112 protein-coding genes and 1 tRNA gene (2 of these 113 only partly in view) are annotated in these 110245 nt (G+C 62.9%); 63 read left to right on the top strand and 50 right to left on the bottom strand.

The features are described 5' to 3' along the window. Nucleotides 1-91, top strand: the end of a protein-coding gene (locus tag ACZYHG_RS14080; protein ID WP_464614295.1) for an SDR family oxidoreductase. The gene continues 659 nt to the left of window position 1, outside the view; only the last 91 of its 750 coding nucleotides appear in the window; its start codon lies off the left edge, out of view; the stop codon is at nucleotides 89-91. Between the two features lie 57 nt (nucleotides 92-148). On the opposite strand, the gene ACZYHG_RS14075 is transcribed toward ACZYHG_RS14080, so the two are convergent. Continuing rightward, nucleotides 149-991: an alpha/beta fold hydrolase gene (locus ACZYHG_RS14075; protein ID WP_464614294.1), complete on the bottom strand. Its 843-nt coding sequence runs from the start codon at nucleotides 989-991 to the stop codon at nucleotides 149-151. A gap of 149 nt (nucleotides 992-1140) precedes the next feature. Between ACZYHG_RS14075 and ACZYHG_RS14070 the strand changes: the two genes are divergently transcribed. From ACZYHG_RS14070 to pth, 3 genes are all read left to right on the top strand, one after another. Beyond that, nucleotides 1141-1569: a MarR family winged helix-turn-helix transcriptional regulator gene (locus ACZYHG_RS14070; protein ID WP_464614293.1), complete on the top strand. Its 429-nt coding sequence runs from the start codon at nucleotides 1141-1143 to the stop codon at nucleotides 1567-1569. A gap of 180 nt (nucleotides 1570-1749) precedes the next feature. Next, nucleotides 1750-2391 (top strand): 50S ribosomal protein L25/general stress protein Ctc, encoded by a 642-nt coding sequence (locus tag ACZYHG_RS14065; RefSeq protein WP_464614292.1) that lies wholly within the window; start codon nucleotides 1750-1752, stop codon nucleotides 2389-2391. 23 nt (nucleotides 2392-2414) lie between these two features. Further along, complete coding sequence (gene pth / locus ACZYHG_RS14060; protein WP_464614291.1) at nucleotides 2415-3134, top strand: aminoacyl-tRNA hydrolase; 720 nt, start codon at nucleotides 2415-2417, stop codon at nucleotides 3132-3134. A 48-nt stretch (nucleotides 3135-3182) separates the two neighbouring features. Here the strand turns inward: pth and ACZYHG_RS14055 are convergent, their stop codons facing one another. Next, entirely contained in the window at nucleotides 3183-3461 is a 279-nt protein-coding gene (locus tag ACZYHG_RS14055) for a hypothetical protein (protein WP_464614290.1), read from the bottom strand. A gap of 218 nt (nucleotides 3462-3679) precedes the next feature. Between ACZYHG_RS14055 and ychF the strand changes: the two genes are divergently transcribed. From ychF to ACZYHG_RS14030, 5 genes are all read left to right on the top strand, one after another. Further along, a complete protein-coding gene (ychF, locus tag ACZYHG_RS14050) occupies nucleotides 3680-4783 on the top strand; it encodes a redox-regulated ATPase YchF (protein WP_027030647.1) in 1104 nt (367 codons plus the stop codon). Between the two features lie 15 nt (nucleotides 4784-4798). Further along, the gene (locus ACZYHG_RS14045) at nucleotides 4799-5587 is read left to right on the top strand and encodes an APH(3')-II family aminoglycoside O-phosphotransferase (RefSeq protein WP_464614289.1); all 789 of its coding nucleotides are present in this window, start codon (nucleotides 4799-4801) and stop codon (nucleotides 5585-5587) included. A 143-nt stretch (nucleotides 5588-5730) separates the two neighbouring features. Further along, nucleotides 5731-6705: a magnesium/cobalt transporter CorA gene (gene corA / locus ACZYHG_RS14040; RefSeq protein ID WP_464614288.1), complete on the top strand. Its 975-nt coding sequence runs from the start codon at nucleotides 5731-5733 to the stop codon at nucleotides 6703-6705. A 127-nt stretch (nucleotides 6706-6832) separates the two neighbouring features. After that, entirely contained in the window at nucleotides 6833-7303 is a 471-nt protein-coding gene (locus ACZYHG_RS14035) for a MaoC family dehydratase (protein WP_464614287.1), read from the top strand. After that, nucleotides 7300-7773 carry a MaoC family dehydratase gene (locus tag ACZYHG_RS14030; RefSeq protein WP_464614286.1) on the top strand — a complete coding sequence of 158 codons (474 nt, stop codon included), beginning with the start codon at nucleotides 7300-7302 and terminating at the stop codon, nucleotides 7771-7773. Before ACZYHG_RS14035 ends, ACZYHG_RS14030 begins: the two co-directional genes overlap by 4 nt. Before the next feature lie 75 nt (nucleotides 7774-7848). On the opposite strand, the gene ACZYHG_RS14025 is transcribed toward ACZYHG_RS14030, so the two are convergent. From ACZYHG_RS14025 to petA, 6 genes are all read right to left on the bottom strand, one after another. After that, entirely contained in the window at nucleotides 7849-8394 is a 546-nt protein-coding gene (locus tag ACZYHG_RS14025; protein WP_027030652.1) for an adenine phosphoribosyltransferase, read from the bottom strand. Between the two features lie 9 nt (nucleotides 8395-8403). Beyond that, nucleotides 8404-9549, bottom strand: coding sequence for an alpha-hydroxy acid oxidase (locus ACZYHG_RS14020; protein WP_464614686.1), 1146 nt, complete (start codon nucleotides 9547-9549; stop codon nucleotides 8404-8406). 167 nt (nucleotides 9550-9716) lie between these two features. Then, entirely contained in the window at nucleotides 9717-10412 is a 696-nt protein-coding gene (locus ACZYHG_RS14015) for an acid phosphatase (RefSeq protein ID WP_464614285.1), read from the bottom strand. A 126-nt stretch (nucleotides 10413-10538) separates the two neighbouring features. Beyond that, the gene (locus ACZYHG_RS14010; protein WP_464614284.1) at nucleotides 10539-11396 is read right to left on the bottom strand and encodes a cytochrome c1; all 858 of its coding nucleotides are present in this window, start codon (nucleotides 11394-11396) and stop codon (nucleotides 10539-10541) included. A gap of 27 nt (nucleotides 11397-11423) precedes the next feature. Next, the gene (locus tag ACZYHG_RS14005) at nucleotides 11424-12725 is read right to left on the bottom strand and encodes a cytochrome b (RefSeq protein WP_464614283.1); all 1302 of its coding nucleotides are present in this window, start codon (nucleotides 12723-12725) and stop codon (nucleotides 11424-11426) included. 17 nt (nucleotides 12726-12742) lie between these two features. Then, nucleotides 12743-13303 carry a ubiquinol-cytochrome c reductase iron-sulfur subunit gene (gene petA, locus ACZYHG_RS14000; protein ID WP_464614282.1) on the bottom strand — a complete coding sequence of 187 codons (561 nt, stop codon included), beginning with the start codon at nucleotides 13301-13303 and terminating at the stop codon, nucleotides 12743-12745. 315 nt (nucleotides 13304-13618) lie between these two features. Between petA and ACZYHG_RS13995 the strand changes: the two genes are divergently transcribed. Continuing rightward, nucleotides 13619-13963: a cupin domain-containing protein gene (locus ACZYHG_RS13995; protein ID WP_464614281.1), complete on the top strand. Its 345-nt coding sequence runs from the start codon at nucleotides 13619-13621 to the stop codon at nucleotides 13961-13963. A gap of 3 nt (nucleotides 13964-13966) precedes the next feature. On the opposite strand, the gene ACZYHG_RS13990 is transcribed toward ACZYHG_RS13995, so the two are convergent. Genes ACZYHG_RS13990 through ACZYHG_RS13975 form a run of 4 tightly spaced genes read right to left on the bottom strand, consistent with a single transcriptional unit; the run spans nucleotide 13967 to nucleotide 18567 of the window. Further along, a complete protein-coding gene (locus tag ACZYHG_RS13990) occupies nucleotides 13967-14278 on the bottom strand; it encodes a DUF6665 family protein (protein WP_464614280.1) in 312 nt (103 codons plus the stop codon). Nucleotides 14279-14316: 38 nt separating this feature from the next. Continuing rightward, nucleotides 14317-16200, bottom strand: coding sequence for an ABC transporter ATP-binding protein (locus ACZYHG_RS13985; protein ID WP_464614279.1), 1884 nt, complete (start codon nucleotides 16198-16200; stop codon nucleotides 14317-14319). 10 nt (nucleotides 16201-16210) lie between these two features. Further along, nucleotides 16211-18097, bottom strand: coding sequence for an ABC transporter ATP-binding protein (locus ACZYHG_RS13980; RefSeq protein WP_464614278.1), 1887 nt, complete (start codon nucleotides 18095-18097; stop codon nucleotides 16211-16213). A gap of 29 nt (nucleotides 18098-18126) precedes the next feature. Next, on the bottom strand, nucleotides 18127-18567 hold the full coding sequence (locus ACZYHG_RS13975) for a hypothetical protein (protein WP_464614277.1): 441 nt from the start codon (nucleotides 18565-18567) through the stop codon (nucleotides 18127-18129). A 419-nt stretch (nucleotides 18568-18986) separates the two neighbouring features. On the opposite strand from ACZYHG_RS13975, the gene ACZYHG_RS13970 reads away from it, so the two are divergent. Continuing rightward, nucleotides 18987-19445: a tRNA (cytidine(34)-2'-O)-methyltransferase gene (locus ACZYHG_RS13970; RefSeq protein WP_464614276.1), complete on the top strand. Its 459-nt coding sequence runs from the start codon at nucleotides 18987-18989 to the stop codon at nucleotides 19443-19445. A 161-nt stretch (nucleotides 19446-19606) separates the two neighbouring features. Further along, the gene (soxR, locus tag ACZYHG_RS13965) at nucleotides 19607-20077 is read left to right on the top strand and encodes a redox-sensitive transcriptional activator SoxR (protein WP_464614275.1); all 471 of its coding nucleotides are present in this window, start codon (nucleotides 19607-19609) and stop codon (nucleotides 20075-20077) included. Nucleotides 20078-20170: 93 nt separating this feature from the next. Here the strand turns inward: soxR and ACZYHG_RS13960 are convergent, their stop codons facing one another. Beyond that, nucleotides 20171-20428, bottom strand: a complete 258-nt coding sequence (locus ACZYHG_RS13960; RefSeq protein WP_027030665.1) for a hypothetical protein — start codon at nucleotides 20426-20428, stop codon at nucleotides 20171-20173. Nucleotides 20429-20596: 168 nt separating this feature from the next. Between ACZYHG_RS13960 and hemF the strand changes: the two genes are divergently transcribed. From hemF to ACZYHG_RS13940, 4 genes are all read left to right on the top strand, one after another. After that, a complete protein-coding gene (gene hemF, locus ACZYHG_RS13955) occupies nucleotides 20597-21511 on the top strand; it encodes an oxygen-dependent coproporphyrinogen oxidase (protein WP_464614274.1) in 915 nt (304 codons plus the stop codon). Between the two features lie 156 nt (nucleotides 21512-21667). Beyond that, nucleotides 21668-21853: a DUF1059 domain-containing protein gene (locus tag ACZYHG_RS13950; RefSeq protein WP_464614273.1), complete on the top strand. Its 186-nt coding sequence runs from the start codon at nucleotides 21668-21670 to the stop codon at nucleotides 21851-21853. A gap of 313 nt (nucleotides 21854-22166) precedes the next feature. Then, the gene (locus ACZYHG_RS13945; protein ID WP_464614272.1) at nucleotides 22167-22721 is read left to right on the top strand and encodes a hypothetical protein; all 555 of its coding nucleotides are present in this window, start codon (nucleotides 22167-22169) and stop codon (nucleotides 22719-22721) included. Nucleotides 22722-22800: 79 nt separating this feature from the next. Beyond that, nucleotides 22801-23781 (top strand): S8 family serine peptidase, encoded by a 981-nt coding sequence (locus ACZYHG_RS13940; RefSeq protein ID WP_464614271.1) that lies wholly within the window; start codon nucleotides 22801-22803, stop codon nucleotides 23779-23781. 17 nt (nucleotides 23782-23798) lie between these two features. Here the strand turns inward: ACZYHG_RS13940 and ACZYHG_RS13935 are convergent, their stop codons facing one another. The 3 genes from ACZYHG_RS13935 to ACZYHG_RS13925 are packed head-to-tail and all read right to left on the bottom strand — an operon-like array spanning nucleotide 23799 to nucleotide 26319. Continuing rightward, entirely contained in the window at nucleotides 23799-25061 is a 1263-nt protein-coding gene (locus tag ACZYHG_RS13935) for a CCA tRNA nucleotidyltransferase (RefSeq protein WP_464614270.1), read from the bottom strand. Beyond that, a complete protein-coding gene (locus ACZYHG_RS13930; RefSeq protein ID WP_464614685.1) occupies nucleotides 25058-25690 on the bottom strand; it encodes a CoA pyrophosphatase in 633 nt (210 codons plus the stop codon). Before ACZYHG_RS13930 ends, ACZYHG_RS13935 begins: the two co-directional genes overlap by 4 nt. Beyond that, complete coding sequence (locus ACZYHG_RS13925; protein ID WP_464614684.1) at nucleotides 25690-26319, bottom strand: DUF1285 domain-containing protein; 630 nt, start codon at nucleotides 26317-26319, stop codon at nucleotides 25690-25692. The genes ACZYHG_RS13930 and ACZYHG_RS13925 overlap by 1 nt, the downstream gene beginning before the upstream one ends. Before the next feature lie 157 nt (nucleotides 26320-26476). On the opposite strand from ACZYHG_RS13925, the gene ACZYHG_RS13920 reads away from it, so the two are divergent. The 4 genes from ACZYHG_RS13920 to ACZYHG_RS13905 are packed head-to-tail and all read left to right on the top strand — an operon-like array spanning nucleotide 26477 to nucleotide 33371. Then, entirely contained in the window at nucleotides 26477-27481 is a 1005-nt protein-coding gene (locus ACZYHG_RS13920; RefSeq protein WP_464614269.1) for an AAA family ATPase, read from the top strand. Continuing rightward, a complete protein-coding gene (locus ACZYHG_RS13915) occupies nucleotides 27481-28470 on the top strand; it encodes a DUF58 domain-containing protein (RefSeq protein ID WP_464614268.1) in 990 nt (329 codons plus the stop codon). The genes ACZYHG_RS13920 and ACZYHG_RS13915 overlap by 1 nt, the downstream gene beginning before the upstream one ends. Next, nucleotides 28467-31289, top strand: coding sequence for a DUF4159 domain-containing protein (locus tag ACZYHG_RS13910; RefSeq protein WP_464614267.1), 2823 nt, complete (start codon nucleotides 28467-28469; stop codon nucleotides 31287-31289). The genes ACZYHG_RS13915 and ACZYHG_RS13910 overlap by 4 nt, the downstream gene beginning before the upstream one ends. Nucleotides 31290-31292: 3 nt before the next feature. Beyond that, nucleotides 31293-33371, top strand: coding sequence for a hypothetical protein (locus tag ACZYHG_RS13905; RefSeq protein ID WP_464614266.1), 2079 nt, complete (start codon nucleotides 31293-31295; stop codon nucleotides 33369-33371). 51 nt (nucleotides 33372-33422) lie between these two features. Here ACZYHG_RS13905 and clpS read toward each other — a convergent pair whose 3' ends face one another. From clpS to ACZYHG_RS13885, 4 genes are all read right to left on the bottom strand, one after another. After that, nucleotides 33423-33728, bottom strand: a complete 306-nt coding sequence (gene clpS / locus ACZYHG_RS13900; RefSeq protein ID WP_464614265.1) for an ATP-dependent Clp protease adapter ClpS — start codon at nucleotides 33726-33728, stop codon at nucleotides 33423-33425. Nucleotides 33729-33872: 144 nt separating this feature from the next. Beyond that, a complete protein-coding gene (locus tag ACZYHG_RS13895; RefSeq protein ID WP_464614264.1) occupies nucleotides 33873-34184 on the bottom strand; it encodes a hypothetical protein in 312 nt (103 codons plus the stop codon). Nucleotides 34185-34345: 161 nt separating this feature from the next. Next, entirely contained in the window at nucleotides 34346-34618 is a 273-nt protein-coding gene (locus ACZYHG_RS13890; protein WP_027030678.1) for a hypothetical protein, read from the bottom strand. 37 nt (nucleotides 34619-34655) lie between these two features. Then, nucleotides 34656-34955, bottom strand: coding sequence for a hypothetical protein (locus tag ACZYHG_RS13885; protein ID WP_464614683.1), 300 nt, complete (start codon nucleotides 34953-34955; stop codon nucleotides 34656-34658). Between the two features lie 343 nt (nucleotides 34956-35298). Here ACZYHG_RS13885 and ACZYHG_RS13880 point away from each other — a divergent pair, with 343 nt between their 5' ends. After that, a complete protein-coding gene (locus tag ACZYHG_RS13880; protein WP_027030679.1) occupies nucleotides 35299-36015 on the top strand; it encodes a response regulator in 717 nt (238 codons plus the stop codon). Continuing rightward, nucleotides 36012-37418: an ATP-binding protein gene (locus ACZYHG_RS13875; RefSeq protein ID WP_464614263.1), complete on the top strand. Its 1407-nt coding sequence runs from the start codon at nucleotides 36012-36014 to the stop codon at nucleotides 37416-37418. The genes ACZYHG_RS13880 and ACZYHG_RS13875 overlap by 4 nt, the downstream gene beginning before the upstream one ends. 15 nt (nucleotides 37419-37433) lie before the next feature. Here the strand turns inward: ACZYHG_RS13875 and choV are convergent, their stop codons facing one another. The 3 genes from choV to choX all read right to left on the bottom strand — a co-directional run bounded on the left by choV (nucleotide 37434) and on the right by choX (nucleotide 40534). After that, complete coding sequence (gene choV, locus ACZYHG_RS13870) at nucleotides 37434-38615, bottom strand: choline ABC transporter ATP-binding protein (RefSeq protein ID WP_464614262.1); 1182 nt, start codon at nucleotides 38613-38615, stop codon at nucleotides 37434-37436. Continuing rightward, nucleotides 38612-39466 (bottom strand): choline ABC transporter permease subunit, encoded by an 855-nt coding sequence (gene choW, locus ACZYHG_RS13865; protein WP_464614261.1) that lies wholly within the window; start codon nucleotides 39464-39466, stop codon nucleotides 38612-38614. Before choW ends, choV begins: the two co-directional genes overlap by 4 nt. Before the next feature lie 132 nt (nucleotides 39467-39598). After that, the gene (gene choX, locus ACZYHG_RS13860; protein ID WP_464614260.1) at nucleotides 39599-40534 is read right to left on the bottom strand and encodes a choline ABC transporter substrate-binding protein; all 936 of its coding nucleotides are present in this window, start codon (nucleotides 40532-40534) and stop codon (nucleotides 39599-39601) included. Between the two features lie 257 nt (nucleotides 40535-40791). Between choX and ACZYHG_RS13855 the strand changes: the two genes are divergently transcribed. Then, nucleotides 40792-41403 (top strand): thymidine kinase, encoded by a 612-nt coding sequence (locus ACZYHG_RS13855; protein WP_027030684.1) that lies wholly within the window; start codon nucleotides 40792-40794, stop codon nucleotides 41401-41403. 6 nt (nucleotides 41404-41409) lie between these two features. Here the strand turns inward: ACZYHG_RS13855 and ACZYHG_RS13850 are convergent, their stop codons facing one another. Beyond that, nucleotides 41410-42306 (bottom strand): DMT family transporter, encoded by an 897-nt coding sequence (locus ACZYHG_RS13850; RefSeq protein ID WP_464614259.1) that lies wholly within the window; start codon nucleotides 42304-42306, stop codon nucleotides 41410-41412. Between the two features lie 96 nt (nucleotides 42307-42402). Here ACZYHG_RS13850 and ACZYHG_RS13845 point away from each other — a divergent pair, with 96 nt between their 5' ends. The 8 genes from ACZYHG_RS13845 (at nucleotide 42403) to ACZYHG_RS13810 (ending at nucleotide 52884) form a co-directional block, all read left to right on the top strand. Then, the gene (locus tag ACZYHG_RS13845; RefSeq protein WP_464614258.1) at nucleotides 42403-43260 is read left to right on the top strand and encodes a LysR substrate-binding domain-containing protein; all 858 of its coding nucleotides are present in this window, start codon (nucleotides 42403-42405) and stop codon (nucleotides 43258-43260) included. Nucleotides 43261-43416: 156 nt separating this feature from the next. Next, nucleotides 43417-43806, top strand: a complete 390-nt coding sequence (locus tag ACZYHG_RS13840) for a c-type cytochrome (RefSeq protein WP_464614257.1) — start codon at nucleotides 43417-43419, stop codon at nucleotides 43804-43806. Between the two features lie 320 nt (nucleotides 43807-44126). Continuing rightward, the gene (locus ACZYHG_RS13835; protein WP_464614256.1) at nucleotides 44127-45215 is read left to right on the top strand and encodes a hypothetical protein; all 1089 of its coding nucleotides are present in this window, start codon (nucleotides 44127-44129) and stop codon (nucleotides 45213-45215) included. A gap of 40 nt (nucleotides 45216-45255) precedes the next feature. Continuing rightward, on the top strand, nucleotides 45256-46401 hold the full coding sequence (locus ACZYHG_RS13830) for a hypothetical protein (protein WP_027030689.1): 1146 nt from the start codon (nucleotides 45256-45258) through the stop codon (nucleotides 46399-46401). Nucleotides 46402-46425: 24 nt separating this feature from the next. Then, nucleotides 46426-48336, top strand: a complete 1911-nt coding sequence (locus ACZYHG_RS13825) for an AAA family ATPase (protein ID WP_464614255.1) — start codon at nucleotides 46426-46428, stop codon at nucleotides 48334-48336. After that, nucleotides 48329-49666 (top strand): DUF6638 family protein, encoded by a 1338-nt coding sequence (locus ACZYHG_RS13820; RefSeq protein WP_464614254.1) that lies wholly within the window; start codon nucleotides 48329-48331, stop codon nucleotides 49664-49666. Before ACZYHG_RS13825 ends, ACZYHG_RS13820 begins: the two co-directional genes overlap by 8 nt. A 102-nt stretch (nucleotides 49667-49768) precedes the next feature. Then, the gene (locus ACZYHG_RS13815) at nucleotides 49769-50893 is read left to right on the top strand and encodes a DUF2333 family protein (RefSeq protein WP_464614253.1); all 1125 of its coding nucleotides are present in this window, start codon (nucleotides 49769-49771) and stop codon (nucleotides 50891-50893) included. A 311-nt stretch (nucleotides 50894-51204) separates the two neighbouring features. After that, nucleotides 51205-52884, top strand: a complete 1680-nt coding sequence (locus ACZYHG_RS13810; RefSeq protein ID WP_464614252.1) for a formate--tetrahydrofolate ligase — start codon at nucleotides 51205-51207, stop codon at nucleotides 52882-52884. Between the two features lie 66 nt (nucleotides 52885-52950). Here the strand turns inward: ACZYHG_RS13810 and ACZYHG_RS13805 are convergent, their stop codons facing one another. After that, the gene (locus tag ACZYHG_RS13805) at nucleotides 52951-53595 is read right to left on the bottom strand and encodes a cysteine hydrolase family protein (RefSeq protein WP_464614251.1); all 645 of its coding nucleotides are present in this window, start codon (nucleotides 53593-53595) and stop codon (nucleotides 52951-52953) included. A gap of 128 nt (nucleotides 53596-53723) precedes the next feature. Here ACZYHG_RS13805 and ACZYHG_RS13800 point away from each other — a divergent pair, with 128 nt between their 5' ends. Next, the gene (locus ACZYHG_RS13800) at nucleotides 53724-54719 is read left to right on the top strand and encodes a GlxA family transcriptional regulator (protein ID WP_464614250.1); all 996 of its coding nucleotides are present in this window, start codon (nucleotides 53724-53726) and stop codon (nucleotides 54717-54719) included. A gap of 18 nt (nucleotides 54720-54737) precedes the next feature. Here the strand turns inward: ACZYHG_RS13800 and ACZYHG_RS13795 are convergent, their stop codons facing one another. Continuing rightward, nucleotides 54738-55295, bottom strand: coding sequence for a sugar O-acetyltransferase (locus tag ACZYHG_RS13795; protein ID WP_464614249.1), 558 nt, complete (start codon nucleotides 55293-55295; stop codon nucleotides 54738-54740). Between the two features lie 140 nt (nucleotides 55296-55435). Between ACZYHG_RS13795 and ACZYHG_RS13790 the strand changes: the two genes are divergently transcribed. From ACZYHG_RS13790 to ACZYHG_RS13775, 4 genes are all read left to right on the top strand, one after another. Continuing rightward, the gene (locus ACZYHG_RS13790) at nucleotides 55436-55897 is read left to right on the top strand and encodes a DUF4126 domain-containing protein (protein ID WP_464614248.1); all 462 of its coding nucleotides are present in this window, start codon (nucleotides 55436-55438) and stop codon (nucleotides 55895-55897) included. After that, nucleotides 55894-57270, top strand: coding sequence for an FAD-containing oxidoreductase (locus tag ACZYHG_RS13785; protein ID WP_464614247.1), 1377 nt, complete (start codon nucleotides 55894-55896; stop codon nucleotides 57268-57270). Before ACZYHG_RS13790 ends, ACZYHG_RS13785 begins: the two co-directional genes overlap by 4 nt. 111 nt (nucleotides 57271-57381) lie before the next feature. Further along, entirely contained in the window at nucleotides 57382-58557 is a 1176-nt protein-coding gene (locus tag ACZYHG_RS13780) for an MFS transporter (RefSeq protein ID WP_464614246.1), read from the top strand. A gap of 112 nt (nucleotides 58558-58669) precedes the next feature. Further along, a complete protein-coding gene (locus tag ACZYHG_RS13775) occupies nucleotides 58670-59725 on the top strand; it encodes a M14 family metallopeptidase (RefSeq protein ID WP_464614245.1) in 1056 nt (351 codons plus the stop codon). Nucleotide 59726: 1 nt separating this feature from the next. Here the strand turns inward: ACZYHG_RS13775 and ACZYHG_RS13770 are convergent, their stop codons facing one another. Beyond that, entirely contained in the window at nucleotides 59727-60497 is a 771-nt protein-coding gene (locus ACZYHG_RS13770) for an isocitrate lyase/PEP mutase family protein (protein ID WP_464614244.1), read from the bottom strand. A gap of 318 nt (nucleotides 60498-60815) precedes the next feature. Here ACZYHG_RS13770 and ACZYHG_RS13765 point away from each other — a divergent pair, with 318 nt between their 5' ends. Then, nucleotides 60816-63005, top strand: coding sequence for an anthranilate synthase (locus ACZYHG_RS13765; RefSeq protein WP_464614243.1), 2190 nt, complete (start codon nucleotides 60816-60818; stop codon nucleotides 63003-63005). Nucleotides 63006-63010: 5 nt separating this feature from the next. Next, a complete protein-coding gene (locus ACZYHG_RS13760) occupies nucleotides 63011-63958 on the top strand; it encodes a cation diffusion facilitator family transporter (protein WP_464614242.1) in 948 nt (315 codons plus the stop codon). Between the two features lie 269 nt (nucleotides 63959-64227). On the opposite strand, the gene ACZYHG_RS13755 is transcribed toward ACZYHG_RS13760, so the two are convergent. Together ACZYHG_RS13755 and ACZYHG_RS13750 are read right to left on the bottom strand one after the other, a co-directional pair. Further along, nucleotides 64228-64932, bottom strand: a complete 705-nt coding sequence (locus ACZYHG_RS13755) for a DUF4272 domain-containing protein (RefSeq protein WP_464614241.1) — start codon at nucleotides 64930-64932, stop codon at nucleotides 64228-64230. Between the two features lie 19 nt (nucleotides 64933-64951). Continuing rightward, nucleotides 64952-66055 (bottom strand): hypothetical protein, encoded by a 1104-nt coding sequence (locus ACZYHG_RS13750; protein ID WP_464614240.1) that lies wholly within the window; start codon nucleotides 66053-66055, stop codon nucleotides 64952-64954. 97 nt (nucleotides 66056-66152) lie between these two features. On the opposite strand from ACZYHG_RS13750, the gene ACZYHG_RS13745 reads away from it, so the two are divergent. The 4 genes from ACZYHG_RS13745 to ACZYHG_RS13730 all read left to right on the top strand — a co-directional run bounded on the left by ACZYHG_RS13745 (nucleotide 66153) and on the right by ACZYHG_RS13730 (nucleotide 68948). Continuing rightward, nucleotides 66153-66590, top strand: coding sequence for a DsrE family protein (locus ACZYHG_RS13745; RefSeq protein ID WP_027030713.1), 438 nt, complete (start codon nucleotides 66153-66155; stop codon nucleotides 66588-66590). A gap of 41 nt (nucleotides 66591-66631) precedes the next feature. After that, nucleotides 66632-67408: an SDR family NAD(P)-dependent oxidoreductase gene (locus tag ACZYHG_RS13740; RefSeq protein WP_464614239.1), complete on the top strand. Its 777-nt coding sequence runs from the start codon at nucleotides 66632-66634 to the stop codon at nucleotides 67406-67408. A gap of 63 nt (nucleotides 67409-67471) precedes the next feature. Continuing rightward, nucleotides 67472-67780, top strand: a complete 309-nt coding sequence (locus ACZYHG_RS13735) for a putative quinol monooxygenase (protein ID WP_027030715.1) — start codon at nucleotides 67472-67474, stop codon at nucleotides 67778-67780. Nucleotides 67781-67847: 67 nt separating this feature from the next. Continuing rightward, nucleotides 67848-68948: an AbrB family transcriptional regulator gene (locus tag ACZYHG_RS13730; protein ID WP_464614238.1), complete on the top strand. Its 1101-nt coding sequence runs from the start codon at nucleotides 67848-67850 to the stop codon at nucleotides 68946-68948. A 24-nt stretch (nucleotides 68949-68972) separates the two neighbouring features. Here the strand turns inward: ACZYHG_RS13730 and ACZYHG_RS13725 are convergent, their stop codons facing one another. Beyond that, nucleotides 68973-70052, bottom strand: a complete 1080-nt coding sequence (locus ACZYHG_RS13725; protein ID WP_464614237.1) for a siderophore-interacting protein — start codon at nucleotides 70050-70052, stop codon at nucleotides 68973-68975. Between the two features lie 259 nt (nucleotides 70053-70311). Further along, on the bottom strand, nucleotides 70312-71199 hold the full coding sequence (locus tag ACZYHG_RS13720; protein WP_464614236.1) for a LysR family transcriptional regulator: 888 nt from the start codon (nucleotides 71197-71199) through the stop codon (nucleotides 70312-70314). Nucleotides 71200-71386: 187 nt separating this feature from the next. Here ACZYHG_RS13720 and ACZYHG_RS13715 point away from each other — a divergent pair, with 187 nt between their 5' ends. After that, complete coding sequence (locus ACZYHG_RS13715; protein ID WP_464614235.1) at nucleotides 71387-72877, top strand: MFS transporter; 1491 nt, start codon at nucleotides 71387-71389, stop codon at nucleotides 72875-72877. A 63-nt stretch (nucleotides 72878-72940) separates the two neighbouring features. On the opposite strand, the gene ACZYHG_RS13710 is transcribed toward ACZYHG_RS13715, so the two are convergent. After that, a complete protein-coding gene (locus ACZYHG_RS13710; RefSeq protein ID WP_464614234.1) occupies nucleotides 72941-73717 on the bottom strand; it encodes an esterase family protein in 777 nt (258 codons plus the stop codon). Nucleotides 73718-73720: 3 nt separating this feature from the next. Further along, nucleotides 73721-74887, bottom strand: coding sequence for an ATP-grasp domain-containing protein (locus tag ACZYHG_RS13705; protein WP_464614233.1), 1167 nt, complete (start codon nucleotides 74885-74887; stop codon nucleotides 73721-73723). 512 nt (nucleotides 74888-75399) lie between these two features. Here ACZYHG_RS13705 and leuA point away from each other — a divergent pair. From leuA to ACZYHG_RS13685, 4 genes are all read left to right on the top strand, one after another. After that, nucleotides 75400-77076 (top strand): 2-isopropylmalate synthase, encoded by a 1677-nt coding sequence (gene leuA / locus ACZYHG_RS13700; protein ID WP_464614682.1) that lies wholly within the window; start codon nucleotides 75400-75402, stop codon nucleotides 77074-77076. A gap of 276 nt (nucleotides 77077-77352) precedes the next feature. Continuing rightward, on the top strand, nucleotides 77353-79128 hold the full coding sequence (locus ACZYHG_RS13695; protein WP_464614232.1) for a tetratricopeptide repeat protein: 1776 nt from the start codon (nucleotides 77353-77355) through the stop codon (nucleotides 79126-79128). Between the two features lie 209 nt (nucleotides 79129-79337). Beyond that, on the top strand, nucleotides 79338-80138 hold the full coding sequence (locus tag ACZYHG_RS13690; protein ID WP_464614231.1) for an alpha/beta fold hydrolase: 801 nt from the start codon (nucleotides 79338-79340) through the stop codon (nucleotides 80136-80138). 95 nt (nucleotides 80139-80233) lie between these two features. After that, on the top strand, nucleotides 80234-80848 hold the full coding sequence (locus ACZYHG_RS13685; protein WP_464614230.1) for a hypothetical protein: 615 nt from the start codon (nucleotides 80234-80236) through the stop codon (nucleotides 80846-80848). On the opposite strand, the gene ACZYHG_RS13680 is transcribed toward ACZYHG_RS13685, so the two are convergent. Further along, on the bottom strand, nucleotides 80832-81761 hold the full coding sequence (locus ACZYHG_RS13680; RefSeq protein ID WP_464614229.1) for a metallophosphoesterase family protein: 930 nt from the start codon (nucleotides 81759-81761) through the stop codon (nucleotides 80832-80834). The genes ACZYHG_RS13685 and ACZYHG_RS13680 overlap by 17 nt on opposite strands. Before the next feature lie 71 nt (nucleotides 81762-81832). On the opposite strand from ACZYHG_RS13680, the gene ACZYHG_RS13675 reads away from it, so the two are divergent. Together ACZYHG_RS13675 and ACZYHG_RS13670 are read left to right on the top strand one after the other, a co-directional pair. Beyond that, on the top strand, nucleotides 81833-82330 hold the full coding sequence (locus ACZYHG_RS13675) for an NUDIX domain-containing protein (RefSeq protein WP_464614228.1): 498 nt from the start codon (nucleotides 81833-81835) through the stop codon (nucleotides 82328-82330). A gap of 191 nt (nucleotides 82331-82521) precedes the next feature. After that, nucleotides 82522-83004 carry an ABZJ_00895 family protein gene (locus ACZYHG_RS13670; protein WP_464614227.1) on the top strand — a complete coding sequence of 161 codons (483 nt, stop codon included), beginning with the start codon at nucleotides 82522-82524 and terminating at the stop codon, nucleotides 83002-83004. 12 nt (nucleotides 83005-83016) lie between these two features. Here the strand turns inward: ACZYHG_RS13670 and ACZYHG_RS13665 are convergent, their stop codons facing one another. Beyond that, nucleotides 83017-84006, bottom strand: coding sequence for a glutathione S-transferase family protein (locus ACZYHG_RS13665; protein ID WP_464614226.1), 990 nt, complete (start codon nucleotides 84004-84006; stop codon nucleotides 83017-83019). 267 nt (nucleotides 84007-84273) lie between these two features. Here ACZYHG_RS13665 and ACZYHG_RS13660 point away from each other — a divergent pair, with 267 nt between their 5' ends. The 5 genes from ACZYHG_RS13660 to ACZYHG_RS13640 all read left to right on the top strand — a co-directional run bounded on the left by ACZYHG_RS13660 (nucleotide 84274) and on the right by ACZYHG_RS13640 (nucleotide 87940). Continuing rightward, on the top strand, nucleotides 84274-84798 hold the full coding sequence (locus ACZYHG_RS13660; RefSeq protein WP_464614225.1) for a GNAT family N-acetyltransferase: 525 nt from the start codon (nucleotides 84274-84276) through the stop codon (nucleotides 84796-84798). Nucleotides 84799-84915: 117 nt separating this feature from the next. Next, entirely contained in the window at nucleotides 84916-85677 is a 762-nt protein-coding gene (locus ACZYHG_RS13655) for a 3-hydroxyacyl-CoA dehydrogenase (RefSeq protein WP_464614224.1), read from the top strand. A 75-nt stretch (nucleotides 85678-85752) separates the two neighbouring features. Continuing rightward, the gene (locus ACZYHG_RS13650; protein ID WP_464614223.1) at nucleotides 85753-86535 is read left to right on the top strand and encodes a HugZ family pyridoxamine 5'-phosphate oxidase; all 783 of its coding nucleotides are present in this window, start codon (nucleotides 85753-85755) and stop codon (nucleotides 86533-86535) included. A gap of 154 nt (nucleotides 86536-86689) precedes the next feature. Then, complete coding sequence (locus ACZYHG_RS13645) at nucleotides 86690-87034, top strand: ArsR/SmtB family transcription factor (protein WP_464614681.1); 345 nt, start codon at nucleotides 86690-86692, stop codon at nucleotides 87032-87034. Between the two features lie 102 nt (nucleotides 87035-87136). Then, complete coding sequence (locus ACZYHG_RS13640; protein ID WP_464614222.1) at nucleotides 87137-87940, top strand: TrmH family RNA methyltransferase; 804 nt, start codon at nucleotides 87137-87139, stop codon at nucleotides 87938-87940. 15 nt (nucleotides 87941-87955) lie between these two features. On the opposite strand, the gene ACZYHG_RS13635 is transcribed toward ACZYHG_RS13640, so the two are convergent. Together ACZYHG_RS13635 and ACZYHG_RS13630 are read right to left on the bottom strand one after the other, a co-directional pair. Continuing rightward, a complete protein-coding gene (locus ACZYHG_RS13635) occupies nucleotides 87956-89083 on the bottom strand; it encodes a coiled-coil domain-containing protein (protein ID WP_464614221.1) in 1128 nt (375 codons plus the stop codon). A gap of 157 nt (nucleotides 89084-89240) precedes the next feature. After that, complete coding sequence (locus ACZYHG_RS13630; RefSeq protein ID WP_464614680.1) at nucleotides 89241-89777, bottom strand: DUF1134 domain-containing protein; 537 nt, start codon at nucleotides 89775-89777, stop codon at nucleotides 89241-89243. A gap of 387 nt (nucleotides 89778-90164) precedes the next feature. Between ACZYHG_RS13630 and chpT the strand changes: the two genes are divergently transcribed. After that, nucleotides 90165-90794: a histidine phosphotransferase ChpT gene (gene chpT, locus ACZYHG_RS13625; RefSeq protein ID WP_464614220.1), complete on the top strand. Its 630-nt coding sequence runs from the start codon at nucleotides 90165-90167 to the stop codon at nucleotides 90792-90794. Nucleotides 90795-91041: 247 nt separating this feature from the next. Next, complete coding sequence (locus tag ACZYHG_RS13620) at nucleotides 91042-91410, top strand: response regulator (protein WP_464614219.1); 369 nt, start codon at nucleotides 91042-91044, stop codon at nucleotides 91408-91410. A gap of 88 nt (nucleotides 91411-91498) precedes the next feature. Here ACZYHG_RS13620 and ctrA read toward each other — a convergent pair whose 3' ends face one another. Continuing rightward, complete coding sequence (gene ctrA / locus ACZYHG_RS13615; protein WP_006203583.1) at nucleotides 91499-92194, bottom strand: response regulator transcription factor CtrA; 696 nt, start codon at nucleotides 92192-92194, stop codon at nucleotides 91499-91501. Between the two features lie 451 nt (nucleotides 92195-92645). Between ctrA and ACZYHG_RS13610 the strand changes: the two genes are divergently transcribed. Next, nucleotides 92646-93023: a flagellar export protein FliJ gene (locus ACZYHG_RS13610; protein WP_027030743.1), complete on the top strand. Its 378-nt coding sequence runs from the start codon at nucleotides 92646-92648 to the stop codon at nucleotides 93021-93023. Between the two features lie 112 nt (nucleotides 93024-93135). Here ACZYHG_RS13610 and ACZYHG_RS13605 read toward each other — a convergent pair whose 3' ends face one another. Next, nucleotides 93136-93534 carry a winged helix-turn-helix transcriptional regulator gene (locus tag ACZYHG_RS13605; RefSeq protein ID WP_027030744.1) on the bottom strand — a complete coding sequence of 133 codons (399 nt, stop codon included), beginning with the start codon at nucleotides 93532-93534 and terminating at the stop codon, nucleotides 93136-93138. Nucleotides 93535-93621: 87 nt separating this feature from the next. Here ACZYHG_RS13605 and ACZYHG_RS13600 point away from each other — a divergent pair, with 87 nt between their 5' ends. Beyond that, on the top strand, nucleotides 93622-94548 hold the full coding sequence (locus ACZYHG_RS13600; protein ID WP_464614218.1) for an NADP-dependent oxidoreductase: 927 nt from the start codon (nucleotides 93622-93624) through the stop codon (nucleotides 94546-94548). 135 nt (nucleotides 94549-94683) lie between these two features. On the opposite strand, the gene sciP is transcribed toward ACZYHG_RS13600, so the two are convergent. After that, nucleotides 94684-94959 carry a CtrA inhibitor SciP gene (gene sciP, locus ACZYHG_RS13595; protein ID WP_006203587.1) on the bottom strand — a complete coding sequence of 92 codons (276 nt, stop codon included), beginning with the start codon at nucleotides 94957-94959 and terminating at the stop codon, nucleotides 94684-94686. A gap of 288 nt (nucleotides 94960-95247) precedes the next feature. Here sciP and mnmA point away from each other — a divergent pair, with 288 nt between their 5' ends. After that, nucleotides 95248-96438: a tRNA 2-thiouridine(34) synthase MnmA gene (mnmA, locus tag ACZYHG_RS13590; RefSeq protein WP_464614217.1), complete on the top strand. Its 1191-nt coding sequence runs from the start codon at nucleotides 95248-95250 to the stop codon at nucleotides 96436-96438. Between the two features lie 140 nt (nucleotides 96439-96578). Here mnmA and ACZYHG_RS13585 read toward each other — a convergent pair whose 3' ends face one another. Beyond that, entirely contained in the window at nucleotides 96579-97544 is a 966-nt protein-coding gene (locus ACZYHG_RS13585; RefSeq protein ID WP_027062773.1) for a Gfo/Idh/MocA family protein, read from the bottom strand. Between the two features lie 240 nt (nucleotides 97545-97784). Between ACZYHG_RS13585 and ACZYHG_RS13580 the strand changes: the two genes are divergently transcribed. Then, nucleotides 97785-97861 (top strand) — tRNA-Met (locus ACZYHG_RS13580). On the opposite strand, the gene ACZYHG_RS13575 is transcribed toward ACZYHG_RS13580, so the two are convergent. Continuing rightward, the gene (locus ACZYHG_RS13575) at nucleotides 97840-98370 is read right to left on the bottom strand and encodes a GntR family transcriptional regulator (RefSeq protein ID WP_464614679.1); all 531 of its coding nucleotides are present in this window, start codon (nucleotides 98368-98370) and stop codon (nucleotides 97840-97842) included. The two genes, ACZYHG_RS13580 and ACZYHG_RS13575, sit on opposite strands and share 22 nt — an antisense overlap. Here ACZYHG_RS13575 and ACZYHG_RS13570 point away from each other — a divergent pair. Then, entirely contained in the window at nucleotides 98296-98472 is a 177-nt protein-coding gene (locus ACZYHG_RS13570) for a hypothetical protein (protein WP_464614872.1), read from the top strand. The genes ACZYHG_RS13575 and ACZYHG_RS13570 overlap by 75 nt on opposite strands. Nucleotides 98473-98530: 58 nt before the next feature. Here ACZYHG_RS13570 and ACZYHG_RS13565 read toward each other — a convergent pair whose 3' ends face one another. The 8 genes from ACZYHG_RS13565 to ACZYHG_RS13530 all read right to left on the bottom strand — a co-directional run bounded on the left by ACZYHG_RS13565 (nucleotide 98531) and on the right by ACZYHG_RS13530 (nucleotide 107793). Further along, nucleotides 98531-99178, bottom strand: a complete 648-nt coding sequence (locus ACZYHG_RS13565) for an invasion associated locus B family protein (protein WP_464614216.1) — start codon at nucleotides 99176-99178, stop codon at nucleotides 98531-98533. Continuing rightward, a complete protein-coding gene (locus ACZYHG_RS13560; protein ID WP_464614215.1) occupies nucleotides 99148-99609 on the bottom strand; it encodes a DUF4189 domain-containing protein in 462 nt (153 codons plus the stop codon). The genes ACZYHG_RS13565 and ACZYHG_RS13560 overlap by 31 nt, the downstream gene beginning before the upstream one ends. Before the next feature lie 36 nt (nucleotides 99610-99645). After that, nucleotides 99646-100314 carry a hypothetical protein gene (locus ACZYHG_RS13555; RefSeq protein ID WP_464614214.1) on the bottom strand — a complete coding sequence of 223 codons (669 nt, stop codon included), beginning with the start codon at nucleotides 100312-100314 and terminating at the stop codon, nucleotides 99646-99648. Between the two features lie 13 nt (nucleotides 100315-100327). Then, complete coding sequence (locus tag ACZYHG_RS13550; RefSeq protein WP_464614213.1) at nucleotides 100328-100885, bottom strand: invasion associated locus B family protein; 558 nt, start codon at nucleotides 100883-100885, stop codon at nucleotides 100328-100330. A 7-nt stretch (nucleotides 100886-100892) separates the two neighbouring features. Further along, nucleotides 100893-105542: a beta strand repeat-containing protein gene (locus ACZYHG_RS13545; protein WP_464614212.1), complete on the bottom strand. Its 4650-nt coding sequence runs from the start codon at nucleotides 105540-105542 to the stop codon at nucleotides 100893-100895. A gap of 196 nt (nucleotides 105543-105738) precedes the next feature. Beyond that, nucleotides 105739-106170 carry an AraC family transcriptional regulator gene (locus ACZYHG_RS13540; protein ID WP_464614211.1) on the bottom strand — a complete coding sequence of 144 codons (432 nt, stop codon included), beginning with the start codon at nucleotides 106168-106170 and terminating at the stop codon, nucleotides 105739-105741. Between the two features lie 168 nt (nucleotides 106171-106338). Beyond that, nucleotides 106339-107250 carry a helix-turn-helix domain-containing protein gene (locus ACZYHG_RS13535; protein WP_464614210.1) on the bottom strand — a complete coding sequence of 304 codons (912 nt, stop codon included), beginning with the start codon at nucleotides 107248-107250 and terminating at the stop codon, nucleotides 106339-106341. Nucleotides 107251-107598: 348 nt separating this feature from the next. Beyond that, entirely contained in the window at nucleotides 107599-107793 is a 195-nt protein-coding gene (locus ACZYHG_RS13530; RefSeq protein WP_464614209.1) for a hypothetical protein, read from the bottom strand. A gap of 425 nt (nucleotides 107794-108218) precedes the next feature. On the opposite strand from ACZYHG_RS13530, the gene ACZYHG_RS13525 reads away from it, so the two are divergent. Together ACZYHG_RS13525 and ACZYHG_RS13520 are read left to right on the top strand one after the other, a co-directional pair. Then, nucleotides 108219-109682: a phospholipase D-like domain-containing protein gene (locus ACZYHG_RS13525; protein ID WP_464614208.1), complete on the top strand. Its 1464-nt coding sequence runs from the start codon at nucleotides 108219-108221 to the stop codon at nucleotides 109680-109682. 124 nt (nucleotides 109683-109806) lie between these two features. After that, nucleotides 109807-110245, top strand: partial view of an endonuclease/exonuclease/phosphatase family protein gene (locus tag ACZYHG_RS13520; RefSeq protein WP_464614207.1) — the 5' portion only. Its footprint extends 398 nt past the window's final position; the window shows 439 of its 837 coding nt (coding positions 1-439); it begins with the start codon at nucleotides 109807-109809; its stop codon lies beyond the right edge, outside the window.

Here is a 110245-nt window from a genome sequence, read left to right as displayed (position 1 = left end):
CGCCAACGCGGTGGTGTTTCTGGCCTCGGACGAATGCCAGTTCATGGTTGGTGCGGAAATGCTGATCGACGGCGGCCTGAGCATCGCCTGAACCCGGATACGAAACACCCGCCGGATGGCGGGTGTTTGTCTATCCCAACGAAAAGCCTTATGCCTTGAAGAAGGCCAGCAGGTCGGCGTTGATGACATCGGCATGGGTTGTCGCCATGCCGTGCGGGAAACCCTTGTAGACCTTGAGCTCGCCCTTCTTAAGCAGCTTGACCGACAGCAGCGCCGAGTCGGCGATGGGCACGATCTGGTCGTCGTCGCCATGCAGGACCAGCACCGGCACGTCGATTGCCTTCAGATCCTCGGTGAAGTCGGTTTCCGAGAACGCCTTGATGCAATCATAATGCGCCTTGGTACCGCCCATCATGCCCTGGCGCCACCAATTCTCGACGACAGCCTGCGAGACTTCGGCGCCGGGACGGTTAAAACCATAGAACGGACCGGCTGCAACATCGTGGAAGAACTGGGCCCGGTTGGCCGCCTGGGCCGAACGAAAGCCGTCGAAGACCTCGATCGGCAGGCCGCCGGGATTGGCAGCCGTCTTGAGCATGATCGGCGGCACCGCGCCGATCAGCACCGCCTTGGCGACACGGCCGCCTGAACCGTATTTCGCGACGTAGCGCGCCACCTCGCCGCCGCCGGTCGAATGGCCGACATGGATGGCCTTCTTGAGGTCGAGATGGGCCGCAAGTTCCGCGACATCGGCGGCGTAGGTGTCCATCTCGTTGCCGACATCCGTCTGCGTCGAACGGCCATGGCCGCGCCGGTCATGGGCAATGACGCGGTAGCCGTGTCCCAGGAAAAACAGCATCTGGGCGTCCCAGTCGTCGCTGCTCAATGGCCAGCCATGATGGAAGACGATGGGCTGACCGGTTCCCCAATCCTTGTAGAAAATCTCGGTTCCATCCTTGGTGGTGATCGTGCTGCTGCCAGGCTTGGTCATCTCAATCTCCGTTTATCGTTTCGCGACAATCAATATCGCGATAGCAATATGGCTAGCGCAGATCGAAACCCTTGTCTACGAAAATATATATTGCGATATTGTTTTTCGTGGTACACATCGAAAACGCTCAGTCGGCAAAGGAATGCGTCGTGCCTCTCCCGTTGGACAATCAGCTCTGCTTCACGCTCTACGCCACCTCAATGGCGATCAACCGCACCTACAAGCCGATGCTGGACGAGATGGGCATCACCTATCCGCAATATCTCGTGCTGAACGCGCTTGCAGAGGCCGACGGCATGTCGGTCGGCAGCATCGCGCACCGGCTTGCCCTGGAATCGAGCACCATCACGCCGCTGGTCAAGCGCATGGAACAGGCCGGGCTGGTTACCCGCCAGCGCAGCCAGACCGACGAGCGCCAGGTGCAGGTCGACCTGACCGCCTCCGGGCGCGCGCTGCTAACGCAGTGCAATTGCCTGAATGAGACCTTGATCGAGCGCTCCGGCATGACGCTGGCTGCGCTAGACGCCCTGAACCGGCAGATCCAGGCGTTGCGCGATGCGCTGAGCGGCGACCGGTAGCCACGGCCCTTGCCCGCCATGGCTTGCACGTCTGCCCGCCTTCCGCTATAGAGCCGCCACCCGCGTAGACACCCTTGGAGGCAACGCGGCGGAAAGCCGCCTCACCCGGCGGCTTTCGACGTTTACGGTCCAGGCAATCTGCCCTCCGCAAACGCTCCATAACACGCGAAAGGAAAAGCCATGAGCCACGATACTTACGAGCTCAAGGCCGAAGCGCGCGAACAGGTCGGTAAGGGGTCCGCCCGTGCAGTTCGCCGTAACGGTAAAGTGCCTGCAGTAATCTATGGTGACAAGCAGCCTCCCCTGGCTATCTCGCTCACCTACAAGGACATTTTCTACAAGATCCATGGCGGCGGGTTTCTGACCACGATCGCCACGATCGATGTCGACGGCAAGAAGATCCAGGTCCTGCCGAAGGATTTTCAGCTCGACCCGGTCAAGGATTTCCCTGTCCATGTCGACTTCCTGCGCATCGGCAAGGACACTGAAGTCAATGTCGACGTGCCTGTCCACTTCATCAATGAAGACAAGTCGCCCGGCATTAAGCGCGGCGGCGTGCTCAACATCGTGCGCCACGAAGTCGAGTTCCACTGCCCGGCCAATGCGATCCCGGAATTCATCACCGTCGATCTCACCGGCGCCAACATCGGCGATTCGATCCACATCTCGGCGGTCAAGCTGCCGGCCGGCGTCAAGCCGGTCATCTCCGATCGCGACTTCACCATCGCGACCATTGCCGGCTCGTCGGCAATGAAGCCGGAGACCGAAGAGACGGTTGAAGCGGCTGCACCTGAAGCGGCTCCTGTCGCCGAAGAGAAGTAACTCTTTCCCGCCCGGAGCAGACGATGCTTGTACTTGCAGGCCTCGGCAATCCGGGCGCGAAATACGCCAACAACCGGCACAATGTCGGCTTCATGGCGGCGGACGCTATCGCCCGCCGCCATTCCTTTTCGCCCTGGTCGAAGAAATTCCAGGGCCTGATCGCCGAGGGCACGCTCGGCGGTGAAAAGATCATCCTGATCAAGCCGCAGACCTTCATGAACCTGTCCGGGCAGTCGGTCGGCGAAGCGCTGCGCTTCTACAAGCTCGACGTCTCCGCGCTCACCGTCTTTTATGACGAGATCGATCTCGCCGAAGGCAAATTGCGCATCAAGACCGGCGGCGGCGCCGGCGGCCATAACGGCATCCGCTCGATCGACGGCCATGTCGGCAACGCCTATCGCCGCGTGCGCATCGGCGTCGGCCATCCCGGCGTCAAGGAGATGGTCCAGCACCATGTGCTCGGCGATTTCGACAAGGCCGACCGCGAATGGCTCGATCCTTTGCTCGACACCATCGCCGACAACGCCACCATGATCGTCAAGGGCGATGAATCCGGCTTCATGAACAAGGCCGCGCTTGCCATCCAGGGCAAGGCGGTAGCCGAGTTGGAAAAACCGGGTCAGAAGCAGCAGCCCAAACAACAGAGCCACATCCGCCAGGCGCGGTCGCAGCAAGCACCCGCCAAACTGCCCGAAACCGGGCCGATGGCGGCGATGCTGAAAAAACTGTTCGGCAAAGACTGAAGCGACCCGGCGCCGCCTGACAACACAGGCAGCGCCAGCCGTGCAGAACTACATCGCGCCGACGGCCATGCCCTTTGTCGTCTCGTCGATCGCGTCCTTCACCAGCGCCATGGCCTTCACGCGATGACCACCCTTGTCGGGCAAGGCCGCCTGAAGCTGGTTGAGCGCCGCCTGAAGATCATTCAGCGCCTTGCTCATATGCGGTTGCGCGGCATCGGCCGTGCTGGTCGCAAGAACCGTTGCGCCGGTGGCAATGGCAGCTCCAGCCATGCCGAGCACGGCGATATTGCGCAGACTGTCACGACGGGAAAGCTTGAATTCGGTCATTTCAGAACTCCCTCTCTGGTGAAACTGTCGTCATGCGACGGCCTCAAGCTAGTCCGGATTTATATCAGCGCGTACTAACGAACGCGTGATGCCGGCCTGATCGAGAAACGGCCAATCAGGCGTCGGCCAAGGCCCGGACCTCATCAGGGCTTGACGTTGATCACCCCTATCGCCCATAGCCCTCATCAAATTTCGCTTTTCCCGATAGGACCGACACAATGGGTTTCAAATGCGGCATCGTTGGCTTGCCCAACGTCGGCAAGTCGACGCTCTTCAACGCGTTGACCAGGACAGCGGCGGCGCAGGCCGCCAACTATCCGTTCTGCACCATCGAACCGAACACCGGCGAGGTCGCGGTGCCGGACCCGCGCCTGCAGAAGATCGCTTCGATTGCCAAGTCGAAGGAGATCATCCCGACCCGCATCTCCTTCGTCGACATTGCCGGCCTGGTGCGCGGCGCCTCCAAGGGCGAAGGCCTGGGCAACCAGTTCCTCGCCAACATCCGCGAGGTCGACGCCATCGTGCATGTGCTGCGCTGCTTCGAGGATGACGACATCACCCATGTCGAGGGCAAGATCGACCCTGTCGCCGACGCCGATACAGTCGAGACCGAGCTGATGCTCGCCGACCTCGACAGCATCGAGCGCCGCATCGTCCAGATCCGCAAGCGCGCCGGCAGCAAGGACAAGGAAGCGACATCCGTGCTGCCAATGATGGAGGCCGCACTTGAGCTTCTCCAGGCTGGCAAACCGACCCGCATACTGCTCAAGGGCATCTCGGCGGAGGATCTGCGCATCCTGCAGGGACTGAACCTGTTGACCTCGCACCCCGTGCTCTATGTCTGCAACGTCGCCGAGGCCGATGCCGCCACCGGCAATGAGCACACCAGGGCCGTGGAGAAGATGGCGACCGCGCAGGGTGCCGGCACCGTGGTGATCTCGGCCGCGATCGAGGCCGAAGTCGCCCAGCTCTCAGACGAGGAAGAGATGGAGTTCCTGTCCTCGCTTGGGCTCGACGAACCTGGCCTCAACAAGGTCATCCGCGCCGGCTACGACCTGTTGCATCTCATCACCTATTTCACCGCCGGGCCAAAGGAGACGCGCGCCTGGACCATCCACAAGGGCGACAAGGCCCCGCAGGCCGCCGGCGTCATCCACACCGATTTCGAGCGCGGCTTCATCCGCGCCCAGACGATCGCCTATATCGACTACATCACGCTGGGCGGCGAAGTGGCGGCCAAGGAAGCAGGCAAGGCGCGCGACGAAGGCAAGGAATATGTCGTCCAAGATGGCGACGTCCTGCTGTTCAAGTTCAACACCTGACGCAGCGATCCAGGCATGCCCGGCAGCCCGTTCGAATCCGACCTGCCGGAAGGTTTGCGCATCGGTGGCTATCGCTGGAGCCGTCAGACCATCGGCCGGTCGAACGCCGGGGTGTTTCGCCTCACGGGCGATAACAAGCCCAGCCTGTTCCTGAAGATCGAAGAAGCTGGGCTATTTGCCGAAGTCGCCGCAGAGGAGGCCCGGCTGCGTTGGCTTGCCGGGCAAGGCATTGCTTGCCCAGCGATTATCGCGTTCGAGCACCACGCCGGTCGCCACTGGTTGCTGATGACCGCGCTTCCTGGTCAAGATCTGGCCTCGGCCAGCGCCACAGATGCCGCTTCGTCGGTCGCAATCATGGCCGACGCGCTGCGTGAGCTTCACGCAATCGATGCCGGATCGTGTCCGTTTGATCACCGCTTGCAGCACCGGATCGCCGAGGCGCGGGCTCGCGTCGAGGCTGGCACGGTCGATGAAAGTGACTTCGATGACGAGCGGCAGGGGATGACCGCGACGGAAGCCTTTGCACAACTGGCCGCGTTGAAGCCCGCAAGCGAGGATATTGTCGTCACGCATGGCGATGCCTGCATGCCGAACTTTGTGACGGCCGGTGAGCGCTTCAGCGGCTTTGTCGACTGCGGACGGCTGGGTTTGGCGGATCGCCATCAAGACCTGGCATTCGCCTGCTGGAGCATTCGCCACAACATCGGCGAGCACTGGGTGCAACCCTTCTTGGACCGGTACGGCTTCACCGGGGTCGATCCCTCCCGGCTGTGCTACTATCGGCTGCTCGACGAGTTTTTCTGAGCGGCCGGGGCCAGACTGGCCGCAGCCGGGGCTTGTCTTGATTTTGTCATGCCACGGGTCTAAGCGGCAGCCACACGCTCGGCGCATACGACGAGGAGCCGTGTAATCCGATACCAGACGTCAATGGCAGGGGAAATCTGGCGATGATCAAAGCCTTTGTCGTCGACAATGATCGCCTGCGCGTCGTCGACGACCTGCTGGCGGATGCCGACAGGGTCGTCTGGGCCGACCTGATCAATCCGACCAAGGAAGAAGAGGCCACCATCGAAGGCTGGCTTGGCGTCGCCATCCCGACCCGCGAAGAGATGGAGGAGATCGAGATCTCCAGCCGTCTCTACATCGAGGACGGCGCCTACTTCATGACCGCCACTTTGCCGGCGCAGACCGAGGTCGATGATCCCCTGATGTCGCCGGTCACCTTCGCGCTTGCCGGCAAAAGGCTGATCACCATTCGCTATCATGAACCGAAGGCGTTCAAGACCTTCCCGCTGCGCGCCGAAAAGGTGGCAACCGGCTGCACCAGTGGCGACACCATCCTGATCGGCTTGCTGGAAGCGATCGTCGACCGTCTTGCCGATATCCTTGAGCGCGCCGGCCGCGACATCGAGGCGATTTCGCGCGACATTTTCGAGGCCCGCTCGACCAAGGTGTCGAAGCGCAACCGCGACTTCCAGGAGCTGCTGAAAGCCATCGGCCGCAAAGAGGACATCGCCTCTTCCGTCCGTGACAGCCTGATCTCGCTGCAGCGTCTGGCCGGCTTTCTCGCCCATGTCGCCACCCAGACTAAGATGAGCAAGGATGTCCGCGCCCGCATCAAGACCTTGTCGCGCGACGTGCTGTCGCTCGCCGACCACGCCACCTTCCTGTCGCAGAAGATCTCCTTCCTGCTCGACGCCACACTCGGCATGATCTCGATCGAGCAGAACGCCATCATCAAGATCTTCTCGGTCGCCGCCGTCATCTTCCTGCCGCCGACGCTGGTCGCCTCGATCTACGGTATGAATTTCGACATCATCCCCGAGCTGAAATGGCAACTCGGCTATCCCTTCGCCATCGGCCTGATGATCCTGTCGGCGATCCTGCCCTTCTGGTATTTCCGCCGCCGCGGCTGGCTCTGACCGCTGCCGCCGGCGCCGGCGGCCAGACGCTGGCTTATCAGAAAGGACTTGACCAAATCGCCCGTGGCCTGCATCCGGATTTGCCGATCCACGCGGATCGCTCATTCTGCAACCGGATTTCCAGACCATGACCGCAAAGACATGGGCCTATGAGGATTTCGTCGAGGGTGCCTCGTTCGACCTCGGCACCAAAGAGGTGAGCGCGGCCGAGATCGTCGAGTTCGCCAGCGAATTCGACGCCCAGCCGATGCATCTCGACGAGGCGGCCGGCAAGGCCAGCATCCTGGGCGGCCTCTCGGCTTCGGGCTGGCACACCTGCGCCATGTTCATGCGCATGCTGTGCGATGCGTTCCTTCTGGACTCCACCTGCCAGGGCGCGCCTGGCGTCGATCAGGTCAAGTGGAAGAAACCGGTGCTGGCTGGCGATACGCTGAAAGGCAACCTGGTCGTGATGGCCAGGCGCCTGTCCCGCTCGAAGCCACAACTCGGCTTCGTCACCATGCGCAGCGAGCTGGTCAACCAGCGTGGCGAAAGCGTTTTCGAGCTTGAGAATTCCGTCATGTTCCTGACGCGTGACGCCGCGGGGTATCAGGCATGACCCTGGACGAATTCTTCCGCATCGGCACCACCATGACGCTGGGCTCGCACACATTCGAGCCCGAGGCGATCAAGGCGTTTGCCCGCAAATACGATCCGCAGGTTTTCCATATCGACGAGGAAGCCGCCAGGAAGAGCGTGCTCGGCGGGCTCTGCGCCTCCGGCTGGCATACCGCCGCCACCTGGATGAAGCTCAACCTCGAAGCCCGCATGGATGCCGAGGGCGCCAATTGGAACGGCCCCGGTCCAGTCCCGGAATTCGGCCCCTCGCCTGGCTTCAAGAACCTGAAGTGGCTGAAGCCCGTCTATGCCGGCGAGACCATCACCTTCTCGCGGACAGCCCTTTCCCACCGCCCGATCTCCTCGCGCCCTAGCTGGCGGATGCTGGCGTTGCGCGCGGAAGCTTTCGATTCGACCGGCGACAAGGTACTGGAGTTCGACAGCGCCGTGCTGGTGAAGGTGGGTGAGTAGCCGGTTCGCGCAAGCGAACGCCGGGACGCTGCGAAGCAGCGGGGACCCGGCCGGGCGGTTGTGATCAATCACCCCTCAATGCCCCTCAAACCCGATCAGCGTCCTTACCGGCACGCCAAGCGCCTCGAGCTTCTTGCGCCCGCCCAGATCCGGCAGGTCGATGACGAAGCAGGCGGCCAGAATATCGGCGCCGATCTGGCGCAGCAGCTTGACCGCGGCTTCCGCCGTGCCGCCAGTGGCGATGAGGTCGTCGACCAGAATCACCTTCTCACCCGGCGCAACGCCGTCCTTGTGCATCTCCATCTCGTCCAGCCCGTATTCCAGGCTGTAAGCGACGCGCACCGTCTCGTAGGGCAGCTTGCCCTTCTTGCGGATCGGCACGAAGCCGGCCGAGAGCTGATGGGCGACGGCGCCACCGAGAATGAAGCCGCGCGCCTCGATGCCGGCGATCTTGTCGATCTTCTGCCCGGCATAGGGATGCACCAGCTCGTCAATGGCGCGGCGGAAAGCCCGCGCATTGCCGAGCAGCGTGGTGATGTCGCGAAACAGGATGCCGGGCTTGGGATAGTCCGGAATGGTGCGGATGGCGGCGAGCAGCGTGTCTTCAAGTGAGGATTTCATGGATCGAGATTACCTGAATCGGAGGTTCTTGCGCGACAATTGTTCGATCGAACTGCAGCCCATCAGCTTCATGCCGCGTTCGATCTCGATCCGCATCTGCTCGAGCGCCCGCTCGACGCCCGGCTGGCCGGCCGCCGCCAGCGGAAACAGATAATAGCGCCCGACCCCGACCGCCTTGGCGCCGAGCGACAGCGCCTTCAGCACATGCGTGCCGCGCTGCACGCCGCCATCCATGATGACATCGATCTTGTCGCCGACCGCGTCGACAATTTCGGCAAGCTGATCGAACGCTGCCCTTGAGCCATCCAGCTGGCGGCCGCCATGGTTGGACAGCACGATGCCGCTGCAGCCAATGTCGACAGCGCGCCTGGCGTCTTCCACCGACATGATGCCCTTCAGGCAGAACGGCCCTGACCACAGCTTGACCATCTCGGCGACGTCGTCCCAGGTCATCGACGGATCGAGCATCTCGGTGAAATAGCGGCTGATCGACATCGTGCCGCCGCCCATATCGACATGCTCGTCGAGCTGCGGCAGTTTGAACCCCTCATGGGTGAAGTAGTTGATCGCCCAGCCAGGCTTCAGCGCGAACTGCAGCATGCCGGCGAGATTGAGCTTGAAGGGGATGGCAAAGCCGGTGCGCTTGTCGCGCTCGCGGTTGCCCCCGGTGATGCTGTCGACGGTCAGCATCATCACTTCAACGCCCACCGCCTTTGCCCGCTGCATCATCGCCCGGTTGAGGCCACGATCCCGGTGGAAGTAGAACTGGTAGACCTGCGGGCTGCTGCTGATCTTGCGCGCTTCCTCGAGGCTGACGGTGCCGAGCGAGGAAACGCCAAACATCGTGCCGTACTTGGCCGCGGCCTTGGCCACCGCCCGCTCGCCCTGATGGTGGAACAGGCGCTGCAGGGCGGTTGGCGAGCAATAGAAGGGTAGCGCCAGCTTCTGGCCCATCACCGTCACCGACATGTCGATTTCGCTCACCCCACGCAACACGTTGGGAACAAGGTCGCAGGTCTCGAAGCTTTCGGTGTTGCGGCGATAGGTGACTTCATCGTCGGCAGCGCCATCGATGTAGTTGAAGATCGGCCCCGGCAGCCGCTGCTGTGCCATGCGCCGGAAGTCGGAAAAATTGTGACAGTCGCTGAGCCGCATCATCGATTTCCAGTGCCATGGCGGCCAGCCTTCGCCGCCGGAGCGTCGAATACCAATCGGATGCCGCCGTGCCAACGGCCTAATTGCCGAACTCACCCGTTGGTGGGGCTGTGAACGAAAAGGGGCGCCAGAAGCGCCCCTTCCCGTCGGCAACCGACTGGTGACGACTACATGCCGAGATCGGAACGAAGCTCGGCCTTGGCCACTTCGTACTCGGCCTTGAAATCGTCCCGGTTGAGCAGGACCGCGCAAATGACACTGCCGGAAATCTTGCCCATCTCGACGTCCGATGGGTAATGGATGCCGCCGACCACGCGGTTGTGGGCGTATTCGGCCGCGCGCGCCATGATCTCGGCGCGCTTCTCGGGAAACATGTCGGCAAGGATGATGCCCATCATGGTGCCGACGGCGGCGTGGCCGGACGGCCAGGAGCCGGAGCTCGACAGCTTGACCGCCGGCTTGACGAGGTCGCTGAGCTGGTGCGGACGCGGACGCTTCCAGACATCCTTGGCCGGATCGACGACGGCGCCTTCGGTCTCGACCACGCGATCAAAGAAGGCGCTGAACTTCGGCAGCTTGTCCTTGGTGAAATTCGGCCCCATCACGTCGGCGAAGCGCCAGACATTCTCCTCTGCATCGGCGACGGCGCGCGCTTCCATTTCAGGCGTACGCGTCACCTGCAGCGTCAGCACCTCGCCAAGCTCGGCCTTGGTCTGCGCCGAATCGTTTGCCGGCGGCGGCGGCAGGATCATCGTCAGATCGACATCCTTGTTGGTGACGAAGGGCTTGGCGTCCTCGGCCTGGGCGGCGGACCCGATGACCAGCAGCAGAAGGCCGGCCGCGAGCGATGCATATTTCTTCATGGAGCAATCCTTTGTTGAGAATGCCGAAGGATCGCCGGATGCGGTGACGGCCATATGACGCGACCGTCTCCCGGATGCAAAAAGGGCGCCTCTCGGCGCCCCTGAATTTCGCTATGTGCCCCCAACTCAGTGGGCAACGCCTTCCCACACCTTGCGCTTGACGAGATAGACCAGCGCACCGAATATCAGGAGGAAAAACAGCACGTTGACGCCGGTATGCTTGCGAGCCTCCATGTGCGGCTCCGCCGCCCACATCAGGAAGGTCGAGACATCGCGGGCGTACTGGTCGACGGTCTGCGGCGAGCCGTCATCATAGGTCACCTGGCCGTCGGATAGCGGCTTGGGCATTTTCAGCGACACGCCGGACATGAAGTAAGGATTGTAGTGCGTGCCCTCGGGGATGACCATTCCGGCCGGCGGCGTCTGGTCGTAGCCGGTCAGCAGCGAATGGATATAGTCCGGGCCACCAGCGTCATACTGGGTGAAGATGTCGAAGACGAACTGCGGAAAGCCGCGCTCAACGCCGCGCGCCTTGGCCAGCAGCGACATGTCGGGCGGAGCGGCGCCGCCATTGGAGGCGGCAGCAGCCTGCTCGTTGGCGAACGGCGCCGGAAAATAGTCCGACGGCTTGCCGGGGCGGTCGAACATGTCGCCGGCATCGTTGGGGCCGTCATGGATGGTGTACGAGGCGGCAAAAGACTTTACCTGCGCTTCGGAATACCCGAGGTCCGTCAGCGTGCGGAACGCCACCAGATTCATCGAATGGCAGGCCGAGCAGACTTCCTTGTAGACCTTCAGGCCGCGCTGCAGCTGGCCCTTGTCATAGGTGCCGAACGGGCCGGTGAAGCTCCAGCTCATTTCCTTCGGCTCGTTGATCGGGAAATGCGTCGGTGCCGCCGCGTTGTGCGCCTCTTCGGCCGCGAACGCCACACCGCCGGCGGCCACAAGGCCGATCAGCGCCAGCGAGGTGAGAATCTTTTTCATGCCAAATCCCCTTAGATTCTCTACCGCTCAGCCCTTGGTCTCTGGCGCGGCCGTGGCGCCCACCGGATGCCCGCTGCCGCCCTTGTTCTTTTCGAGCACCGCCTCGGTGATCGAGTTCGGCAGCCTGCGCGGCGTCTCGATCAGGCCAAGCACCGGCAGCGCGATCAGGAAGAAGGCGAAATAGAACAGCGTCGCCATCTGCGCCATGAACACATAGCTGCCTTCCGCCGGCTGCGAGCCCAGCCAGCCAAGCAGGACGGCGTCGGCCACGAACAGCCAGAAGAACAGCTTGTACCAGGGCCGGTAGACCGCCGAGCGAACCTTGGAGGTGTCGAGCCACGGCACCAGGAACAGCATGACGATGGCGCCGAACATGCACAGCACGCCGCCGAGCTTGGAGTTGATCGGCCCGATGTTGAAGGTGATGGCGCGCAGGATCGCGTAGAACGGCAGGAAATACCATTCCGGCACGATATGGGCCGGCGTCTTCAGCGGGTTGGCGACGATGTAATTGTCGGGATGGCCGAGATAGTTCGGCAGGAAGAAGATGAAATAGGCGAAGATGAACAGGAACACGATCATGCCGAACGCGTCCTTGATGGTCGCATAGGGCGTGAAGGCGACAGTGTCGGTCTTCGACTTGACCTCGATGCCGGTCGGGTTCGACTGGCCCACGACATGCAGCGCCCAGACGTGCAGCACGACGACGCCGGCAATCATGAACGGCAGGAGATAGTGCAGCGCAAAGAAGCGGTTCAGCGTCGGATTGTCGACGGCGAAGCCGCCGAGCAGCAGCTGCTGGATCCAGTTGCCGACAAGCGGTATGGCGCTGAAGAAGCCGGTGATGACGGTGGCGCCCCAGAAGCTCATCTGTCCCCATGGCAGCACGTAGCCCATGAAGCCGGTCGCCATCATCAGGAGGTAGATGATGCAGCCGAGGATCCAGAGCAGCTCGCGCGGCGCCTTGTAGGAGCCGTAATAGAGGCCACGGAAGATGTGCATGTAGACGGCGATGAAGAAGAACGACGCGCCGTTGGCATGCATGTAGCGCAACAGCCAGCCGGAATTGACGTCGCGCATGATCTTCTCGACCGAGCCGAAGGCGAGATTGGTGTCGGCCGTGTAATGCATGGCCAGCACGATGCCGGTCAGGATCTGCGCCACCAGCATGATCGACAGGATACCGCCGAAGGTCCACATGTAGTTGAGGTTACGCGGCACCGGATAGGCGACGAAGCTGTCATAGACCAGCCGAGGCAGCGGCATGCGGGCGTCGAACCAGCGTTCGATACCGGTCTTGGGCGTATAGGTCGAGTGTCCCTCGCTCATCGAAATGTCCCCCTGCCTCAACCGATAAGGATTTTGGTATCGGAAATGAATTTGAATACCGGCACGGCCATGTTCTCTGGCGCCGGGCCTTTGCGGATGCGGCCGGCGGTGTCGTATTGCGAACCATGGCACGGGCAGAACCAGCCGCCGAAATCGCCTTCCTGGCCGAGCGGAATGCAGCCCAGATGCGTGCACACCTGAACCATCACCATCCAGGCTTCCTTGCCGGGCGTGGTGCGGTTGGCGTCGGTCGCCGGGGCGTCGGACGGCAGATTGGCATTACGGGCAATCGGATCCTTGAGATCGGCCAGGTTGACGGCCTCGCCGTCCTTCATTTCCTGTTCCGTGCGGTTGCGCACCACGACCGGCTTGCCGCGCCACTTGACGATCAGCGACATGCCAGGCGTCAGCGAGGCGACATCGACCTCGACCGAGGCGAGCGCCAGCGTCGAGGCATCAGGGCGCATCTGGTCGATGAAGGGCCAGGCGAAGGCACCGGCGCCAACCACGGCGGCCATGCCGGTGGCGACGTAGAGAAAGTCTCGACGGTTGGGATCCTGGATGTCGGTTGCGCTCACGGGTGCCTGATCCTTTCGCCTCTTCCGCGCCGGTGGCTGAGCCTTGTTCCCCGCTCAATTACGCCAACCCGACAGCGCATGGCGAACAGGCTAGCGAATTCCTCCGGCATTTGGACTTCGGTTTATGCGTGAAGCCCGTTTTTGTCCAGACGGGTCAAGGCACAAGGGCAGATTGTCGCGGGGACAAAATCCCCTATCGCGCGGCGAGACGGCGAATGGCCGCAAAATGCGGCTAAACAACCGGGAAATATCAGCAAAATCCGGCACTCCCGCTCCTCTCGACAGGGAATGCCGACGTGACCTATCCTCAGCCCCATGGCGCATGTCATAGATCGTGAGGAATGGGCTGTTCGCCCCGACCGTTGGAAGGGCGAGCTGCAATGCGGCGCCTACGGCTCCAACTCGTGCCTGATCTTCAACCACTTGCCTGATGTCGGCGGCGGCCCGCGCCTGCACTCCCACCCTTATGCAGAGATCTTCATCATCCGCCAGGGCACCGGCCTGTTCACGGTCGGCGACCAGGAAATCGAGGCCTCCGCCGGCCAGATCCTGATCGTTCCGCCCAACACGCCGCACAAATTCAGCAATCTCGGTCCGGGTCCACTGGAAACCACCGACATTCACGAGAACGGCACGTTCATCACCAAATGGCTGGAATGATCCTTACGCCGCTCCCAATCGGGCCAGCACGGCTTTCGGGATGGCATGTTCGCGGATGACGGCATCGTGCTTGCGCAAGCCGCACAGTTCACGCTGGATGAAATAGGCATGAACGGCTGCTGCAGCCTCCTTGAGAAGCCTCGGGCGCAGGTCCTCATCGGCATTGGCGCCCAGCCGGGCGAGCGTTTCCTCGACCTTTTGCCCGGCGCGGCCGAGCGCCGCCGCCTTTTCGGCGAGGATTTCATGGCCAAGCACATCAAACGCCGTTTCCTGGGCGCTGGATCTCCCGAAATTCGACGGCATGCGCACGGACATTGGCCTTAAATCTCCGATCAAAGACAGCATTACCAAATCTATTCAGCCGGCCGCGTTTCTTCCAGCACGCTTTCCTCGTGATAGAGGAAGCCGCCGGACTGTCGTTTCCACAGCCGCGCATAAAGCCCGTCGAGCGCCACCAGTTCGTCATGCGTGCCTTGTTCGACGATGCGGCCGCCGTCCAGCACCACCAGGCGGTCAAGGGCTGCGATCGTCGACAGCCGGTGCGCGATGGCGATCACGGTCTTGTTTTCCATCAGCCTGGTAAGGTTCTCCTGGATCGCCGCCTCGATGTCGGAATCGAGCGCCGAGGTTGCCTCGTCGAGGATCAGGATCGGCGCATCCTTGAGGAAGACACGCGCGATCGCCACGCGCTGGCGCTGGCCGCCCGACAGTTTCACGCCGCGCTCGCCGACAAACGCCTCGTAGCCGGCACGGTCCTTGTTGTCGCGCAAGCTCAGGATGAATTCGTGCGCCTCGGCCTTTCTAGCTGCGGCAATCACCTCCGCATCGGTCGCGTCGGGCATGCCGAGCTTGATGTTGTCGCGCAGCGAGCGGTGGAACAGGGCCGTGTCCTGGCTGACGACGCCGATATTGGCGCGCAGCGAATTCTGGGTGACCCCGGCGATGTCCTGCCCGTCGATCAGGATCTTACCGCTCTCCAGATCGTAGAGCCGCAGGATCAGGTTGGCGAGCGTCGTCTTGCCCGCACCCGACGGCCCGACCAGCCCGACCTTCTCGCCCGGCTTGACGACGAGGTCGATGCCGTTCAGCACGCCGAACCCCTTGCCATAATGGAACTCGACATTCTTCACCTCGATGCGGCCGCCCGCTACGACGAGTTCCCTAGCATCGGGTGCATCGACGAGACCGAGCGGCTGCGAGATCAGCGCCTTGGAGTTTTCCAGCACGCCGAGATTTCGCAAGATGCCGTTGAGCTGCATCATCAGCCGCCCGAGCAGCATGTTGAGCCGCAAGACGAGGGAGAGCGTGAAGGCGACCGCGCCGACGGTGATCGAGCTCTCGACCCAGAGATAGACGGCAAAACAGCCGATCACCGTGATCATGATGCCCGACAGCGTGGTCAGCGCCATGCGCACACCGGTCAGCCGGCGGGTGAAGGGGCGCAGCGCGTCGAGATAGATGTCGAAGCCGTTCCTGATGTAGCGGTCGTCGCCGTCGGCGGAAAACAGTTTCAGCGTCTGCACGTTGGAATAGGAATCGACGATGCGGCCATTGATCATTGAACCTGCTTCGGCCGTAGCCTCGGCATTCTTCCGGATCGCCGGCAGATAGAGTCTTGCCAGCAAGCCAAAAGCGACGATCCAGACCACCACCAGCGCGGCTAGTCTCAGGTCAAGCCCGGCGACCAGCGCCAGCGTCGTCACCGTATAGACGAGCATGAACCAGACGACCTCGATGAAGCTTTCCATCAAATCGCCGGTCGCCTGCCCCGCCTGCCAGACCTTTGTCGCGATGCGACCGGCGAAATCGTTCTGGAAGAAGGCGTAGGACTGGCGCGAGACATGCCGGTGCGCCTGCCAGCGAACCAGATTGTAGAAGCCGGGCGTAATGGTCTGCTCGTCGACCAGCGCCGACAGGCCAACGACGATGGTGCGGATGACCAGCACCACGGCGATCATGAACACCAGTTCGGGACCAGCGGCGGTCCACAGCGCATGCCAGCTGCGCTCGCCGGGAAGCTGGTCAAGAATGTCGACCAGCCGCCCGACGAAGTAGAACAGGCCGGCCTCGACCAGCGGCGCGATGCCGCCGATGACCAGCATGGCGAAGAACGCGAACTTTGCCTGGCCGACATAATGCCAGAGAAAGCCGCCGACGCTGGAGGGTGGCCGAAGGTTCGCCGGCTCCCTGAACGGATAGACCCAGTTCTCGAACCAGCGATAGATGGCTGTCATCATTCGGCTGTCATCATTCGGCGGCTTGGCCTTTTGCGATTGCATCATTGGCGGCATCGGTCGGGATGTCTTCGAGCAGGAACCCGCCCGACTGGCGCTGCCAGAGCTGGGCGTAGAGCCCGCCCTTGGCGACCAGTTCGTCGTGCGAACCCTCCTCGATGACCCGCCCCTGGTCCATCACCACGAGCCTGTCCATCGCCGCGATGGTCGAAAGACGGTGGGCGATGGCGATGACGGTCTTGCCTTGCATGAGCTTGTAGAGGTTCTCCTGGATGGCCGCTTCCGCCTCGGAATCCAGCGCCGACGTCGCCTCGTCAAGGATAAGTATCGGCGCATCCTTCAACATAACGCGAGCAATGGCGATGCGTTGCCGCTGGCCGCCGGACAATTTGACGCCACGGTCGCCGACATAGGCGTCGAACCCCTTGCGGCCACTGCCATCCGAAAGCCCGCCGATGAAGTCCAGCGCCTCGGCGCGGCGCGCCGCCTCGACCAGCATCTCGTCCGAAGCATCGGGCCGGCCGTAGAGTATGTTCTCGCGCACCGAGCGATGCAGCAGCGAGGTATCCTGCGTGACCATGCCGATCTGCGCGCGCAGCGAATCCTGCTTCACGCCCGCGATCTCCTGGCCGTCGATCAGGATCCGGCCGCTTTCCAAATCGTAGAAGCGCAGGAGTAGATTGACCAGCGTCGACTTGCCGGCGCCCGAGCGGCCGACAATACCGACCTTCTCGCCGGGTCTCACCGCCAGCGACAGGTTCTCGATGACGCCTTTCTGCTTGCCATAGTGGAAGCGGATATCCTCGAAGCGGATCTCGCCCCTGGAAACGCTGATCTCCTGCGCATCCGGCCTGTCCTCGACAAGGCGCGGCAGCGAGATCGAGGCGATGCCGTCATGCACCGTGCCGATGTTCTCGAACAGGGCCGACATTTCCCACATGATCCACTGCGACATGCCCCACATTCTGAGCACCAGGCCGATGACCACGGCGACCGCGCCGATCGTCACCACTTGGCCCATCCACAGCCACAGCGAGATGGCGGTGATCGAGAACAGCAGCAGTGAATTCAGGATGTAGAGTGTGCCGAAAAGCACTGTCACCAGCCGCATCGACCGATAGACCGTGCTCAGGAAGCCATCCATCCCTTCCCTGGCGAAAGAAGCTTCGCGGCGCGCATGCGAAAACAGCTTGACCGTCTGGATGTTGGAATAGCTGTCGACGACGCGGCCGGTCATGACCGAGCGCGCATTGGCCTGTTCCTCGCCGACCTTGCCCAGGCGCGGAATGAAAAAGCGCAGCAACAGGATGTAGCCGACCAGCCAGACGGCCAGCGGCGCGGCCAGCCGCCAGTCGGCCGAACCGACGATGTAGAGCATGCCCAGGAAATAGACGATGACGTAGTTCAGGACGTCGAGCACCTTTATGACGCATTCGCGCACGGCGAGTGCCGTCTGCATCAGCTTGGTGGCGATACGTCCGGCGAACTCATCCTGGTAGAAACTCATCGACTGCTTGAGCAGGTAGCGGTGCACCTGCCAGCGGATGCGCATGGGATAGTTGCCCATCAGCGTCTGCTGGTTGAGCAGCGAATGCAGCCACACCGTGCCCGGCAGCGCGAACAGCACGATGAAGGCCATGCCGGCGAGCTTCCAGCCCTCCGTCTGCAGGAAGGTTTCGCGGTTCGCAGCCGACAGCCAGTCGACAATGCGGCCAAGGAAGCCGAACATCCAGACTTCCGCGATCGCGATCGCTGCCACCAGCACCGCGTCGACAAGGATATAGGGCCATGCGCCACGCGTATAATGCAGGCAGAAGGCCACCAGCGTCTTGGGGGGCTCGACCGGTTCCGCTGCCGGGAACGGATCGAGCCTTCTTTCAAACCAGCTAAACAACAACATAGGTCATGCCTGTAAAATCTGTTTCCCGCTTACGCGGCTTGGCGACGTCCGAAGTCCCCGGGCCGTGTGGCGCCGAGGGCCGACGGTCCGGAATCATCCGGACCGTCGGCCCTGCTTCGCGCAATATAGGGGCTCGCGGGCTTTTCGCCGACAGGGTCGTTTGTCGATCCTGACGGCGCGGCGTCGACAAGCCGGATTTTCGCGCCCGGCCGGATCAGCCGGATGATCCGGCGCACCAGCGACGGCCGGCTCGGATCGGGAACCGCGCGCGAGAAATCGACATCCGGCAGCATGCCGCGATGCGGCCGTCGACGGACTTCGGCGTGAACCGCCGACGAATAAGTGTCGCCGATCAACAGCGCCCAGGTCGGCAGTCGGTGGATATGCAGGCTCCTTGAGCCAGGTATTCTGTAGGGATCGAACATCGGTCCGTCCTCCGTGTGAAAATAGAGATGAAAAGGCGAATCCATATCGTCCGCCGGCATTCGGCCGGAGGCATGGATTGCATCGATCTGGACACGACTGAACGAGTTGGTCTGGACACGACAAGTATCGGTTTGGACGTGTTCAGTTCGGGCGTTCAGCCCCTTTGACTTTTTGAAAAACATCGCAGCATTCCTTCGACCGAAAAAACGTTTCGGCGGGAATCGGTGCGATCAAGTCTTAGAGAGTCAGGAGAATTGTCGTACCGAAACCGCCAGCAGGCAGGTAAGCCCACGAGAGGGGCGCTGGATGTACATGGTCATCATGAGTTTCCCCTCCATCGGTTCGGGTTGACAATGCTGGCCGTATACCCGACTTCGAAAAAAATGGCCACCCGCAGGTTCGGCAATTTCCAAAACCGCGAACCCGCTGTTGCCGATCTGCCACTTATTAGAAGGACGCGGAAATGAACGATCGTCTCCGCATCGCGCTCTACCAGCCGGACATTGCCGGCAATACCGGGACAATCCTGCGCCTGGCCGCGTGCCTCGGCCTTGGCGTCGACATCATCGAACCGGCCGGCTTTCCGCTTTCCGACAAAGCGCTCAAGCGCGCCGGCATGGACTACCTCGAAATGGCTGCCCTGACCCGCCACATCAACTGGGACGCCTTCGAGAACTGGCGCAAGGCCCGCGCGGATCGGCTGGTGCTGTTGTCGACCAAAGCGACGACCCCCTACACCAGTTTCAGTTTCAGGAACGGCGACATCCTCCTGTTCGGCCGCGAATCCGCAGGCGTGCCAGATCCGGTCCATCAGGCTGCGGATGCGCGGCTGACCATCCCCATGCAGGGAACCGCGCGCAGCATCAACGTCGCGCTCTCCGTCGCCATGGTGGCGGGCGAAGCCATCCGGCAGCTCGGATAGGATCTGCAGTCCATCGACAACACTGTGCTTGCCGTCACCGACGACAGCGGTTTCTCCAGTCATTCTCGCCCAGGCGCACATCGCCTTCTCCTGTCATTTGCCCAATCAACATTTCCTCGCTACAAGCTCAACTTAAGTTGAGGTCAAGCGGAAAATGGGAAATGGCTCCAGTGACGGAATTGACGGTCGGCCAGGTGGCGATGCGCAGCGGCGTCGCGGTGTCGGCGCTGCATTTCTACGAAGCGCGCGGACTGATCCGCAGCCACCGCACCTCAGGCAACCAGCGCCGCTATGGCCGCGACGTGCTGCGGCGGGTGGCGATCATCAAGGTCGCCCAGGAGGTCGGCATCTCGCTGGCCGAGATCGGCGAGGCGCTGGCATCACTTCCCGAGGGCCGCACGCCGACGCGCGACGACTGGAACCTTTTGTCCACCGCCTGGCGCGACGGGCTCGACCACAAGATCACCCAGCTGAAGAAACTGCGCGACGGGCTGACCGACTGCATCGGCTGCGGCTGCATGTCGATCGACAAATGCCCGCTCAGGAACAACGGGGACAGGTTGGCAAGGGAAGGAACGGGGGCGAGACGGTTGGTTCTTCCTTCTCCCCGTTCGCAGGGAGAAGGTGCCTGAAAGGCGGATGAGGGGCAGCGCCAGCAGACGGAGGTTTGTGCCGCCCTCACCTGCCTGCCGGCATCCTCTCCCCGTGAACGGGGCGAGGAAACCTTAATCCGCCACGGGCAATCGCCTGATGGTGAACTCGATCAAATCACCCGGCCGCTCGAACCAGCTTTCGATCTCGGTCCAGTAGGCCTGCTTGGGAAAGCGCTCGAACCATTCCTTGGCCTTGAGCCGCGCATCGGAGCGCGGCAGGACGAAGGTTTCGCGCAAAAAGCCGTCGCGCGGCATGCGGGCGCGCTCGGCGCGGCTTTGGTCGAGCCTTTTCTTCAGGCCATCCAGCGGCGGTCTTGCCGGGGTGCGCACGAACCACTCCTTGCATCTGGCGCATGGCCCCGAAATCGGAAACCGGTTTTCGGAAAGGATCATGCGCGAAACCAAAGTGACTTGACCCTGTTCCTCAAGAGATTAGGGATCGCGCCCGGAAAAGACGAGTCTTTTGTCGACTCGACCGCCCGCAACCGGAGACGGCACTTGGAACGACCTGAAATACCAGCTGGCCTGCCCGCCGACATCGAAGAGAAGAAGATGAAGGCCCGCCTGTGGTTCGAGGCGCTGCGCGAACGCATCTGCGCCACCTTCGAGCAGATCGAGCAGGATCTTGGCGGTCCCTTGGCCTCCTGGTCGCCCGGCCGTTTTGAAAAAACGCCATGGGAACGCGATCAAGGCAAAGGCGGCGGCGGCACCATGTCGATGATGCATGGCCGTGTCTTCGAGAAGGTTGGCGTCCACACCTCGACCGTCCATGGCGAGTTCTCGCCCGAATTCAGAAAGCAGATGCCCGGCGCCGAGGAAGACCCGCGCTTCTGGGCCTCCGGCATCTCGCTGATCGCCCACCCCTGGAACCCCCACGTTCCAGCCGTGCACATGAACACGCGCATGGTGGTCACCTCGCGCCAATGGTTTGGTGGCGGCGCCGACCTGACGCCGGTGCTCGACCGCCGCCGCACCCAGGAAGACCCTGACACCGTCGCCTTCCACCGCGCCATGCAGTTCGCCTGCGAGAAGAACGCCGACGTCGCCGATTATCCGAAATTCAAGACATGGTGCGACGAGTATTTCTATCTGTCCCACCGCAACGAGCCGCGCGGCACCGGTGGCATCTTCTTCGACTGGCTGCATTCGGGCGAGGACAAGGGCGGCTGGAATGCCGACTTCAACTTCGTCCAGGACGTCGGACGCTCGTTTCTCGTCGTCTATGGCCATCTCGTGCGCGCCAATTTCAATGAGAACTGGACCGATGGCGACCGCGACGAACAGCTCGTCCGCCGGGGCCGCTATGTCGAATTCAACCTGCTTCACGATCGCGGCACCATCTTCGGCCTGAAAACGGGCGGCAATGTTGCCGCGATCCTGTCCAGCCTGCCGCCTGAGGTTCGCTGGCCGTAAACATCGGCTAGGCGGAAGCGCACGCAGCTTTGATGCAACCAGACGGTCCGTCGCGTGTTATGGTCATTGCCCCTGCTGGCGGTCCAAAGCTGGACCGTGAGCCAAGAAAAGTGGCGGAGCCCCTGACCGGCTCCCCGGAGGAAAAGGAGAAATCCAATGAAGGAATTTCACTGCGGGTCGCTCGTGCCCGGCTGTGGGTGGCACACCCGTGCCGACGAGGAAGCCGAAGTGATGCGCCGCGCCGTCGAGCATATGCGCGACACACATGGCGAGACTGTCATCCGCGAGACGATGATCGAAGCGATCCGCTCGCGCATCGAGAAGGTTCGCGACGCCGCCTAGGTTTTGCCCGGCTTTGCTTCGTGGGCGGCGGCAAGCGAACCGCGCCGGCGCTCACCATCGGATGAGCTAAATACAGCTTTGCGACGCGACTCGCGTCTTACGCCATCGCGGTCACGGCGCGAGGCAGATCTTTTCAGGTCAAAAAATTATATTTGCCTCCGCTAAAGTAAACCCTGCGGTAACCGAACCCGTGCCAATGTCGCGCGGATAATCCGGCTACAGTGGGCTGCCAGAGAAGCCCGTCGCCCCCAGGCACTGATCCGGAACGGTGGGGCGAGGTGTTTCGCGCACGCGCGAAAAGTCCGGCAATCGAGTGCGTTTCCGCACGGCGGCACTCCTGCTTTGCGCGCTCATCGGGGCGTCCCCGTCCATTGCCCAGGAACTGACCACATCGTTGGTCGACATACACCAGGGTTCGCCGCTCAGCGATCGCGCGAGAGGCCTGGGCAATGGCGGCTACGAACTGCAGAACGGAACCTTTGTATCGTTCAACCAGTGGTATCGCGCGAGCTGGGTCGACATGCATGTGGACCTGCTGACCCAGATCACCGAGGATACCGGCATCCTTTGGGGTTTCGGGACCGGAGAAGAGGGCGAGAAGTATCGGATCGAGCCCAGCCTCAAGCTTGGGTTCCTCACTCAGATGCATCCCAATCCCAACAGTACGCTTTCCCTGTCGCTCACCACGACCATCGGCGGCAAGCTCACCGAAAAGCCCTGCGAAGCCGACTATGGCGACCTGGGTAGCTACAGCGTCAATTGCCGGCTCGCTGCCAGCCAGATGGCGCCTGAGGAAACCTTGAAATATCTGGTTAATGCTAAACCGGAAAGCCAGCATCTCTGGCTGAACTATCGTGTTACTTTCTGATCGTCGCGAGGCTGCAATTGCAGAATCCTGCCCCCAAGGCGATCGCTCATACTGGTTCTTGTCTGACTGGAGTAGGGACATGTCGGGTACTTGCATGAAGTTCGGCCTCGCCGCCGCCCTTGTCATCCTTTCGGCGCCATTCGCATCGGCGCAGGAGGCCCTCGACGCCGATGAAATGGCCGCAGTCTGCCACGGTGCCGGCTCCATATGCGTGAGCGCGACGATCCCAGCCGCGCCGGCGACGCAGTCGGTACAGAACTGGATGAGCCCCGATGTCGGCGCCGCATGGGCGGCAGGCTACAAGGGCAAGGGCGTTACCATTACCATGGTTGACGACTTCAGCAGCTCGTCACGCTTTTCCGGCAATTTCGGCCTCGGAGTTCAAACCCAGCGGCACGGTGAATGGACCCGCGAGGAAGCCAGCATGGTTGCGCCCCTGGCGACGATCAGGTCGAAAGACTTCACCACCAGTTCATACGTCCCGTTGGCGAGCGGCCTGAATGTGCTCAATCTGAGCTACGGCATGTACGCCAAGGCGGGCTACAGCTCAAACCAGATCGGGTGGGCCCAGGAGGAAGCTTCCATCATTTCCTACGCCGCCAAAGGGTTAGCCGTTGTCTCCAAGGCGGCTGGCAACGACTCGGTTGCCGTAGGCGGCGTCACCAGCGGCCAGCAGGATTATCTCGACATCGCTTTGATCGGCAAACCTTCGGCTATTTTCGTCGGCGCGCTGTCCACCAACGGCACGACGTCCAACAAGGCCCAGCTTGCCTGGTATTCCAACTACGCCGGCTCCAACACGGCTGTGCAGAGCCATTTCCTCGTCGTGGGTGTCACCGGCGACAAGACCGGCCTTTACGGCACGTCCTTCGCCGCGCCGATCATATCCGGCTACGCTGCGATCATCGGCAGCAAATTCACCAAGGCCACGCCGACCCAGATCACCAACGATCTGCTCAATACGGCTCGTACCGACACGCTGGTCAACTATAGTGCATCCGTCTATGGCAAGGGAGAGGCGAGCCTCTCACGCGCCCTAGCCCCCGTAGCGATCAAGTAGGTGAGGCTGGTAGTTGATTAGGTTTCAAGTGCCTTTGCGGCGCGTTCGAGCAGCGCGCCGCGATCAGGCGCAAATCCTGCTTCGATCCATTCCGCCTCGAGATTCTTGAGGATTTCGCCCAGTTTCGGCCCTGGCTTTGCGCCGAGTGCCGTCAGATCGGCGCCTTTCAGCGGAAACAGCGGCTTTTCCCATTTGAGCGCGAAGGCCAACAGGCGTGAAAAGCCGCCGGCCTCAAGCAGTGCCTCATTGTCCTGAACAGCGCGCACCCGGGCTCCGGCAAGCGACAGCCGCAGGCGATCGACAAATCCTTGCCGGTCGCCGCGATAAAGCCGCTTCGCCAACTCGCCCTCGGTGGTCTTCGGTTCGACGACAGCCACCAGCGCCCAGTGGCGCAAGCGGTCTGATTCACCTGTCGAAAACCGGAGCCGCTCGGCGAGCGTCTTCATGCGCGCGGCATCCGGCGGCACGATTGCTTCGAGCCGCAGCATCGGATCCGCGGTCCAGCCGAGATCCGTTTCAGCCTTGGTCAGCCCGTGGATGGCATCGATCCCCCATCTCTCGCTTTCCGGTAGCGCGGTGGTCAGCACACTTGCCTGCCGCATCCAGAGCAGCGCCCGCGAGGGATCGGGCGCCGACAAAAGCTTCTTCAGCTCGGACCAGATGCGTTCGGCCGAGAGTTGTCCGAGCCCTTCTTTCAGTCGGGCGCAGGCCTTCAGCCCCTCGGCGTCAGGCCGGCCTTCGCCATACCAGGCAAAGAAGCGGAAAAAGCGCAGGATGCGCAGATAATCCTCACGGATGCGCGCTTCCGCATCGCCGATGAAGCGCAGCCGCCGCGCCTCGATGTCGGCAATGCCGCCGACCAGGTCGACAACGCTCCCATCCGCTTCGGCGTAGAGCGCGTTGATGGTGAAGTCGCGCCGCTCGGCATCCAGCTTCCAGTCGCGTCCGAACAGCACCCTGGCGCGGCGGCCGTCGGTCTCGACATCGGCGCGCAAGGTGGTGATTTCATAGGGCTTGCCGCCGGCAACGACGGTGATCGTGCCGTGCTCGATGCCGGTCGGCACCGCCTTGAAGCCTTCCGCCTCGGCACGGCGGATGATTTCACTGGGCAAACAGGTGGTGGCGATGTCGATATCGGCGACCGGCTGGCCTATCAGCACGTTGCGCACGGCACCGCCGGCGACACGCGCTTCCTCGCCGCCTTCGGTGAGCGCACCAAGCAGGCGTTGCAAGTGCTTGTCGGCGAGCCAGTCGGCCCTGTCCGCGATCGAAACAGTCAAGCGTAGAGCCTTTCATAGAGCGTTCGGATGATGCCGGCGGTGACGCCCCAGATGCGCCGGTCGCCATAGGGCATGTCGTAGAAGAACCATTCGAGGTCGTTCCACATGCGGCTGTCACGCTTGTGATTGGCCGGGTCCATCAGGAAGCGCAGCGGCACTTCGAAGGCGGCATCGACCTCGTCGGCGTTCAAGGTCAGCTCGAAGCCGGGCTGCACGATGCCCAGCACCGGCGCGATGCGGTAGCCGCTGCCAGCGACGTAATCGGGCATGCGGCCGATGATCTCGATGCGGTCCTGGTCAAGGCCGATCTCCTCGAAGGTCTCGCGCAGCGCCGCCGTCTCCGGACTGGCGTCGGTGGGGTCGATGGTGCCGCCGGGAAAGGCCACTTGCCCCGAATGGCTGCGCAGCTTTTCGGCCCGCTTGGTCAGGAGAACCGCTGCCTCGCCTTGGTGATCGACCACCGGGATCAGCACTGCGGCATTGCGCAGCGCCTTGCCCTGGTTGAGACGCGGATGGCCGGGATTGAAGCGATGATCGCCATAATCGTCGCCGGCGTGCGCGTCCGGCTGCGCGGCGAACCGCGCGCGAAAATCGGCCGATGAAAACGGCACCGGTGACACTTGGTCCATCATGCGCTGAGCCGTTTCAACTGATCAGCCGGCATGATCGGAAAGACGGCGCCCTTGGAGCGCACGGCAAACATCGTCTTGCCGCCGATCTCGATCTCCTCGCCCTGCCCGACCAGTTCGTACATGACAGGCCGCGCCACCAGCGCCTCCAGCCGGCCGCGCACCAGCACGTAGGGCTTCAGGCCCCCGGTCTCGTTCTCGTCGACGAAGCGCAGCGGCCGCTCCGGCCCGGCCTCGACGACGTCGCCGACATTGGTGCGGAAGGTGATGATCTGTTCGTCACCGCTGCCCGAGACATCCATCTCAACGGCGATGAACGGCGCATCGGCAACGCGGATGCCGACCTTTTCCACAGGCGTCACCAGATAGGTCCTGCCGTCCGCGTCCTTGCGCAGCACGGAGGAGAAAAGCTGCACCAGCGGCATGCGGCCGATCGGCGTTCCCAGGTAGAACCAGGTGCCGTCGGCCTTGATCTCCATGTCGAGATCGCCGCAAAAGTCCGGATTCCAGCGTTCGACGGGCGCTGCGCCCTTGCCGGCACGCGCCGCCCGCGAGATCAACGCCTCCAGGCCGCGCGCCTCGGTGGCGCTCGTAAGGCTTTGTTCGCGATGTTCGTAGTGTTCCGTCATCGTCACGAAATAGTCACTGTTGTTCCGCTTGTCAGCCTAAGTCTGTGATTTAAGTTCGACCATAGCCACTACGCGAGGCCGAATCGCGGCAACTTATGCTATGGTGCGACCGTATTTCCGACCATAGGTATCTCAAGGCAAAAAGGGATCGAGCTGCATGAGCGTGATGGTCAAGGAGAGCCCGATCAGCGAAACGGACATGGTCGCCGAGGCCGAGAAGGCGCTGGCCGATATTTCCAGGATCCGCGATGGGGTCGGCCGGGTCATCTTCGGTCAGGAGAACGTCGTCGAGCGCACTTTGGTGGCGGTTCTGGCCGGCGGCCATGCGCTTCTCGTAGGCGTTCCCGGCCTCGCCAAGACCAAGCTGGTCGAGACGCTTGGCGTCGTGCTCGGCCTCGATTCGCGCCGCATCCAGTTCACGCCCGACCTGATGCCGTCCGACATCCTCGGCTCCGAGGTCATGGAGCAGGACGAGGCCGGAAAACGCTCCTTCCGCTTCATCTCCGGCCCTATCTTCGCGCAGCTCCTGATGGCCGACGAGATCAACCGCGCCTCGCCGCGCACCCAGTCGGCGCTGCTGCAGGCGATGCAGGAATACCATGTCACCATTGCCGGCGCCCGCTACGATCTGCCCGCGCCCTTCCATGTGCTGGCGACGCAGAACCCTCTGGAACAGGAAGGCACCTATCCGCTGCCCGAGGCCCAGCTCGACCGCTTCCTGATGCAGGTCGACATCCTCTATCCCGAAATCGAGGCCGAGCGCCGCATCCTGCTGGAGACCACCGGTGTCGAGGACGCGAAGGCTCAGAACGTGCTGCAGCCGGCGCGGCTGAAGGAGATCCAGACGCTGATCCGCCGCATGCCGGTGCCGGAAAGCGTCGTCGAGGCGATCCTCACTCTGGTCCGCTCGGCGCGTCCGGGCCAGGGCAATGCCGAGACCGACAAGCATGTCGCCTGGGGCCCCGGTCCCCGCGCCAGCCAGGCGCTGATGCTGTGCACGAGGGCGCGCGCGCTTTACGAGGGACGACTGGCGCCGTCGGTCGATGACGTGCGGGCATTGGCCGAGCCGGTGCTGCAGCACCGCATGGCGCTGACCTTCGCCGCCCGCGCCGAAGGCACCAGCGTGCGCGATGTGGTGGCAAAGCTCGTGAAAGGAATTTGATGGCGCGCATCGGCGAGGTCCAGGCTCCGGCAGCGACGCGCGACGCGCTCGCCCGTGGCCGGTTGCGGGCTTCGCTGGTGCCCGACCTGCTGGTCGAGGCGCGCCGCATCGTCAACACCGTGATCGCCGGCTGGCATGGCCGCCGCAAGCGCGGCATCGGCGAGAATTTCTGGCAATTCCGGCCCTATGTCGAAGGTGATGCATCGCGCATCGACTGGCGCCGCTCGGCGCGCGACGACCATACCTATGTGCGCGACCGCGAATGGGAAGCCGCCCATACGGTGTGGCTGTGGGCCGACCCGTCGCCCTCCATGCTCTACAAATCGACTGGCGCCAGCGTTTCCAAGCAGTCGCGCGCGCTGGTGCTGGCACTGGCCATGGCAGAACTGCTTTCGCGCAGCGGTGAGCGCATCGCCTGGCCAGGGCTCACCGATCCTTTCACCGCCCGCAACGGCGCCGAGCGCATCGCCGCCCAGCTGATGCATGCCGGTGAACTGCCGGCCAAGCCTGATCTCTCCGGCATCAGGCGCTTCTGCGATATCGTCATCGTCAGCGATTTCCTCGATCCGGTCGACGAAACCATGGCCTGGCTGGACGTGCTCGCCCGCCACGGCGTGCGCGCCCATCTGATCGAGGTCGCCGATCCGGCCGAGGAGACCTTCCCCTATGCCGGCCGCACCGAGTTCACCGATCCCGAGACCGGCGACAAGCTGACGGCCGGCCGCGCCGAAATGCTCGGCGACGAGTACCGCCTGCTTTACACCGCCCGCCGCCAGGAGCTGGCCGGCTGGTGCAAGCGGCTCGGCTGGAGCTTTACCGTCAACCACACGGACCGGCTGGCTTCCGACGCGCTGGTGCGCCTGCACATGGCGATGACCGCCGATGGCTCATATGCCGGGCCGACGTCCGGTCGTGCCGGCATGATCGCCAGTCGCGATCAGCCCAAACCGACCGCCGGTGGCGGTCGTGCCGGAAAGGCCGTCGCATGAGCTGGCTGCCGCTCTCCTTTGGCGCTCCCATGGTGCTGTGGGGCCTGCTAGCGCTGCCGGTGATCTGGTGGCTGCTCAGGCTGACGCAGCCCAAGCCGCAGGCCGAGATCTTCCCGCCGCTGAAAATCCTGGCGCGCGTGCTGAAGCGCGAGGAGACGCCGCAGCAGAGCCCGTGGTGGCTGACGCTGCTCAGGCTGCTGATGGCCGCGCTCATCGTCGCAGCATTGGCCGAACCGGTCTTCAACCCGCGCGAAAAACTGCCGGCCGAGGGTGCAGCGCTCGCGCTGGTCATCGACAATGACTGGGCCAGTGCCGCCGACTGGAACAAGCGCATCGCCACCGCCGAGCGGTTGATCCACGACGCCGGTTCGAACGGCGTGCCTGTTATCATCGCCTTCACCGCCGAAAAGGCCAATGCGGAGATCGGCCCCTTCGATGCCGCAGCCGCACTCGACCGGCTGCGCGCCGCCAAGCCGCGGCCGATCCCGACCGACCGGCCCGCTGTCTATGCCCGTGTCGCCGGCGTGCTGGCGACCTTGCCCGGCGCCAGCGTCGCCGTTCTGGCCGACGGCCTCGCGGCCAAGGGCGACGAAGCCGCCTTCAACACGCTGCTGTCGAAAAATGCCGCTCGCGTCGTCTGGGCAACCACTGAGCGGCTTTCGCTGACCGGCCTGACCGGCGCCGACAACCAGGTCGACGGCTTTGCGCTGACCGCAATCCGCGCGCCGGGCGATCCGGCGCCGGCGCAGGTCACCGCCGGCGCCTTCGACGACAAGGGCCGACGCATCGCCGATGCGACGCTGACCTTCGCGCCGGGCGAAGCCACCGCCACCGGCACCATGACGGTGCCGTTCGAGCTGCGCAACGACTTCGCTTCGATAGCGCTCGACGGTGAGCGCCAGGCGGGTGCGGTGCGCGTGCTCGACGAAAGCTCCAAGCGCCGCCGTGTCGGATTGCTGTCGCAGGCCGAGGCAGACCAGGCACAGCCGCTTCTGTCACCGCTCTACTACATCAGGCGCGCGCTGCAGCCCTTCGCCGATCTGGTCGAGCCGTCCAGCGCCGATCTCGCCGACGCCATCCCGCAGATCCTCGACCAGAAGCCGGCGATGATCATCATGGCCGACATCGGCACCATTCCGGCGCAGGTCAAGCAAAGGCTGGTCGACTGGGTCGACAATGGCGGCACGCTGGTGCGTTTCGCCGGCTCGCGGCTGGCAGCCGCCGGCAATGACGACGATTTGCTGCCGGTCCGCCTGCGCACCGGCGAGCGTTCGCTGGGCGGCGCCCTGTCATGGACCTCGCCGCAGCCGGTCACCGAATTTCCCAAGGCCGGCCCCTTCGCCGATCTGGCGCCGCCCACCGAGGTGACCGTGAACAGGCAGGTGCTGGCCGAGCCGACACCCGACATCGTCGAACGCACCTGGGCAGCGCTCGCCGATGGCACGCCGCTGGTCACCGGGCTGAAGAAAGGCAAGGGCACGCTGGTGCTGTTCCACGTCACGCCCGAGGCGACCTGGTCGAACCTGCCGATCTCCGGCAGCTTCGTCGAGATGCTGCGCCGCATCGTCCAGCTGTCGCGCAACCAGGGTGCGGCGATCGCCAATGCCGAAGCCGCCGCCACGTCGCTGGCGCCCTATCGCATGATCGCAGCCGATGGCTCGCTGGTGCCGCCGACACCGGATGCGCGGCCACTGGTGCCCGGCGCCGGCGCGCTGCCGGTGACCTTCGAGAACCCGCCCGGCCTCTATGGTTCCGAGACCGGTGTCTTCGCCCACAATCTGCTCGACGCGGCAAGCACGTTTGCACCGCTGGCGCGTCCACAGATCGCTGTGCCGGTCACCACGATCCAATATGCCTTCGACGAATCGCGCAATTTGAAGGGTTCGCTGGTGGCGGCAGCCCTGGTGCTGATGCTGCTCGACACGCTGGCCGTGTTCTGGATGGGCGGCCTGTTTTCGCGCCGGCCGCGCCGTGCCGGCGCCGTGGCAACCACCGCCGCGATCCTGATTGCGCTTGGCGCAGTGTTCGGCCATGCCGATTTCGCCCGCGCCGACGACGCCAGACCGGGCGACGATGCGGCCATCGAGGCGATCTCGAAGACCCGCATCGCCTATGTGCTGACCGGTGTGCCGGGCGACGATTCGATCAGCCGCGCCGGGCTTGAGGGCCTGACCCGCTTCCTGATCGAGAAGACGGCGCTGGAACCCGGCGCACCGGCCGGCGTCGACATTTCGAAGGACGAACTGTCTTTCTACCCGCTGATCTACTGGCCGATCAATCCGGCCGCCCCCATGCCGAGCCAGGCCGCGATCGCCCGCATCGACGCCTATATGCAGCAGGGCGGCACGGTGCTGTTCGACACGCGCGACCAGTTCGCCAACGGCATCGGCGCCGATTCCACCAGCCCGGCGACAGAGCGGCTGCGCGACATCCTCGGCAACCTCAACGTGCCGCCGCTGGAGCCGGTGCCGTCGGACCACGTGCTGACCAAGTCCTTCTTCATCCTGCCGGAATTTCCCGGCCGCTTCGCCGGCAGCCCGCTCTGGGTGGAGGCATCGCTCGACGCCAGCAACGCCGACAACCGCCCGGTACGCACCGGCGACGGCGTCTCGCCGATCATGATCACCGCCAATGATTTCGCCGGCGCCTGGGCGGTCGACGAGAATGGCGACCCGCTGCTGCCGACCGTGCCGGCCGACCCGATGCAGCGCGTCTACGCGCTGCGCGCCGGCGTCAACATCATGATGTACATGCTGACCGGCAACTACAAATCCGACCAGGTCCACGTGCCCATTCTGCTCGAACGGCTGGGGCAGTAAGACATGAATTGGTCAATCTCTTTCGAACCGCTGATCTCCTGGCCATTGCTGGCCCTTGTGCTGGTGCCGCTGGCGGCGCTTGCGCTCATCGGGCTGTGGTTTCGCCAGCGCGGCGGAATCTTCCGCTTCGTCGCCCTGCTGGCGCTCGCCGCCGCCCTGTTCAACCCGGTGTTCCTCAATGAGGAGCGCGAGCCGCTGAAGAGCGTTGTGGCGCTGATCGTCGACCGCAGCCAGAGCCAAGATATTGGCGACCGCGCCAGGCAGACCGATGAGGCGCTGGCCGGGCTGCAGCAGCGTCTCGGCCGCTTCAAGCAATTCGATGTCCGCGTCGTCGAGGCCGGCAAGTCCGAAGCCGCCGAAGAGCGCACCGAGACACGGCTGTTCGGCGCGCTGGAAGGTGCCTTCCGCGATGTGCCGCCGTCCCGCATCGGCGGCGCCATCATGATCACCGATGGCGAGGTGCATGACGCGCCGCCGGGCGCACCCGACTTCAACGCCCCGCTGCATGCGCTGATCACCGGCAACGACCACGAAAAGGATCGCCGCATCCGCTTCGACAACGCCCCGCGCTTCGGCCTTGTCGGCAAGCCGCTCGACATGAGCTACCGCGTCATTTCGACGGAGAACGAGGCCGGGCCGGTCGATGTGCGCGTTTCGGTCAATGGCGAACAGGTCGCGGTCGAGCATGCCACGGTCGGCCAGACCATGCCGCTGCAGGTGACCATTCCAGGCGCCGGCCGCAACATCATCGAACTCGCCATCGACCGCGAACCGGGCGAACTGACCGACACCAACAACCGCGCCATCGCGTTGGTCGACGGCATCCGCGAGAATTTGCGCGTGCTGCTCGTTTCGGGTGAGCCGCATGCCGGCGAGCGCACCTGGCGCAACCTGCTGAAATCCGACGCCTCGGTCGATCTCGTCCATTTCACCATTCTGCGGCCGCCGGAAAAGCAGGACGGCACGCCGATCAACGAATTGTCGCTGATCGCCTTCCCGACCCGCGAGCTGTTCGTCGAGAAGATCAAGGATTTCGACCTCATCATCTTCGACCGCTACCAGCATCGCGACGTGCTGCCGATACTCTATTACGACTACATCTCCGAATATGTCGAAAAGGGCGGCGCGCTGCTGATCGCCGCCGGCCCCGAATATGCCGGCGAGGCCTCGATCGCGCGCACGCCGCTGATGTCGGCCCTGCCGGCGATGCCGACCGGCGAAGTGGTCGAAAAGGCCTTCTATCCGCGCCTCACCGAACTCGGCCAGCGTCATCCGGTGACGCGCGGCCTCGACGGTTCGGCCACAGAGCCGCCGCACTGGAGCCGCTGGTTCCGCACCATCGGCGTGCAGAATCCGCAAGGCGAAGTGGTGATGAAGGGCGCCGACGACCGGCCGCTGTTGCTGCTCGACCGCAAGGGTGAAGGCCGTGTCGGCATGCTCCTGTCCGACCAGGGCTGGCTGTGGGCGCGGGGCTTCGAGGGCGGCGGCCCGCATGTCCAACTCTATCGGCGCATCGCCCACTGGCTGATGAAGGAGCCCGAGCTGGAGGAAGAGCGGCTGACCGCCGAGGGACGCGGCATGGTGCTGGAGATCCGCCGCCAGACCATGGCCGACGAACCCGGCCCGGCGCAGATCATCACCCCGTCCGGCAAGACCTTGACCGTGAAGCTCGATAAATCCGAGCCCGGCGTCTTCCTCGGCAGCGTCCAGACCAACGAGATCGGCCTGTTCCAGGTCGCCAATGGCGATCTCACCGCCCTCGCCCATGTCGGACCGGTCAACGCGCCGGAATTCGCCGACGTCATCTCCACTGAAAATCGGCTGAGGGCACCAACCGAGGCCACTGGCGGCAGTGTGCGCCGGCTGGCCTCCTCCACGGCCCTTGGCAGCGACGTGACCTTGCCTTCCATCGTGCCGGTGCGCTCGGCCGGCGAAGCCTCCGGCAGCGACTGGATCGGCCTGCGCACCACGGACGACAGCGTCTTGAAGGCCGTCTCGCGCGTGCCGCTGTTCGGCGGCTTCCTCGGCCTCGGCCTGCTGCTCCTGGCGATGGGCTCGATGTGGTACCGCGAGGGACGGTAGCGCAGCGCTTTTCCTTCTCCCCTTGGGGGAGAAGGAAAGAGCGCCCCTGCCCTACTCCTCCGGCTCCGTCGTGAACAGCAACGGATAGCCCTTTTCCTTGGCGGCGTCGGTGGCCCGCGTTGCCTTGGTCTCGGCGACATCCCGGGTGAAAACCGCGACCACGCAAACGCCGTGCCGGTGCGCTGTAATCATGACCTTGTGCGCTTGATCTTCACTGAGCTTGAACTCGCCCTTCAGCACCGTCACCACGAATTCACGCGGCGTGAAATCATCATTGATGAGGATGACCTTGTAGAGCTTGGGCCGCTCGGTCTGCGGCTTGACCTGGGTACGTGGCTTTGTGGTGTTTTCAGGCATCGGAACCGGTGGTTTCCCAATCGAGCGTCAGCGCCATGCATTTTGCCACGCGCCAAACCGATCGTCTATTTGGATTACCGCGCAAACCGGTCGATGACCGGGCGCGAGACTTTCACCATCATGTGGGCAATGGCTGACCGCGGTTCAACGGTCCAGATTGGGACGCAGCCGATTGCCGCCGGGATTGGCCCGGCGTTCCAGCCATGCCGCGATCGGCCATCCGGCAATGCAGGCCAGCGTCAAGGCAAGAAGCACGATCAGCAGCCACGCCTGGACAGGCGTTATGTAGTCCCAGTTGCTGGAAATTATCGGCGCAAACAGCGAGGGCTCGGTACGGCCGCTGGCCGGGTCGGGCACGGGGCTGGCGGTGAGCAGAATCAGCACCCTGGCGACACCGGTGGCCACCAGGCCACCAATCACCATCGAACGCAAAATGGACGAAAGCCGCTTCTTCATGCGGATTGTCCTACACGGCCGGCGTTGAAAACGGGTTAAATACGATCGAGGTGACTGGCTGTAAGCTGCCGGCGTTCAGCCGCCCGATCAGGTTCCTGGCAGAAGGCCGCCCCAGCCGGTTGCGGCTGGAACGGCCTTGATAGAACTGACGTCGAAGCTGATCAGGGCTTCTTCGGAGCAGCCTTCGGGGCAGCCTTCGGGGCGGCCTTCTTGACCGGGCACTTATGCTTCTTGGTCACCTTGCAGACGGCCTTCTTGGCGACCTTCTTCGGGGCTGCCTTCATCGGAGCAGCGGTGGCCGGAGCCGTGGTCGCAGGAGCGGTGGTCGTGGCAGCCGGAGCAGCGGTAGTCGTGGTGGCGGCGTTGCCGAGAGCCGGCATCGAGAACGCGAGAGCAACGGCGAGGCCGAGGCCGGACAGGATGGACTTCTTCATGGCTTCATTTCCTTTTTAGTGCGGGTCGTTTTGAGCTTCACTGAACCGGGTCATTCGGTGTCACTCCAAGCAATTTCAGGGCGTTGGCGAGCATCCGGATGCCCTGCGCCTGTTTCTTGGCAGCGCAGTACCGGTTGCCCTTTCTCTGAAGTGCCTTTGCCGCGGTGACCTGCGTTGCCGTGGCATGGGTTTCGAGGGCTTCATCAAATTGGTGGCTGAGATTGGCGCACCGTTCGCTCCGGGTAAGCGGCGCCTTTGCGTCCGATTGGCTGACAGCGGCAGTGACCAGGCCAAGGCCCAGCAACGCTCCCAACAAACTGATCGACAACCTTGGCATCGGTTTATCCGTGAACCCGGAGATTAGCGTCGCAGCCGATAAGCTGACCGCCACGGCACCGTTATGCCGCCCTACCTTTTCAGGAGTTTTTCCCGATTGTAGAATTTTGTTTCTGGATTGTGTCTGGCCGGCTCGGCTGATACGTGTCGCCCAAAAGTGGTCCCGGTTTTGGGAAAACGAAACGTATCGAACAAAGAGCCTCAGCGCGGCCATAGCTTTCCATGTGGAGAAGCTGGAATTCATTCTCCCTTGAAATCCAAGGCACTGGCCAACATATGGCCCGAATTCTATCGTGTGGCTCAGCAGCCGGAATGACTTGGCCGGCAATCGAGACAGGACAGCTGTGAAATCCGACGCACACATACTGATCGTCGACGACGACAAGGGCATCCGCGACCTGCTCCAGGAGTTCTTCCAGAAGCGGGGCCTTCACACGTCGGTTGCCGCCGACGGTGTCGAGATGGAGGCCGTCCTGCGCCGCGCGCAGGTGGACCTCATCGTGCTCGACGTGATGTTGCCCGGCAAGAGTGGGCTGGAACTGTGCCGCGACTTGCGCGCCCAGTATTCGACGCCGATCATCATGCTGACCGCTGTTACCGAGACGACGGACCGCGTGGTCGGCCTGGAGATGGGCGCCGACGATTATGTGCCCAAACCTTTCGACCCGCGCGAACTGCTGGCGCGCATCCGTGCCGTGCTGCGACGCAACGGTGCCGCCGAGCCGAAGCGCGCCACCACCAAGCAGATCTACCATTTCGCCGGCTGGACGATGGACTGTTCGCGGCGCCGGCTGACGGCGCCCGACGATGTCAGGGTCGAACTGACGATGGCGGAGTTCAACCTGCTGCAGACCTTCGTCAAGAGCGCCCAGCGCGTGCTGACCCGCGACCAGCTCATCGAGCTCTCCGGCGGCGACAGCGACTATTCCTTCGACCGCAGCATCGACATCCTGGTCAGCCGGCTGCGGCGCAAGATGGAAGATGACCCGAAGACGCCGAAACTGATCCTGACGGTGCGCAGCGGCGGCTACCAGTTCCTGCCCGAGACGACCTCCGAATGAGACGTCTCCTGCCGCAGACCTTGCCTGTCTGGGTGCTGCTGATCGTCATATCAGGCCTTTTGATCAGCCAGGTCGCGACACTCTACATCGTGTCGCGCGACCGCGCCGCCGCCAACGACGTGGTCGACCTCTATCGCCTCAACGACCGCGCCTTCTCCCTGGTGCAGCTGATGAGCGGCGCCACGCCCGAGGAGCGCAAGGCGACCGCCGCGGGGCTGTTCAACTCGACTTACGCCCTCACCGTCTCGGACACGCCCGCCGTGACCTCCTCGATCGCCGGCGACGACGAACTGGCCGAACTGGAGGACATCCTCGTTGGCCGGCTGTCGAAGTTCGGCGTCACCGACGCGCGCGTGCGGCGCGATCCGGCAACGCGCGAGGCCGACGACGCCAACACTGTGTCCGGCCCTGATATCGGTCAGGTCGAACGTGACCTTCTTGTGCTGGCCGCCGATTTCGCCCAGAGCGACAAGCTGACGGCCTCGCTGCGCTTCGCCGACGGCCAGTGGCTGAACTTCACCGAGCCAATCACGCCGGTCGGCCCGATCCTGAGCTTCGACAGCCTGCCGCTCTATTCCCTGATCGCCGGCCTGGTGGTGATCATGTCGATCTGGTCGCTGCGCCGGCTGACGGCGCCTTACCGGATGATGGAAACCGCCGTGAACAGGATCGGCAAGGACCTGAAGAGCCCGCCGATCGCCGAGTCGGGCAGCCGCGAGGTGCGTGCTGCCGCCAGGGCAATCAACGCCATGCAGGCGAGGCTGCGCGAATATGTCGAGGACCGTGAACATCTGGCCGCCGCGCTGGCACATGATTTGCGCACGCCGATGACGAGGATGCGGCTTCGACTGGAGCTGTTGCGCAAATCGGCGGTTCGCGAGGCGCTGGCGCACGACCTCGCCGATGTCGAGAGCATCGCCAGTTCAGTGATCGATTTCGCCACCTTCGAGGTGAACGAGGAAAAGACCGAGCGCATCGACTTCTGGTCGCTCGTGGAATCGATCGCCGACCCCTATCCGGAAGTCTCGTTCGACAATGACGACACTCGTTCGCGCGGCCTGATCTGCATCGCGCGGCCGGTGGCGCTCAAGCGTTGCGTCACCAATCTGGTGCAGAACGCCGTCACCTACGGCAAGAAGGCGCATCTCAGCCTGCACCGCTCGGACGGCACGATCTCGCTGACCATACGCGACGAAGGACCCGGCATACCGCAGGCGCAGATCGATGCCGTGTTCGGCTCCTTCGTGCGCCTCGAACAGTCCCGCAACCGCCAGACCGGCGGCCTTGGGCTCGGCCTGACGATTGCCCGCAACATCGCGCGCGCCGCCGGCGGCGAGATCAGGCTGTCCAACCATCCGCAGGGCGGGCTGCTGACCGAGCTGCGGCTGCCGCTGGCGGCGTGACCTCCTTGCGGCTGCCTACCGCCGCAACACCGCGCTCAGCACATCCCTGATGCCAATCGCACCGACGAAGCGCGACTGGTCATCGAACAGAGCCACCGGTGCCGTCTGCGAACGATGCATTGCCAGCATCACGGTTTTCAGCGAGGTGCCCGGATTGGCCCAGAACACTTGCGCTGCTTCCTCCGACTGGGCCTCGACATCGGCGCAGGACACCCACACCGCCGGCTTGCCGTCGCGTTCGGCCGCCGCCACCAGCCCATGCTCGTCGATCTTGAAGCGCGTCGTCTTGCGCCGGTCGAGCCACACCCAGCCGTCCGTGCTCTCTTCGAGGTCGCGGCGATCGCGCATGACGTTCCAGGCGGTGAGCACCGAGAGCGGGTTCACATTAGCGATGAAGTCGCGCACGTAATCGTTGGCGGGCCGCAGCACGATGTCTTCCGGCGCGCCGGTCTGCACGATGCGGCCGCCTTCCATGATGGTGATGTGGGTGCCGATCTTCAGCGCTTCCTCAAGGTCGTGGCTGACGAAGATAATCGTCTTCTTCAGTTGCGCCTGCAGTTGCAGCAATTCATCCTGCAGCTTGGTGCGGATCAGCGGGTCGAGCGCCGAGAACGGCTCGTCCATCAAAAGGATCGGCGCCTCGGTGGCGAAGGCACGCGCCAGGCCGACGCGCTGCTGCATGCCGCCCGACAGTTCATGGGCATATTTGTTCGACCATTGGTCGAGATTGACCAACTTGAGCTGGCGTTGCACGCGTTCCTTGCGCTCGGCGTCCGGCACGCCGGCGAGTTCGAGGCCGAGGCCGACATTTTCCTCCACCGTGCGCCACGGCAGCAGGCCGAATTGCTGGAACACCATCGCCACCTGCTTCTGGCGCAAGCGCCGCAATGTGGCCTGGTCGCAGGTGACGACATCGACGATCTTGTCGCCGTCCTTGACCAGCACCTGGCCGCGCGACACCACATTGAGCCGGTTGACGGCGCGCAGCAGCGTCGACTTGCCGGAGCCCGACAGGCCCATCAGCACCGAGATCTCGCCCTCGTGCACGGTCAGGCTGGCACCGGCGCAACCCAGCACATTGCCGGTCTTCTCGAGGATTTCGGCGCGGGTCGCACCCTTGTCGATCATCGCCAGCGAGCCGGCCTGGTCGGCGCCGAAGACGATATCGACATTCTTGAAATCGACGGCGACGGTCATTTCTTGCCTCCAACGGCGATACGGGTCATCCGGTCGAGCACGATGGCGAGCACCACGATGGCCAGGCCCGCTTCGAGCCCAAGGTCGATGCGGCGCGAACCGAGAGCCCGGTTGATTTCAGTGCCGAGGCCGCCGGCCCCGATCAGCGCGGCGAACACCACCATCGACAGCGACAGCATGATCGACTGCGTCAGGCCGGCCATGATGGTCGGCAGCGCCGAGGGCAATTCCACCTTCCACAAAAGCTGGCTCTTGGTGGCGCCGAACGCCTCGCCGGCCTCGATGATCGACTTCGGCACCGAGACGACACCGAGATGGGTGAGCCGGACCGCGGTCGGGATGACAAAGATGATGGTGACGATGAGGCCAGGCGCGTTGCCAAGGCCGAACAGCGTTAGCACCGGGATCAGGTAGACGAAGGTCGGCAGCGTCTGCATCAGGTCGAGCACCGGCAGCATGATGCGGTAGACCTTCGGCTTGTGCGCCGCCCAGATGCCGAGCGGCACGCCGATGGCCATTGCCATGGCGGCGGCCGCGACGACCAGCACCAGCGTCTGCACCGTCTGCTTCCAGAGGTTCTGGTTGATGATGAAGATCAGGCCGAGGAACACCCCGATGGCGAGCGGACGCGAGCGCTGCAGCAGCCAGGCGATGCCGGCGATGATCAGGGCCAGCAACACCGGCGGCACTATCAAGAGGACGTTGACCAGCCCGTCGAGCAGGAAATTCAGGCCATTCGAGAAGGCTCTGAAGATGGTGTCGAAATTGTCGGTAAGGAAGCCGAAGAACGCCTTTCCCCAAGCACCGATCGGGATCTTGTGATCGACCATGAATTTCGAAATCGGATCCATCTTACCCCTCTTCGTCCAGGAGCCGCCCTGCTCTCGGCTCGCGCAACGTCATCTTGTCACAGGATATGAAAAAGGGCAGCCTTTTCTAAGATGGCTGCCCTTCCTGGTTCGGCCTTGCCGAATTCAGTCGGCTCAGCTTCCGAGCGCGGTCTTGATCGCTGCGGCGGCATCACCACCATCGAAGGTGGTCACACCGGCGATCCATGGCTTTACGGCATCCGGATTCTTCTTCAGCCAGTCGGCCGCCACCGTGTTGGCGTCGCCGCCCTTCAGGATCGCGTCCATCATCTGGCCTTCCATGTCCAGATTGAACTTCAGATTGGAGATGAACTTGCCGACATTCGGGCATTCGGTGGTGTAGCCCTTGCGCACCACGGTGTTGACCACGGCGGCGCCGAAGCCGCTGTCGCCCATGCCGTCGAGATAGGTGATCTTCATGGCGCCCATCACCGGATGCGGCGTCCAGCCGAGGAAGGCGATCCACTCATTGTTCTTCATCGACTGCTCGGCCTGCGTCAGCATGCCGGCTTCCGAAGATTCGACCAGCTCGAAGCCGTCGAGATTGTCCTTCGGGTTCTTGATCATGTCGAGGATGATACGGTTGCCGTCATTGCCGGCTTCGATGCCGTAGATCTTACCGTTGAACTTGTCCTTGAACTTGCCGATATCGGTCAGCGATTTGACGCCGGCATCCGCGACATAGGTCGGCACGACGATGCCGTAGCCGGCGCCGGCGAGGTTCTGGCTGATGGTCACAACCGAACCGTCGGCGGTATAATCCTTGATGTCGTTGGTCATCGACGGCATCCAGTTGCCGAGGAACACGTCAAGGTCCTTGTTTTTCAGCGACGCCATGGTCACCGGTACCGACAGCTGGATCGTTTGTGGCGCATAGCCGAGCGCGGTGAGCAGAACGGACGCGACGCCTGTCGTCGCCTGGATGTCGGTCCAGCCGACATCGGAGAGACGCACCGCCTTGCAGCTTGCCGCATCACCGGCAAAGGCGGCACTCGTGGACAACAAAGCCGCGAGGCCAAGGCCGGCGGCGAAGGTATTCATACGCGACATAGGTATTCTCCCATTGTGATTCTTTGGCGAAGCGTAGTTACGGTTTCTGTGCCCGCCTTGTTTCGTCAGCCAAACACCATTCTGGTGTGGATTCAAGCGTCAAGGCAATCACGATCAACGGCGCGGACTGGCCAATCAGCGACACGGCTGACGCTTTTGTCGTGGCAGCTCTCTTTTTGGGAGGCGAGCCAGCTTTTTCAGGGGAATGCGGCGGCGCCCCCTCCCCGCCCTGGGCCAAGTCGGCTTAGAAGAGGAACATGGCCAAACTCTACTTCAACTACGCGACGATGAATGCCGGCAAGACGACGATGCTCTTGCAGGCATCCTACAATTATCGCGAGCGTGGCATGACGACGATGCTGTTCGTCGCCGGCCATTACCGCAAGGGCGACAGCGGCCTGATCTCGTCGCGCATCGGGTTGGAGACCGAGGCCGAGATGTTCCGCGACGGCGACGACCTGTTTGCCAGGGTTGCCGAGCATCATGAACATACGACGGTGCATTGCGTCTTTGTCGATGAGGCGCAGTTTCTCGAGGAAGAGCAGGTCTGGCAATTGGCCCGCATCGCCGACCGACTGAACATTCCGGTGATGTGCTACGGCCTGCGCACCGATTTCCAAGGCAAGCTGTTCTCAGGCTCGCGCGCGCTGCTGGCGATCGCCGACGATCTGCGCGAGGTGCGCACCATCTGCCGCTGCGGCCGCAAGGCGACGATGGTCGTGCGCCTCGGCGCCGATGGCAAGGTCGCCCGCCAAGGCGAGCAAGTGGCGATCGGCAAGGACGTCTATGTTTCGCTCTGCCGCCGCCACTGGGAAGAAGAGATGGGCCGCGCAGCGCCCGACGATTTCATCGGCTTCATGAAGGGTTGACCGGGCTCACGCGGCCGCGGTGCGCCGCATCGGAAACCGCCAGCCGAGCCGCACGCCAAGCGTCGCCAGCGCGATCAGCGCCATGCCGGCCGCCTGTGCCGGCCGCAGCGGATGCGCATAGATCGCCCAATCGACGATGATGGCGACGACCGGATAGATGAAGGTGATCACGCCGATCACCGGCGTGGTCAGGCGCGGGAAGGCCGAATTCATCAGCACATAGGCGATGCCGGTGTGCAGGACACCGATCCCGGCCATCCAACCCCACGACGCCGGCGGGATATGCTGGCCAATGCCGGCGAAAGGGGCGAGCATGACGACACCGACCAGCGTCTGGCAAAGCACGGTGATTTCCGCGCGCTGTTGTCCGAGGCCCTTGGCCAGCATCGTCGCCACGGCATAAAGCAGCGCAGCGCCCAGCGTCAGCGCGATGCCCAGCGCCCAGTTCGCGTCGGCATGGCCATGGGTGACGACCAGGCCGCTGGCCAACACGACGCCAAGGAACGCGCCGAGCATCCACAGGATCTGGTCAAGCGAGATGCGCTCCTTGAGAAAGACCACGCCGATCAGCACCACGAAGAACGGCTGCACGTGATAGACGATCGTCGTCGTGGCGATCGACGTCATGGCGAAACCGGCGAAAAACGCCGTCCAGCTCAGCACCATGCAGACGCCGGCAAGGGCGGCAAGGGCAAGGCGAGACGGCGAAAGGGTGCGGTCCGGTAGGTAGCCGCGCAGCAGGCACCATGCGGCCAGGAAGATCGCGCCAAACACGCATCGCCAGAAGACGACGGTGACCGGATGCAGGCCCGATTCCGTGACGAAGGCGCCAACCGTGCCGGCGATCGTCATCGCCACGGCGAGGCTTGCGGCCGGATAACGGGCGGTTGGCAGGTCCTTCATCGCAGTGTCCTCAAGGGCCGGGCCATCTGGCCAGCGCCATTGCTTTCAAACAAGCGAATAGATTTGGCATGAGCTATTCGATATGCTGATAGCACCATGGCCGCTCCGCTCGACCTCAATTTGCTGAAGACCTTCGTCGCCGTCGTCGAGAGCGGCAGCCTGTCCAATGCGGCACCGCGTGTCGGCCGCAGCCAGTCGGCCGTCAGCATGCAGATGCAGCGGCTGGAAGAGATGGTCGGCAACCAGCTTCTGGTGCGGGGACCGAGGACGGCCGTTCCCAACGCGATCGGGGAGGATTTCCTGATCTATGCGCGCCGGCTGCTGAAGCTGTCGGATGAGGCCTGGGCGAGCGTCACCCGGCCGAAGGAGACAGGCAGCGTCCGCCTCGGCGTACCGGATGACTATGCCGCTTTCCTGCTGCCACCCGTGCTGTCGCGCTTTGCCGAGGATCACCCGCTGGTGACGGTGGAACTGATCTGCGAGCAGTCGACCGCGCTGGTAAAAACCCTGGCCGAGGGAAAGCTCGACCTGGCGATCGTAACCCGCCTGCCGGACCAGCCGCTCGACGTCATCCGCCTGGAACGCTTCGTCTGGGTCGCCTCGCCAAACCATGTCGCCTGGCAGGCCGATCCCTTGCCAGTCGCCCTGTTCGAGCCTGGCTGCGCGGCCAGGATGAGTGTGCTGCAGGCGCTTGGCGAAGCCGACCGGTCCTACCGCTGCACCTATTCCAGCGCCTCCCTGCTTGGCCTGATCGCCGTCGTGCAGGCCGGACTCGCCGTCGCCGGCCTCGCTCAGCGCAGCGTGCCCCAGTCGCTGCGCATTATCGGCGCCAATGAAGGGCTTCCCGCACTGCCGGATCTCGAAGTCGGCATCCTGCGCAACCCATTGTCGACGACGCCGGCGGTCGATCGGCTGCATGATTTCCTGCGCCGCGACCTGGCGCAGCAGGCCTGACCGGCATGGCCACGCTTCCCGGCACAGGGCCGGCTGCGCCATTGTCCTGAAGTACGATAGGAAGAGCCGGAGCAATCCTGCCATAATGCAGCGTTTGTTAAGGCCTCTGTCCTATTTTGCGACATCTCGTTCCAGCCAGAGCTCTCCGGGTCAGCCATGTTTCGAGCCGTTTCCTCCGCCAGCCTTCTCCTCCTTGCGGCCACTGTTGGCGCTCACGCCGGCGGCGATCCGGCGCTGGGAAAGAAGGTCTTCAACCGCTGCATCGCCTGCCATGAGGCGGCAACGGATCGCGACAAGGTCGGACCGCATCTGATGGGTGTCGTTGGCCGCACTGCTGGCACCGCCGAGAGCTTTCTTGGCCACTATTCCGAAGCGATGAAGAGTGCCGGTGCTGCCGGTCTCGTCTGGGACGAGGCAAATCTTGCTGAGTATCTCAGGGCTCCCAAGCTCAAAGTTCCCGGCAACAAAATGGCCTTCGGCGGCCTCAGCAATAACGACGACATCGCCAACGTCATCGCCTATCTGAAGGCCGATCCAAAGCCCTGAGCACCCGTCGCTCGCAACGAACGACGCCGGCATTCTTCCTGGATCGTGGCTGTAACCGGTTCAATTCCCTGCCGAAATTCGGGATATCCACGGCAACGAGGATTGATTGCTTTGCCGGTGCAGAAGTTCAATGACAGTTGAACTATACTTGGCTTGCACGCTAGTCACGCCATGACCCCACCTTCATTGCCTTTCAAGACCGCGACCGATTCTTTTGTTTTCGGCGCCGCCTTGTCTTCACGTCTTTCAATCCCCGGATGCCCCACATATATTCGCCGCTGTTCGCAGCCAGCGACCGGAAGCCGAAGCGGGAGGCCCCTATGGCGACATTGCAGAATTTCGATGCCGAAATAGCCAAGACCAAGCAGGTCGTCCAGGATATGCGCTCCAGGATCGAGCAGTCCGGCACCGTGCTCGACACGCTCGCGACATCGGACAAGAAGATCGGTGACGCCAATTTCGACATCGAGAACGCCCGCATCGAGGACGTGCTGAAGCAGCAGAAGGTGATGGAAGGCAACATCGCCGACCTGATCATCGGCCTTGAGGACGCCACCAACGTCTTCGGCGCCGAGTTCGAGAGCATGAAGAACTATTCCGGCTGGGAAAATTTCGTCGGCATCTTTTCGGCGCAACGCAAGCAGCGCCTGCGCACCGACCGCGTCCGCAACATGTCGCTGGCCGGCAATCTGCAGGAACTTCTGGCCAAGTCCGACACCATCGTCGGCATCCTGAAGGCGCAGAAAGAAGTTCTCGACCAGCGCTACAAGACCTCCGAGGCCAGCCTGTCGCAGGTGATCGAGCGCCGCAAGACCACCATGTCGAACCTCGAAGCCGTGCAGAAGCGCATCGAGGACCTCAACCCGATGCTGCTCGACATCGAAAACAAGATCGCCGCCTCGACCAACCAGAAAGACCGCACGCAGCTCGAAGGCGAACGCTCGGTGCTCGCCACCGAATACAACGAGAAGCAGGCCAAGGAGCAGGAATTGCTGGCGGAGAGCCAGACGCTGGAGCGCTACACTTCGATGTTCCAGACCTTCGTCGATTCGCTCAACAACCAGATCGCCGCGCAGTCGACGCTGATCAACAAGCTGACCATCGATACCGAGCAGCGCATCGTGCTCTACAAGGCGCTGGAAGATTCGCTGAAGACCGCCGCCCAGCAGGACGTCGCCCACAAGATCAACACGCTGGGCAGCCAGGTCGACAACACGGCGGAAGAAACCATGGCCGGCATCGGTGCCGCCTCGCAGAAGCACATCGGCGACCTCTTGGAAATGCACGAGAAGAACATGGTCGCCAGCGCCGATATCCAGCGCCGCAAGAAGCTCGCCGACGACGCCTTCGCCCGCCGTTTCGACGAAGTGCTGAAGAAGCACAATTCGGCCAACTACGTGCAGTCATAATTGCCGCGCGCACCGGTGCGACAATCCCAGGGCTGACAGCATGACCCCCGAAAACGACGCCGCGGCGCGGTATTTCTCGGCGATAACGGCCGCGCTTAGCGGCCTTGAAGTGTTCATGCGCGACGACCGCTCGCCGCTCTACCGGCACGGCATCGTCGCCAAGATCGTCGCTGAATACATCGCGCGGCTCGACAAATCCTTCGGCTGCTGGCGCAACCGGCTGGGCTTCATGGACACGTTCCGCATTTCGCGCGCCGAAAGCGGTTTTCCCGTTTTCCAGAACCTGCTCGAACTGGAAAACGACCGCCGCCAGGCAGACAGCCGGCTTGCGAACATCCCGCTGGCCGGCGAGTTGCGCGAGGAGATGGCCGACTTCATCCTGCGCCACAAGGAATTCCCCGAAGCGCTGCAGAAGTCGATGGCCGAGCGGCTCTACCTCGAAGACGTCAAGAGCGAGCAGACTTTCGGGCCGTTTACCCTGGCGCAGACCGCCAAGGTCTCGGTCAATCCAAAGACGGCGCGGCCCTACTACCTCGTTCATTGGGCGACCTTCGACGGCAGCGCCAACCTGCCCCTGGTCTACATGGTGACGGTGGAGGATTCCTCCGAGAGCATGATCCGCCAGCTCGTCGACCGGGACGGCAAGCTCAACGACAAGGTCGACATCCCGCTGCCGGTCGACGGCCTGCTCAATCCCGAGCTCGCCCATCGCTTCGACGATTTCACCGAGAAGAATTCAGCCTACACGCTGTCGCCGGCGACCATTGCCGTCAATCTCGACAAGGATTTCGAGCCGCTGCATCCCAAGCAGCTGCGCCGCGTCGTGCTCGGGCCCTTCTATTCGGCTGGTATTACCGACAACAATTCGACGGTGACCGAGGTGCTCGCCAAGGTGCGCAAGCCTGAAAATGCCTGGCTGCTGACCTGGACCATCCAGGAAGTCTATTCCAAGGGCGAGAAGCCCGGCCGCAAGGGGCTGTTTTCCAGCGAGAAGACAACGCAGGAATTCTTCATCAACACCGATGACCTGGAAGCCGCGCGCCAGGGCGTGTCGAGCTACGAGAACCACGCGCTGATCCCGCACGAAGCCTACCAGGCGCTCTACGCAGCTGGCGAAGCCCAGAAGATTTTTGGCGGCTACAAGGTCCACATCCTGTCCAACGGGCAGGTCATCTCAGACGTCTGACCGTAACACCACGGAGCATCCTTCATGGACACCGGCCTGACCACCATCCCGGAAGCGGCAATCGAGAAGCACCGCGCCATGGCGCAGAGCTTCATCACCCGCATCGTTGTGCTGGAAGATCCCTCACGCGAATCGGGCACCGCGCTGGCCGGCACCAACCGCCGCTTCGTCTCCACTGTCTCGGTCGGCTCGGTGCGCCGCACACGCGAGGTCGAGCTGTCGAAAACCGTCGGCGCAGTCCATCCCGACGATCAGCTACTGACCATCGCCCAGCACACGCTTTTGTTTCGCGCCCGGCGCGGCGTGGCGATTGCGCTGGCCGTATCGGACGTTTTTGCCGAAGGCTCCGATCTCGAAAGCCTGCAGGCCAGGAATGTCCGCGCCCCGCTCGAGGGCGATGACGCGTCCACCTTCAAGAAGCTTCTGTCAGCCTCGGCTTACATTTCGGCCTTCAGCCTCGCCTCCTATCTGTTCCAGTTGATCGACAGCGATGGCGAAGCGCCCAACGATAGCCCTGAACCGGATTTCCTCTTCGACACGCCGCAGGACGCGGTGAAGTCGATCCTTGCCGGCCTCGACAAAGCGGTTACCGGCGCATCCGACGACACCGACCTGATGACCAGGGCCCGCGCCTTCGCCCGTGTCGCCATCGACGGGCTGCTGGCCAGGAAAGGCCGCTTCGACGGCATCGGCCCGTTCGAAAATGCCCATATCCGCATCGATGCCGACGATTTTACCCTCGATGGTTTCGACGTCGCGCCGGGCAAACGCTCCAAGCCGCTGGTGATGACCTTCAAGAAACCCGAAGAGGTCGTCGGCAACCACATCGCCAAATACCAGTCGGTCAAGCTCGCCAAGATGCTGATGGCCTATGATTTCGAGCGCGAGCTGAACCCGTTCGTCGAGCTCGGCGGCTTCCTGTTCACCTTCATCGGCGACGGCGCGCCCGGCACCGGCAAGACGACGCTCATCCAGATGATCGCCGGCCTCGTCAACGGCTACTGCCAGGTTGCCGGCTATCCCTTCGCCTACGAGAATTTCGGCGTCGACCAGATCTCCTCCTACCAGGGCAAGTCGGGTCAGAACTGCCGCCAGTTCATCAACAACGTCTTGAACCCGCGCGTCATCGGCTTTGGCACCATCGACGACATCGACCAGGTCGCCGCCCGCCGCTCCGACGATCGCGCTTCGGCCGGCCAGCAGGAGATAACGGGCGTGTTGATGGATGCCTTCGCCGGCGCCGCCACTGTGGTGCGCGGCAACTGCTCGTTCGGCATGTTTTCCAATTATCCCGAAAATGTCGACGACGCGCTGCGCCAGCGCGCCGGCGCCCGCTGGCTGGTCGACGGGCCGCAGACCCGCGACGACTATATCGACATCTTCGTGCTGCTTGCCGGCAAGAACCACGAGATCCCTCTGGGCAAGCACGAGCTCTACGCCGCGCAGGAAATCCAGCGCGCCGTGACCGAGGCCTATGAAGAGCACGAGAAGCCGCAGGAGGACGGGCTGATCAAGGTCTACGAGCGCTACATGAAGGAGAATGGCGCGCCCAAGACCATGGCCGACATCGGCACCTATCTGCACCTGATCAAGGACGCCGAGCCGCGCTTCACCGGCCGCGCCATCAAGAACGTCACCGACGCCATCAAGATGCGCGCCATGGATATCGAGCTGCCCGACGACTGGTTCGAAAAGCCGGAAGCCTTCATGCACAAGGGCTACGACGAGAAGAAAGCCATGATCGAGGAATTGCGCGGGCCGTTCTCGATGGACATGGTCATGCAGGAGATCAACCGCTACGCCGACAGCGAGTTCCGCTACTCCGACAAGTCCGACGATGCCGCTGTCGAAAAGCTGCTGCGCGACGCAAGGCTGCGCGAACGCGCGGCGCGCGAGATGGAGGAGATGAAGAAGAAGGGCAATTGGAATGCGTAGACCTTCGTCGACGGCGGAAGACGCGCCGCACCCCGCCAAAAAACCCGACCTCCTCCGCGACAACGAACTCATCTACGGCCGGCTGCTCACCGTCGACGAGCCGCATCTGATCGATCGCTACAACAAGGCGCTGGCCGCGTTCGGCCTCAAGCCCACCAAGCTCCTAAGCTTCCAGATCGATCGCACCGGCTTCTCGCCCGAGATCGCCGATGAATGCGGCGACCCTGACTATCTTGACCCCAATGAGGTCAACCGCCGCTTCATCATCCTGACGCCGTCGCAGATCGACCTGCCGGTGGTGCACACCGCCTTCTCCAACACCTCGCAGCTGATGTTCGAGTTCATGTCGAAAAACCAGCGCGCCATCGACGCGCTGACCATCAAGGATGTGATCTACGGCGAGATCGAGGATTCCGTCCCCCTGGTCAACGACATCGAGGACCTCCTGTCGATCAGCCAGGTCGAGTTCAAGGTGCTGTCGGCCGAGGACGTGCTGGGCAAGGCCACCGAACTCGGCAAGCTGGTCGACAAGCTGAAGCAGGAGCCCGATGCCTGGCGCGACAATGCCATGCTGACCCGCATGGTGGAGCTGGCGAAGGTCTGCGGCGACATCCGCGAGAACGCGCTGGTGCCCGACCAGGTGATCTTCCGCCACAATGCCTACTGGACCAGCCATTTCGGCGGGCTCTACGTGTTCGTCGATCCCGACATGACGACGGTGATCAGCGATCCCGCCGCCCCCGGCTTCCGCCGCTCGCGACCATGGCAGGTGAGCTACATCTCGATCAGCGATGCCGACAAGGTGTTCAAGTTCCTGGCCTCGACCGGCCGCATCGAATTGCCGCGCGCCTCCTGGGTCGAAGCCTCAGGTTATCTCGAGCACCGGGCCGAGATGGTGGTGCGCGCGCTGATCCGCGATGCCGAGCCGAACCGCAATTTGACCGATGTCGACAAAGTCTGGCTGCAGACCTGGATCCAGAGCCATGCCGACCTGATCACCAGGGACGGCAACTTTCCTTTCCTCAACGCCGCCAAGCGCCAGATTGCCCAACTCGGCAACCTCAAGATCGAGGATGTCTTCCCGCAGCAGCGCTTCCTGGTGATCCGCGCCAAGCCTGACCATCCCGACGCCTGGCTGACCAACCGGCTGATCTCGGATTTCGTGCCGTCGGACTTTGTCTCGCGCTACATCTTCAACAAGGACGGCTTCTACAAGGACTATGACGGCTACAGCGACGCCTGGCGATCGCATGTTGTGGACGTTCTGAAAACCACATATCTGAAGGACAAGGTGGCGTTTCGCACACGCCTCTACGGCCTGACTGACTAGAACGAAATGAACCGTCATTTCGTTCTGACTTATTGTTTTGACGCATGATGTTGTCCAAAAGATCTGCAATTTTTTGGCATCATGCTGAGGGGTGACACAGCCATGCTCGATCCGATCGTCAACTTCTTCACCAGGGTTTTCCAGTGGATCGGCCGTGGCATCGGCCTGTTGATCGGCGTCATCCTGTGGCCGTTCATGTGGGCCGGACGCTGGTACACACAGCGCGGCTGGATCCTCAAGGCCGTGGTGGGCCTGGCCCTGCTGGTGCTGATCGGCCTCTACGCCAACTTCTTCTACGCCACCCAGTGGTGGAACAATTTCAACCCGAACTACCCCGACACCTACACGTTCGAGAAGCGCAACGTTTCCGCTGGCGAGCAGGTGGCCGCCGGTGCCGGCACCGACACGGCCAAGACCTGCGGCAATTCCGGCATCGCCCAGGTGGCGGCCGACCTGACCGACTTCAACGTCAACCAGAATGCCTGGATCTCGTCGATGATCCTCTACAAGCTCGGCCTGTTCGGCATCGACTGGGACGACACGCCGTGGATGGACAACAAGGCCTCGTTCCAGCGCGGCATCAACCAGGCAGTGCGGCGCACCGCGACCGAACTTGCCGACAATCTTGGCCGTGTGCGCACCACCTCGCAGATCGACGGCGACCTGCAGGACGCACGCGGCAATTTGCAGTTTGACGAAGAAACCTGGTATTTCGGCCTGAACCCGTTTGGGCCGAAGACACCGACGCCGAGCTATTACCGCGACGCGGTGCGCAAGCTGCGCTCGTTCAACGCTCGCCTTGCCACCTGCCAGGCCACCTTCGATGCCCGTGCCGACAATCTGAAACAATATATCGACCGCATCGCCAGCGACATCGGCTCGACCTCCGCCATCCTCAAGGAACGCGCCGAGAACCACAACAATGGCTGGTTCGATTTCCGCGCCGACGACCGCTACTGGTTCGCCTATGGCCAGCTCTATGCCTATTACGGCCTGATGAAGGGCGCCCAGGCCGACTTCGAGGATGTCATCAAGGAAAAGCACCTGCAGAGCCTGTGGGACACGATGGACGCGCAGTTCGTCTCGGCGTTGCGCATCCAGCCCTTCATCATCGCCAATGGCCGCGAGGACGGCTGGCTGCTGCCGACGCACCTGACGACGATGGGCTTCTATGTCCTGCGCGTGCGCTCCAACATGGTCGAAATCAGCAACGTGCTGACGCAGTAGCCAGCGTTTACAAAGGCTGGCGATGGCGAATTTGCGCCGTCGCCTCTGTCGCATTCCGTGCATTGTGCGGCTGTTTTGAGACGGCGGAATGATGCGTCCTCTGGCTTCTATACGGCGCGCCAACCGGCACAAGAAGAACCAGCGACAGGTCGGCCGGGTTGCAGAGGAATTTTCTCTATAGGAAACATAGTTGCATGCAAGTTGACGCCGCGGCAGCGACAGGGTTAGAACATGCCCGCGCCCGGGTTCAACATGCCTGTGAGTGAGATCAAACCCGTCCCCTCCACCGTCCAATCCGAAGGAAAGCCGTCATGGCCGAAGTGAAGTCCGACATCGAGATCGCGCGCGCCGCCAAGAAAAAGCAGATCCAGGAGATCGGCCAGAAGATCGGCATCCCGACCGAACATCTGCTGCCCTACGGCCACGACAAGGCCAAGATCTCAGCCGAGTTCATCAAATCGGTGAAGGGCAACAAGGACGGCAAGCTGATCCTGGTCACCGCCATCAACCCGACACCGGCCGGTGAAGGCAAGACCACCACCACTGTCGGCCTCGGCGACGGCCTGAACCGCATCGGCAAGAAGGCGATCGTCTGCATCCGCGAAGCCTCGCTCGGCCCGAATTTCGGCGTCAAGGGCGGTGCCGCCGGCGGCGGCTACGCGCAGGTCGTGCCGATGGAGGACATGAACCTCCACTTCACCGGCGATTTCCACGCCATCACCACCGCGCACAATCTGCTATCGGCGCTGATCGACAACCACATCTACTGGGGCAACGAGCTCGGCATCGACACCCGCCGCGTCGTCTGGCGCCGCGTCATGGACATGAACGACCGGGCGCTGCGCGAAATCATCTGTTCGCTCGGCGGCGTCGCCAACGGTTTTCCGCGCGAAGGCGGCTTCGACATCACCGTCGCCTCGGAAGTCATGGCCATCCTGTGCCTGTCGAACGACCTGAAGGACCTGGAAAAGCGCCTCGGCGACATCATCGTCGCCTACCGCCGCGACAAGACGCCGGTCTATGCCCGCGACCTCAAGGCCGACGGCGCCATGGCCGTGCTGTTGAAGGACGCCATGCAGCCCAATCTGGTCCAGACGCTGGAGAACAACCCGGCCTTCGTCCATGGCGGCCCGTTCGCCAACATCGCGCATGGCTGCAACTCGGTCGTCGCCACCACGACGGCGCTCAAGCTTGCCGACTATGTCGTCACGGAAGCCGGCTTCGGCGCTGATCTCGGCGCTGAAAAATTCTTCGACATCAAGTGCCGCAAGGCGGGCCTTAAGCCGGCAGCCGCCGTCATCGTCGCCACCGTGCGCGCCATGAAGATGAATGGCGGCGTCAAGAAGGAAGACCTCGGCAAGGAAAGCGTCGAGGCGGTGAAGAAGGGCTGTGCCAACCTTGGCCGCCACATCGAGAACATCAGGCAGTTCGGCGTGCCGGCGGTGGTGGCCATCAACCATTTCTATTCCGACACCGACGCCGAGATCCAGGCAATGAAGGATTATGTCGCTTCGATGGGCGAAGAGGCGATCCTGTGCAAGCATTGGGCCAAGGGCTCGGCCGGCATCGAGGAACTCGCCAACAAGGTGGTGGCGCTGGCCGAATCCGGCGCCTCGCAGTTCGCGCCGCTCTATCCCGATGAAATGCCGCTGTTCGAGAAGATCAACACCATCGTCCAGCGCATCTATCGCGGCTCGGAAGCGATTGCCGACAAATCGGTGCGCGACCAGCTCAAGGCCTGGGAAGAAGCCGGCTATGGCAAATTGCCGGTTTGCATGGCCAAGACCCAGTACTCGTTCTCGACCGACCCGAACCTGCGCGGCGCGCCGACCGGCCACACCGTGCCGGTGCGCGAGGTCCGGCTTTCGGCCGGTGCCGGCTTCGTCGTCATCATCTGCGGCGAGGTCATGACCATGCCCGGCCTGCCCAAGGCACCGTCCTCGGAGAAGATCTTCCTCAACGAGGCCGGCCAGATCGAAGGCCTGTTCTGAGATCTTTGTCTCGACAACAGAAAGGGCGCCGCAGCGATGCGGCGCCCTTTGCATTTGCGTAGATGGTTACGCCGCGCTGCGCGCCAGCGCCCGCTGGTTGGACGCGTAGATCGTGTCGCGTTCCGGCAAGGCGCCGGTCTTCAGGCACGCGACCCATTCGGCGGTCTTGAGCACGGCGGCGAAACGCGACTGCAGGATGATTGTCACCACGCGGTGGATCTCCTCGGCTGACGCATAGCCGGCGCTGTTGGCGTAAGGCACCGAGCCGGTCGCGTCGGACAGGAACTCGACGGCAAAACCCATATGCACGGCGTGGATGATGGTCGACAGGTCGCAATTGTGCGTCATGTAGCCGACCACCGTGAGCGTATCGATGGCGTTGGCGCGCAGCCAGTCCTCGAGGTCGGTGCCGGTGAAGGCCGAGGGCAGCATCTTCTCGACATAATGGTCGCGCTCACGCCTGGCGATTTCGGGATGCAGTTCGCCGCCGTGACTGCCCCTAGCGAAGATCGGCGAGTTCTCGGGCGCCATCTGCTTGACGACAACCACCTTGATGCCGGCGGCGGCTGCCGCATCCATGGCGCGCGCCACGTTGACGACGCTGTCGCGGAAAGGCGGGTGCTGGATGGCCAGATTGCCGCCGTCATAGTCGTTCTGGACATCGATGACGATTAGTGCGCGGCGCGGCGTGGTGTTGGCTGGGTCAGACATGGTGTTTTCCTTTCCGGCTTGAATGCGATGGGCCGAAGGTAGGCCGGTCGATAAGTAACCAAAAGTGGCCCAATTGACATCATTCGAAACAATTGGGACAATCCGGTTTCGACTTGCCGGAAACGCCCATGAACGCCCCGATCATCGCCGTCCTCGCCTTCGACGGCATCAGCCCGTTCCACCTCTCCGTGCCGTGCCTGGTCTTCGGCGAAGACAGGACAGCGCTTGGGTTGCCGCGCTTCGACTTCCGCATCTGCGCGGTCAGGGCCGGCCCGATCCATACCGAGGCCGGATTGACCATTGGTGCGCCGCATGGGCTCGATGGGCTTGATGGTGCCGATATCGTCATTGTTCCAAGCTGGCATCATCTCGACGAGCCGCCTTCACCGCTGCTGGTGAAGGCTCTGCGCAAGGCACACGAGCATGGCGCATTGATCGTCGGCCTGTGCCTTGGGACATTTGCCATCGCCGCGGCAGGGCTGCTTTCGGGGCGCCGTGCCGCGACGCACTGGGCTTATAGCGAGCGCCTGCAGAAGCTTCATCCCGACATCAATGTCGACCCCACCGTGCTCTACGTCGACAATGGCGATGTGGTGACCTCGGCCGGCGTCGCCGCCGGGCTCGACTGCTGTCTCCATATCGTGCGCGCCCGTTTTGGCGCGGAAGCAGCATTGCGGCTCGCCCGCCAGATCGTGCTGTCCCCACATCGGCAGGGCGGACAGGCGCAATTCATCGAACGCCCCGTGGCAAAAAGCGCCAACGCCGACCGCTTCACCCAGGCCCTCGACGCGGTGCGCGCCACGCTCGGCGAAACGCACAGCCTCGACAGCGTCGCCGATAAAGCCGGCCTGACCCGGCGCACCTTCACCCGCCGCTTCCAGAAATCGATCGGCACCAGTTTTGGCGACTGGCTGACCAGCCAGCGCATCGAACTGGCGCAACGGCTGCTGGAGGCAACCGAGAAATCGATGGATATCGTGGCCTTCGAAGCCGGCTTCGGCAGCGCCACCTCGCTGCGCCAGCATTTTTCTGCAAGGCTCAGGACATCGCCGGCGCAATACAGGCGGGAATTCACCAGGCGAGCCGATCACGACGAGCGCATGGCCCCCGCTTCGTCGCATTGATCGCCTGCGGAAGCCGCCTCAGCCGCGCTTGACCGCCCGCGCCGGATTGCCAACCACCGTGGTGTTGGCAGGCACGTCGCGCGTCACCACCGCGCCGGCGCCGACGATGGCGCCATCGCCGATGCTGATGCCGCCAAGGATGATGGCACTGCCGCCGATCCAGGCATTGGCGCCGATCTCGACGGCTCTGGCGATCTCCAGTCCCGCCTGCCGTCCGGCAGCTTCCTTGTGGTGCTCGGCGCAATAGATTTGCACATTAGGCCCAAGCAGCGTTCTCTTGCCGATGCGCACGCTTGCCGTGTCGAGGATGGTGCAACCGGCATTGAGAAAGACGCCGTCGCCGAGAAAGATATTGAAGCCGTAGGCGCAGTGGAACGGCGCCTCGATGCGGGCCCCCTCGCCCGCGCCGCCGAGCAATGCCTGCAGGCCCGGCCCGAGATTGCCACGCTGCCTCGGCGGCAAGGAATTGTGCTCGAACACCGCATCGCGCGCGGTGACGCGCAAGGCCTCCAACTCGCCATCAAGGCAAGTGTACCATTCGCCGGCCGCCATCTTCGTGCGCTCGGTTCCAGCCATGGCGGGGTCTCCAATTGACGTCATCGCAAAGCACAATAGCGGCCGGCGGAAAAGCGCCGACGCGAGTAGTGGCCAAATACCAGACCTATGGTAGCCTGCCTTTTCAGGGCTGTCTCGGCCCGGGATCGAGGGGGATCAACATGCTCTATCTCTTCGCACTTCTGATCGGCGTCATTGCCGGTCTGCGCGCCATGACCGCGCCGGCCGCGGTTGCCTGGGGTGCGTATCTCGGCTGGTTGCCGGTTGCCGGCACCTGGGCCAGCTTCATGAGCCATTGGGCCGCCGTCGGTATCTTCACCATCCTGGCCATCGTCGAACTCGTCACCGACCAGTTGCCGTCGACGCCGAGCCGCAAGGTGCCGCAGCAGTTCGGTGCCCGCATCCTGCTTGGCGCCTTCAGCGGCGCGGTGATCGGCGCTACTGCTGGCGCCACCATCGGCGGCCTGATTGCCGGCGCCATCGGTGCCGTCATCGGCACGCTCGGCGGCGCCGAAGCGCGCGGCCGGCTGGCGGCCGCCTTCGGCAAGGATCCACCCGCCGCCTTCATCGAGGACGCGGTGGCGGTCATCGGCGCCCTGCTGATCGTGGCGGCGGTTGTATGACTGCAAAGACATACGACGCCATCATCATCGGCGCCGGGCAGGCCGGCCCATCGCTCGCCGGCCGTCTGACTTCAGCCGGCATGAGTGTGGTGCTGATCGAGCGCAAGCTTATCGGCGGCACCTGCGTCAACACCGGATGCATGCCGACCAAGACCATGGTCGCCAGCGCCTATGCCGCGCATCTGGCGCGGCGCGCCGCCGACTATGGCGTGACCTTTTCTGGCCCGGTCGGCGTCGACTATGCCAGGATAAAGGCGCGCAAGGACAAGGTGACCAACGACGCTCGCGGCAATCTGGAGACCTGGATCGCCGGCATGAAAGGCTGCACCCTCTATCGCGGCCATGCGCGCTTCGAATCCGCCAACACGGTGCGCGTCGGCGACGACCTTCTGACCGCCGAAAAGATCTTCCTCAACACCGGCGGCCGTGCCTCGGTGCCGGACCTGCCCGGCATCCACGACATCGACTATCTGACCAACTCCTCGATGATGGATCTCGACGTGCTGCCGCGCCATTTGATCGTCGTCGGCGGCAGCTACATCTCGCTCGAATTCGCGCAGATGTTCCGCCGCTTCGGCGCGGAAGTCACCGTCATCGAAAAGAGCCCGCGCCTGACCGGCCGCGAGGACGAGGACGTTTCGGCCGCCATCCAGTCGATCCTCGAAAACGAAGGCATTGCGGTTCATGTCGGCGCCGACGACATCGGCTTCGCCAGACAGGGCGCCGACATCGCCGTGACCTTCTCAACCGGCAAGCCGCCGGCCGTCGGCTCGCATGTGCTGCTGGCGCTCGGGCGCACGCCCAACACCGACGATCTCAGCCTCGACAAGGCTGGCGTCGAAGTCGACAAGCGCGGCTTCGTCACCGTCGATGACCAGCTGCGCACCAGCGTGCCCGGTATCTGGGCGATGGGCGACTGCAACGGCAAGGGCGCCTTCACCCACACCTCCTACAACGACTACGAGATCGTCGCCGCCAACCTGCTCGACAATGATCCACGCAAGGTGAGCGACCGCATCGAGGCCTACGCGCTCTACATCGACCCACCGCTCGGCCGCTGCGGCATGACCGAGGCCGCGGTGAAGAAATCCGGCCGCCGCGCACTGGTCGGCCAACGGCCAATGACCCGTGTCGGCCGCGCCGTGGAAAAAGGCGAGACCCAAGGCTTCATGAAGATCCTGGTCGATGCCGACACCAGGGAAATCCTCGGCTGTTCGGTGCTCGGCCCCGGCGGCGACGAAGCCGTGCATTGCGTGCTCGATTTGATGTATGCCAAGGCGCCGGTCGACACACTGGCACGCGCCGTCCATATCCATCCGACCGTCTCGGAGCTGCTGCCCACGATTGCCCAGGAATTGAAACCGCTGGTCTGAGGGACGTGAAGCTCTAGACTTTCTGCATTGGTGCATTGCAGCAATGTGTATTGCGCATGGCTCAACTCATCGTTCAATCTCGAAATTGAACCGATTCAGTCTGGACGCCCCATGCCATTGCCGATCCTTGCGCTTGCCATTGCGTCCTTCTGCATCGGCACCACAGAATTCGTCATCATGGGCTTGCTGCCCGAGGTCGCCGCCGACCTCCGCGTATCGATCCCGTCAGCCGGATTGCTGGTCACCGGCTATGCGCTGGGCGTCGTCTTCGGCGCCCCGATCGTCGCCATGGCCACCGCGCATCTGCCGCGCAAGCCGGTGCTGGTCGGGCTGACCGCTTCGTTCGTCGTCGGCAATCTGTTCTGCGCCATCGCACCTGACTACTGGACCCTGATGGCCGCACGCGTCTTCACCGCCTTTGGCCACGGCGCCTTCTTCGGCATTGGTTCGGTGGTTGCGGCGGGCCTCGTGCCGCGCAACAAGCGCGCCAGCGCCATGGCGCTGATGTTCGCCGGACTGACGCTTTCGAACATTCTGGGCGTTCCTGCCGGCACAGCACTTGGCGAAGCCTTCGGCTGGCGCGCCACATTTATCGCCGTGGTCGGCATCGGCCTGATTTCGGTCGCGGCAATCGCCTGGCTGGTGCCGTCCAATGTCGCTGAACCGAGCGGCGGCGGCCTGCGCGGCGAGCTGCGGGTGTTGGGCAAGCTACAGGTCTGGCTGGCGATGCTGATCGCCTCGCTGGCCTCGGCAAGTCTGTTTGCGGTCTTCACCTACATCAAGCCATACCTCACCGACGTCTCCGGCCTGTCGACCTCCGCAGTCACCTGGGTGCTCTTGCTGTTCGGCGCCGGCATGACCATCGGCAACATCATCGGCGGCAGGCTGGCAGACTGGAAGCTGATGCCGACCGTCATCGGCACGCTGCTGCTAATGGCCGTGCTATTCGTCGGTTTCATGCAGTTCGGCGCCATCGCAAGTGTGGCCATCGGCATCGTCTTCCTCTGGGGCCTGCTGATCTTCGTCGTCGTGCCGCCGCTGCAGATCCGCGTGGTCGAGGCGGCCTCGGAAGGACCGAACCTTGCCGCGACGCTGAACCAGGGCGCCTTCAATGTCGGTAATGCCAGCGGCGCCTGGATCGGCGGCGTGGCCCTTTCGGCCGGCGTTTCCTACGCCCATTTGCCCCTGGTCGGCGCGGTACTCGCCTTGCTGGCGGTCTCTGTCGCGGTACTGTCGCAGGCGCTGGACCGGCGCGCGCCTGTGCCGCTTCAGGCTGCCGCGGAGTAGACGTCTCTTCCTCAACGGGACAGAAATCTTGCGCCCATAGCGGGGCAAGCTGGACCAATCGACATATGCGTCCTCAAATGGGCATGTCTTCTGGCTCTTGATGGAGGAAGTCATGCAGAAATCGATCGAACGCATCGCCGGTGACAGCGAGGGCGTTTCCTACGAATTCCCGGTGTTCCGCTTCACAGGCAGCGACAAGGCGGCACCCTCGGCCTATCTGCAGGCCGCCCTCCATGCCGGCGAACTGCCAGGCGTCGTCGCCATCGACGCGTTGATGCCGGCGCTGAGCAAGGCCGCAGCCGAAGGCCGCATCAAGGGCAACATCACCATCGTTCCCTGGGCCAACCCGATCGGCCGCGCGCAATATCATTTCGGCGAGCACCAGGGCCGCTTTCATCTGGGCACCCGAACCAACTTCAACAGAAGCTTTCCGCTGCTTGCCGCGCCTGACGTCAAGCTCTTGCCCGACACGACCTTTGGCGGCGCCGACCAGCGGCTGAAATCGCGTCTCGTACAGCTGTCGCTCGGCCACGACATCGTGCTCGACCTGCATTGCGACGACGAGGGCCTCGCCTATCTCTACATCCACACCAGCCTGTGGCCGGCCATGGCCGATTGTGCCGCCGCAATGGGCGTCGATGCGGTGGTGCTGTGGAGCGAAGATACCGACGGCACTTTCGAGGGCGCCTCGATCATGCCCTATCAGAACGCTCCCGCCGACGTGGCGAAGTTCGACCGGCGCGTCGCCACCACGGTCGAATATCGCGGCATCCTCGATGTCGATGGCGCCCTGGCCAAAGCCGACGCCGAAGGCCTCTACCGGCTTCTGGTGGCGCGCGGCGTGATCACCGACAGCGCGCTGCCCGCACCCGGCCCTTTCAAGGGCGTCGTCGCCCCGTTGGAAAACATCGACATGATGCCAGCGCACCGGGCGGGTGCCGTGCTCTACGATGTCAAGCCCGGCGACCGCGTCGCCAGGGGCGATCGCCTTGCCACCATCGTTCACGCACCGGGTGAAGCCGATGGCCGCGCGGAAGTGTTCGCGCCGCAGGACGGTATCATCCTGACCCGCCGCTCGCGCCGCATCATCCGCGCCGGAGAGGATCTGCTGAAGCTGGTCGGCGACCGGAAGAGTGCCGATGCCAGGTCAGGCACGCTGGAGGACTGACCTAGCCGGAGATCGCCAGCCGCGCCTTTGCCTCCAGCCATTCGGCCATCTGCCGGTACGGCACCGGCCCGTGGCTGATGCGGGCGACGCCGAGCTCGGCCAACCGCTGGCGCGGCGGCACATGCGCCAGCGCGATGATGTTGACTGGCAGGTTCGTCGACTTGCAGAGCGTCTCGATCAGCCCCTCGTCGCCAAGACCCGGCGCGAAAAAACCGTTCGCTCCCGCCTTTTCATACGCCTGCGCCCGCTCGATGGCCTGATCGAGCAGCTCGTCATCATGCGCATCCGGCTTTGCCTTGAGAAAGATGTCGGTTCTGGCATTGAGGAATGCCGGGATGCCGGAAGCCTTGACAGCAGCGGCGGCGGCTTCGATGCGTGTTACCTGGACGTCGATGTCGTGCAGGCCGCTGCCGCCGACAATCTGGTCTTCGAAATTGAAACCGATGGCGCCGGCGCGCAGTGCCAGCGTCACCGTGCGCGCAACGAATTCCGGATCGACCCCGTAGCCGCCCTCGAGATCCATGGTCACCGGCAGGTCCACTGCGCCGACGATGCGCTTGATGTTGTCGAGCGCCAGTTCCAGCGGAATCTTCTCGCCATCGGCATAGCCGAAGGCGGCCGCGACCGGCCAGCTTCCGGTGGCGATCGCCTTGGCGCCCGCCTTCTCGACGATCTTGGCCGAGCCTGGATCCCAGGCATTGTAGAGAACGATCGGGTTGCCCTTGACGTGAAGGGCATGGAACGTCCGCGCGCGCTCGGCCTGATCGGTCATTGCTGTTTTCCCGTTCTCTCGATGTTGGATGTATAGTCTAGGCAACGCCGCCGGCTCTGGCGATGTGCCAGAGACTGAGAAGCGGCAGCCACCGGACAGACTTTCAAATCAGTTGCGTATCCGGTTTTTCGCCGCTATGGATTTCGCCATGAACATGCGTTCGACCAAGACCATTTGGTGGTGGGCCTGCTGACAGCGGCCTGTTCGAACGCGCGTGCGTGAAAATAGAGGGTGGCCGCAACGGAATGTCCGGGCGGCCATTTGTTTTTTCAAAGCCAGTCCCGGGTCCGTTGCCCAACAAGCCAGATGGAGACGGCAATGACGATGAAGGTTCTGGAAAACGGCGCTGAAAGCTTCGTGACCGAGGGTGGCATCACCATCACCCGCGAGCGCCACGACCGGCCCTATGCGGGCGCGATCGACACCTATGTCGACGGCTTGAATTCCCGCCGTGGCGCGGTGTTTTCCTCGAATTATGAATATCCCGGCCGCTATACGCGCTGGGACACCGCCATCATCGATCCGCCTTTGGTCATCTCCGCGCGTGGCCGTGCCATGCGCATCGAGGCGCTGAACCGCCGTGGCGAGGCGCTGTTGCCGGTCATCGGCAAGACGCTTGATAGCCTTGCCGACATCACCATCGCCGAGACGACGAAGACGCTGATCCGGCTCGACGTCGCCAAGCCCGGCCGTGTCTTCACCGAGGAAGAGCGCAGCCGCGTTCCATCCGTCTTCACCGTGCTGCGCGCCATCACCGCTTTGTTCAAAACCGCCGAGGACGCCAATCTCGGCCTCTACGGCGCTTTCGGCTACGACCTCGCTTTCCAGTTCGACCCGGTCGACTACAAGCTCGAGCGCAAGCCGAGCCAGCGCGACCTGGTGCTGTTCCTGCCCGACGAGATTCTCGTCGTCGACCACTATTCGGCCAAGGCCTGGACCGACCGCTACGACTATGCAGGCGTGGGTTTTTCCACCGAAGGCCTAGCCCGCGATGAGATCGCCGAGCCGTTCAAGACCGCAGACCGCATCCCGCCGCGCGGCGACCATGAGCCGGGCGAATATGCCAATCTGGTGCGCAAGGCGATGGATAGTTTCAAGCGCGGCGATCTGTTCGAGGTCGTGCCCGGCCAGATGTTCTACGAGCGTTGCGAGACACAGCCATCCGAGATCTCGCGCAAGCTGAAGTCGATCAACCCGTCGCCCTATTCCTTCTTTATCAATCTGGGCGAAGGCGAATATCTGATCGGCGCTTCGCCCGAAATGTTCGTGCGCGTCAACGGCCGCCGTGTCGAGACCTGCCCGATCTCCGGCACCATCAAACGCGGCGACGATGCCATTTCCGACTCAGAGCAGATCCTGAAGCTGCTCAATTCAAAGAAGGACGAATCCGAGCTGACCATGTGTTCGGACGTCGACCGCAACGACAAGTCGCGCGTCTGTGAGCCGGGCTCGGTGCGTGTCATCGGCCGCCGCCAGATCGAGATGTATTCTCGGCTTATCCACACCGTCGATCACATTGAGGGCCGCCTGCGCGAAGGCATGGACGCCTTCGACGCATTTCTCTCACACGCCTGGGCGGTCACCGTCACGGGCGCGCCAAAACTGTGGGCCATGCGCTTCATCGAGCAGAACGAGAAGAGCCCGCGCGCCTGGTATGGCGGCGCCATCGGCATGGTCAATTTCAACGGCGACATGAACACCGGCCTGACGCTGCGCACCATCCGCATCAAGGACGGCATCGCCGAAGTCCGCGCCGGCGCCACCTTGCTATTCGACAGCATTCCCGAGGAAGAAGAAGCCGAAACCGAATTGAAGGCATCCGCCATGCTCTCCGCCATCCGCGACGCCAAGACCGGCAATTCCGCCAGCACCGAGCGTACCACCGCGCGCGTCGGCGATGGCGTCAACATCCTGCTCGTCGACCACGAAGACTCCTTCGTCCACACGCTGGCCAATTATTTCCGCCAGACCGGCGCCAATGTCTCGACCGTGCGCACGCCGGTGCCGGATGAAGTGTTCGACCGGCTGAAGCCCGACCTCGTCGTGCTGTCGCCCGGACCCGGCACGCCGAAGGATTTCGATTGCGCCGCCACAATCAGACGAGCCCGTGCCCGCGACCTCCCGATCTTCGGTGTCTGCCTTGGCCTGCAGGCGCTGGCCGAGGCCTATGGCGGCGAATTGCGTCAGCTGCATGTGCCGATGCATGGCAAGCCGTCGCGCATCCGGGTCTCCAAGCCGGGCATCATCTTCTCCGGCCTGCCCAAGGAAGTCACCGTCGGCCGCTACCATTCGATCTTCGCCGATCCGGTTCGCCTGCCCGATGATTTCGTTGTCACGGCCGAGACGGAGGACGGTGTCATCATGGCCTTCGAACACCGCAAGGAGCCGATCGCCGCCGTGCAGTTCCACCCGGAATCGATCATGACGCTCGGCCACAATGCCGGCATGCGCATCATCGAGAACATCGTTGCCCATTTGCCGCGCAAGGCCAAGGAAAAGGCAGCCTGAACTCGATGGCCGAAGCTGAGAACACAATGGCGATCGCGGCCAAGGCGGCCGCCAAGCGCAAGGTCGCCAACCTTGCCTTCTGGTCGATCATCATTGCCGCCGTCGTGCTCGGCCTGAAACTCGCCGCCTGGTACATCACCGGCTCCGTCGCGCTCTATTCCGACGCGCTGGAATCGATCGTCAACGTCATTGCCTCGGGCGCCGCCTTCTGGGCCATCCAGGTCAGCTACAAGCCGGCCGACCAGGATCACCCGTTCGGCCACCACAAGGCCGAGTATTTCTCGGCCGTGCTGGAGGGCGTGCTGATCGTGCTGGCGGCACTCTTGATCCTCAACGAGGTCTGGCGATCCTGGCAGACGCCGGCGCCCATCGAAAAACCCTGGAACGGCCTTGCCGTCAACGGTATCGCCACCGCCATCAATGCCTTCTGGGCGTGGACGCTGATCCGCGCCGGCAGGGCCGCGAAATCGCCGGCGCTGGTTGCCGACGGCAATCACATCATGACCGACGTCGTGACCTCGATTGGCGTCTTCGGCGGCCTGGTCGGGGCGATCCTGACCGGCTGGCAGATCCTCGACCCGGCGCTCGCCGTAATCGTCGCGCTCAACATCCTGTGGCAGGGCTGGCACGTCATCGGCTCGTCGATGAACGGGCTGATGGACCGTGCCGTCGACACCGCCGAGCACATGCGCATCCGCGACATCATCTCCGCCAACTGCAAGGGCGCGATGGAGGTGCATGACCTCAAAACACGCATCGCCGGCCGCGCCACCTTCATCGAGTTTCATCTGGTCGTCGACGCCGACATGACGGTCGGCGCCAGCCACGTCATCTGCGACCGCATCGAAGACGCGCTAAGGGCCGAAATCCCCTCCGTGCGCGTCACCATCCACGTCGAGCCCGACGATGAGGCCAAGCTGCCCAAGGGCACGACGGCGGTGCCGTTTGCTTGAGGAAAAACTCAGGGCATCATCCTCGGGCGAGGATCTGCCGACCTCGCCGGATCGATCGCGCCATTACCGCCTGAGAGGTAACCCTTGAATGGCTCCATCTAGGCGTTGCTTCCTGAATAAGGTCTCCAAATCGGGCCGCGCCTGCTGATCAAATGCGCGCCAGCTCGGCCTCGGCAAAACCGTAGTCAGGTGAACCGTCTACGTTCGTCAAATCCAAACTCGGCAAGCGAAGCCCGATCCAAGGTAGCACCCCGCTTGCGACCGGCTCATCATGTGTCAGTCGAGATGTCGTCCCACTCCTGCCCCATATAACCAATTAGCCAATTGAGGGCGTAATGACGTTCGACAACCACGTCTCGTTCCAATCCCGCCGGCGCGGCTTTCCCATTCACCCGCGCATCCACCACAGCCCAATCGTACCGATAGATCAGATCGGCAGCATCGAGAAGGTCGCTTTGCGGGCGCAAATTGGCCCGCTTGAGCAGTCCTTCCGTGTCGAGGTCACGCAACATCGAAACCATAAGCGACACATCGCAAGGCTTATCTGGACGCCCAAGGTTTTTGAAGACTTGCAACGCCCACAACATTACGAAAGCCCCTTCATAGCGCCAGCTAAAATTTGCGCGATCTTGCTCGGTTGCAACGGGGTTACCGACAAACGCTCGCTCTTTGGGCGTAAAAAACCCTTCTGCTCCAAACTGGCTGATCAAGTTGCTTACAAGACTTCGATCATTGGTCTCCCCTTTGACGGCCACGATCACCAGTGCGATGGCGCGTTTAACCACCTCGTCCGTCGTCCGTCGCCGACTTTCGGCTGCGGTTTCGATCGTCGACAAATGGTCGATGAAGGGCACGCCCTCCTTCTTCAACTGTGCTGTTGAGGCCGCCTTGCGAGCCTCAGCCTCGCCTTCAGCGTTGGCGGAACCGATGAAGGCCAAGGAAGTCAGAAAACCAAGAAAGCTGCGACGCATCATATTCATTACCAAATAGCTGCTAAGGCGCACAGGCCGATTGCGGCATTGGCTCCAACCGATAGACCTTGTCGTCGGACTTCGTCTTGCCGTCGGCCGCCTTCGAACAGAGGTCAACGATGGCCACGCTGCTGTTGGGATTGGCCAGCATCATCGTGCCGTTGGCGCCGCGCTTGAGGAAGATTTCCTTCTGCGCGATGTCGCAGGAGAAATTGCTCATCTTCGCACTCGCGGCACAACGCCATTGGTCGGCCTCCCCCTGGCAGGAATAGGTCTGCGTGACCTTGGCCCCCTTCTTCCGCGTCGTGACCGAGACGGCGATGTCGGCGCCGTCAGGCCAATTCGCCTTGTCACCGTCAGCAGCGAAGGATGCGAGCTCGATCGGGCCGCGGAAGACGCGGATGGATTGGGTCATCTGGTTAGGATGCGACTTCAGATGCGCATCGTCATAGTCGCGCCCATAGCAGAAGGGCTGGTCGGGCTTCAGCCGCACGCGCAACGGATCCCCAAGCGCCGGATCGATCGGATCGATGCGCGCGAACTCCGCCTTGCAGGTGTCGGCCGGCATCGGGTCGAGCTTGAAATTGTCGTCCTCGCTGCCGAGCTGCTGCCTGGCATACTCCGCCTTGCTCATCGACTCCGATGCATCGGGATCGAGATAGACGTCCGGCGACAGGCCTGAGATCAGAAGCTTGCCCTTGTCGTCGACCTTCAGAGAGGCAAGCGAACGGTCGCAATCCATGCCGCAGCCTATACCGCTCGAAGGGTCGCTCGGATCGCTCTTGTTGCACCAGCTGCTCGCCCATTCCGGCTTCTTGGCGCCGCGCACCGTGGTGGTGAGAAAACCATTGTAGGACGTGTCCTGGTTGGCGGGCGGTTCCTCGTTCGGCCGGCTCACCGGGTCATGGCCATAGTAGAAGAAGATCCGCGCCACCTTCTGCTTCGGATGCGCCTTGAGATGGGCCGCATCATAGACCCGGCCGAAACAGGCGTCCGCCCCGTTCGGGCTGAGCTCCTTGAGTTTGAGCGCGTCGGCGGCGACGGCTGTGCCTGCCAGCAAACCAAGCAGCGCAACGCCAAACCCGGCGCCGGCAATTGTCTTCCATTCCCCTGCCCTGAACGTCATGTGACCTCTCCTCCGCATCGACAGGACGTAACGTCAATTTATGCTAGTATTGCGGCCAGGGCCACGCAAATCGCAGTGAAATCCGAGGAGGGATGCCATGCGCCGGCGCGACATGTTCCGCGCGGTTCTTGCCGGAACCGGAACGTTTCTTGGCCTGCGGGCTGTGCAGGCAGCGGCCACGGAGCCTGCCAGGCTGAAGGTGGCCTATCACCTCAGCGATGTCGACAAGGTCAATTTTGTGCTCGGCAACATCAAGAACCATTATGAGGGCACCGGCGGCAATGTCGACATCGTGCTGGTCGTGCATGGCCCGGCCCTGGCCAGCTTCAAGTCGAAGGGCATATCGGCAGCCATCTCCGGCCGCTTCGCCGGCCTGGTGCAGCAGGGGCTCGAGCCGCAAGCCTGCGGCAACACCATGCGGGGCATGGACATTTCACTCACCGACCTGCTCGACGGCTTCCATGCCGCCGACAAGGGCGGCGTCGTCAAGCTCGCCGAACTGCAAAGCCAGGGCTATGCCTATCTCCGGCCATAGTGCACAGTCTTGACCCCGTCGAAATCTCCGGAGAAAGAACCGTGCCAGCCACCCTCACCATCCCCGATCTCGCCGGCAAGGCGGTTCTGGTCACCGGCGCCTCGACCGGCATCGGCGCGGCGCTTGCGCTGGCCTATGCCGAGCAACGATGCAAGGTGGCACTGCACTACAATTCGAGCCGCGAGGCGGCTGAAACGCTTGCCAGGACAATCACCGACAAAGGCGGCGAAGTCTTCCTCGTCCAGGGCGATTTCTCGGTTGCCGCCGATGTCGAGCGTGTCGTCGAGGAGAGCGCCGAGAAATTCGGCCGTCTCGATGGACTGGTCAACAATGCCGGCGGCATGCTCGGCCGCGTGCCCTATGCCGAGCAGACCGAGGCGCATTACGACGCGGTGATGGACCTCAACGCGCGTTCGGTGCTGACCGCCTCGCGCAAGGCGATACCGTGGCTGAAGAAGCAGGGCGGCTTCATCGTCAACACCTCGTCGATCGCCGCGCGCAATGGCGCCGGCGGCGGCGCCGGTCTCTATGGCTCGGCCAAGGCCTTCGTCTCCAATGTCACGCGTGGCATGGCCAAGGAGCTGATCGGCTTCGGTATCCGCGTCAATGCGGTGGCGCCCGGCACGATTCTCACGCCCTTCCATGAGCGCTATTCGACCGCCGAGCAGATCAAGGGCATGGTCGCCACCATTCCGCAGGGGCGCGCCGGTACTGCCGAAGACTGCGTTGGGGCCTATCTGTTCCTCTCGTCCGATCTCTTGAGCGGCTACATCACCGGCCAGGTGATCGAGGTGAATGGCGGCCAGTTGATGCCGTGAGCGGGCAATTGCATACTGGTGACCCACAGACTCTTGTCGGAGACTTCAAAGGGAGGCGAAGGAATGTATGGACTGATCGGCAAGATGCGGGCGGCGCGCGGCCAGCGCGACGCGGTCATGGACGTGCTGCGTGACAGCACCGGCGCCCTGCCGGGTTGCCTGAGCTACATCATCGCCACCGACCCGGCGGATGCCGATGCCATATGGGTGACCGAAGTGTGGACCGACGCCGAAAGCCACAAGACGTCGCTGCAGCTTCCCGAAGTCCAGGCGGCCATCGCCAAGGCACGGCCCTTCATCGCCGGCTTCGAGTTCCAGGTGGAGACCCACCCTGTCGGCGGTTTCGGCTTGGCTAACGGCAAGACGGGCTGATATCTGCGAGCAGCTTTTTCAGCACTGCGGGGTTCGCATCGCCTCGCTTCGCGTCTAAGACCGAAAGATGGATTCCTCGGCCCAGCAGCCCCCCGATCAGCCCGCCACCGAGCGCATGGCACGGATGCACAAGCCTTGGCAATGGCTGATCCTGCTCACCATTTCGGTCCTGTTTGCCGGCGCGCTCGAACTTGCCGCTTTGCCGGCGGCGCTGCTGATCGGGCCGATGCTGGCGGCGATCGTCGCCGGCACCAATGGCGCCACGGTGCGGGTGCCGCGCCTCGTGTTCGGCTCCGCCCAGGCCATTGTCGGCTGTCTGGTCGCCGCGTCGATCTCGGCTGACATCCTTCCCGTCTTTTACGCCGAATGGCCGCTGTTCGTGGGCGTGGTGATCGCCACCGTCGCGGCCTCCAGCCTGCTCGGCTGGCTGATCAGCCGTTGGCGCATCCTGCCCGGCACCACCGCCGTCTGGGGCTCGTCACCGGGGGCGGCCACCGCAATGGTGCTGATGGCCGGCGCCTTTGGCGCCGACCAGCGGCTCGTTGCCTTCATGCAGTATCTGCGCGTCATCTTCGTGTCGATGACGGCGGCCATCGTCGCCAAGATGTGGGTCGACACATCAGGCATCGAAGTCCCGCCCATCATCTGGTTTCCGCCGATAGACGGCCAAGCTTTCGCCGCGACGTCAGGCATCGCCTTGGTCGGCGGGTTGGCGGGCAGACTGTGCCGCCTGCCCTCGCCCTTCTTCCTCGGCACCTTCATCTTCGGCGCCGTCATCCATCTCGGCCTTGGTGTCGAGATGCAGTTGCCGCCCTGGCTGCTGGCAGTCAGCTACGCCATGGTCGGCTGGTCGATCGGGCTGAATTTCACCAGGCCGATCCTGCGCCATGCAACGCGCGCGCTGCCGCAGATCGTCGCCTCGATCGTAGCGCTGATCGCCTTTTGCGGCGGGCTCGCCTTCCTGATCAGTCATCTCCTCGGCATCGACCCGCTGACCGCCTATCTGGCGACCAGCCCCGGCGGCATGGACAGCGTCGCCATCATTGCTGCCGCGGCACAGAACGTCGACATCTCCTTCGTCATGGCGCTGCAATCGGCGCGCTTCCTGATCGTGCTGCTGGTCGGCCCGAGCGTCGCCCGGCTGGTGGCGAGAAGTATCAGGGACTGACACGGGTCAGTGCCTTAGATGCCATTATTCCTCGCCGCCGCCGTTCTCGCCTAGCGCGCCGCGGCGCCAATAGGCGGTGACCAGATGCCTGTCGCGTGGCAGTCCCCATTCCTTGCGCACGATCCTGCGGATCTCCCGGAAGTCGGCGAACTCGCATCCGGCCCAGACAACGAGGCCATCCGCGAGTGCGGCGTGGCTGCGCTCTCGCAGGGCGGTGGGCAGCAGGCCGGCGGTGCCGGCCTCGCGACCATGCCGGTAGAGCCAGGTGATGTCGATGTTCCCGCCTTGCGGCAGCGCGATCCGGTCATCCGGGCCGTCCACCTCGATGAGCGCCTCGGCGCGGGTTGACGAAGGCAGGTGCTCGAGGATCCTGCCAATGGCGGGCAGCGCGGTATCGTCGCCAACGAGAAGCAGGATCCGCCCCTCCGGCGCCTCGCCGCCACCGGGTCCGATCATGCCGATGAGGTCCCCGGCCCGTGCATTCTGCGCGAAGACGGCGGCCGGCGTGTGCTGGCCGGGATGCAGCACGAAATCGACATCGAGCCAGCCGCTCGCCGCATCGATCGCCCGGATCGTGTAGACCCGTACGGTGAGCGCATCCTCGCCGGCCGGCCAGACAAGCAGGCCGTCAACGCCCATGGACGGCCAGACCGGCCGCCGGCCGCGCGGCGGCAACAGCAGCCGCATGTGCAGGCCGCCATGGGTGAAACGGTCGAGATCCGTGCCGGCGAAGCGCAGGCGCTGCATGTGCGGCGAAATCCGCGTCGACGACACCACCCTGATCTCGCGGAAGAAGACTGGCGTGTCAGTATCGCTGCCGTCGCCTTGCCAGCGCAATCCACTGGTGGTGCCGAGATGCTGCGCGACACGGCCGGCGACCGTCATCTTCATGTAGGACAGGCAGGTTTCATCGATCGCTGCGACCCGAACCAGCATGGCGTCGCCTTCGAGCGTGGCGCTCAACGATCCGTAATACAGGCGAAGCTCCCATCGATCGGCGACGCCGGTTTCGATCTCGCATTCGCCGTGCTCGGCGCGCAGGCGCTCGATCGCCGACCTGATTGCCTCATCGCTGATGTGGGTCTGCGCGCTCAATTGGTCCATCGCTGAAATCCTTCGATAGCGGTTCAAACGAAGCCGCCGAAAGATCTGGGCCCCGTCGCCATCGTCGGGCATGCCACAGCACCGCTAGGGTTTCCACAGAAAACTTGACTGGAATAATCATATTTCTTCTAAGATGCCGAACAGGCCTATCCGCAATGTGCCTTTTGCCGGACCGCTCATCCGTCGGCCGGCGAATTACCGCCGTTGTGCCGCTTTCGCTTCGCATCTGGAAATCACAAGGCCGTGCCCCGCTGACTGCCTATCGTGGTGCCGCAAGGCGTTCGGGAAGGAAATCGACGAAGACGCGCACCTTTGGCGACAGATGGCGATTGGAGGGCCACAGCATCCGGAACTGGCCGCGGCCGCCGACATGATCGTCCAGCACGATGCGCAGTCTGCCGTCGTGTAGCGCGTCGCGGACCAGGAAATCCGGCATGCAGGCGATACCGAGGCCGGCGATCGTGGCGCCCTTCAACGCTTCCATGTTGTTGCAGGTCAGCATCGAGCGGATCTGTGGTTCGGCGCTTCCGGTGATGAACGGCCACTCCAGCAGTCTGCCGCTGTTGAGAAAGCGGAAGTCTATGCCGAAATGCCTGACGAGATCCGCCGGCACGCCGGGAGTGCCATGGCGGTCTAGATAGGACGGTGCGGCGCACAAAAGCATGCGAAAGGGGGCAACCGGTCTCGACACCAATCGAGAATCGGCCAGCTCGCCACTTCGAATTGCGACGTCGATGCCCTCTTCAATGACGTCGACGATGCGATCGTTGAAATCGATGTCGAGCTCGATCTCGGGATAGCGCTCCATGAACTCCGACAGCACCGGCAAAAGCAGATGGTAGGTGACGATCGGGGTTGAGACCCGCAGCCGGCCGCGCGGTGTCTCCCGTGTCCGCGACAGCATCGCCTCGGCGTCGTCGATGTCATCGAGGATGCGCCGCACCCGCTCATTGAACAGTCTGCCCTCTTCGGTCAGGCTGATGCGTCGTGTACTGCGCTGCAGCAGCCTCACGCCGAGTTCCTGCTCGAGCTTGGCGACGCTCTTGCCGACGGCGGAAGCGGAAATCCCGAGCGCCCGCCCGGCGGCCATGAAGCTGCCAAGCTCGGCGGTACGGGCGAAGGCCACGAGGCCATTGAGGCGATCCATCGCATTTCCATTCGAGCGTTTCAGTCCGGTATATCAGGAGATATAGCACTATTTTTCCGGAAAAGCCGCCGACCTATCTTGTCGTTGCAGCCGGCGTCGCGATCCAGGCGGCATGCCGACAGATCCTTCTTCAGATAGGAGAATCCATGACCTTGAAGAACACAACCGCTCGGCCGAGAGATGGCTCATGCTCTTGTCGGTATGCCTTGCCGCGATGACGATGCCCTTGACCTTCACCGGTCCGGCCGTCGCGCTCTCCCGTATCGCGGCCGATCTTGGCGGCAGCCCGATCGCGCTCAACTGGGTGACCAATGCCTTCATGCTGACCTTCGGCGCCAGCCTGATGGCGGCAGGTGCGCTGGCTGATAATCATGGCCGCAAGCGCATCTTCCTGGCGGGCCTCGGCCTCTATGTCCTGGCATCACTGGGTGCGATGCTGGCGCCAGACATCGTCTGGTTCGACATGTTCAGGGCCGCACAAGGCATCGGCGCCGCCGCCGCCTTCGCCGGCGGCGCCTCGGCCCTTGCCCAGGAGTTCGAAGGACCGCTGCGGCTGCGCGCCTTCTCCTTCCTCGGCACCAGTTTCGGCATTGGCCTTGCCTTTGGTCCGATCGCCTCGGGCCTGCTCATCTCTGCATTCGGCTGGCGCTCGATCTTTGTTCTGGTCGCAGCGCTCGCGCTTGCCGCGGCAAGCCTCGGCCTGCGCACCATCACCGAATCGCGCGACCCGGATGCGACCGGCCTCGACTGGGCGGGTGCCGGCACTTTCACGAGCGCACTGGCCTTGCTGACCTATGGTGTCTTGCAGGCGCCACAGAGCGGTTGGGCTGATCCCCTCGTCATCGCCCTGCTCGTGGCGGCCGCCCTCTTCTTCGCCGCCTTCGTTATCGTCGAGCGGCGCGTGCGCCGGCCGATGCTCGATCTCACGCTGTTTCGCTTTCCCCGCTTCGTCGGCGTCCAGTTCCTGGCGGCGGCACCCGCCTATGGCTTCGTCGTCCTGCTCGTGCTTTTGCCGATCCGTTTCATCGGCATCGAAGGGATGAACGAGATCAAGGCCGGGCAATTGATGATCTGCCTGTCGGGGCCGCTGCTGATCCTGCCCCTGCTTGCCGGCCAGCTGGCGCGCTGGATCGCTCCGGCCATGATCTGCGGCGCGGGCCTGCTCATCGCCGCCGCCGGCCTCGTCTGGCTGAGCCTGACACCGCCGGTCGACATCGCGCTGGTCGCTCCGCTGGTGCTGATCGGTATCGGCATCGCTTTGCCCTGGGGGCTGATGGACGGGCTTGCCGTCAGTGTCGTGCCGAGGGAGCGCGCCGGCATGGCGGTCGGCATCTTCAACACCACCCGTGTCGCTTGCGAGGGTGTGGCGGTGGCCATCGTCATGGCGACCCTGTCGGGCTTCACCGCAGCACAGCTCTCCGCTCAAGGAGCGTCCTTCAGGGATGCGACCGCAGCGGCGCAGCTGCTGGTGACCGGCAATGTGGCTGAAACGGCACAACATCTGCCGACGGCCAGCGCCGTGGTTCTGGTCCAGGCCTACGAAACAGCGTTCGACAGGCTGTTGATCGTACTGGCGGCAATCACTGTCGTCACCGCCCTTGTCGTCTTCCTCGGCCTGCGTCGCGGATCGGCGTTGGAACACGAGGCTGTTTCTCTGCCAGCCTGCCAAGAAGGCTAGCTTGCCCAGGCGTCCGTCAGGCGGTGACGAGGCAGGCCAGCCTCACCTGAATATCAATGCACCTTAGTCGAGCCTGTGCATCAAATCATCATCCAGCCAGCGGCCGAAGAAATAGACCAACTGCTTGTGCCACCATGGCCAGTCATGGCTGACGTCGCCGCCCCAGTAATCGACCCAGGCGGGAATCGACTTGTCGCGCAGGATCTGTTCCAGCCTGCGCGTCTCGACCAGCATGCGCTCTTCCCAGGCGCCCTGCCCGCAGCAGAAGATCAGCCTCAGCGTCTTCAGCCGGGTCAGCAGTTTCTGGTCGACGATGCCCGGCAGATAGTCCAGCGGCGAGTTGTAGAAGATGTCGCCCTCCAGCGCCTTGCCGAAAAAATCGCGGGCCGAATAGACACCCGACAGCGAGATGACGCCGCTGGCAAGTTCTGGAAACCGGAAGACGAAATTCGAGGAATGGTAGCCGCCCATCGAACAGCCTGAAAACAGCGGCTTCAGCTTGCGCCCGCCATTGGCGGCCGATGCGGTGGACAGGATCTCCGGCAGTGCCTCCTCGCGCACATAGCGGAAATAGCCCTCGTGGCGGGCGATGCGATGGGCGGCATCGACATGCTTGTTGAAGAAGGATTCCGAATCGATGCCGTCGACCGTGAACAGCTGGATACGGCCGGTGTCGATGAACTCGCCCAGCGCGCCGACGCCGCCGGAATCCTCGAACTGGTAGAACCGCCCCTGCGAGGTCGGGAACACCACGACCGGCCGGCCGGCATGGCCGTAGCGCTTGTATTCCATGTCGCGGCCGAGAGTGCGGGCGAAGGCCTTGTGATAGGAGATGTCCATGGCTCAAGCCTTTTCCGCGTGGATGTAAGCAACAGCCTCGCGCAGATCAGCCTGGTCCTTCGAGCGCATCTGATAGGCGTAATTTCCCATGGCGCGGCTGAAAACCTCTTCTATCGGCTGATGGTGGACGATCTTGTCGCGGTGCGCCGCTAGCACGTCCTCATGGCTGTGCAAATAGTGGAGGCGCCGCTTGCGGCTGGCATAGGCGGTGAAATACTTGCCCTCATAGGGTCCGCCGGCTGCGTCCTTGACCACCATGTCGGCCCAGGCCGCATAAACATCGATGTCGAATGTGTAGTTGATGGCGTCGGTCATCCAGGCGCCGGGCGGCCGCATGTTGACTTCCAGCGCGATGACGCGGTCGTCTCTGGTTTCGAACAACTCGATGTGGAAGAAGCGCTCGCGCACGTCGAACGCCTTCAGGATCTTGCGGCCGGCCTCCTCGATTGCCGGCCTGACCCGGGGAAAGCAGGTGTAGCTCATGTGGCGGTCGTTGTTGACCACCTCCATGATGCTCTGGTCGTAGCGATGGCTGGCCGCCAGAACCACCTCGCCGTCGCGGTTGACCAGCCCGTCATAGGTCACCACCAGCCCCTCGATGAACTGCTCCATGACGAAGGTCACGCCCTCGGGCTTGTCCCGGAAGAACTGGTCGAGCTCCTTGGCGTTGGAGATCTTGAAGGTGTTGGAGGCGCCGGAGCCCGAATCCGGTTTCACCACCACGGGGTAGCCGACCCGGCGGATAAAGGTCATGGCGCCGGCGCGGTCGGAGCATTTGCGCTGCGCGATGGTCTCGACGCCGCTCTTGCGGAAGAAGGCGCGCATGCGGCTCTTGCGCTTCAGATTCTTCACGAAATCGAGCTTGGTGCCGTAGATGTTGAAGTCCGTGCGGATATTGGCTTCCAGCTCCAGCCAGTGCTCGTTGAGCGATTCGAAGCGGTCGATGCGGCCCCATTTGTGAATGAAATGCCCTATCGCCCGGAAGACATGGTCGTAGTTCTCCATGTCGGCGATGCGATAATATTCCGACAGTGCCGTCTTCAGTCTGCCGTCCAGCGCATCGTAGGGCGCGTCGCCAATGCCGAGCACAGTGGCTCCAGCTTTTTTCAGCCGGTCGCAGAAATCGGCGCCGTTGGCTGGAAAATGCGGCGAGAAGAACACGAAATTCATGGACAATCCCCTCTCGGAGACGAAGCACCGCAGCCCCGTCGGCAGCCAAGTCTGGCGCATTTGCGGCGCCTGGGGAAGAGCACCCGCATTAGGGATAATGTTCAACAGATTCAGCCGCCCGCTTGCCTCCAACAGGCCGCTCCTGTATGAGGACCGGCATGAACACGCGCGCCACCACCGCTTCCCGTCAGACCGGCTTTGCCGGCGAGACCGTGCGCGCGCTTGCCTCGACCCTGCTTCTTCTCGGCCTTATCGGCGATCGCCGGGTTCGCTGAAGGAGCGCCCGGCGGTCGAACCGCCGCGCAAGCGCACGCTCCTTGCCAAGTCACATCAAGCGAACGAAATTCTGGTAAAGGCGTCGCTCGCCATCAATCCGCTGAGGTGGATCCGTGAGCCGCCGGGAGAACAAGACGATGAACGCACGAGAAGAGATCCGTCCTGATGCCGCGGTAACCGGCAAGGATGCGGCGAAGGGCAGGCCTGAGGCAGCCCATGGCATGCAGAACCGGGGCATGCCGGACGCCGCCCGTAAATATCAACCCTATCCAACCGTTGGCCTCACCGACCGCACCTGGCCTTCGAAAGTGATCGACAAGACGCCGATCTGGTGCTCGGTCGACCTGCGCGACGGCAACCAGGCGCTGATCGACCCGATGGGCCATGAGCGCAAGGCGCGCATGTTCGGCCTGCTGCTCGACATGGGCTTCAAGGAGATCGAGATCGGTTTCCCCTCGGCCTCGCAGACCGATTTCGACTTCGCCCGCTGGTGCATCGAGGAAGGCAATGTGCCCGCCGATGTCTCGCTGCAGGTGCTGGTGCAGTGCCGGCCCGAACTCATCACCCGCACCTTCGAGGCACTGAAGGGCGCCACCAACCCGATCGTGCACTTCTACAATTCGACCAGCGAGTTGCAGCGCCGCGTCGTCTTCGAAAAGGACGTCGGCGGCATCAAGCGTATCGCCACCGACGCGGCCAAGATGATCACCGACATGGCTGCCAAGGCCGGCGGCGGCTATCGCTTCGAATATTCGCCGGAGAGCTTTACCGGCACGGAGCTCGAAGTGGCGCTGGAGATCTGCAACGCCGTCACAGAGATCGTCAGGCCGACTTCAGACAACAAGCTGATCATCAACCTGCCGTCGACGGTCGAGATGTCGACGCCCAACATCTATGCCGATCGTATCGAATGGATGTGCCGCAATCTCGACAACCGCGAAAACCTGATTATCTCGCTGCATCCGCACAATGACCGCGGCACCGGCATCGCCACCACCGAACTCGGCCTGATGGCGGGTGCCGACCGCGTCGAAGGCACTCTGTTCGGCAATGGCGAGCGCACCGGCAATGTCGATATCGTCACGCTGGCGCTCAACATGTACACGCAAGGCGTGGACCCGGGCATCGACTGCTCCGACATCAACCGGATGAAGGACGTCTATGAATATTCGAACCAGCTGAAAATCTCCGAGCGCCATCCCTATGTCGGCGAACTGGTCTACACCGCCTTTTCCGGCTCGCACCAGGACGCCATCAACAAGGGCATGAAGGCCCTGAAAAAGGCCAACACGCCGGTGTGGGAAGTGCCCTACCTGCCGATCGACCCGGCCGATGTCGGCCGCAGCTATGAGGCGATCATCCGCATCAACTCGCAGTCGGGCAAGGGCGGCATCGCCTATGTGCTGCAGGCCGATTACGGCCTCAACCTGCCGCGCAATCTGCAGATTGAATTCAGCCAGGCGATCCAGGCGATCACCGATGCCGAAGGCAAGGAGGTCCCAGTCAAGCGCATCCACGATCGCTTCCTCGAGACCTACATCGACCAGCCCGGCGCGCGCCTGAAATTCCTCGACCATCACACCTATCCCGATACCGAGGTCAAGGGCCGGCGCGTGGTCGAGGCGATCATCGTCGACAACGGCAAGGAAGTGACCATTACCGGCACCGGCACCGGCCCGATCGACGGTTTCGTCGATGCGCTGTCGCGCCATGTCGGCGTCGAGATGTCGGTGCTCGATTATTCCGAGCATTCCATGCAGCGCGGCTCGAATGCCTCGGCTATTTCCTATGTCGAAATGGAATATCCCGGTGGCAAGCTGTTCGGCGCCGGCATCAACACCAACATTGTCGCCGCCTCTCTTGAAGCGGTGACTTCGGCCGCCAACCGCATCGTTGGCGGCAAGGCGCGCTGAGCAATTCCAGCGTCTGCCGGTCATCGGCGCGAGAGGTTAGACTGGCTCTCGCGCCACGATTTTTTTGAGCTTGAACAAGGCCTTGGCCTCAACCGGCCGGTGATGTTGACGGCGCGCTTTGGCGCGCCGTTTCATAGCCGACATCGGCCGCGCCATTAACCACCGAAAAATTATCCGGTTAGGTACGCGATCGCATAATGGCCTGTACACTTGTGTGGCGGTGCAGGCCCTATATGATTGCGCCTCAACCTGTGCCGACTTCGAGAGGATCGACACTTGCAGCATGCGACGCCTGCCGCCCCCGCAGTGCGCGAGACACTGGAAAGACTGCTTGCCAGCCAAACGTTCGGAAGATCCGAGCGCGCGCGCAAGCTGATCCGTTATCTTGTCGAACGCGAGCAAGCTGGCGAAGCCGATAGGCTCAAGGGCTTTTCCATCGCCATGGATGTCTTTGGCAAGGACGGCGATTTCGATCCGTCGACCGATGCCGTGGTGCGGGTGCAGGCAGGCAGGCTGCGCGAGTTGCTGCAGCAGTATTTCGCCAATGAAGGCGTCGCCGAACCCGTCCGCATCGCCATTCCACGCGGCGGCTACGTCCCGGCCTATGAGCTCAACGCGATCCGTTTACCGGAAGCGGTGAAGCCCGCCGAGCAGACGGAAGCGGCAGCAGCCCCATCCGAGCACTTCGGTGCCGCCGACGACACCATTGCGCCCGTTGCGTTGCTGGCGCCGCCGGTAGCGCCGCTCCCCTCGGTGGCGCGCCATCTCAGATTCTTCTGGATGGCGATCGCCGTGGTCATCGCCATGCTCGGCATTCTGATCTTGCGTCAGGGCAGCGGCGCGCTGTTGGCAGGCGGCGACTTGCCCGCTAAGCTCGCGACCGCCGGCCAAGCCAGCGCCGTTGCGCCGTCGGCGATCGCTGAATCCCTTCCGCTCGTTTACATCGACGTCAAGGCCGACGGTGCCGATGCCAGCCGTGTCGCCGCGTCGCTGCGCGCCGGCCTGAGCGGCTTCGATACGATCGACTTCATCGGTCGCGATACCATCAACAGGCACGATCCCGCCACCGAGGCCACCAGCTTCATCTTCGACATTCTGCCTGGCCCGAACGCCGGCGACATTACGATCGAACTGCAAAGCGTGGCATCGGGGCGGGTGCTCCTTTCACGCAATCTCACACCGGCCGACAGCGCCCCGACCACTGTCGAGGACCGCGTTGCCGACATGCTGAGCTCTGCACTTCCCGCCTCGGGCACGATCTACAACTATATGGAGCAGACTGGCACGCCAAACGGCCTGACCGAATGCCTGCTGCTCAACGACAAATATTATCTCGACCAGAATGCCAGAACCCACGAGGCCGCTTACCGCTGCCTGGAGACGTTGGCCAATTCCGGGGCAAAATCCTCGCTCGTCTATTCGGAACTTGCATCCCTGCAGGTTGAGGCGGTCTCCGATCACTATGCCTATCCGCCCAATGCGACGATCGAAAAGGCCGTCGAGTTTGCCCATCGCGGCGTGCAAATGGGGCCGACCAGCCCCTATGCGCATCGCGCCTATGGCTACGTCAGTTCGCGCCTTGGCAATACGGACGAAGCGATCCGCTGGATGCGCAAAGCCTATGAACTCAATCCCTATGATCTCGGCATGGCCGCCGCCTATGGCTACGGGCTGATCTTTGCTGGCCGCTACGCGGAGGGAACGCCGATCCTTACCCATGCGGCCGAGACGTTCAGCGGCCACTCGACATGGTGGGATTACGGACTGTTCGTTGGTGATTTCATGCTGGGTGACATGAACAAGGCCATCGCGGCCAGCATGGCATTGAGAACCACGGCAACGAAATCGCATTATCTGGCGGCGCGCCTGATCGGCGCCAAGGCCGCCGGACAGGACCATCTGGTGACCACGCTGCTGGAAGAGATGAACACCAAATTCCCCAAATTTGCCGCCGATCCGCGCGCGACCTTCGTCGAGCGGAAATATCCGGCCGACCTGACCGACCGGCTGGTCCAGGCCTTACGCGCCGCCGGGCTCGGCAACCCGAGCTGACACCAAGCAACATCCACGGCCCGGCGCGCCGAGCCATTGTCGGTTTCGTAGGATGCAACCATCGAATAACGGTTAGCCGGCGAGTTTTGTCATCAACCGTACAAATCGCGAAAACTTTACTGGCCTTGGCACTGGGCGAGGAGCAATCCAGCCACAATTGCACTCCGGTTCCGCAGTTTTCCCAGTCCAGCAACAAGCCCCCAGCCTTCATGATTTCATCGCTCTATGCCGCCGAACAAGGTGCTGGTTCGAAGACCATCGTTCTGCTGCATGGTTTCGGCGGCTGCCACGATGTCTGGCGCGAGGTGATCGCCTCGCTGCCATCGTCTACGCGTACCCTGGCTTATGACCTGCCAGGCCACGGACTGTCGTTCGGTTTCCCAGACGCCGGTCCTGCCAAGGTGGCCGCCAGGGCGGTTCTCGCCGACCTGTCGGCGCGAAAACTGAAGCGCGTTCATCTTGTCGGCCATTCAATGGGTGGCGCGGTGGCGATGCTGATGGCGCTGGCCGAGCCGCAAAAAGTAGCGTCTCTGACCCTTCTGGCCCCAGGAGGCCTTGGCCCCGAGATCAATGGTCCGCTGCTGCGCCGCTACGCCAGCGCACGGGATCCCTCCGAGATCAGAGACTGCCTTGCCGCAATGTCCCGCCCTCACAACCCGCCTCCGGAACGTATCGTGGATGTGCTTTGCGAGATGCGTCGGCGGCCCGGCCAGCTGCAGAAACTTGACGAAATCGCGGCCGCCATGACCGCTGATGATCGGCAAGGCGTTATCCCGCGTGACCGTCTCGACGGGCTGAACATGCCTGTCATGGTGGTGTGGGGTGCCGACGATATCGTGCTGCCATCCACCCAGGCCGATGACCTGCCGGCGCATTTTCATGTGCATCACGTGCTGGAGGCCGGCCACATGCTTGTCGAGGAAGCGCCCGACCTCGTTGCCGACATCGTTCGCCGCAACATGAACCGCCGTGCCAGGCCGCATCGCCCGAGATTGGCAGCGACTGGCTGACTTTTTCGCCTGTCCCCGGACACATCGATCTCGCAGTGCATTTTTCCGGCGGCTGTGTTAACCCCGTGTTAACCAAACCCGCGAGGCAGACGCCGATGAAGGACGCAGGCGAAAGGATCGACCAGTCGAAAAAGCTGTCCGATGCCATCCGTGATGTGAAGAACGCCTTCGCCGACCGCGACGATGTCGTCGTCGACATGCGCGAGGCGCATCGCATGCGTCTCGATCTGCTGGCCGCCGAACTCGCGCCAGTCTTTGCCGATGTTCCCACCGACATGGACAATTTCGACTTCGTCGTTTCCTCAGGCCTGCAGCCGCGCCTGTGGATCGATGCTGTCAGCCATGTCGCGATGGGGCGCGACCGCCGGACCTACCGCTTCCTCAAGGACACCCGCATCGGCCGGGTTGTGCTGGCCGAATCGACCGAGATGAAGCCCGTTGTCGATCAGGTGACGCGCTATGTCGCCGAGCGCGTCGTCGAGCGTCAGCGGATGATGGAAGGCGGGGTCGAGCCGGCTGTCGCCGGCATGAAGCGCGCCGGTGTGCTGGAAGCAGAGCCGCCACTGCGGGTGGCGACGCGCAGCAAGGGCTGGTCGGCCTTCTTGTCCGGCCTTGGCCTGATCGCCGCCGGTGCGCTGGTCGGCCTGGGGGTGTCGGTCGTCCTGTTCTGGGACCGTATCGTCGCGATGGGGCTTAGCCTGCGGCCATAGCAGCGCCGGCCTCCACGCCGAGTTCCAGCGTCTGCAGATCCGACGGCGGTGTTGCCGGTCCGGTAAGCCCGCGCCGTGTCAGGCGGATGCGCCAGCTCCCCTTTTCGCCAGCGATATCGAACAGATTGTACTGCGCTGCAGGATGCTTGCCGCCTGGCGCCTGGCCCGCGGCGGCGACACCGACCACCGGAACCTTGGCACCGCGGGCGCCGATCTGGAACAGCGACGGCAGATGCGAATGACCGTGCAGGACGAGCTCGGCGCCGTGCTGGCGAATAATTTTGTGGAAGCGAGAGATGCCGAACAGCCGCTTGTGCTGCGAGACGGCTCCGCGCACCGGCGGATGGTGGATCATGATCGCGCGAAACAGGCCTTGTCCGGCGGTGTCGCGCAGGATTTTGCCGAGCCGCTCCGCCTGGCCCTCCATGAAGAAGCCATTGGCCATGAAGGGTGCGGTGGCACGCGCCGTCGAGACGCCGATCAGCGCGACATTGCCGCGCACGCGCAGATAGGGAAATGCGTTGCGGTCGACCGGCGTATTGATGCCGTCGCCGCTCATCCACGCTGCCCACGAGCGGCAGACCTTGTCGAAGGCGCCGGGCACATAGGCGTCGTGATTGCCCGGAACAACCGAGACATCGTGTGGCGATCCCAGCGTCTCCAGCCAGTGCCTGGCCATCTCGATCTCGCCGTCGAGCGCCAGATTGACCAGGTCGCCGGTGACAGCGAGATGGTCGGGGCTTTGCGCCTTGATGTCGGCGGTGATGGCGTCGATGACGGCATCATGCATGTGGCGGCGGCGGTTGCGCTGCCAGTTGACGTAGCCGAGCACGCGCTTGGAGGCGAGATCGCGATAGGATACATCCGGGAGCGGCCCCAGATGGACATCGGAAATATGCGCGAGCCTGAACATGTTTCTTTCATAGGCGACACGCGCCCTTCTTTCCACAACAGCTTGGCTTTCCAGCCACGGTTTCACCAGCAATGACGAACGATGCAGAAGCCGCCTTCCGCCAGACCGGCTGGCCGGGGCTGCGGGCCAGGTTGTTTCACCTCTATTTCGTATTGCGGCGGCCAATGACGCTTGGCGTACGCGGCCTGATCCACGACACCGCGTCCAACTCCATCTTCCTCATTCGTCACACCTATGTTCCCGGCTGGCAGCTTCCCGGTGGCGGCGTCGAGGTGGGCGAGACGATGGCCGACGCATTGGCGCGCGAGCTTGTCGAGGAATGCAACATCGCCCTGACCGGCCCGCCGGTGCTGACGTCGATGCATTTCAACCGCCGTTCCAGCCGGCGCGATCATGTCGGCTTCTACGTGATCGAGAACTTCAGCCAGACAGCGCCAAAGCAGCCGGACCACGAGATCGCCGAGGCCGGCTTCTTCCCGCTCGGTGGCTTGCCGGAGGGAACGACACCGGCAACGCTGCGGCGCATCGCCGAGGTTTTTAGGAGCGAACCGGCGTCGCCTTACTGGTAGACCATAACCCTCTGAGAGTGTTAGCCGCCTCGATAAATCTCTGCGGGAGGATACCGATGCTGCGGCGAATTGCACAGATTTTCGAAGCGAACCGCCTTGTCCCTACTGCTGATCTCTGGAATACGACTTATCTAGCCTGAATATTTTATTATCCAATTCTAATATTCCACTATGTTTCCCCGGAGAGTTGAATGACTATCGAGAAAACGCAATCGGCCAATGTATGGCCATATGTCGGGATTTATATTCTGACGACGATAGCCCTATCGATAGCCCTCATCGTCTTCGCGATGTTTTTTCCATCCTTGTTCGAAAGCGCGGGCAAGGCCATGAATTTCGTCATAAACTTCATCTCGACCATGACGGCCTATTCGTTCTTTGTAAAACGAAACGGGCGGCTTTTCAGCCGGCAGGAATACTGGAAAATCGTATCGTTTTCGACGATAGCCGCCTTGCTTTTCTCGGCGTTGCTGCTCGCGTTTTCATTCGCGGCTGGCGCCATACCTGGAGACGCCGATGGCATTCCCGCCTATGTCTGGATCTTGATCCTCGCCTTCGCTGTCCTGCTTGTTTTCGGCCTCAACGCCGCCGGTTATTCCAACCGGTTCGGAAACACCTTGTTGAAAACCCATCGCGCAAGACAGACGCCGCTCGATACCAAGCCTTTCCAGTAGAGACCGCGATCTTCACGCTGCCTTTCTGAACCTGCCCCGATCATGCGGCGCGCCATAGTCCAGTTCCGGTCCGACCGGCACGATCCGGGTCGGATTGATCGTTTCATGGCTGGCGTAATAATGCGCCTTGATGTGATGCAGGTTCACGGTCTCGGCGACACCGGGTACCTGATAGAGGTCGCGCAGATAGTTCGACAGGTTGGGATAGTCGGCGATGCGGCGCAGATTGCATTTGAAATGGCCGACATAGACCGGATCGAAGCGCACCAGCGTGGTGAACAGTCGCCAGTCGGCCTCGGTGATGCGGTCGCCGACGAGATAGCGTTGAGTCGATAGCCGTTCTGCCAGCGTGTCGAGCGCCGAAAACAGCTCGCCGAAGGCTTCCTCATAGGCGGCCTGCGTGGTGGCGAAGCCGGCGCGGTAGACGCCGTTGTTGACGGCGGGATAGACCAGCGCGTTGATCGCATCGATCTCGCCGCGCAAGGCTCGCGGATAGAAATCAAGGCTGGCGTCGCCCCATTCGTCGAAGGCTGAATTCAGCATCCGGATGATTTCGGAGGACTCGTTGGAGACGATGGTCTGTTCCTTTTTGTCCCAAAGCACCGGCACCGTCACGCGGCCCGAATAGGCGGGATCGGCCCTGGTGTAGATCTGGTGCAGGAAGTCGAGACCGTAGAGCGTGTCGCCGGTGGCGCCGTCCTCGGTCAGAAACGTCCAGCCATTGGCGCCCATGAAATGGTGCACCACCGACACCGAGATAATGCCGTCCAGCTTCTTCAGCGCGCGAAAAATCAGCGTCCGGTGGGCCCAGGGACAGGCAAGCGAGACATAGAGGTGATAGCGGCCGGGTTCCGCCTTGAAGCCGCGGCTGCGGCCTTCGGCGGGTGTTCCGTCGCGCGTGATCCAGTCGCGCCACTGCGACTGCGCCCGCACGAATTTGCCACCGCTGTCCTTGGTGTCGTACCAGCGATCCTGCCATTTGCCGTCGACCAGCAATCCCATGCAATGTCCTTTCGCGTTCCCACCTCATGTAGAGCGCGATGCGGCAAGGCGAAAATCATCAAGGGCTGAACAGATCGTCAATCGATAGGACCAGCGAACGGGTCGATTGCAGCGGCCGAAAATTGATGCTAGCGGACACTCCGCATGTTCGACTTTGCTTTGATCCGGTTTGACCGACGACGAAAGGGCGCCCGCGCTTGATGAAGCGCTGACTGGCGAATGCTGCCGTTTGCAGCGACCTATCCTCTGTACCGGAACGCAAAGACCATGAGCCTTGCCGACGTGAAATACCTGCCGGAAACCCCGGCGCACGACATCCAGATCGAAACCATCAACGACGAAGCCTTCGGGCCCGGCCGCTTCGTGCTGGCCGCCTACAAGATCCGCGAAGCTGGCGGCCATGAGCGGGCGCTGTCCTTCGTCGCGGTCGACGGCGACCTCGTCGTCGCTTCGGTGCGCATGACGCGTATCGCCGCCGGCGCCGGCCGCGCGCTGATGCTCGGGCCGCTTGCCGTACGGCCGGCCTTCAAGAACCTCGGCATCGGCCGCCGGCTGGTGGCGATCGCCCTGGAGGCGGCCGCCAGGGCCGGCGCGCCAGCCGTCATACTGGTAGGCGACGAGCCCTATTACGGACCGCTCGGCTTCAAACGCATCCCGCGCGGCCAGATTTCGATGCCGCGCCCTGTCGATCTCGATCGCCTTTTGTCGCACGAGATCATTTCAGGCGCGGTTGCCAGGCTCACGGGCGAGGTCTGTCATGCCAGTCAGGTCAAGGTCGCTGAACACATCTAGGCAATGGCTTGACCTTGCCCGTCGATCTGCGCCTGATCCGTCCCTGCTCTCTTGGAGTAATTCCAGGACAGGTGTTCGGCGCTTTCGTGAAATGATGATGCAGGAAAGGATGACGCCATGAATCCGAATGGCCAGATCGCGATCGTGACCGGCGGGGGCTCCGGTCTTGGCGAGGCAACGGCGCGTGCGCTTGCCGCCAAGGGTGCCCGCGTCGCCATCTTCGATATTGGCATCGACCGCGCCGCCAAGGTCGCGGCCGAGATCGGCGGCATTGCCGTCCAGTGCGACGTCAGCAGCGCCGACAGTGGCGCCGCCGCCGTCGCCGAGGTGGCGGGCAAGCTTGGCGAGCCGCGCATCCTGGTCAACTGCGCCGGCATCGCCATCGGCGTGAAGACAATCGGCAAGGATGGGCCGCATCCGCTCGACCAATACCGCAAGGTGATCGAGGTCAACCTGATCGGCACCTTCAACATGATCCGCCTGGTCGCCGATCGCGCCGCCAAGCTCGAGCCGCTGCAGGGTGGCGAGCGCGGCGTCATCGTCAACACCGCTTCGGTCGCCGCCTATGACGGCCAGATCGGCCAGGCCGCCTACTCCGCCTCCAAGGGCGGCGTGGTCGGCATGACGCTGCCGGTGGCGCGTGATCTTGCCCGATCCGGCATTCGAGTCTGCACCATCGCCCCCGGCATCTTCAAGACACCGATGATGGCCGGCATGCCGCAGGAGGTGCAGGATTCGCTGGGCGCCGCCGTGCCCTTCCCGTCCCGCCTCGGCGAGCCATCCGAATATGCCGCCCTTGCCCTGCACATCATCGAGAACCAGATGTTGAATGGCGAGACCATCCGCATCGACGGCGCCATTCGCATGGCGCCGAAATAGCACTGGCAGTTGTCGGAAAGACCGAATCCGGCCTGTAGCATCGACAGGCGAAAACAAATTGTGGCGAGCGTTTTGATGCAGCAAAATCAAAACAAGGACGTGATCCGCGAGACCGACGCCCAGGCGATCCAGCTGGCGAAAACGCTGCTGCGCAGTGCCCGCTTTGGTGCGCTAGCGGTGCTGGAGCCGCGGACCGGATCGCCACTGGCAAGCCGGGTCGGCGTGGCAACAGACATCGACGGCACGCCACTGATCCTGGTGTCGATGCTTTCGGCGCACACGCCGGCCTTGCTTGCCGATCCACGCTGCTCCCTGCTGCTCGGCGAGCCTGGCAAGGGCGACCCGCTGGCGCATCCGCGCCTGACGCTGATCTGCCAGGCATCGCGGCTCGAGCGAGGATCGGACGCGCATGCTCGCGCCGAGCGTCGCTATCTCAACCGCAATCCCAAGGCGGGCCTCTATGCCGGGCTGGGCGACTTCTCGATCTTTCGCCTTGAGCCGCAACGCGCCAGCCTCAATGGCGGCTTCGGCAAGGCCTACCTGCTCGATCGATCCGATCTCGTCACCGGCGGACCGATCATCGAAGAGCTTGCGGCAAGCGAACAATCCGCCGTCGAGCATATGAATGCCGACCATCTCGACGCGATCGCCGTTTATGCACATCATTTTGCCGGGGCGCCCAGTGACGGCTGGACCATCGCCGGCCTGGACCCCGACGGCATGGATCTGGTGTCGGGGGACAATGTTTGCCGGGTATTCTTCCCGCAACCCTTGGCATCTGCACGCGAATTGCGACCCGTTCTGGTCGACATGGCCAGGAGCGGCCGGGCTGCTGGGCAGGCAGATAGCGAGACTTAATTGTATTTGATCAAAAGCAACGCTTGAGATTTGAACGAAATGTTCTAGGCTTTAGGTGTGGCGCTGACTCGTCGGTCGCCTTTCGCAGTGAATTTATGGATTCAGACACCATTGCCCCCATGGTGTCTCGATGAGCAAACAGCATGGGGCATTCATGGTCTCGACAAAGCTAATCGCCAACGCCGATTCGGCGGCCGAATTTCTGATGCTGATGGGCAACGAAAAACGGCTGCTGATCATGAGCTATCTGATCGATGGCGAAATGTCGGTCGGCGCCATCGCCGAAAAGGTGATGCTCAGCCAATCCGCCCTCTCGCAGCACCTTGCCAAGCTGCGGGCGCTCGACCTCGTGGAAACCCGCCGCGACCGTCAGATGATCTACTACTCCTGCAAATCCGATGCGGTGCGCGAACTGCTTGCCATGCTGGAGGGTATTTTCGGCGGCGGCAGGGACGACCTGTCCCATATGGCACAGAGATTGCGCCGCGCCGGGACTTGACCGGACGCTCGTGCGGCCGCTTACCTCGCTGACGATTTCCGGAGCGTGGCTTGTGTGTCTTCCCGACATACGAACCGCGCTCTCGATCTTTGAGCGGTGGATATGGACCCAATTCGCATTGACGACCCTCGGGATTTTCGCGTCGCCGCCTATCTCGATATCCGCGAACGCGATCTCGCGGGCCGGCAAGGCCGCTTCGTCGCCGAAGGCAAGGTGGTGCTCGACCTGCTTTTGTCGTCCGGCCGCTTCGGCGCCGAATCCGTTCTGGTCCTGGAAAACCGGCTCGACGGCCTGAAGGATGTACTGCGCAAGGCGCCCGCGGAGCTGCCGGTCTACGTCGTCGCTAGCGCGGTCATGGATGCGATCGCCGGCTTTCACATGCATCGCGGCATCCTGGCCATCGGCCGCAAGGAAACACCGCAGCCGGCCGGGTCATTGCTGGATGCCTTGCCCGACCAGGCCCTGATCGTGGTGCTCGTCGGCATCGCCAACCATGACAATATGGGCTCGATCTTCCGCAACGCCGCTGCCTTCGGCGCCGATGCTGTGCTGATGGACGCAACATGCTGCGATCCGCTCTACCGCAAGGCGATCCGCGTTTCGGTCGGCGCGGCGCTGAAAGTGCCGTTCGCGTCCTTCCCCGACACATCGGGCTTTGCGGCGACGCTCGCCGAACGCGGCTTTGAGCAGTTCGCCCTATCGCCGCGTGGACAAACCGAGATACGCGATGCCAAGCCAGCCAGGCGCCTGGCGCTCTATCTCGGCACCGAGGGCGAAGGTCTGCCCGAAAACCTGCTCGCGCGCCTGCAAACCGTGCGGATCACCATGTCGAAAGGTTTCGACAGCCTGAACGTCGCAGCTGCCTCGGCGATAGCCCTGCATCATTTCTCACACCGTCAGGCATGACGGCCCAAGCGTATTTCAGTTCGCGTCCGCCTTCTGCAAAGCCCGAACGCGGTCGGCAAGGCTGCGGTCGCCATTGTTGGACTCCTGCGGCACCGCCAGTGCCTTGGCAATCGGTGAGTCAGGCCCCTCGAGTTTGGCCGTCATGTGGATGACCTCCGCAGCCAGCTCGTTCATCTGCTCGCGCAGCGCGGCACCGCCATTCGTGGAACCTGAAGCCGCCATGGCGCCGAGATCCGCCTTCAGCCGCTTGTTCTCGCGCGCCAGTGCGGTCAGCCTGGCTTCGAGCCGCTCGCGATCGCTGTCGAGCTTGGCGATCGCCTTGTCCAGATCATCGCGCCTGTTTGCTTCATCCTGCTTGCCAACCAGCCGCAGGGCCGGTCCGCCCTCCTCGGCTTTCGTCTTTTCGCGCAGCCGCGCCATTTCCTTTTCGCGACGCTCGAGCTTCTCCTCGCGATCGGCGAGCGTAGCGAGCAGCCTTTCGACCTTCTTGTCGAGTTCGGCCGTCCTTTTCTTCTCCGCCTTCAGCGCATCGCGCGCGGCCTTGCTTTCGGCCGCGATCTCCTGCTGGCGCCGATCGGCTTCCTTGCGCTGGCCGCGCAGCAACGAGATGTCGCTGGCGAGCTTCTGCAATTCGGATTCGCGCGCCACGAGCTCGATCTGCCGGCTTGATGAGGAAAAGCTGGCATCGTCATACATGTGCTCCAGCTTTTCGAGCTCAAGCGCCCGCTTCTCCAGCTTGCGCTCGGTTTCCTTGAGCCGCTCCGAAAGCTGATGCAGTTCCTCTTCGCGCTGCCGCAGCGCCTCGCTCTTGGCGCCCAGTTCGGCAAGCGCGGCGTTCTTGTCGGAACGCTCGACCGCCAGCCCCTTCAACGCCTCGCGGCCGCGATTGATCTCGACGAGTTGTTCGGCAGCCTTCTCGCGCAGCGCCTTGACGTTCATTTCGAGGCGGCGCGTCGACATGGCGTACTCGGCCCGGATCCGGTCCTTGTCGGCCTGGATCTCGGTCTGCGTCAAAGGGATCGAGGCCTCGATGCGCCTGCGGGTCAGGGCGACGGCACGCCGCCAGACGGCGGGAGCCACGATCAGCGCCAGAAAGCCGGCACTGAGAAAGCCGAGGGCAAAGAACAGGACCGACTGAACCAAAGGACTACCCGTTATAGGCGGCGACCATAGAAGCTGGATTTTGCCCCTTTGGCATGGCGGAAATCCGGCGCCGCGGCAAGGGCTCGCCGCAGCACAATGGGGTCATTAACGCATGGATCGGACCGAAATGCCCGCGATCCCCGCGATCGGGGGAGAATCAAAACGGATTCCAGGTCGCCCGTTCGGTCAGCTTCAGGTAGCCGAGATTGACGCCTAGCCGGGCGCCGACACCGGTGCGGATCGGCACCAGAAGCACATTGTTGTTCTTCAGCACATTGAAGCCGACGCCGGCCACCACATAGGCCGAACCGGCCACGCCGCCATAGCGGTTGTAGAGGTTGCCGACATCGTCGAGATTGTAGACGAGCATCATCACCCGGGAGCCTTCGCCGCCGAAATCCCAACCCAGCGACGGGCCTTGCCAGAACACCTTATGGTCACCGGCATTCTTGGTGTAGAGCGTGCCTTCGCCATAGGTCAGGCCGCCGATCAGCGCGCCAGACCCCTCCTCGCCCAGCAGATAGCCATTGGGCAGGCCATAGGAGGAGAAGATCTTCTCAATGACGGTGGCAAGCCCACCCGACGTCGCGCCGAAGAACTTGTGACCGGAATCGATAATCTCCTGAGCGGTGTATTCCTGAGCCCGCAAGGCTGAGGTCGAGAAGACGAGAACGCCCATGAGCGTGATCGCCATAGAAAGGACGCGGAGGAAACTCCGGTCGTAGAATCGGGAAAACATGCTTCCAATCTCCGTCATGGAGCACTTTCGCCGACGCCTCGCACCCGGTCCGGCTCTTTAGGCGGCCGTTAAGGATGACTGTTAAGGGCAAACTATGCCGTAATCCTTTTTCAACCATTAACTCCCACAGGAAGATGGCGGTTCGAAGGCTGGCTTTGGGGTCGCGCGGGGCTGGCAGCCTGCGCGAAAACGCCATTTGCCCCGACGACAATTTCGGGTTTGTTGCTGTACCTACGAGTGCTGTGTATTCAGAAAGCCTCGGGTTGGAGCGTGATTCGTGTGGGCGGGCGCGATAATCGATCGCGCGGCCATGACTAGTGGAACTTGCAGGGATTTTCGCCGATGGCCGAACTGTTCACCCTTTCCGCACCTGACCTGGCGGCGCTTTTGTGCAGCCGCATCTGCCACGACATCATCTCGCCGGTCGGCGCGATCAACAATGGGCTTGAACTGCTGGACGAGGGCGGCGCCGACGAAGACGCCATGCGGCTTATCCGCCAGAGCGCCAAGAACGCCTCGGCCCGGTTGCAATTCGCCCGCATTGCCTTCGGCGCAGCGGGTTCTGCGGGAATGCTGATCGACACTGGCGACGCCGAGGCGGTTGCCACCGCCTTCCTCAAGAATGAAAAGCCAGAACTCACCTGGAACGGGACTCGCGCGCTGCTGCCCAAGAACAAGGTCAAGCTGCTGCTGAACCTGATCCTGGTCGGCAATGCCGCCATTCCGCGCGGCGGCAAACTGGTCGTGACCCTCGAGAATCTCGAAACCGAGCCGCGCATTTCAATTTCGGCAAGTGGCCCGATGCTGCGCGTGCCGCCGAAATTCCTTGAACTGCATTCCGGCCACAAGCCGGAAGAGCCGATCGATGCGCATTCGGTGCAGCCCTATTACACGCTGCTGCTCGCCCGCGAGGCCGGCATGACGATTTCCATCCATGCCACGGCCGAGGAAATCGTGCTTTCGGCCGCCTGAAATCGGCACCCCGCATCCAAAGAAAACAAAGTATTTCAGTCCGGAATATTTCTTTGACGCCTCAATCGAGGCACGATGAGCTTTGCCCGATCGCTTGAGCGAAGCATTGCGAAGAACAGCCTGCAAATGGCATCTTTGCAAAAATTTTACCTAATGGCTTTTCCGGTTCTTTACCAGATCGGCCTATGGTGAATTTCCGGATGCCCCCAACGCTACCGGATTGCCAGAAGGCAAAGAGGACCCGGAAATGAAACGCTGCATGTTCGTCGACGATTCGAGCGTCATCAGGAAGGTTGCAAAACGCATCCTGGGCGGTTCCGACATGATGGTCATCGAGGCAGCCAGCGGGCTCGATGCGCTGGAGATGTGCTCCGCCGAAATGCCCGACATCATTGTCGTCGACGGCGCCCTGCCGGACGTGCAGGCGGTTGACCTTATCCGTCGCGTGCGCGCCATGGACAGCCCGATAAAGCCACAGATCCTGATCTCACTGGTCGAGCTCGATATCGCCTCGATCATGCGGGCCAAGCGCGCCGGCGCCCAGGGCTATCTGCTGAAGCCGTTCAACCGGCCGCAGCTGCTCGAGCGCTTTCGCAATTTGAAGGTTGCCGCCTGACGGCAGCAGCCCAACCCCATTTTTGACACCTGACGCAAAAAACCCGGCCGGAGCCGGGTTTTTTGCGATTGACGAAACAGCGCGCCGCTCAGGCGCTGACGCGGATGTCCTCGGGTTCGCGCAGCACGTAGCCGCGGCCCCAGACCGTCTCGATGTAATTCTGTCCACCGGACGCGGCATCGAGCTTCTTGCGCAGCTTGCAGATGAAGACGTCGATGATCTTCAGTTCCGGCTCGTCCATGCCGCCATAGAGGTGGTTGAGGAACATTTCCTTGGTGAGCGTTGTGCCCTTGCGCAGCGAGAGCAGCTCCAGCATCTGGTATTCCTTGCCGGTGAGGTGCACGCGCTGGCCGCCGACCTCGACGGTCTTGGCATCGAGATTGACCACCAGGTCGCCGGTGGTGATGACCGACTGGGCGTGGCCCTTGGAGCGCCGCACGATGGCATGGATGCGGGCGACCAGCTCATCCTTGTGGAACGGCTTGGTCATATAGTCGTCGGCGCCGAAGCCGAGGCCGCGTACCTTGTCCTCGATGCCGGCCATGCCGGAGAGGATGAGGATGGGCGTCTTTACCTTGGAGAGGCGAAGCGTTCTCAAGACCTCGTAGCCGGACATGTCTGGCAGGTTGAGATCGAGAAGGATGATGTCGTAATCGTAGAGCTTGCCTAGATCGACACCCTCTTCACCGAGATCGGTCGTGTAGACATTGAAACTTTCCGATTTCAGCATCAGTTCGATGCTTTGTGCGGTTGCACTGTCATCTTCTATCAGCAGAACACGCATTTAATTCCCCTTTTCTGCTGCCGGACCATTTCACGACCCGTCCGGAACCGGAGCAGTGGTTGCCTTGTGCAGAGGCTGCCATGAAATGGTTAACAAAACCTAATTTCCCGTCTACGACGGTACCAGATTTTTTAACCTCTTTCTACACCCTCTTGAATCTAATAATGAATCACAAACCCAAATTCCTAATGCGACACATTAACAACCTGGACTAAGTGACTCCAGGGACTCATCGACGCGCTTCCGAATCGGCGACCGGAATTTTTACCCGGCCTTAAGTCCTGACCCGTATGATTAACAATGCCCGTAAACGAATGGTTACCGCCGGCAAAAAACTTTAGGGTTTTGTTTCCCATAGTGCGGGGAAAGCCGGTGGACACGGGCAACGCCTGGGCCTTTTCAGGTGGTTTGGACGATATGTGCGGGTGTGCGTTTCCGGGAGTACCGAATCATGAAGTCACGTGAAAACCTCGTTCGGCTGAAACAGTTTCAGGTGAATGAGAAGCGGCGGCAGCTGCTGCAGCTCGACATGATGATCGCCGAGTTCGAACGCATGGCCGTCGAACTGGAGCTTCAGATCACCGCCGAGGAAAAGAAAGCCGGCATCACCGACATCAATCATTTCGCCTATCCGACCTTCGCCAAGGCGGCGCGTTTGCGCCGCGACAATCTCAGAAACTCGCAAAGCGACCTCGCCCAGCAGCGAAGCGCTGCCGAATCATTACTCGGCGAAGCTGAAGCGGAGCTTTCCAAGGCCGAAATGCTGGAATCGCGCGACACCAAGGTTCGCGAGGCCGAAACCGGCGGCCGCAGCGCCATGATCGGCTGAAGCAGACATATCCGCGGTATCCATGCTCGCCATCAGGGCGAGCGTGGCGTCAGCAAGGTGCTGGTTGGGCAACATCACGACAGGCCTCAACTGGGCAGGAACCGAACCCGCTTCAGGCGGCCAAATCCCCTTCATTTCCGGCAATTGCCCTCGCTCGGGCATCCTTGATATCTGGCGCGTGCTGCTCCGCCCATGATCTGATCTGGCTGAGCAGTCCCGCCAGGTTCTGGCCGAGCTCGGTCAATTCATATTCGACGCGTGGCGGGATGACCGGAAAGACCTCGCGCCGCACGAGGCCGTCACGCTCGAGCACGCGCAGCGTCTGCGTCAGCATCTTGGGCGTGATGCCTTCGAGCTTGCGGGCAAGCTCGCCATTGCGCTGTCGGCCTTTGCGCAGCGCGCAGACCACCAGGTAGACCCATTTGCTGGCCAGCATCTCCAGCACGGTGTGCGAAGGACACGTGCGCCGGTATGCATCATAGCCGAAGGAGGAGTCAAAATCACTATCCATAAGGTACCTATATATCAAAAAGGTACATACTGGACAAGAGACCATTACTATCCAAATGATAGTGGCACCAACAACAGGAGACATATGATGCGTGCCGTTATCCAGAATTCCGTCGGCGACCCGGACGTCCTTGTCATCGCCAATGAGCCTGACCCGACACCAAAGGCCGGCGAAGTGCTGGTCCGCGTCAAGGCGGCCGGCATCAATCCGGTCGATGGCGCCGTCCGTGCCGGTTATTTCAAGCTGCTCGGAGAGCCGCCCTTCATCCTCGGCTGGGATATTTCAGGGACCATCGAGGCGCTGGGCGCCGGCGTCACCGGCTTCAAGGTCGGCGACGAGGTGTTTGGCATGCCGCGCTTCCCCAAGCAGGCGGCCGCTTACGCCGAACTGGTCGCCGTACCCGCCGACGAGATCGCGCTGAAGCCAAAGGCAGCGGATCATATCCAGGCGGGCGCATTGCCGCTGGCCGGCCTGACCGCATGGCAAGGCCTTGTCCGTCACGGCGCACTGAAATCGGGCCAGCGCGTGCTGATCCATGCGGCGGCCGGCGGCGTCGGCCATCTGGCGGTGCAGATCGCCAAGGCGCGCGGCGCTTACGTCATCGCCACCGCCAGCCCAAACAAGCTCGATTTCGTCCGCAAGCTCGGCGCCGACGAGGTCATCGACTACACCAAGGGCGATTTTACCACGCAAATCAGCGACATCGATCTGGTGCTGGAGCCGGTGGGTGGCGATCATGCCGACCGCTCCCTGAAGGTCATCAAGGGCGGTGGCGTTCTGGTGTCATTGCTGAACGTGAACGACACCACCAAGGCGCAGGCCAGCGCGCAAGACGTTCGGGTCGAGCGCATGTCGGTCGTGCCTGACCGCGAAGCCCTGTTGGAACTTGGCCAGTTGATCGATGCCGGGAAGCTCGTTGTCCACGTAGCAAAGAGCTTTCCGCTTGAGCAGGCCGGCGCTGCTCAAGCCTTTCTCGCCACCAAGCCGATCGGCAAGGTGGTGCTGACGGTCTGAGCGTCGCAACAATCGCTTCGAAAAACAAAAGGGCGCGGAGTGCCGCGCCCTTTGATCTTTTTTGCGACCGGCTCTAAAGCAATTCCAGGAAAAGTGTGAAACGGTTTTCCGTCCGGAATTGCGTCAAAGCAAGCTCTAGTGCCGGTATTGCTGGATGCGCGTGGTGCGCAGCCCGGCAAGGCCGTATTCGTCGATCGACGCCTGCCAGGACAGGAATTCCTCGGTGGTCAGTTTGTAGCGCTGGCATGCCTCTTCGAGGCTCAAAAGCCCGCCACGCACCGCCGCGACCACTTCCGCCTTGCGCCGGATGACCCAGCGACGCGTGTTGGTCGGCGGCAGATCGGCAATGGTAAGAGGGCTGCCGTCGGGCCCGATAACATACTTAACTCTAGGTCTAACCAGATCGGTCATCGTACTCTCTACAAAAAACTCAAAGACCCAATCCCCGCCACGTTACCGCCACAGCTTTAAAAATTGCCTAAGCAGACCCTAATGACTAGGTAAGGATCGTGAACGCCGCGTTAGTCTTTTGGCGGGCATTTGAAACATCGCGCTGGAAACGCTGAATTAGCAGGAAGGAATATGCCATTTACGGGTATCTGCCTCAACCCGTGAATCGCCCTGCAAGCTGGCGTCATCGGAAAGCTTGACCTATATTCTCGACATTGGCATTCAGGCGCCGCGCAGAATGAAAGCACCATGAACAGTCTCGATCTTCCAGCACGTCCCGAAAACACCCGCATCGTCGTCGCCATGTCGGGCGGCGTGGATTCGTCGGTGGTCGCCGGCCTGTTGAAGCGCGAGGGCTATGATGTCGTCGGCGTCACCTTGCAGCTCTACGATCACGGCGCCGCGACGCATCGGGCCGGCTCATGCTGCGCCGGACAGGACATCGACGATGCTCGCCGCGTCTCCGAGACACTGGGTATCCCGCATTATGTGCTCGACTATGAGGAGCGCTTCCGCAAGGCGGTCATCGATCCCTTCGCCGAAAGCTATGTCGCCGGCGAGACCCCCATCCCTTGCGTCTCCTGCAATCAGACAGTGAAGTTCGCCGACCTCCTGGCCACCGCCAAGGAGCTGGGCGCCGATGCGCTCGCCACCGGCCACTATGTCCGCTCGGGCGCCAATGGCCTCCACCGCGCGCTCTACCGGCCGGTCGATGCCGACCGCGACCAGAGCTATTTCCTGTTCGCCACCACGCAGGCGCAGATCGACTATCTGCGCTTTCCCTTGGGTGGCCTGTCGAAGCCGCAGGTTCGCGCCATAGCCGAGGAGATGGGGCTGACGGTGGCCGCCAAGCAGGACAGCCAGGACATCTGCTTCGTTCCGCAGGGCAAATATTCCGACATCATCGCCAAGCTGAAGCCGAGCGCCGCCAATCCGGGCGACATCGTCCACATCGACGGCCGCGTGCTCGGCCGCCATGAGGGCATATTGCGCTACACGATCGGCCAGCGCCGCGGCATCGGCATCGCGTCGGGCGAGCCGCTCTATGTCGTCCACCTCGACGCCGAACGGGCCCGCGTCGTCGTCGGCCCGCGCGAAGCGCTGGAGACGCACAAGATCTATCTGCGCAACATGAACTGGCTTGGCGACGGGCAGCTCGCCGATATTCCTGCCGGCGGCCTCGAACTGTTCGCCAAGGTGCGCTCGACCAGGCCGCCGCGCCCGGCCGTGCTGCGCCACATCGCAGGCGTGACTTCGGTCGAACTGGCCGACGGTGAGTCCGGCATCGCGCCCGGACAGGCCTGCGTGCTCTATTCCGACGACGGCAACGAAGCCCGAATCTTCGGCGGCGGCTTCATCGAGCGCTCCGAGCGCGGCGCCGAGGCCGAGGCAATGCTGAGCCGTCTTGCCGCAAGGCCGGCGCAAATCCCCGCCGAATAGACATTAGAGCAATTCCAGGAAAGTGCGGAGCGGTTTTCCCGGGAAAAACGCAACGCGTTTCCCCTTGGGAATTGCGTCAAACAAAGAGGTAGAAAAGTTCTCCGTTTTCCTTGAAACGGTGAACTTCTCGAAGCGTTCTCTCAGTCTTTCGACTTGGTGTGGGTGACAGTACCCGCCGTCAGGATGCGCAGCACCCTGATCGCTTCCTCACCGCTGGTGCGCGGTTCGGCGCGCGTCTCTATGCACTGGATGAAATGTTCGAGCTCGCGCGTGAGCGGCATGCCTTGAGCGACCGCGACATAGGATGGCTCGTTGGTGGTGAACGCCCACTGCCCGCTGTCCTGCCAGACCGCATGGCGGTAGACGGCAAGCTTGCGCTCCCATGGTTCGACGTCGTCGAACACCGCCATCGCCTTGGTGCCAACCACGGTCAGCCGCCGCTCGCGATAGGGATTGAGCCTTGACGTGAAGAGATGGCTGCGCAGGCCGTTGGGAAAGCGCATGTGCAGATGCGCGAAGTCGCTCAGACTGTCGAGTAGCGCCGCGCCCTCGCCGCGCACCTCGATCGGCTCGGTGCCGGTGATGGCCAGGATCATCGACAGGTCGTGCGGCGCCAGGTCCCACAGCGCATCGTTCTCGGTGTGGAATTTGCCAAGGCCGAGCCGGTGCGAATGGATGTAGCGGACCTCGCCAAGCTCGCCCTTGTCGATCAGCGCCTTCAACGTCTCGAAGGCCGGATGGAAGCGCAGGACATGGCCGACCATGAAGATGCGGCCATTGTCCTTGGCCGCCTGCACCGCCCGCTCGGCATCCGGCACCGTCAGCGCGATCGGCTTTTCCACCAGCACGTCCTTGCCGCTCTCGACGGCGCGCACGGCAAGATCGGCGTGGAACTGCGGCGGCAAGGCCAGGACGATGGCGTCGATGTCGTCGCGACCGAACAGCTTGTCGGGCTCGATCGCCAGGCAATCCTGTTCGCTGGCAAAGCCTTCGGCACGCGCCCGGTTGGCGTCGGAAACCGCGTGCAGCGCGCCGAGCGCCTTGAGGGTGCGGATGTGGTTTGAGCCCCAGTATCCGCAACCGAGGACTGCAATGCGCGGCTTCATCTGTTTCAAACTCTAAAAACTCGTGGCCGAGACATAGCGACGTGCCCCGTCGAACTCAACCCCGACGGTTGCAACCAAATGTCCGCACGGCCATGCTTTTTGGGCAATGAGAATATGCGCCGATATAGAATGCTTCGAAGCTTGACAGGCTCGCCCTCCCAACCTTATATCCGCGCGACCTTGGCGAACGCCTCGAAATGCCTTTCGATTTGAGGCGGATTTCGGGCCTTTCGCCGCCCTGGCGGGGTAGCTCAGTTGGTTAGAGCACGGGAATCATAATCCTGGGGTCGGGGGTTCAAGTCCCTCTCCCGCTACCACACAACCCAGATTGGCAATTTGGGCCGCTTTTGCAGCGGCGACCTCCAGTGCCGCCTGGTCGACCTCGTAGAGATCGGACAGGATTGCTGCCGGCTCGATGATCTGGCGGAAGCGGTAGCCGTCGTCCAGTGCTGCGGCGCCGACATCGGCGAAGATCCAGCCGCGCCCCGGCGACGGTTCGGCAAGCTGGTCGCGCATCAGGCGGCGCAAGGTCGAGGTCAGCGCGCCTTGCGCCGCATTGTAGCGCGCCAGCAGCGCCCGCTCGCTGATCACACCATCCAGGACGCCCAGCGCCATGTCGCGCATCACTTCTCGTCGAGCGAAAGCACTCCCGCCTGCTCCAGGGCAGCGCCAGGCTGGATCGCCTCCAACAATCGGAGCCGCGATTGGGCTCGTAACTGACGATGCCTTCGCGCTGCAATTGCACCAGGGCATGACGCACGGGCGTGCGCGAGACGCCAAGGGCCGCCGCGATTTCCGCCTGGTTGATCCGCTCACCGACTTGAATTCCCTCGAAAAATTCAGCCCGAAGCTGATTGCGGATGCGTTCCTGAAGTGGCGAGACTGCGGTCATCGCGCGACGCTGGCATTGTGTTTTTCGCACGTGTAGTGCGCATGCCGGCCCTGCAATAAACGCTGCCGGCGCGGCCGCCCAACCTAAGCTGTCCTCACCGCGCGCTTAGCGCAACCATGCGGTCGAGCGCCGCGGTCAGTCCGTGCAGCGACACCGGAAATCTCAGCGGGGTCTCGGCGGCTGTCATGACGTTGAGCTTCAGCACCGAGCTTCCCTTCATCTTTCCAAGCACCGACCGGTCAATGGAAAACACCGCGAGGCAGCCCGCTGGCAGGCAGGTCCGCAATCGTTGCTGCGATAGCGGCGGCTGATCGTCGATCTGGAGTGTCACGCCCGGATCGAACAATATGCCGAAGGGAAGCAACAAGGTTCCGGCCACTCCACCCTTCTGCCCCACGCGCAATTCCACGGCCAGAAGTCTCTGGCCGTTTTTCTGCGTCTGGTCCTGTGTGACCGTGCAGACCCGGGCGTTGTCCTGCATTCTGCAGGCCAGTTGCCAGTCCTGATAGGTTTCCTGGAGTGACGATGCGCCGTTCGGAAGCGAGGCGGCCTGTTGCTGTTGCGCTGAAGCAGCCGGCACCGAGGCGGCGAAAGCAACTGCGCAGACGGCGACGGCCTTCAGGGAAAAATCTCTATGAACCAATAAAGGAGGCCTTCTCTTTCGGTGCGGGGGAATGCCCAGATCAGCTTCAGGACGCCTTGTGGCGGCTGTCAGGTACAGACCCACTCGCGGATCTTGCATTGGGCTCCCCCTGCCGCGCAGGCGCGCAACGCGAGGTCTTCCGCTTCCCGACGGGTCTCGGCCGAGTTCACGCCCCAAGGCGTGAAACGGTTCTCGACTTTGTCGGCCACGGCGAGCGCACCGCAGTGCTTGTAGGGAAAGCCGGTCTCGTCGTCATCACTCCAATGGCGATGGTTGCGGAAGACAGCGACGACGTTGCAGGCCTTTCCGCCTGCGTTCTCGCAATATTTCTGCGCGATGTCGTTCGCCTCCTGCCGCTTGTCGGCGCCCCAGAAGAAGCCATACTTGCCGTCGGCCTGCGAATAGGCGATCGCCGCCCAGATGCCTTTTTCCTCCTGCTGCGGCTCCGGCGGCGCCACCAGATCGGCCGAGACGACTTGTCCGCTCCACAGCAAGGTCAAGCCCAAAACTGCCAAAGCCCGCAATCTCATGGTCGGCACCCCTTTCCCAGATCCTGTTCGCTGGCCTTACTTCGCCGCCGAAGCGACGGAGATCACCACGCAGCTTTTGCCCGTCGGCAACAGAAGGGCTTCACCGGCGTTGCCGCCGAGCTCGTACACCTCGACCTGTCCAAGATGGTCGGTGATCTTGCTGCCTTGCGGAAGAATGGACGGGATGTCGGCACACGGACTAGCGAATGGCGCCACCCGCACCATCGCCCCCTCGCAACCCGAAGCGGTGGGCGATGCGAAAACGACCCCGGCGGCAGGCCCGCTATAGCCTTCCGTCGCATAGTCCATGCCGACAAAGGCCTGGACGGCATGCTTGTCGGCGGCCAGGTCGTTCCACAGCGATTTGACGCTGTATTTCGTGCCCGTCGTCAGGATTTGACCGAGCACCGGATAGACGGTCGAACAGGCCTGCACACCGGCTTGCTTGACGTGCTCGAGGAAAGGCGTGTCCGGCAGCGCGGGATTGGTTGTCTCAGGCTGTGCGGCCGTCGCGCTGCCGACCAAATTGGCGATCGCGGCATAGTTCCCGGCGGCAAAGCCAAGGCCCGCCACGACAAGCCCCAACAGTGAAAATCCGACGACGCGCGGCCACCGCCGCCGTGGGCGCTCGATCAGTCTCTGTCGATCCGCCTCAAGGGGCGGGGTGCTGCGTTTCGCGGACATGAACGGGTCTTGTTGGCTCATGATGCTGCCCCGGTTATTTGACTGGCGAAAGGGCTTCCGTCAGCCCCTTCAGCGTTGCGGTCACGGTGATCGTCTGGCCATCGACGGTCGGGTAGGAGATCGCCGGCGTCGCCTTGAGCGAAATCTGCTGGCGCATCACCGGCCCCACCGGCAGCATGCCGACACAGACCATTTCATTGCAGCCGTTCAGATGCACGTCGATCGGCTGCGCCTGCCCATCGAATTTCAGCGACACCAGGCCGTCGCTCCTGGCGTTCGGCGCCGTGCGCAGGATCATGTACGGCTTGCCGTCCTGTGTGGCGGCAAGAGACCAACTGAAGGCCATCTTGCCCGACGCGTCCTCGATCACCTGCGAGACATTGCAGACCTTCTTGCGCGCCTTGAGGTTCTCGTCGCAGATCAGTGTCCAGTTTTCGAAAGGACGGATGACGCGCTGGTAGTCGCCGAGTTTCACGTCGGGCGGCAGCGCCACGTCCGAAGGCTTGATCCTGTACGGCGAGGCGACCTGCCCGGCAGCCGGCGCGAGGCCGCCGCAGAGCGCCAGGCAAGTCAGGGCAACAAGTCCTTTCATTCCTGCCTCAGTTCAAGGTGAAGCTGATGCCGGCGCCGACGCCGACATGCCCACCCGCGGCAGTGCCGGACAAGTTGCCACGGATGCGACCATCCTCGCTGGTATAGCCGGCGCCGAAGGCCAAGGCGCTGGAATCCCGCCAGAAGCCGCCGCCCGCCGCGACACTCAGCTTGCCGGGCCGGTCATCGTAGCGCAGCGAGGCGGCGGCGAGCCCAATCGCTGCCGCTTGCCGTGCTTCGTCGCGTATGCCGCCCAGGTCCGTATTGAGCTGGCTGAGCTTCTGATCGGTATAGTTATTGGCCTGTTGCAAGGTCGTGGCCGCCACCTTGTCGGTATAGGTGTTGGACGTGTTGATGCTCGTGGCCAACCCCTGGTTCAGCTGGTTGACGTTGACCGCGTCGGTGCCGGCAACGCCGGGGCCGACATTGGAGATGACAACCGGCGCGTTGACGTCACCGCCCTGCAGCGTGATGCTGTTCTTCTTGCTGCCGTCTGGATTGGTGTCATACGTCACCGCGTTCTGGCTAAGCGATCCGAGGCCCGACTTCAAATCCTCGACCGCCGTGTTGGTGGCGTAGAGCTGCGAGCCGTTTATCGCATCGGTGCTGTTGGCGTTGACCTGTCCGGCTGCGACATTGGTGATCGTCCGCTCGGCGCCGGCAGCACCGACGCTGACGGTTCCGACCGGAGTGGTCCCGGCAAACGTGTAGGTCTTGCCGTTGATGGTCGTGCTGGACGTACCGACCGCGGTCTGCGTCACCGAGCCCGAACCCAGCGCCACATCGTTAGCGTTGTTGGCCTTGGCACCCTGGCCGAGCGCCACCGCGCCTTGGCCCGTGGCAGTCGAGCCATTGCCGGCCGCAAGGCTGTTGGTGCCGCTCGCCACGCTGGCCGGCCCAATCGCCACGCTGTCGGTGCCGCTCGCGGTGGAGTCGGCCAGTGTCGAATTGGCGTGGAAATACTTGATGCCGCCGCCATTGCTGATGTTGGTCAGCGCATTGTCGACCGCGGTCAGCCCGTCATAGACGGTCGTGTAGGTGTTGCCCTGAACGGTGTAGGTCGGTCCGGTGATCGAGCCGTCCGGATTGACCGTGGTGCCGCCGCCGAACAGGTTGGCGATGTTTTGCGACACGCCCTTAAGCTGGGAGACGTTGACGCCATCGGTATCGGCGGAACCCGCCGCGACGTTGGTGAGCTTGCGTTCTGCCCCGGCTGCGCCCATCGACACCTCGCCGACCGAGGTCTGCGGCGCGGTCAGGCCAAAGGCCGTATAGCCGGTCTGTGCGCCGACCGAGGTGATGGACTGAGCGCCCAGCGCGACGCTGTTGATAAAGGTGCTTTGAGCGGCGGCGCCGAGCGCCACCGACTGGATGCCGGACGCCAGCGAATTGGTGCCGAGCGCCAGGCCGTCGGCCAGCATGACATGCGCGTTCTGGCCGATGGCCGTGCCGCCGGGCGCGGTCTGGTCGACAATCGCGCCATTGCCGATGCCGACGCCATTGTCGCCGTTGACGACCGTCGTCGGGCCAACCGCGACCGATTCCGCACCGACCGCGAGCGAGTCGCCGGCCGCCGAATTGGCATGGAAATATTTGGTCGACGTCACCGAGACCGAGGCGATCGCTCCCTGCAGCTGGCGGACCGTCACCGCGTCCTGCGCCTGCGTGCCGTCGGCGACATTGGTGATCTGGCGGTAGGATGTGGCGGTGCCGACCGAAACCGCGCCAAGCAGCGTCTTGTCGGTGGTGTTGTACTGGATGAAGTTGGACGGACCGGCCGCTATCTGGCCGCTGGCCGGAGCCAGGGCGCGATCGGAAACCGAATCGGAACCGAGCGCCACACTGCCATCGATGCTGGCCGCACTGTCGCGGCCGAGCGCCAACCCGCTGACGCCGGTCGCGGTCGCCTGGTAGCCGACGGCGGTGGAGCCGACCCCTTGCGCGAAGGAATCGGTCTGCGCCAGTCCGGTCTCGTTGGTGCGGGCGTAGCGGATACCCACGCCATTGGCGTCGGTATAGGCAGTCGAGGTATCGCCGGCAATGTTGCTGATGGTGTTGCCGAGATTGGTGACGTCACCGCCGATGTTGGTGATCGAGTTGCCGAGATTGGTGATGTCGGCAGTGTTAGTGGCGATGTCAGTCGTGTTTTGCGTGACCTGCTGGTTGGTGGCGAAGAGCTGCGAGCCGTTGACCGCATCGGTCGAGCTTCCACTCAACTGTCCGGCCGCGACATTCTGAATCTGGCGTTCGGCTCCCACCGAACCGACAGAGAACGCACCGGCCGGCGTGGTGCCGGCGAAGGTGTAGTTGACGCCGCCGATCGTCGTGCCGCCAACGGCGGTCGTTGTGCCCGATGCCGAATTCAAACCGATCGTCACATCGCCGGCATTGTTGGCCACCGCATTCGGACCGACGGCGACGGAGTTGGTGCCCAGCGCCTGGGAGTCAGGCAGTGTCGAATTGGCGTGGAAATACTTGATGCCGCCGCCATCGTTGATGTTTGTGATCGTGTTGCCGAGATTGGTGATGTCGGCGGTGTTGGCAGCGATATCGGTGGTGTTCTGCGTCACCTGCTGGTTGGTGGCAAAGAGCTGCGAGCCGTTGACCGCATCGGTCGAGCTTCCACTCAACTGTCCGGCCGCGACATTCTGAATCTGACGTTCGGCTCCCACCGAACCGACAGAGAACGCACCGGCCGGCGTGGTGCCGGCGAAGGTGTAGTTGACGCCGCCGATCGTCGTGCCGCCAACGGCGGTCGTTGTGCCCGATGCCGAATTCAAACCGATCGCCACATCGCCGGCATTGTTGGCCACCGCATTCGGACCGACGGCGACGGAATTTGTTCCAAGCGCCTGGGAATCCGGCAAGGTCGAGTTGGCGTGGAAATACTTGATGCCGCCGCCATCGTTGATGTTGGTCAGCGTAGTGCCGATGGCGTTGACCGCCTGGTTGGTGGCGAAGATCTGCGAGCCGTTGACAGCGTCGGTCGACGTCGAACTGATCCGCCCCGCCGCCAGATTGGTGAGCGTGCGTTCCGCGCCTGGCGCGCCGATGCTGACCGTCGAGGCCGGATTGGTGCCCTGGAAGGCGTAGGTAGTGCCGTTGATCACGGCATTCGCCGTGCCGACCGCAGCCGTGGTCACCGAGCCCGAGCCGAGCGCCACGTCGCCGGAGCTTGCCGCCGCCGTCGCGCCATTGCCCAGCGCGACGTTGCCGGCGAGGCCGGACGCACCCGCGGTGGAGCCGTTGCCCAATGCCACCGAACCTTGCCCGATCGCCTTGTTGTTGTTGCCGATGGCGACAGCGCCGTTGGCCATATTGGCCGCGGTGGCGGTTGCCGTGCCGTCGCTGTTGGCGATGTTGTTGGCGCCGCCGGTGAAGGCGCCCGTGCCGCTGGCATAGCTGGGATCACCGATCGAGACCGCGCCGTCGCCATAGGCGGTGTTGCCGGAGCCGATCGAGACCGCCTTGCCGCCGGTCGCCACCGCATTGATGCCAATGGCGACCGCCTGAGCCGAACTGGCCTTGGCGCTGGTGCCCATGGCGATGGCGTCCTGCGCGCTCGCATTGGCCTGCTTGCCGATCGCGGTGCTGTTGATGGCGCTCGCAGTGGCGCCCAGGCCCAGCGCGCTTGCGCTCGCGGCAGTCGCCGTGGCGTTGTTGCCCAGCGCCGTGGCGGAGACGTCCGTGGCCTGGGCTCCCGAGCCCGCTGCCACCGAGCCAACTCCACTTGATACCGCCTGGTTGCCTAGCGCCAATGCGAAATCGGCTGAGGCATTGGTGCTGGAGCCGAGCGCGGTCGTGTTCAGCCCTGTCGCGCTGGCCGATTTGCCCATGGCAACGGCACTATCCTTGCTGGCGACGGCTCCCCAGCCTGCGGCCGTGGCGTAGTTGCCGCTGGCTGTGGAGCTGGTACCGAGGGCTGCGGAGTTCCCTCCCGAAGCAACGGAGAAAGTGCCCAAGGCGTTGGCGCCGGCTCCTGTGGCACTGGCTTGGACGCCGAGCGCAACCGAATTGACGCCGCTCGAGATCGTGCCTTGGCCCAGCGCCATCGCGCCGCCTGTGCCCGTGGCTTTGGCGTTCAAGCCGAGAGCCACCGAGTATTGTGCCGACGCAACGGATGAACGTCCAATCCCGATGGCGTCGGCCTGCGATGCCGTGACATCCGTGCCGATGCCGATGGCGCTCGTACCAGTACTACCTGTTCCGGCAACGGTCCGCGAGCCAAGATAGATGGAGTTGATCTGGGAGGCGATCGTTCCAAAGCCGATCGCGACGGCATTCTGGCTGCCCGCGCTGGCATTGGTGCCTTCGGCTATTGAATCGGCTCCGTTTTGCACGGCTCCGGATCCAATCGCGATACCGCGCACTCCGTTTGCCGTGCCGCCGCCGCCGACAAATTGTGCCAGTGCCGGCGTGGCGATGCTCCCGAATGCCGCCGCGCCTAGCGCCGCTGCCAGAACCCTACCGTTGCCGAGCATGCCGAGCCCATGCCCCCTGCGGCGCATGCCGAGCACACGATGAGCCATGCGCAACACCGCCATCAGGCGGCGGCGAACCGAGCGGGAGCCGTGATCAGCGCCAGCAATCCAGTGCCCGGCGAAATGCGCCGTGCTACGCCGAACAAACGAGCCACTCGAATTGCGATTGTCGGTCATGGTTCCCTCTCCGCTGGCCGGCACGAAATGTCTGACAATTCCGATCCACAGCAGGAAGACACGATTCTTGCCTGCAGTATTTCAGGAAATTGCTGCGTCGCGAGAAAAGAGCGGAGCAACTCGACGGAGGTTAACGGCTGGTTACCTTAGCAAATGCTTTAAGACAAAGTAATAGAACAATGCCGTAAGCGCCATCTCATCTAATCTTCGAGTTAAGCTTGCCCAACCGCGCCTGCAATGGCGTCACCTGCCGGTATTTCTTCATAACGGTGGTGAAATGGCTCTGGCTTGAAAACCCGGCCAGATTGGCGATGTCAGCGATCGTCATGCGGCTTTCGGCAAGCAGCCTTTCGGCGAAGTCCAGCCGCAGATCGAGGACGTATTGATGCGGCGGCACTCCGAACGTCCGGGAGAAGGCCCGCACGAAATGATAGGATGAAAGCCCGCAAACCGCCGCCATCTCGGCGAGCGCCAGCTTGCGCGTGAAGTTCTCTTCGAGGAAGTCCTGCACTTTGTGGGCGCTGCGGGCGGAAAGCGCGCCTTTCACGTTCAGCGTCGGTTGTCGCATCGCCGCTTCGGCCCTTGAAGCAAAGCTATTGATTTCCGCGCACTGCATGTCCGTGGACAATCCCTGCTTTCAAAGGCTGAAGCACCAAAGCGCACCTGATGATGACTCACGCCAAACATGGGCACAGTCGCGAGCGACGTATTTTGCAAAACTCCGCAACCTTTGTAGGAAATTCCGGTCTTTTGATATTCGGCCGACGAGTGTGGCGAGTTTTCCATATCAGCACTTTTAGGTCTTGACTGGAGCATAGAAGGTCGGCGTCCGTCCTCTGTACTTCTTCATGGTTGCGGCCAGATGGCTCTGATCCGAGAACCCGGCGAGGTAGGCGACTTCGGCAATTGCGAGTTCGCCGTCGACGAGCAGCTTTTCCGCGAAGTCCAGGCGCAGGTTGATCAGGTAGCGATGCGGCGGCATGCCGAACGTCCTGGCGAACCTTGCAATGAAATGGTTGGGCGAAACCCCCGCGACGGAAGCCAGTTCGGCGACCATGACTTTTCGCACGAAGTTCTCGTCGAGATATTCGCGCACACGCCGAGCACCAACGGCGGAGAGCCCGCCTTTGGGCAACAACGCCTGCCTGCCGCGGCTCGTGTAGGTGCGCAGCAAATGCACGCCGAACACCGTCAGCAGCGAATCCAGATAAAGCTCATTCGGTGGCAAGGCTCCGGTCAGCTCGGCGGTGATCATCTGGGCTATGTTGAGAGCCCTCAGGTCGACCGTGCCGAACGCAGGCGGCTCGAACTCTGTGTTGGCGATATCGGACTCATGAGCGGCCAGTTCCGATAGCGCTTCCGGCGATATGGAGACGACGGCGTTTTCCCTCGTCTCGGACCATGCGAAGGTGCTGTCGACGCCTGCGGGATTGATGATGAGGCACCCGACCGGCGCATCGTATTCTGTGATCTTGTCGCTGCCGAGCGAGGCTCTGAATTTGCGTCCCGGCCTCAGCACAATTCCGGCAGAATGTTCCATGGCCAGGAATGTCTGCGACCCGGGACCGCGGACGGAATGGATGACGCTGCCGCGCGCGGTGGCGCGTCTGGGCCCGGCACTTTCTGGAATGATGTCCAGGACATATCGGGCTGTCCGATCGACGCCTCGGGAAACGCCGCTCTCCCGAGCCTCGTCCGCATTTTTCATTCGGGTAGCCTCGGCCGTTTTGCTGCCGCTTGAAATCCCCCTTATGCCCGACCCGAAACCAGCGTAACGCACAGGCCTTGGATAGGGAAGAACTCCCCCGCGCAAAGAAAAATTTTTATTCGGGAAAAGAAAGAAAAAACGACCGATACAGGAAGTCGGCGAGCATACTGCTTCAGCCCCCGGCCAGTCTCGCCATGCGAGAGTTTTCGGCGACTCGCGGCATGACCGGCTCCACGTTCTCCACTGTGTTAGTACACCACCATAGGGGCTTGGTGCGGCCTTCGCAGGCCGACAGCTTGGTTTGTCACCGAGATCGGCGACAGCAATGACGCGGGGCGGGACGTGCGGTTACAAATCGCCGCGACGTTTTTCGTACAGATCCCAGGTGAGTTCCACAAAAGCCAGAAGAACATCGTCATGGTTCCAGCCGGACGCTACCGCCGCCTGGACGGTTTCACGGACCATAGGCAACAACTGGCGCTGGCATTCGGCCGCCATGTCGACGTCGCCCCCTGGAGGTCCCTCGAAGTTGAATCCCATCATTCGGCGCCTCCCCCACCTCTGATGAAAGTGTTATATCGCCATTTTCGTTCCCTCTGATATACAGTATATGTGGTACCAAAGTACAGGAAACATTGGACCACCAAGGCGGCACAGGACGATGCCGGGCCACGCCGTCTCTATGCTTTCCCTTGGGTTAGCATGGGCTCTTTTGAACGTCATTGTACGGAGGTTGATCGGTTCGATCTCTGACCAAGTAGATTTCGTCGGCCAGGCCGTGTCCTGCCAATGGGAATGCAGGAATACCGTTCGGCATGTGGCGATATCGCCCGGTATCGCCACATGACCGGCCTCATCAAGGGCTCGCCCATCGATACCGACCGGAACGCGGACCCCTGGCTTGCCGGCCATGGGAGGCATGACCGGCCGCATTGCCTTCTGCAATCGCTCGCTGGATAGTCCCGAAAATGTTCGAGACCCTGGCGACTCACTGGCCCCATATATTGGCGATCATCTCGGTGGTGATGGCGACCATTGGCATCGCCCATGCCGTCATGACCAAGGAGGATGTCCGCGCCGCCACCGGCTGGGTCGGCATCATGCTGCTGTCGCCGATCCTTGGCGTGCTGATCTACGCCGTTGCCGGCATCAACCGCATCCGCCGTGCCACCATCACCGCACAGCGCCCGCTTGCCGGCGATGCGGTGTCGGCCAAACATGAGCGCGACTTTGCCGCCGAGGAAGCCTTGATTGTCGAGCGCTACGGCCAGCGGTTCACCGGCCTGCGGACACTGGGCGACAGGGTGGCGCGGCGCACGCTCAATCCGGGCAACGCCATCGATGTGCTGGAGACCGGCGACGAGGCCTATGCCGCCATGTGCGCGGCGATCGATGGCGCCGAGCGTAGCGTCCTGCTCGAGACCTATATTTTCGACAATGACGCCGTCGGCCTGCTTTTCGTCGAAGCGCTGGCCGGCGCTGTACAGCGCGGCGTCACCGTCCGCGTGCTGATCGATGCCGTCGGCGCCCGCTATTCCGTCCCCAGCATCCTGGGGCATCTGCGCCGCGCCAACATTCCAGCCGATGTGTTCAACGGCAACATCGTCATGGGCCTGCGCTTGCCCTATGCCAATCTGAGGACCCATCGCAAGATCGTGGTGGTCGATGGCGCGGTCGCCTTCACTGGCGGCATGAACATCCGCAAGGGCTTTTCCGCCGAGTTCGCCGGCTCGAACAGCGCCAGGGACACGCATTTCAAGGTGACCGGCCCTGTTGTCGCCGATCTGTTCTCGATCGCGGCGGAAGACTGGCGCTTCGCCACCAAGGAGGCGCTGAAGGGCGATGCCTGGCGCATTGCGCCGCTATCACCCTCGCCCGGCGTGCCGATGCTGGTGCGGGCTGTTGCGTCCGGTCCCGATGCCAGCAACGAAACCAACCACAAGCTGCTGATCGGCGCCTTCTCCGTCGCCCGCAAATCGATCCGCCTGATGTCGCCTTATTTCCTGCCCGACCGCGAGCTGATCAGCGCGTTGATCACGGCGGCCCGGCGCGGCGTCGAGATCGACATCGTCGTGCCGGCGGTGAACAACCTTTTCCTTGTCGACCGGGCGATGACGGCACAATTCGATCAGGTGCTGAAGCACTATTGCCGCGTCTGGCGCGCCGAGGGGCCGTTCGATCATTCGAAACTGCTGTCGATCGACGGCGTGTGGGCCTATGTCGGTTCGTCCAATCTTGATGCCCGCTCGCTGCGGCTGAATTTCGAGATCGACCTGGAGGTCCTCGACGCCGGCTTTGCCGGCGAGATCGAGGCGCGGATCGGCTCCGCGATGACCTCTGCCGTGCCGGTGACGCTCGAAACCCTGCGCGCCCGGCCCTTCCTTGTCAGGCTCTTCGATCGGGTGCTTTGGCTGGGTTCGCCCTATCTCTAGAAAGGCGCCGGCGGCTTTAACAAAACGACGTGTTTGACGGATAGTTTGATGCCGGTCATGGAATATAAGCGCAAAGACTCTATTTGGGGTGCATGGTGAGAGCAGCACACATGGCAGGCACGCGGTGCGGATGAACGGACGCAGCCTCTCGGCAAGCGTGCTTTTGTCCATTCGCGACAGGCGCATGCAGAAGGCAAACGCTGACGCGCACAAGGCGACCGCGACCACCGGCACGCTGGTCGCTTCCTACAATGTCCACAAATGCATCGGCGTCGACCGCAAGTTCGATCCTGAGCGGACCAGCCGCGTCATCCGCGAAATCGACCCCGACGTCATCGCCCTGCAGGAGGCGGATAACCGTTTCGGCGACCGTGACGGCCTCCTCGATCTGCCCCGCCTCGAGCGGGAAACCGGTCTGGTGCCGGTGCCGATTTCAGCCACCGGCAAGGGCCATGGCTGGCATGGCAATGTCCTGCTGTTCAAGAAGGGCGTCGTCCGTGACGTGCATCAGATCAGGCTTCCGGGCCTGGAGCCCCGCGGCGCGGTGGTGGCGGAGATCGACC

Source organism: Mesorhizobium subarcticum, from assembly GCF_055456085.1.
The sequence above is the reverse complement of the archived record's forward strand: the minus strand, read 5'-3'. Positions and strand labels throughout refer to the sequence as shown.

Excerpts from the sequence above, each read along its gene's own strand:
- choX (WP_464614260.1), bottom strand. The coding sequence starts at position 40,534 with ATGTCGCGTATGAATACCTTCGCCGCCGGCCTTGGCCTCGCGGCTTTG.
- ACZYHG_RS13730 (WP_464614238.1), top strand. The coding sequence starts at position 67,848 with ATGGATTCCTCGGCCCAGCAGCCCCCCGATCAGCCCGCCACCGAGCGC.
- ychF (WP_027030647.1), top strand. The coding sequence starts at position 3,680 with ATGGGTTTCAAATGCGGCATCGTTGGCTTGCCCAACGTCGGCAAGTCG.
- ACZYHG_RS13600 (WP_464614218.1), top strand. The coding sequence starts at position 93,622 with ATGCGTGCCGTTATCCAGAATTCCGTCGGCGACCCGGACGTCCTTGTC.
- ACZYHG_RS13640 (WP_464614222.1), top strand. The coding sequence starts at position 87,137 with ATGGACCCAATTCGCATTGACGACCCTCGGGATTTTCGCGTCGCCGCC.
- ACZYHG_RS14075 (WP_464614294.1), bottom strand. The coding sequence starts at position 991 with ATGACCAAGCCTGGCAGCAGCACGATCACCACCAAGGATGGAACCGAG.
- ACZYHG_RS14065 (WP_464614292.1), top strand. The coding sequence starts at position 1,750 with ATGAGCCACGATACTTACGAGCTCAAGGCCGAAGCGCGCGAACAGGTC.
- ACZYHG_RS13690 (WP_464614231.1), top strand. The coding sequence starts at position 79,338 with ATGATTTCATCGCTCTATGCCGCCGAACAAGGTGCTGGTTCGAAGACC.
- ACZYHG_RS14005 (WP_464614283.1), bottom strand. The coding sequence starts at position 12,725 with ATGAGCGAGGGACACTCGACCTATACGCCCAAGACCGGTATCGAACGC.
- ACZYHG_RS13685 (WP_464614230.1), top strand. The coding sequence starts at position 80,234 with ATGAAGGACGCAGGCGAAAGGATCGACCAGTCGAAAAAGCTGTCCGAT.
- ACZYHG_RS13630 (WP_464614680.1), bottom strand. The coding sequence starts at position 89,777 with ATGGCGATCACGCTCATGGGCGTTCTCGTCTTCTCGACCTCAGCCTTG.
- ACZYHG_RS13940 (WP_464614271.1), top strand. The coding sequence starts at position 22,801 with ATGTCGGGTACTTGCATGAAGTTCGGCCTCGCCGCCGCCCTTGTCATC.
- ACZYHG_RS13565 (WP_464614216.1), bottom strand. The coding sequence starts at position 99,178 with ATGCAAGATCCGCGAGTGGGTCTGTACCTGACAGCCGCCACAAGGCGT.
- ACZYHG_RS13680 (WP_464614229.1), bottom strand. The coding sequence starts at position 81,761 with ATGTTCAGGCTCGCGCATATTTCCGATGTCCATCTGGGGCCGCTCCCG.
- ACZYHG_RS13705 (WP_464614233.1), bottom strand. The coding sequence starts at position 74,887 with ATGAATTTCGTGTTCTTCTCGCCGCATTTTCCAGCCAACGGCGCCGAT.
- ACZYHG_RS13790 (WP_464614248.1), top strand. The coding sequence starts at position 55,436 with ATGCTCTATCTCTTCGCACTTCTGATCGGCGTCATTGCCGGTCTGCGC.
- ACZYHG_RS13815 (WP_464614253.1), top strand. The coding sequence starts at position 49,769 with ATGCTCGATCCGATCGTCAACTTCTTCACCAGGGTTTTCCAGTGGATC.
- ACZYHG_RS13800 (WP_464614250.1), top strand. The coding sequence starts at position 53,724 with ATGAACGCCCCGATCATCGCCGTCCTCGCCTTCGACGGCATCAGCCCG.
- ACZYHG_RS13780 (WP_464614246.1), top strand. The coding sequence starts at position 57,382 with ATGCCATTGCCGATCCTTGCGCTTGCCATTGCGTCCTTCTGCATCGGC.
- ACZYHG_RS13810 (WP_464614252.1), top strand. The coding sequence starts at position 51,205 with ATGGCCGAAGTGAAGTCCGACATCGAGATCGCGCGCGCCGCCAAGAAA.
- ACZYHG_RS13920 (WP_464614269.1), top strand. The coding sequence starts at position 26,477 with ATGAGCGTGATGGTCAAGGAGAGCCCGATCAGCGAAACGGACATGGTC.
- ACZYHG_RS13715 (WP_464614235.1), top strand. The coding sequence starts at position 71,387 with ATGCTCTTGTCGGTATGCCTTGCCGCGATGACGATGCCCTTGACCTTC.
- ACZYHG_RS13985 (WP_464614279.1), bottom strand. The coding sequence starts at position 16,200 with ATGATGACAGCCATCTATCGCTGGTTCGAGAACTGGGTCTATCCGTTC.
- ACZYHG_RS14055 (WP_464614290.1), bottom strand. The coding sequence starts at position 3,461 with ATGACCGAATTCAAGCTTTCCCGTCGTGACAGTCTGCGCAATATCGCC.
- ACZYHG_RS13820 (WP_464614254.1), top strand. The coding sequence starts at position 48,329 with ATGCGTAGACCTTCGTCGACGGCGGAAGACGCGCCGCACCCCGCCAAA.
- ACZYHG_RS13840 (WP_464614257.1), top strand. The coding sequence starts at position 43,417 with ATGTTTCGAGCCGTTTCCTCCGCCAGCCTTCTCCTCCTTGCGGCCACT.
- ACZYHG_RS13620 (WP_464614219.1), top strand. The coding sequence starts at position 91,042 with ATGAAACGCTGCATGTTCGTCGACGATTCGAGCGTCATCAGGAAGGTT.
- ACZYHG_RS13785 (WP_464614247.1), top strand. The coding sequence starts at position 55,894 with ATGACTGCAAAGACATACGACGCCATCATCATCGGCGCCGGGCAGGCC.
- ACZYHG_RS14030 (WP_464614286.1), top strand. The coding sequence starts at position 7,300 with ATGACCCTGGACGAATTCTTCCGCATCGGCACCACCATGACGCTGGGC.
- ACZYHG_RS13665 (WP_464614226.1), bottom strand. The coding sequence starts at position 84,006 with ATGGGATTGCTGGTCGACGGCAAATGGCAGGATCGCTGGTACGACACC.
- ACZYHG_RS14045 (WP_464614289.1), top strand. The coding sequence starts at position 4,799 with ATGCCCGGCAGCCCGTTCGAATCCGACCTGCCGGAAGGTTTGCGCATC.
- ACZYHG_RS13525 (WP_464614208.1), top strand. The coding sequence starts at position 108,219 with ATGTTCGAGACCCTGGCGACTCACTGGCCCCATATATTGGCGATCATC.
- ACZYHG_RS13645 (WP_464614681.1), top strand. The coding sequence starts at position 86,690 with ATGGTCTCGACAAAGCTAATCGCCAACGCCGATTCGGCGGCCGAATTT.
- ACZYHG_RS13760 (WP_464614242.1), top strand. The coding sequence starts at position 63,011 with ATGGCCGAAGCTGAGAACACAATGGCGATCGCGGCCAAGGCGGCCGCC.
- ACZYHG_RS13925 (WP_464614684.1), bottom strand. The coding sequence starts at position 26,319 with ATGACGGAACACTACGAACATCGCGAACAAAGCCTTACGAGCGCCACC.
- ACZYHG_RS13910 (WP_464614267.1), top strand. The coding sequence starts at position 28,467 with ATGAGCTGGCTGCCGCTCTCCTTTGGCGCTCCCATGGTGCTGTGGGGC.
- ACZYHG_RS13795 (WP_464614249.1), bottom strand. The coding sequence starts at position 55,295 with ATGGCTGGAACCGAGCGCACGAAGATGGCGGCCGGCGAATGGTACACT.
- ACZYHG_RS13535 (WP_464614210.1), bottom strand. The coding sequence starts at position 107,250 with ATGAAAAATGCGGACGAGGCTCGGGAGAGCGGCGTTTCCCGAGGCGTC.
- ACZYHG_RS14010 (WP_464614284.1), bottom strand. The coding sequence starts at position 11,396 with ATGAAAAAGATTCTCACCTCGCTGGCGCTGATCGGCCTTGTGGCCGCC.
- ACZYHG_RS13805 (WP_464614251.1), bottom strand. The coding sequence starts at position 53,595 with ATGTCTGACCCAGCCAACACCACGCCGCGCCGCGCACTAATCGTCATC.
- ACZYHG_RS13550 (WP_464614213.1), bottom strand. The coding sequence starts at position 100,885 with ATGAAAGGACTTGTTGCCCTGACTTGCCTGGCGCTCTGCGGCGGCCTC.
- sciP (WP_006203587.1), bottom strand. The coding sequence starts at position 94,959 with ATGACCGATCTGGTTAGACCTAGAGTTAAGTATGTTATCGGGCCCGAC.
- ACZYHG_RS13775 (WP_464614245.1), top strand. The coding sequence starts at position 58,670 with ATGCAGAAATCGATCGAACGCATCGCCGGTGACAGCGAGGGCGTTTCC.
- ACZYHG_RS13765 (WP_464614243.1), top strand. The coding sequence starts at position 60,816 with ATGACGATGAAGGTTCTGGAAAACGGCGCTGAAAGCTTCGTGACCGAG.
- ACZYHG_RS13890 (WP_027030678.1), bottom strand. The coding sequence starts at position 34,618 with ATGAAGAAGTCCATCCTGTCCGGCCTCGGCCTCGCCGTTGCTCTCGCG.
- pth (WP_464614291.1), top strand. The coding sequence starts at position 2,415 with ATGCTTGTACTTGCAGGCCTCGGCAATCCGGGCGCGAAATACGCCAAC.
- ACZYHG_RS14020 (WP_464614686.1), bottom strand. The coding sequence starts at position 9,549 with ATGCGGCTCAGCGACTGTCACAATTTTTCCGACTTCCGGCGCATGGCA.
- choW (WP_464614261.1), bottom strand. The coding sequence starts at position 39,466 with ATGGATCCGATTTCGAAATTCATGGTCGATCACAAGATCCCGATCGGT.
- ACZYHG_RS13905 (WP_464614266.1), top strand. The coding sequence starts at position 31,293 with ATGAATTGGTCAATCTCTTTCGAACCGCTGATCTCCTGGCCATTGCTG.
- ACZYHG_RS13995 (WP_464614281.1), top strand. The coding sequence starts at position 13,619 with ATGGCGCATGTCATAGATCGTGAGGAATGGGCTGTTCGCCCCGACCGT.
- ACZYHG_RS13980 (WP_464614278.1), bottom strand. The coding sequence starts at position 18,097 with ATGTTGTTGTTTAGCTGGTTTGAAAGAAGGCTCGATCCGTTCCCGGCA.
- ACZYHG_RS13915 (WP_464614268.1), top strand. The coding sequence starts at position 27,481 with ATGGCGCGCATCGGCGAGGTCCAGGCTCCGGCAGCGACGCGCGACGCG.
- ACZYHG_RS13725 (WP_464614237.1), bottom strand. The coding sequence starts at position 70,052 with ATGGACCAATTGAGCGCGCAGACCCACATCAGCGATGAGGCAATCAGG.
- ACZYHG_RS13570 (WP_464614872.1), top strand. The coding sequence starts at position 98,296 with ATGACGCACGGGCGTGCGCGAGACGCCAAGGGCCGCCGCGATTTCCGC.
- ACZYHG_RS14025 (WP_027030652.1), bottom strand. The coding sequence starts at position 8,394 with ATGAAATCCTCACTTGAAGACACGCTGCTCGCCGCCATCCGCACCATT.
- ACZYHG_RS13950 (WP_464614273.1), top strand. The coding sequence starts at position 21,668 with ATGAAGGAATTTCACTGCGGGTCGCTCGTGCCCGGCTGTGGGTGGCAC.
- ACZYHG_RS13745 (WP_027030713.1), top strand. The coding sequence starts at position 66,153 with ATGCGCCGGCGCGACATGTTCCGCGCGGTTCTTGCCGGAACCGGAACG.
- ACZYHG_RS13555 (WP_464614214.1), bottom strand. The coding sequence starts at position 100,314 with ATGAGCCAACAAGACCCGTTCATGTCCGCGAAACGCAGCACCCCGCCC.
- ACZYHG_RS13650 (WP_464614223.1), top strand. The coding sequence starts at position 85,753 with ATGCAGCAAAATCAAAACAAGGACGTGATCCGCGAGACCGACGCCCAG.
- ACZYHG_RS13970 (WP_464614276.1), top strand. The coding sequence starts at position 18,987 with ATGAACGATCGTCTCCGCATCGCGCTCTACCAGCCGGACATTGCCGGC.
- ctrA (WP_006203583.1), bottom strand. The coding sequence starts at position 92,194 with ATGCGTGTTCTGCTGATAGAAGATGACAGTGCAACCGCACAAAGCATC.
- ACZYHG_RS14015 (WP_464614285.1), bottom strand. The coding sequence starts at position 10,412 with ATGAAGAAATATGCATCGCTCGCGGCCGGCCTTCTGCTGCTGGTCATC.
- ACZYHG_RS14035 (WP_464614287.1), top strand. The coding sequence starts at position 6,833 with ATGACCGCAAAGACATGGGCCTATGAGGATTTCGTCGAGGGTGCCTCG.
- ACZYHG_RS13545 (WP_464614212.1), bottom strand. The coding sequence starts at position 105,542 with ATGACCGACAATCGCAATTCGAGTGGCTCGTTTGTTCGGCGTAGCACG.
- chpT (WP_464614220.1), top strand. The coding sequence starts at position 90,165 with ATGGCCGAACTGTTCACCCTTTCCGCACCTGACCTGGCGGCGCTTTTG.
- ACZYHG_RS13930 (WP_464614685.1), bottom strand. The coding sequence starts at position 25,690 with ATGGACCAAGTGTCACCGGTGCCGTTTTCATCGGCCGATTTTCGCGCG.
- ACZYHG_RS13670 (WP_464614227.1), top strand. The coding sequence starts at position 82,522 with ATGACTATCGAGAAAACGCAATCGGCCAATGTATGGCCATATGTCGGG.
- ACZYHG_RS13610 (WP_027030743.1), top strand. The coding sequence starts at position 92,646 with ATGAAGTCACGTGAAAACCTCGTTCGGCTGAAACAGTTTCAGGTGAAT.
- leuA (WP_464614682.1), top strand. The coding sequence starts at position 75,400 with ATGCCGGACGCCGCCCGTAAATATCAACCCTATCCAACCGTTGGCCTC.
- ACZYHG_RS13975 (WP_464614277.1), bottom strand. The coding sequence starts at position 18,567 with ATGGATTCGCCTTTTCATCTCTATTTTCACACGGAGGACGGACCGATG.
- clpS (WP_464614265.1), bottom strand. The coding sequence starts at position 33,728 with ATGCCTGAAAACACCACAAAGCCACGTACCCAGGTCAAGCCGCAGACC.
- ACZYHG_RS13845 (WP_464614258.1), top strand. The coding sequence starts at position 42,403 with ATGGCCGCTCCGCTCGACCTCAATTTGCTGAAGACCTTCGTCGCCGTC.
- mnmA (WP_464614217.1), top strand. The coding sequence starts at position 95,248 with ATGAACAGTCTCGATCTTCCAGCACGTCCCGAAAACACCCGCATCGTC.
- ACZYHG_RS13675 (WP_464614228.1), top strand. The coding sequence starts at position 81,833 with ATGACGAACGATGCAGAAGCCGCCTTCCGCCAGACCGGCTGGCCGGGG.
- ACZYHG_RS13720 (WP_464614236.1), bottom strand. The coding sequence starts at position 71,199 with ATGGATCGCCTCAATGGCCTCGTGGCCTTCGCCCGTACCGCCGAGCTT.
- ACZYHG_RS13560 (WP_464614215.1), bottom strand. The coding sequence starts at position 99,609 with ATGAGATTGCGGGCTTTGGCAGTTTTGGGCTTGACCTTGCTGTGGAGC.
- corA (WP_464614288.1), top strand. The coding sequence starts at position 5,731 with ATGATCAAAGCCTTTGTCGTCGACAATGATCGCCTGCGCGTCGTCGAC.
- ACZYHG_RS13530 (WP_464614209.1), bottom strand. The coding sequence starts at position 107,793 with ATGATGGGATTCAACTTCGAGGGACCTCCAGGGGGCGACGTCGACATG.
- ACZYHG_RS13750 (WP_464614240.1), bottom strand. The coding sequence starts at position 66,055 with ATGACGTTCAGGGCAGGGGAATGGAAGACAATTGCCGGCGCCGGGTTT.
- ACZYHG_RS13850 (WP_464614259.1), bottom strand. The coding sequence starts at position 42,306 with ATGAAGGACCTGCCAACCGCCCGTTATCCGGCCGCAAGCCTCGCCGTG.
- ACZYHG_RS13990 (WP_464614280.1), bottom strand. The coding sequence starts at position 14,278 with ATGTCCGTGCGCATGCCGTCGAATTTCGGGAGATCCAGCGCCCAGGAA.
- ACZYHG_RS13835 (WP_464614256.1), top strand. The coding sequence starts at position 44,127 with ATGGCGACATTGCAGAATTTCGATGCCGAAATAGCCAAGACCAAGCAG.
- ACZYHG_RS13885 (WP_464614683.1), bottom strand. The coding sequence starts at position 34,955 with ATGCCAAGGTTGTCGATCAGTTTGTTGGGAGCGTTGCTGGGCCTTGGC.
- ACZYHG_RS13825 (WP_464614255.1), top strand. The coding sequence starts at position 46,426 with ATGGACACCGGCCTGACCACCATCCCGGAAGCGGCAATCGAGAAGCAC.
- ACZYHG_RS13895 (WP_464614264.1), bottom strand. The coding sequence starts at position 34,184 with ATGAAGAAGCGGCTTTCGTCCATTTTGCGTTCGATGGTGATTGGTGGC.
- ACZYHG_RS13770 (WP_464614244.1), bottom strand. The coding sequence starts at position 60,497 with ATGACCGATCAGGCCGAGCGCGCGCGGACGTTCCATGCCCTTCACGTC.
- ACZYHG_RS13585 (WP_027062773.1), bottom strand. The coding sequence starts at position 97,544 with ATGAAGCCGCGCATTGCAGTCCTCGGTTGCGGATACTGGGGCTCAAAC.
- ACZYHG_RS13755 (WP_464614241.1), bottom strand. The coding sequence starts at position 64,932 with ATGATGCGTCGCAGCTTTCTTGGTTTTCTGACTTCCTTGGCCTTCATC.
- ACZYHG_RS13830 (WP_027030689.1), top strand. The coding sequence starts at position 45,256 with ATGACCCCCGAAAACGACGCCGCGGCGCGGTATTTCTCGGCGATAACG.
- ACZYHG_RS13735 (WP_027030715.1), top strand. The coding sequence starts at position 67,472 with ATGTATGGACTGATCGGCAAGATGCGGGCGGCGCGCGGCCAGCGCGAC.
- ACZYHG_RS13855 (WP_027030684.1), top strand. The coding sequence starts at position 40,792 with ATGGCCAAACTCTACTTCAACTACGCGACGATGAATGCCGGCAAGACG.
- ACZYHG_RS13655 (WP_464614224.1), top strand. The coding sequence starts at position 84,916 with ATGAATCCGAATGGCCAGATCGCGATCGTGACCGGCGGGGGCTCCGGT.
- ACZYHG_RS13875 (WP_464614263.1), top strand. The coding sequence starts at position 36,012 with ATGAGACGTCTCCTGCCGCAGACCTTGCCTGTCTGGGTGCTGCTGATC.
- choV (WP_464614262.1), bottom strand. The coding sequence starts at position 38,615 with ATGACCGTCGCCGTCGATTTCAAGAATGTCGATATCGTCTTCGGCGCC.
- ACZYHG_RS13660 (WP_464614225.1), top strand. The coding sequence starts at position 84,274 with ATGAGCCTTGCCGACGTGAAATACCTGCCGGAAACCCCGGCGCACGAC.
- soxR (WP_464614275.1), top strand. The coding sequence starts at position 19,607 with ATGGCTCCAGTGACGGAATTGACGGTCGGCCAGGTGGCGATGCGCAGC.
- ACZYHG_RS13710 (WP_464614234.1), bottom strand. The coding sequence starts at position 73,717 with ATGGACATCTCCTATCACAAGGCCTTCGCCCGCACTCTCGGCCGCGAC.
- ACZYHG_RS13605 (WP_027030744.1), bottom strand. The coding sequence starts at position 93,534 with ATGGATAGTGATTTTGACTCCTCCTTCGGCTATGATGCATACCGGCGC.